Here is a 112,051-nt window from a genome sequence, read left to right on the forward strand (position 1 = left end):
GGGGCGTCATCGGCCTGGGCTTTGGCGGCGGCCGCCGCGGCGGCAGCGGCGGCCAGCACGGCTGCGTTGCTCACGACGGTGGTGGTGGATTGATTGCCCGTGCCACCGCCGGTCGAGCCGCCCGTGCCACCTGTGCCGCCGGTACCGCCCGTCCCCGTCCCGCCTCCGGTACCACCGGTGCCGCCTGTCCCCGTGCCGCCACCGGTGCCGCCTCCGGTGCCGGAACCGCCAGCCGCGGCGCCACCGCCTCCGCCACCGCCGGCTGCGGCGGCGACCAGGCCAAGGCCGCCGAGCGCGCCCAGCACGCCAAGTCCGCCCAGGCCGCCCGCAGCGCCAGCGCCCGCGCCGCTACCGGCGCCAGCCGATGCCCCGGCCACATCCACGACACTGCCGCTGGGGATGCCGGCAGCGCCTGCGCCTGTTCCCGCGGCGCCACCATTGTTATCGCTTTGCGGCGTGCCGAGGTCGGCACTGCCATTGCCGGCCTGGCCTGCGGCCGCGCCACTGCCACCGGCTGCCAGGGCGGCTGCCGCCACAGCGGCCGCCGCGCCCACGGCGCCGGCATTGCCGTTGGCGGCGCTTCCCGTGACTTCCACGACATTTTCAGGCGGCATGGTCGCGCTGGCATCGTCCCCTTTGATCAGTTCATCTTCGTCATACTGCTTGCGGTCGCCGTTTTTTGGGTCGACGGCTTTTTTTGCGGGCGTCGCGATCTTGGCGCCAGCGCCTTCGGCATTGACGGGAACTTGTGCTGGGTTTTGGGTGGTGGCCATTTGAAAGTCTCCGGAAAAGGTTAAGTATTCGTACAATTTTCTAAAATAATAAAAAATCAATAATCTGCTTCGATTCCTTGCTTGCTCCGGCGAGGCTTGGGCCGTGGTTGAACTCTGGTGTTTCCGATGTTGATAGTGGCAAGTAAAACATAATTGGGAAAAAAACGTTGGGGCAAAAGAACGCGATTGCGGCGATATTTAAAATGTTATTTTCATATTCGTTTTATGCGTTGCCGCTTTCCTGTATTTTGTGGCGACCGCAACTGGCTGGTCCGGCGAGACGTAACGGCAGGATGCAGCGTGTGCACGACGTATGTGCTGGCTGCCACTATGAGGATAGTTTCAATTTTGAAACTTCCAATTTCATTTTGATCACTCCCCACGGTCTTATTTTCTCTGGCGTCATGCGGGTAAATACTCACGAATTGTCACGAAACAGGTGTTTTCGGCTGAGTCTGCTGTCGTGCCCGCGTATTTCTGCGCTTTTTATCCAAAAAACCGCCTTGCTATCGAATTGCTAGTTGTTGTTTTTTAACTGTCGATTATCAAATGTGATTGGTAATAAAATACGATAGAAATAATTATTTGTAATTTTTATATCGGATTAATGCTATCGAATGAATAGTCTTGATGTGGCGATGGGGAGTTTTCATAATAACTATCGCTAAGGTAGTTATTATTTTTTGGGGCTGAATGGAGTAGAAATGAAAAACGCCCCGGCGGGCGGGGCGTTTTGTGGGGGGAGGTGATATGGCGCTGTCAGCCTTCTTCGCGCCAGCGGCGCAGGCGGATGGCGGCGTAAATCAGCGCCGCGCCTGCCGCCGCACCCAGCCAGACGGCTGGCAAGGCCAGGCTGGACCAGGAGTTGCTGAACACATCGATGCGCGTCATGTGCGATCCCCCTTCTGCCAGGGCATGCATTTGCGACAGGAGTTGCGGCTCGAACAGATACCAGCTACCGGGGAGGGTGCCCAGCAGGGCGCGTCCGATGACATTCATCTGTATCCAGCTGACATTGCTTTCCGTCTGCGTCAGCTTGCCGGCCCACACTGTCAGGATGAGCAGCAGCAGCGGCACGCCGACGGCCCACAGGAAGACTTTCGATTTGGCCCAGCTCGAGACCATCAGCAGCCAGCCGACCGTCGGCAAGGCCCACAGGCAATACACGGGCAGCAAGCCGAACACGCGCAGCGGTCCCAGGTACAGGCCGGGGGTGGCGAGCAGTTCGGCAAACACGTGGATGCCGTTGGCTGCCAGCACGCCGCTGAGTATCAGGATCAGGGCCAGCGAAGTCAGGCTGGCGGCGGCGGCCACGATGAGCGGCGCGACCAGCAGGGCGATGGCCGCTTTCGACAGCACCGTCTGCGCATCCGAGATGGGCAGCGATTTCCAGAACAGCACGCTGCGGTCGCTGCGGTCGTCATGCAGGGCGCTCAGGCAATAGAAGAACACGAGGAAACCCAGCGCCAGGAACAGCGGCGCGGCCGCGTACGTGTAGTTGTTGGCGACGGCGTCGATGATTTCCGTGCGGCGCGGGCCGAAAGTGCGGGTATTGAAGACGGTGCTCCAGGACACTTCCTCGCCATTGACGATGAGCGCCGTGCGCATCTTGGTCTTGGCGATGGTGCCTATCGTCATCAAGGCGCCCAGCACAGTCATGACGATGCCGATCAGGGCGGGTGTCCATACCAGCATGCCCTTGTGTTCCCACAGTTCACGCCGGATCAGCCATTGCAGCTTGTTGGCAGGGGAAATACTCATTGGTACGATCCTTTCATGGTCGCGACAAACAGGTCAGCCAGGCTGGGCGTGCGTACTTCGCCCAGGGCGGCCAGCTGGGTGCGGGCGACGCCGTCGAACAGCATCACCGACTTGCCGAATACGCTGCGTTCGCTGATCGGCTGCAGGGCGCGCGCCGGATTGACGTGTTGCGGGCCCACCATCACCTCGATATAGCGCTCGCCCACTTCTTCCATGCTCGAGGCCAGCACGATCTTGCCGTCGCGAATGAACATCAGGTCGCTGAGGATGTGTTCCACTTCCTCGATCTGGTGTGTGGTGATGACGATGGTCTTGTTTTCATCGAAATAGTCTTCCAGCAAGTTCTGGTAGAACTGCTTGCGGTACAGAATGTCCAGGCCCAGGGTCGGCTCGTCGAGCACCAGCAGTTTGGCGTCGATGGCCATCACCAGCGCCAGGTGCAGCTGCACCACCATGCCTTTCGACATGGCCTTGACCTTCATCTTCGGCGACAGCTTGGTGTGGGCCAGGTAGCGCTCGGCCTTGCTGCGGTCGAAACGTGGATGCACGCCAGCAACGAAATCGATGGCGTCGGCCACGCGCAGCCAGCCCGGCAGGATGGCCACGTCGGCGATGAAGCACACGTCGTCCATCAGCGCATCGCGCTGCACACGGGGATCGCGCCCCAGCACCGACAAGTCGCCTTCGAAGCCCGTCAGGCCCAGGATGGCTTTCAGGGTGGTGGTCTTGCCGGAACCGTTCGGCCCGATCAAGCCGACGATGCGTCCCGGCGCGATATCGAAGCTGATGCCATCGATGGCCACCTGCTTGCCATATTGCTTGCGCAAGCCGCGCGCGCTGATGACGCTATCCTTGTTCAATGCATTCATGCGCTCTCTCCGTGTGCGCCGCTGTCGCGGCTCGCTTGCAGCAGTTGCTCGAGGTTCAGGCCCAGTTGCGTGATGCGTTCAAGCATCGCCGGCCATTCTTCGCGCATGAAGCGCTCGCGTTCACTGGCCAGCAATTTGTCGCGGGCGCCTTCCAAGACATACATACCGAGTCCTCTGCGTTTTTCCACCAGGGCATCGTCGACCAGTTCCTGGTAGGCGCGCGACACCGTGATGGGATTCAATTGATAGTCGGCCGCCACTTGGCGCACCGAAGGCAGGGCGTCGCCGGACTGCAGCACGCCATCGAGCATCATGCCCACCACCCTGGCCTTGAGCTGGCGGTAGATGGGGCTATTGTCGTTCCATTCCGCGCTCATGGAATGCGCTCCCATAAGGGTGGTGCGGCGCGGCGCGTGAAAAATGCGGTAGGCATCGAAGCTCCGTGATGTATTGAGTTGGTGTTGTAGTTAACTATAACACTAAACCCCAAAAAATTAACACGTATTTTCAGGTCAGCCGCGCCTGCAAGTCCAGCGCATTGAACAGGGCGGCCCCGGCCGCCGTATTGTCGAAGATGCACCAATTGTCCGTCTGCGCCGATGCGTGCAATTCAGCGGCCAGCGCGGCCAGGTAATCGGCCGGGTAGTCGGAATAATATATTTTCGGGCTGCCGTGCAGGCGCACGTAGGCCACGTTGGTCGTCGGTACGTGCGGGCCTGGCTGGCCGGCGGGCGGATCGGCGCGCACGCGCGTGATGCGCTGCATCGTCAAGAGCTCGGTCGCGCCTTGCTCGAACCAGCTGGGGTGGCGCGCCTCGCACGCGAGCATGCCGTCGAAGCGTTGCCGTAGCGCAGTCAGGAAGTCAAAGGCCACGTCCGCTTCGAATCGCAGGCTGGGCGGCAGCTGCACCAGTACGCAGCCCAGCTTGTTTCCCAATTCCCCCACTTCCGATGCAAAGCGATCGAGTTCGGCCTCACCATCGCGCAAGCGCCGTTCGTGCGTGATGCTGCGCGGCAATTTCACGCTGAAGCGGAAGTGGTCGGGCACGCTGTCTGCCCAGCGCGCGTAGGTGGCGGGCTGGTGCGGGCGGTAGAACGAGCTGTTGATTTCCACGCAGTTGAGCACTTGGGCATAGCGCTGCAGGTGGCTGCCATCGAGGGGAAAGTGGCTGGCGGCGGCGCTGGAAATGCTCCAGCCGGCCGTGCCGATGTAAACAGTATGCATGGCGCCATTACAGCAAGGCCAGGCGGGCGCGGCTATCGGACAAACGCCCGTGCCGCCGTCGGCGCAGAGCTAGTCGATGATGTTGCCGTTCAGGTCGTGGCGCGTGATGTTGCCGCGCGCATCGATGGCGATCCAGCCGCCGCGCGGCGGCGTGACATCGCATTCCCAGTCGGGCAAGACATAGCGCAGGGTATGGCCGACCTGGTGCAGTGCAGGGCGGTGCGTATGGCCGTGGATCATGACGGTGCTCGCATGTTCGGCAAACACTTGCGCGACAGCATCGGGCGTGACATCCATGATGTCCATGGATTTTTCGCCATTGTGCTCGCGGCTGCTCTTGCGCAAACCGTCGATGATGGCCTTGCGCTGCGCCAGCGGCATGGACAGGAACTGTTTTTGCCAGGCGGGCTGGCGCACCATGGCGCGAAACTCCATGTATTGCACGTCTTTCGTGCATTCGGCGTCGCCGTGCAGCAGGACGATGCGCTGGCCGGCTATCGTGGCCACGTGCGGTTCGCTGAGCAGGGTGGCGCCGGCGGCAGCGGCAAAGCCGGAGCCGACGAGAAAGTCGCGGTTGCCGGCGATCCAGTAGACGTGCACGCCAGCATCGCTGACGGCGCGGATGGCGGCCGTCATGCGCGCATTGAACGGGTCTTCCAGGTCATCGTCGCCGGCCCAGTATTCAAACAGGTCGCCTAATAGATACAGCGCTTGCGCATATTGCGCATGGTGTTCCAGGAAAGAAAGAAACGCCGCGCTGGTGCGCGGGTGCGAGCTCTGCAGATGCAGGTCGGAAATAAAGAGTGCGGCAGGCATTGTCATCGTTCAACGCTCCCAAAAAGTGATGTGCATGGAGAGGCGAAAACGTTGCAATGCCTGTTATTCATGATGCTGAAGCCTGATTAAGCGGCTTCTACCTTCTCGATGATCACGTCCGTCACTGGCACGTCGGCGAACATGCCGGCGCGCGAGGTTTTCACGGCGCGGATGGCGTCGACGACTTCCTTGCCTTCGGTGACTTTACCGAACACGGCGTAGCCCCAGCCGTCTTGGCCTGGATAGTCGAGGAAGCTGTTGTTCTTGATGTTGATGAAGAACTGGGCCGATGCCGAATGCGGATCCGACGTGCGGGCCATGGCCAGCGTGTAGGTATCGTTTTTCAGGCCGTTCTTGGCTTCGTTTTCCACGGTGGTGTCGGCTGGCTTTTGTTTCATGCCTGGCTCGAAACCGCCGCCCTGGATCATGAAACCGTCGATGACGCGGTGGAAAATCGTGTTGTCGTAGTGACCGGCTTTCATGTAGGCCAGGAAGTTGGCAACCGTTTTCGGCGCTTTTTCGGCGTCCAGTTCAGCGGTGATCTTGCCCAGATTGGTGGTGATGATGACGGAGGTCATGATGATCCTTAATAAATTGGATGAATAATTGATTCAGCGGCACCAGGCAGGCCGGCGCCGCAAAAACGCTATTTTACAGTTTTGCTGGCGCGGATTTGAGTAAAGTCGCCGATTCGATCACCACGGGGGTGACCGGCACGTTCTGGTGCGGGCCCTTGTCGGCAACGGGCACGGCCTTGATCTTGTCGACCACGTCCATGCCGCTGACGACTTTGCCGAATACCGTGTAGCCGAAACCGTCGCGGCCAGGGTAGTCGAGCGCGCCATTGTCGTTGACGTTGATAAAGAATTGCGCGGTGGCCGAATGCGGGTCGCCCGTGCGTGCCATGGCGATGCTGTAAGTGACGTTTTGCAAGCCGTTCTGCGCTTCATTCTTGATCGGCGCCTTGGTGGCTTTCTGCTTCATGTTCTTGTCGAAGCCGCCGCCCTGTATCATGAAGCCGTCGATGACGCGGTGAAACACCGTGCCCTTGTAGTAACCGCTTTTGACATACTGCAAGAAATTGGCCACGCTTTGCGGCGCTTTTTCCTGGTTCAGTTCCAGCACGATCTCGCCCATGCTGGTTTTCAGGGCCACATGGGGCGTGGGGTCGAGGGCGGTCGCCGGAGCGGCTGCCACGACGGCGCTGCCCAGGGTCAGGCCGGCAAACAGGGTGCAAAAACGGGCCAGGAAAGACAGGCGTTTCGATTTGATTTCTTGCATGAAGGCGTCCTTGATCGTTATTTTTCTCTAAACTTGCTTTAATTGTAAAGAAATGAAAATTCGGTTGAACATCGTAAAAACCTGATTCATATCGGGCCAGTATGGTTTTTATCAATGTTATACTTGACCGCTAACGCCCTAATTCTAACAAACAAGAACAACAATACAGCGGGTCGTCCCGTCTCGGCGCACACGGCAGTTCTGTGGCGCGGCACCCCCGGTGTCCGCGCCTGTCTGTCGTTATGCCAGGCTGGCGGCCGCTCCACTTGCAAAGTACGATGAGCAATCTAAAGATTTACAACACCCTGGCGCGCGAGAAGCAGGTATTCGTTCCGATGGAAGCGGGCAAGGTACGCATGTACGTGTGCGGCATGACCATCTACGATTATTGCCATATCGGCCATGCGCGCATGATGATGGCGTTCGACGTCATCTACCGCTGGCTGAAAGCCTCCGGTTTCGACGTCACCTATGTGCGCAACATTACGGACATCGACGACAAGATCATCCGCCGCGCCGTGGAAAACGGCGAGACGATTTCCCAGCTGACGACGCGTTTCACCCGCTACATGGATGAAGACACGGCCGCGCTGGGCATCCTGACGCCCGACCACACGCCGCGCGCCACTGAATACGTGCCGCAGATGCTGCGCCTGATCGAGCAGCTGGAAGCGAAGGACCTCGCTTACCAGGGCGCGGACGGCGATGTGAATTATGCCGTGCGCAATTTCCCCCATTACGGCAAGCTGTCGGGCAAGTCGCTCGACGACCTGCGCGCGGGCGAACGTGTCGACGTGAACACGGGCAAGCGCGATCCGCTCGACTTCGTGCTGTGGAAGTCGTCGAAAGAGTCCGAACCGGAAGAAGTCAAATGGGATTCGAAGTGGGGCAAGGGCCGCCCGGGCTGGCATATCGAATGCTCGGCCATGTCATGCGCCTTGCTTGGTGAACAGTTCGACATCCATGGCGGTGGCGCGGACTTGCAATTCCCGCACCACGAAAACGAGATCGCCCAATCCGAAGGCGCGTTCGGCCATACCAGTGTCAATTACTGGATACATAACGGCTTCGTGCGCCTGGACAATGAAAAGATGTCCAAGTCGCTCGGCAATTTCTTCACCATCCGCGAAGTGCTGCAAAAGTTCGATGCCGAAGTCATCCGCTTCTTCATCCTGCGCGCGCACTACCGCAGCCCCCTCAATTACTCGGACGTGCACCTCGATGATGCGCGCCTGTCCCTGACCCGCTTGTACACGGCGCTGGCCGACGTGGTGGTGGAAGAGGGCGCCATCGACTGGAACGAAGCGCATGCCGTGCGCGTGCGCGAAGCGATGGATGACGATTTCAACACGCCGCTGGCCGTGGCCGCCCTGTTCGACCTGGCAACAGAAGTCAACAAGAGCAAGTCGCCGGTTCTGGCGCGTCAATTGAAGGGCCTGGCGGGCGTGTTCGGCTTGCTGGAACGCACGCCGCAGCAATTCCTGCAAGCAACTGTCGGCGCCGCCGCTGGCGGCCAGGACGAAGCGGCCGGCATCGAAGCGGCCATCGCGGCGCGCAGCGCGGCGAAAAAGGCGCGCGACTTTGCGCAGTCCGACAAGATCCGCGCCGACTTGCTGGCGGCGGGCATCATTCTTGAAGACAAGCCTGACGGCTCGACCAACTGGCGCCGCGCATGATGCCAACGTCCAGGGAAAACGGGGAAGCGCCAGTAGTTGCGCAGGTGATCCAGGTGCCACATTACTGGGAAGAGGCGAAGATCGAGCTGATGAAGCGCGACCGCATCATGAAAAAGCTCATCCCGCAATTTGGCGACCTGCACCTGGTTGGCCACAGCGACCCGTTTACGACCCTGGCCCGTTCGCTGGTGGGGCAGCAGATCACGCCCAAGGCGGCCGATGCTGCCTGGAAAAAGCTGCTGCTCGCTTGCCCGAAATGCACGCCGTCGCAAGTATTGAAGGCAGGCGCCGAGCAGCTGTCCGCTTGCGGCTTGTCCAAACGCAAGACCGAATACATCCTCGACCTGGCCGACCATTTCAAGGCCAAACGCGTGCACGCGAGCCAGTGGGATCAGATGGATGACGAAGCCGTCATCGCCGAACTGGTGCAAATCCGCGGCATCGGCCGCTGGACAGCCGAGATGTTTCTGATATTTAATCTGCTCCGGCCGAATGTCTTGCCGCTCGACGACCCCGGTTTGATCCAGGGCATCAGCGTCAATTATTTCTCCGGTGAACCAGTTTCCCGCAGCGATGCGCGCGAAGTTTCCGCCAATTGGGAACCGTGGCGCACCGTGGCGACGTGGTATTTGTGGCGCAGTCTCGACCCTGCAGCCGCCCCTGCCGCACCCGATGCAGCCCCCGGCGCACCAGCCGGTACGGTAAAATAAACATAGATGACGCCGCGCGCCCTGGCGCCGTGGCCGGTAAAACCTGGAGGTACAATGACTAAAACGACTTTCCTCAATTTTGAACAGCCGATCGCGGAACTCGATTCCAAGATCGAAGAGTTGCGCTTCGTGCAAGACGATTCGGCCGTCGATATCTCGGAAGAGATCGACCGCCTGGCCAAGAAGAGCCAGCAGCTGACCAAAGATATCTACGCCAAGCTGACCCCTTGGCAAGTGGCGCAGATCGCGCGCCACCCGCAGCGCCCCTACACCATGGATTACGTGAATGAGATCTTTACCGATTTCCACGAATTGCATGGCGACCGCAGCTACGCGGACGATCTGTCCGTCGTGGGCGGCCTGGCCCGTTTCAACGGCCAGCCTTGCATGGTCATCGGCCACCAGAAGGGCCGCGACACGAAAGAGCGCGCCATGCGCAATTTCGGCATGCCGAAACCGGAAGGCTACCGCAAGGCCATGCGCCTGATGAAAGTGGCTGAAAAGTTCAACTTGCCGATCTTCACCTTCGTCGACACGCCAGGCGCCTTCCCCGGCATCGATGCGGAAGAGCGCGGCCAGTCGGAAGCCATCGGCCACAATCTGTACGTGATGGCCGAACTGAAAGTGCCGCTGATCGCCACCATCATCGGTGAAGGCGGTTCCGGCGGCGCGCTGGCCATTGCCGTGGGCGACGCCGTGCTGATGCTGCAATACTCGACCTATGCCGTGATCTCGCCGGAAGGCTGCGCCTCGATCCTGTGGAAGAGCGCCGAGCGCGCCTCCGACGCGGCCGAAGCGCTGGGCCTGACCGCCCACCGCCTGAAAGCCATGGGCCTGATCGACAAGATCATCAACGAACCGCTGGGCGGCGCCCACCGCGATCCGAAGCAGATGGCCACCTTGCTCAAGCGCGCACTGGCCGACACCCTGCGCCAGTTCCACGGCATGAAAACCAAGGACCTGCTGGCCGCGCGCCATGAAAAACTGCTGAGCTACGGCAAGTTCAAGGAAACGACGCCGAGCGAGTAAGGCTGGGGTCAGACCCGTCGGGTCTGACCCCAAATGTAAGCCAACATAGCATTCAAACACCAGGGACAGCCAGCTAAACGAACCCATCCGTTTAGCAGCCTGTCCCTCTTTGCATTCCCGGAGTCCTGATTGAAAAAGCAACAAACCGCCACCGTCGCCGATATCTTTGCCCATGCGCTGGACGCCTGCGGACCCCAAGCCGGCGAGACGGTCGGCATTGCCCTCAGCGGCGGCCTCGATTCCTCGGCTCTGCTGCACCTGGCGCATGCCTGGGCGCAAGAGCACGGCGTGTTTCTTTACGCGTTTCACGTGCACCACGGCCTGAGCCCGAACGCGGACGCGTGGCTGGCCCACTGCGAACAATTGTGCGCCGGCATGGGCATCGCTTTCGAGGCGCGCAAGGTCACCCTGGAGAAAAATGCGAAGACGGGCACGGAAGAGGCGGCCCGCAAGCGCCGTTACGCGGCCCTGGGCGAGCTGTGCGCCGCGCACGGCGTGCGCCTGCTGCTCACTGCCCATCACCAGGATGATCAGGCGGAAACCGTGCTGCTGCAATTGCTGCGCGGCTCAGGCACGGCGGGCTTGTCCGGCATGGATGGCGCCAACAGCGCGCCCGAGCTGCTGGGCAATCCGGACCTCGTGATGGCGCGCCCCTTGCTGCCCGTGTCGCGCAAACAGCTGGAAAGCTACGTGGAAAAACATGCGATCGCGCACATCCATGACGAATCGAACGACGATCCCCGCTTTGCCCGCAATGCCCTGCGGCACCAGGTGATGCCCGTGCTGGCGCAGGCCTTTCCCGGTTTCCAGGAACGTTTCGCCCGCAGCGCCCAGCATGCGCAATCGGCGCAGCGCCTGCTGACGGAACTGGCGACGCAGGATTTGGCGGCGTGCCTCGATGGCGATTGCATCGAACTGGCGAAATTGCGCGAGCTGAGCGCGGACCGCTGCTACAACCTGCTGCGCCACTGGTTCGGCACGCGCGGCTTGCGCATGCCGTCGACGGCGTGGCTGGCGGAAATGCTGGCGCAAATGCTGGAAGCGCGGCCCGATGCGCAATTGCTGGTCACGCATCCCGAATGCCACGTGCGGCGCCACCGCGACCGGTTGTACCTGACGCCGAAGCTCGATGACCTGGCCGGCATGCGCGACAAGAGCGATGCGGGCATTCCCGGCCTGGAAAAAGCCAGCCAGGAATTTGTGTGGAAAGGCGAGGCCAGCCTGGCCTTTCCCGCGTATGGCGGCGTGCTGCATTTCGATGCGGTGGAAGAGGGCGGCCAGGGTATCGATATTGCCTGGCTGCAGTCTCAAACCTTGACCATCGATTTCCGCCAGGGTGGCGAGCGCTTGAAACTGGCCTTGAACCGTCCCACGAAGAGCTTGAAATACCATTACCAGGCGTTTGACGTGCCCGCCTGGGAGCGCGAACGCCTGCCGCTTGTCTGTGCGGCGCAACAATTGCTGTTCGCGGCCGGTATTGGCCTCGATTGCCATTGCCTGAGTCTGCTGGATCGTCCCCGCGTCACCTTGCGCTGGGTCTCCTGCTGAGCGCAGGGGCAGCCGCCACGGCCACTCCCGGGGTGGCCGCCAAGCGGCCGCCCAAGCCAGCTGGACTGCATGGATTGGTTATTTCCATATGCGCAATCGGTATGAGCTAATGCGCTTTTTAGCTTGTTATTTTGCATTGCGGCATGTAGAGTAAAGCCCTCCTTTTTTATTCTTCTTGAGCGGAAACTTCACTCTTATGGCTTTAATCGTCCACAAATATGGCGGTACGTCGATGGGCTCGACTGACCGTATCAAGAATGTCGCCAAGCGCGTTGCCAAGTGGCACGACGCTGGGCATCAAATCGTGGTGGTGCCATCCGCCATGTCGGGCGAAACCAACCGCCTGATTGGACTGGCCAAGGAAATCATGGATCAACCCGATCCCCGTGAACTTGACATGATCGCCTCGACAGGCGAACAAGTGTCCGTCGGCCTATTGTCGATGGCACTGCTGGCGATCGGCAAACAAGCCGTATCCTATGCTGGCTGGCAAGTCGCGATCAAGACCGATTCCGCCTTTACCAAGGCACGCATCCAGTCGATCGATGACGAAAAAGTCAAACGCGACCTCGATGCGGGCAAGATTGTCATCATTACCGGTTTCCAGGGCGTCGACGAACACGACAACATCGCGACTCTGGGCCGCGGCGGTTCGGACACCTCGGCCGTGGCGATCGCCGCCGCCATGAAGGCGGCCGAATGTCTGATCTTCACGGACGTCGACGGCGTCTACACGACCGACCCGCGCGTGGTCTCCGAGGCGCGCCGCCTGAAGACCATCACCTTTGAAGAAATGCTGGAACTGGCTTCGCTGGGCTCCAAAGTGCTGCAAACGCGTTCGGTGGAATTCGCCGGCAACTACCGCGTGCCCACGCGCGTGCTGTCGTCGCTGACCGACCCGATGTTGCCGCTGGAAATAGAAGCCAATTCAGGCACCCTGATTTCGTTTGAGGAAGATACAAACATGGAACAAGCAGTCATCTCCGGCATCGCCTTTAACCGCGATGAAGCCAAAATCACCGTGCTCGGCGTGCCCGACCGTCCAGGCGTGGCCTACCACATCCTGGGACCGGTGGCGGACGCGAACATCGAAGTCGACATGATCATACAGAATCAGTCGGTCGACGGTAAAACGGACTTCACCTTCACCGTCTCGCGCGGCGAATATACGCGCGCGCTGGCCGTGCTGGAAGCGAACCGCGAATCGCTGGGCGCGGCCAGCATTACGGGCGACGCGAAAGTGTCGAAACTGTCCGTCGTCGGCGTGGGCATGCGCAGCCACGTTGGCGTCGCATCGCAAATGTTCCGTACCCTGTCGGAAGAGGGCATCAACATCATGATGATCTCCACTTCCGAGATCAAGATCTCCGTGCTGATCGACGAAAAGTACATGGAACTGGCCGTGCGCGCGCTGCATAAAGCGTTCGAGCTGGAAAAAGCTTAAATATCCAAAAATATTGCCCCACGCCCTTGACCAAAGGGGGGGCAATCGATATTATGACGTTCGTCGCTGCAGCGCAGTTAGCTACAGAGACATAGTTGAGTAATCAGCTAGGAGACGTGGCCGAGTGGCCGAAGGCACATCCCTGCTAAGGATGCATACGGCTTATACCTGTATCGTGGGTTCGAATCCCACCGTCTCCGCCAGTTTTCTGAAAAAGCCCCTGTGAAGGGGCTTTTTCTTTTTCCCCTACCCACATCTCTACCCCCATTACGATTTTGCCGCTGGCCCCTGCGCTTCAGCGATAATTTTGTCTTGCCAGTCGGCGATCGCGGTCGAATCCCACACCACCGCGCGTGGGCCCAGGCTGATTGGTGCAGGGAAGGTGCCCTTCTTGATACGGTCGTAGATGGCCGTTCGCTGGATGCCGACGATGTCGATCACCGAGGGCAGGCGCAGGAATTTTCGTACTTCGGTCGTGGTGTTCATGATGTGCTTTCCAGTTGTTTCAGGGGTTTGATCAGGTCGAGCTGGCGCGGGTCGCTTTTGTCCAGCACGTAGATGTAGGTCATGCCGGCCGGCGAGCGGTCGTCGCAATCCGGCTGGTCGTTGGCGACGGCCAGCGCGGCGGCCGTCGAGCAAACGCCCACGGACCGCTCGAACAGGCAGCCTTCGCAGCTGGGCGCGGTCGCTTCCTGCGCCTTGTAGCGCACGGTAGACGGGTTGACCGGCTCGTCACGCTCGCCGCGCCATTTATCGCTGGTGATGCATTTCGTCATGGTGCGCTCCGGACGCAGGTGATGCAGCGGCCGTACTGGCGCAGCTGGCGCGCCGTAGTGGCCTTGCCGCAGGCGCAGCGCTTGCGGATCAAGGAATACACTGGTCCCTTGTTATTTGCTTGATGCTGGCGTTCGACGCGGGCGAGGTCGTACATCATGCGACCCTCGCAATCTCGCGCTCATGCACGAAGTTGGCGAGGATCAAGGCCTTGGCCATGGGCGGGCAAACCGAATTGCCGCACATGCGCACCTGAGCGCTCTTCGTCAGTTTCAGTCCCTGCGCCGGGTCGTCGCCGATGATGTAATCGTCGGGGAAGCCCTGGGCCCGGAACAGTTCGCGCGGCTGCAGCATGCGCAGGCCGATATCCACGATCTGGTAATCCTGGCCATGGATCGTCACCAGGCCGAAACGATCTCGGCTGGTGACGGTCGCCAGCGGGTCTTCCAGCCCTTGCGACTGATCGGTGCCGTAATAGGCCAGCAGGAACGAGCGCACCTCGGCGTGGTGCTGGCCGCCGGCGCTGACCGTGCCCAGCGGCTCGTCGGTGCTGGCCGCCGTGCTGGTGCCGCGCAGCTTGACCAAATTGCTCGTGACGATACCCATGGCATTACCGGTGCCGGGCCGGGCCTGCTGGCCGCCAGCCGTCACCGTGTGTAATGGTTCATCGAGGGGGCTGCCGGTAGCGCCCGTGCGGAACTTCGTGATGTGTGCCGACACCATGCTGAAATGGCCGCCCTTGACCTGGGCGCAGATGGTACGCAGCGGCTCGTCGGCCGGCATCACGCGCTGATTGCTCGCGTTGGCATGCTCGGTCAAGAATGCCGTCACCAGGCTGTGGTGGTCGCATGCGGTGACCGTACCGATAGGATCGGTCAGGTCCGAGCCCACGACGCCCGTGTAATGCTTGGCCAGGAAGGCTGTAGCTACCGCCTGATTGCCCGCGGCAGTGATAGTCGGAACGGGCATATCAGCGCCCGCGCCAGGGTGGCCGGTGGTATTGGTCATGACGAATGGCGCAAGCTCGGCCTCGATCAGCGCATGCTTCGCGGCCGCGCCCACCACCGTGCCCAGCGGCTTCTCAATATCCAGCGCGCGCGGCGCCTGGCCCTGACGCTCGCCGTAGCCCACCTGTACTAGCGTGGCCACGCCCAGCGCCTTCTCGCCGCGATGCGCGCCAGTGATGGTACGGAACGGTTCGCCGATGGATTCGGTACGGTCGCCGCCCTGGTGTGTTACCGGGACGATGGTCGGCAGCACCACGGCACGGTGGTTTTCAGTCGTCAGCGTGCCGAATGGCTGATTGGCCGACACCGGCTTGCCGCCATAGATCGGGCCACCCTGGCCGACGATGAACGGATCAGCCGCATCGACCACGTAGCGCATGATGCCCTTGGCGATGCGGCGCAGTGTGGCAGGCGCCAGCGGTTTGTCGCGCTCGAAGATCGACGGGCACGGCAGGCTGAAATCGATGCACTCGGCCGCCGTGCGGTACGGCAGCAGCTTGCCGGCGCGCACGCCGATGCTGTCGGGCGCGCCATGGGTCGGCTCAGGCCACTTGATGGCGATGCCGTCGCGGCGCGCTACCAGAAAGAAGCGCTTGCGGATGGTGGGCGTGTCGTGGTCGCAACCGCGCATTTCGCGGTAGTCGACGGTGTAGCCGTGCGCGCGCAGCTGGCGGATGAAGCTGTCGAAGGTCTTGCCCTTCTTGGCCGGATCCGGCTTGGCGCTGCCGTCGGCCTCGACCAGCAGCGGGCCCCACGTTTTGAATTCCTCGACGTTTTCCAGCATGATGACGCGCGGCTTGCACTTGGCCGCCCAGCGCAGCGTCACCCAGGCCAAGCCACGGATGCGCTTTTCGACGGGCTTACCGCCCTTGGCCTTGCTGAAATGCTTGCAGTCCGGCGACAGCCAGACCAGGCCGACGGGGCGATTGTTCGTGACCTTTATCGGGTCGACGTCCCATACGCTCTCGCACAGGTGCGTGGTGTGCGGGTGGTTCGCCGCGTGCATGGCCAGCGCTTCGGGGTCATGGTTGATGGCGATATCGACCGGGCGGCCGAATGCCTGCTCCAGCCCAGTGCTGGTCCCGCCGCCGCCGGCGAAGTTATCGATGATCAGCTCGTTGCCCAGGTCGAGCGCCATGGTGAAGAGGTCGCGCTTCATGGGCGCACCTCTGCTGGATTGCGACGAACCACCAACACCGGCATGGCGCCCGCCACGCCGCGGAAGTGCGGCGCAGCTACTTGGCCCTGCTGCACTGGCTTAATGCCCAGCATGGCCTCGCGTGACGCGTCCTTGAGCTCGTAGAGGATGCCGGACACGCGCACGTGGCCTTGGATGCCGCGCGCGAAGATAATACGCAGGCGGTGCTCGATGCCAGCTTCCTCGATATCGAAGCCGGCGCGCTCGGCGATGTGGTAGAAGGTGCCGGGGCCAGCGATCAGCGCCTGCAGCAGGGCGTAGGAGCGGCTGTCTAATTTTCGCAGCGGCAAGCGCTTCATGCTGCTACTCCTTCAGGAGCGGTCTGCAATTTCGATGCGTCGTACTGCTCGATGCCCCAAGCCAGCGCGTAGCAACACCAGAGGAAGCGGTGCGAATAATCCTCGCTATCCACCTCGTAAAAATCGGGGAACACCTGCTTGCCGTTCCAAACAAAATCCCGCGCCGCGCGGTAGGCCGCGTCGGGGCCATCGTCGGATTGATCCAGTACTTCGGATTGGAGCTCATCGCGCAGACCATGCCCAAGCTTTCCAGTCAGCCCCCGTTGCTCAACCCAGTCCATGACATTCGCCCTGAATTTCTCGGCCGAGTATTTCCGGTAGCCATCGCGATCTGTCGCCTGAAGCTTTTCGCCCCAGTACGAAAGGTTGACCGCCAACTTGGCGCCGTTGCGTTTTTTGTACTCCCGATCTGCGCGGAAGAACTCAAACATGTCGGTCAGTCGCTGAAACACGTAGGTGCCCATGTCGCCGGTGTAGCAGAGGTAGCCCGGCCAGGTGATCAGGTCGAAGTGCATGCAGCTCGTGCCCGGCTTGGCGAACCGGATATGTCGACTCACGCCGTCTTCACGGATCACGGTCATCGCATGCTCGGCGACGTCGCGCAGGAATTGCTCTTCAGGTAGGCGCTTCATGCTGCGCCTCGCTCGGCTTGCAGCCAGGATGGCAGCGGCTGCGTGATATCCCGCACTGGCCGCAGCGGCATGACGATTGCAAGGAAGTCAGGCGCGACGTCAATGTGGGCGACCGTGCATTTGTTGACATCGCCGTTGACGTTGAAGAAGTGCAGCCCGTCGAGGCCGACGCGGCTGGAATTTGAGGTCAGTGCCTTGCGAGCGCTGTTGGCGGCGCGTGCCAGTTTCTTCAATAGCCTGCCGCTGATGCACGACACGAGGCCTGGGCGCAGGTCTTCAGCGGCCGGTACGACCTTTTCAAAGCGGGGAAAGGCAGTTTGCGAATCGATTACAGGGTTGCCCGCCTGGATGCACACCTCATTGCCGCACTGGTCGAGTACGGTGAGGCGCCCGTGGCGCAGCACCACCACCCGCTCAGCATCGATCTGTTCGGTGCACGCCGCCATAACTTTGCTACCGAAGGACAGCGTGACCTCTTGCGAGCACACGCCGGCCAGGTCGCGGTACACGCCCAATATGTGGCCGTTGGTGGCGCAGATGGTCACGCCGCCGCCTGCCAACGGACGAACATTGATACCGTTAAGGTAATAACGAATGTCGCCTTGCGCCACAAAATGGGCCACGATCGGAAGGAACTTAGCGGTCAGCACCAGGCTGTCGTGCTCGGCGCCCGGCGAGCTGGTCGCCGGCGTGCCCACCGGCAGCTGGTCAGGAGTCTTGGTCGACGCGCTCACAGGGCACCGCCTTTCACATCCAGTAACTGCTGGAGATCGCGCTCAAGGTGAGTGCGCGTGATGATGGCGCAGTTGGCCTGGATGCGGCGGGCCGTCTCGATGCTGGTGAGGCGGTCGATCTCGGCCTGCGAAGACACGCTGCCGGCGCCCCAGCCCAGAATCAGCACGGACACCAGGATGATGGCCGCGCTGGCCGCTGGCTCGATTTCGCCCAAGGTCATGGCCAGGCTGCCGGTGATGGCGCCGATGATGGCCACAGCGATCAGCAGGTAGATGTTGATCTTGAATTTCATGCTGCACCGCCTTCCAGCGCTGCGAGGGCGGTCTTGAAGTTGAAGCGGGACATGCGAGCGTCGGCCTGGGCCTGATCCATGCCCCAGTTGTGCATGAACATGGCGCGGATCTCGGCGACGAGCTCGCTGTCCTCGGGCCACAGTTCGGCGTCGAGCAGGTTGTCGGCGATGACATCGATTGCCGAAGCTGGCGCGGCGCTGGTCACGAAGGGGATGGCAACGTGCATTTTGTGCAAGTCGGCAGTGCTGGTGGTGTGTGACATTTTCTCTCCATCGGTTGAGGTGGTGCGTCGATGGATTGAACTATACGCGAATGAATAGACATGTCAATACGCGAATGGATAGTTTGTGTGAAAAAAAAGCCATTCGTGAATGGCTTTTTTGTTTTTGATTCGGGTGATGCTAGATGATATCTTTGCCGTTGACCGTGAGTTGAGTGATCGTTCCCGTCGATAAAACACCTATACAACTAGCAGACATCTGCTCTTTGCCACCGAAGCCATTTTGAAATTCGAATGCCCCGCGCGGCCAGGCAAAATAGAATTCATCTGCTGCCGTCCCATAATTTTTCGCATACGGCGGCAGTTCTGCCCCGCCATGTGCGGCTGTACTCTTTATTGCATATTGGCATTTAACAAGCGCCTCTGCGAGAGCTCGTTTGCGAAGCTTGTCTGGTGAAGGATTGGCAATGCTCCAGATAATGACGGCAACTGAACCGACAATTCCGCATATGCAAATTAGCCCGATCCACTGTCCGATCGACAGAGTTGTTGTCGGCGCGGCGGGCGAGGTAGTCTTGCTTTTAGATGCTTTTCCTGCGTGCAAATGGCCGAGGCGGCTGTCGGCAACAGGCTCTACTGGCCCTTGGCAAATTGGGCATTTGCTAAGACCTCGGACCGTGATGTGCGCTTTACAGTTGGCGCATTTTACTCCTGCCATTTTTTCTCCGATGATTATATGCGGTCACTTTCCTTACGAATAACGCGGCCGACAATGATGCACTCACCACTGCGGCAGGATTTTCGATGGAACCGTCTTTGATCGGTGTTGTCTGATGTAAGCCACCATTCGCCCGAATCGCGCACTAATCTTTTAATAACTGCTTCGCCTTCGTAGTTGATCGCATACACCATGCCATCTACGAGTTTCGTGTCTGCCGTATTTATGACAACTAGATCGCCTTCGCCGAGCCCTGGTTCCATGCTTTCCCCTTTGACGGTCAAGGCAAGTAGTTTGCTCGGGATGTATCCGTTGCGGTCCGCCCAGTTGCGCGGCACGCTCAGCTTGCTTCCGTCATAGATTTCTGGGACGGTCTGGAAGCCAGTAAGGCCAGCTGATAGGCTAAGTTTCACCTTGGGTATTTCGTAAAAATCTGGGTCATTTGGGCCGGCCGTAACTACCTCATGGTAGACCGTTGGAGCTTCTTGCACACTGGCGGTGCGACTCATGTTTCCAGTGCCGTCGAGAAGCCACTCGAACGCGACGTTGCAGGCTTGCGCGAGCTTGGAAAGCGTCTGAGTTTCAGGACCGCGCTTACCCACCCCTTTGAGAATTCGATTTATTGTCGGTTGAGGAACACCTGACGCGCGCGCGAGCGCACTTTGCGAGTCGTAACCCGCTGCCTTCATCGCTTCGTCTAATCGGCTTGCTATATCCATAATCCAATATACGTCTATGTATAGTTTAGGCACAAGTGCCTATTCATTCGGGTATTGCGCATCTATCCATTCGCGTATATATTGCGCGTATGGATAAAAATATCTCGACCCTTCTTAGCGAAATCAAAACACGAACACGCTTGAGTGAACCTGTTATCGCTCAAAAACTGGGCATTTCTCAGCCCACTGTGAATCGAATTTTGAACGGCCAGGCTGATTGCAAAGGCAAGACGCTCCGCTCGATCCAGGCCCTTCATCACGAGGTTTGCGGTGACGTGCTTTTGACTATACCCACGAAGGAAAAATAAAGCATGCGTAACGAGTCGCACAAAACCCTGATCGGCATCCTGCGCGAGCACGTCGCCGACTGGCGCCGCGCCGCTGGGCTGTCGAGCGCAAGCGCCGTCGACATGATCGTCGCGGCGCATGCTCACGTCAGCGGCCCGGCCATCACCGGTATTCGCTTCGATGCGCACACGGACGAGTTCCAGCGCATGAAAAACAACAGCGACCGCGTGCTGCGTTGGCTCGACGACGAAACCAAGGACACCAATTTCCTGCCGGCGAACTTCGTTTTTTCCATCCTCGCCGGCATGCCAGATGACGCGCGCGTGCACTGCCTGAACGACATGCTGCGCCGCTTCGGCCTGTGCGTGCGTGCCATCGAGTCGCAAGACGAGGGCGGCTTGGGCCTGGGCGATATCTGCGACTTGGCCAGCGCCGACGCTGACGCTATGGCGTCGCTTGCGGCCGTTGTGGCCGCACCCACACAAGCCAATTACGAAATCGCGCTGCGCAAGGCCGCACGGGCAGCCGAGAAGAAGGCGCGCATCGTGCGCATCCTCACCGGCGCGCGACGGGCCATGTCCCGCACCAAGGACGTACTGCAGCGCGTGTTGCATCCGGGGCGCGGGGCGAGGGAGAAGGTGTGATGAAGACGTTTTTCGATGGCGATATTAAGCCTTCCGGACTGGTCTCGATTGCCGGACGGGCATTCCCCGACTCTACGGAAATGTTTATCAGATCCGAAAGCGATCTGCCTGAATTTTGGCTGGCATTCGGCCCGTATGGCTGCTCCCAGCCCCTTGGCTATATCAAATGGGTGCGCTGTGGCGAAGAAACATCCATCACAGGATCCCGCCAAGGACTCTTTGAATTAACGGAAGTGCTGCCGGCAAGTTCGCCAGTCCCGCATCCAATAGTTTCTCTGTCAGGAGTTTTATGGTCTCGCCGGGAGCTTCTCGAAGTGATTTCAGCAGGTGCGATTTGGCCGTCTCTGGCAACTCAGCCGACTGAATGCGGGCCTCGATCAACTGGCGAATGGTGTCGTCGTGAAGTTTGATTGTCACGACGCCCAGAATTGCCGACAGTCCACCATCGTCCGCCAAAAAGTCCATGCCGGCTGCCGTAGCTTTTGCGAGAAAGAACTCATTTGGTCGGCCAATCGCGCCGGCTGATTTGCCTGAAATAAGACCGTGCTCCATTAGGTATTGAAGGGTGGAGTTTACAGCAGGATTTTGACGTTGCAATTCTTGCACATTAACCATGTCTGGGTACGCATCGGCAAGTTTTGATAGCAGTTCAAGTTGGAGTGCACGGTCAAGTCTCACGGGGATTGCCTTTTAAAAATTGTTGAGTGGAATTGGCAATTTAGCACTTGTAGGCAATCCCACCCAAATATCCGGCAATAAGTCCGGAACAAGTTTCAAACGGGGCAGCGGCTGCGCAGCTGCGACCAGGCGATTCCAGCCCGCCGGTCACGCCCCGACCCATTCACGGCTGGATGGAAGGCTGGACATGACATTGAATAACGATCAGGCGCATGTAATACGCGCCGTCGATGCCGGACGGGGTGGGTGGCAATAATGTCCAACCCCTGGTTCCGCATGTATGCCGAGTTCGCGCACGACCCAAAGGTGCAGATGCTGCCCGAGGTAATGCAGCGTCGTTACGTCATGTTGATGTGCATGCGTTGCAGTAACGCGCTTGTAACGTTACAGGCAGATGAGATTGCGTTTCACCTGCGTATCGACGCTGCGCAACTTGAAGAAACGAAGGCGCTTTTCCTCGCGAAAGGTTTCATCAACGAGGCGTGGGAACTGCTGAACTGGGAAAAGCGCCAGTTCAGCTCAGACACCAGCGCACAGAGGGTGGCGAAGCACCGAGCGGCCAAGAAAGCAGCCGAAGAAGCCGCACGAAACGGCCATGTAACGTTACCGCAACAGAAAAGTAACGCCCTAGATACAGATACAGATACAGATACAGAAGAGAAGAGAAGAGCAAAGGCAACGTCAAAAGCAGAAGCCACCGCGTCGCGGTTGCCTGCGGACTGGTCTGCATCGGCTGACGATATCGAATTTTGCAAAGCCGAGCGGCCCGACCTGGTGCCGGCGCAGACCGAGCAGCGCTTCCGTGATTACTGGATCGCCCAGCCCGGCGTCAAGGGCCGCAAGGCGGATTGGCCGGCCACTTGGCGCAACTGGGTACGCAACGAGCGCGCGCCGCATGGAGCAGCCGGACGCACGGCGAAGTTTGACCCGACCGCATTCGTCAATCGTGGCCGGCCGCAACCTGGGAGCCCGACATGAGCGCGCTTGCAACTGCTGGCAGCCAAAGCTGCTTCCTGGGCCAGTCCAGCACGGCGCCAAACTCGCGCTGGTTCGAGGTGCATCCGACCCTCAAGGTGTCGATGATCGAGCATCTGTACAACCGCCTGGACGGCGCATACCCGCACTGGTGGTCGTCCAATTTCGCCAGCGAGGTAGCGCTGCGGAACTGGGCCGAATCGTGGGTGGAGGCCTTCGAGGAAGAGGGGATCAGCCCCAAGGACGTCGCCGTCGGCCTGAAGGCCTGTCGTCTGCGCTACCAGAAGCCGCCGAGCTGCGCCGAATTCATCCAGGCGTGCAAGCCGTTCGCAGACCCGGTACCGGCGTACCACGAGGCCATCGTCGGTATCGAGGCGCGCCGCAAAGGCGAGTGGGGCGTCTGGTCGCATCCGGCGGTCTACTGGTCGGCGACGCTGCTGGCGCGCGACCTGATGATGCAGTCGTACGGCCAGGTCAAGGATCGCTGGGCGGCCACGCTGAGCGCGCAGCTGGCCCGCGGCGAATGGGCCGAGATTCCGGCGCCTGCGCCAGCGCTGCCGGCGCCGGGCAAGGGCAGCCTTTCCCGCGAGGATGCGGCCCGCATGCTTGCCGAACTGGAGGCCAGCGGCGTGACCAAGTCGCCACGAGCAACGCACTTCGACCACAAGACGTGGGCGCGAAAAATCATGGCGCGCTTGGCCAAGGGCGACAAGTCGTTGCAGGCCATGCAGATCACCAACGCCAAGACCGCCCTTGGCATTATTTGAAAGATACGAATGACTTTTCACCTGTTCCGCGCCGGCAAGGCCAAGAATTACCACTACCGCTTCCAGATCGCAGGCGCGCGCGTGCAGCGCAGCACCCGCGAGAGCAGCAAGGCGAAGGCCAGCCTGGTGGCGCAGCGGGCGTTCGACGAGGCGCTGATCCTGACCAACGGCGGAAAAGTCGTGCCCACGCTGGCGGCCATGGCGCAGGAATGGCTGGAGGTGAACGGCCCGATCAGCAGCGCCGCGCACCAGCGCAGCGTCGAGACCACTGCCCGGCTGCACTTCTACGGCCTGGGCGACCTGCCGCTGAACCAGATCACCACCAGCCACGTCGAGCTGGCGCGCAACCGGCACCTAGTCGACCACAAGCCGGCCAGCGCAAACCACTGGCTGCGCGTGCTCAAGCTGATTGCGAACTGGGCCGTGAAGCGCGAGTTGATCAGGTCGATCCCTTGGCAGGTGCGCATGCTGAAGGTGCAAAAGCGCCCACGCTCGATCCTTCCTATCGCCGCCGTGGCCGAATGGTTTGCCGCGGTCGACCAAGTCACGCGCGCAGACCCATCGGTGGCCACGGCCATCCGCCTGATGTTCGGCCTGGGCCTGCGCGAGTCCGAGGCGGCAGGCGCGCGCTGGGAATGGCTGGACTGGCAGCGCGCCACCTACACGCCCGGTATTACCAAGGGCCGCGAGGCGGAGCCCGTGCCTGTTCCGGCCTGGCTGGTCGAGCAGCTGGCGCCTCACCGCCAGGTGGAGGGCCTGATCGCCGGCAAGCGCGGCGGCGCCCAGCAGCACCCGCCCGGCTTCGCGCGCAAGGCCATGAAGTCTGCCAACCTGAGCTGCAAGATCAAGGGGATCACCCCGCACAGGCTGCGCGGCACGTTCGCCACCATGCTATCGGAGCAGGGCGTGCCGATCCAGACGATCCAGGCCGTGATGCGTCACAAGTCGCCGATGACCACCATGGCCTACCTGGAGAAAAACCGGGAGACAGCAGCGCAGGCACAGAACGATATCGCCGAGAAAATCGGTTTTGGGCGTGGCGAGAAAGTGGCGGGAGCCACCCCGCAAAGCCGCATGGATACACATCTTCATGATTATCATCAGTCATCAGCTGATGGCAAATTGGGCGACGCCGAATGAGCCGCCGCTTCCCAGCACCGGCGCCGGAAACTCCAGCTGAAGCGGCCTACAAGCGCGACCGCGCCTTGCTGCGCGCGCTCTACACCTGCCAGCCCGTGCTGTTCGACGGCAAGCAGCACTTCCTGCACAGCATGTCTCCCCAGGTGCTGGGTGGCGGCGTGTCGACAATTATTTACCTGATGGGCGACGCGACACCGCGCCAGCCGAACGAAATCACCTTTTTGGAAATTGCAGAATGAAAATCTACATCGCAGGCCCGATGACCGGCATGCCCGGCCTCAACTTTCACGCATTCCATGCAGCCACCGCTGAGCTGCGCGCCCAGGGCCATACCGTGATCAACCCGGCCGAGGTGAACCCAGATCAGACGACGTCGTGGGAAGCGTGCATGCGCCGCGATATCGCCGAGCTGGTGACGTGTGACCGCATCCACCTGCTGCCTGGCTGGGAGGTATCGCGCGGCGCGACTCTGGAGCATCACATCGCCACGCAGTTGAGCCTGGCGGTGACGCTGCACCTAGCATAGGAAATGGCAAAAACGTTGGCGGGAAAGTGGCGAAGACCACCCCGCAACGCCGCATATTTCCTCATGTTCATGATTATTGTGAATCATCGGTCATTACCAAATTCAGTACCTGCAGGCAAGCAAAAGCAAAGGGATAGAAATGCAAGAATTATTCAAAAACACACATGATGCGCTGATATTCGCATTCAATTATTCGTCTCAGCAATATGCGTTGTCGCCTATGTCTAAGCTGATGAAGGGTAACGGATCTGGGACAGGGAAGGGGCTGGTGTCTATCGACGGCGCCGCTCAAGCAGGTATCATCCGCTCGCGTATCGCTCGGCTTCCGGCGCTACAAGCGGCGTGTATTGTCGCCCGCTACGCTCCGCGCTTCGAGGAGTGCCCGTGTTGCCAAGGGCGCGACAAGCTGACTGACGATTACCGTGAAGCAGTAGCTACACTCACCGAATGGGCCATTGGTCACTGCGCTGGCATCACGCTGCGCAATATGCGCGGCGCCATCATCCGATCTTTCTTCGAGCGCGGCGTATCGATCTCCGAAGCGGCTAGGCAACTCAACGTTCCAAAGGCCACTGCTTACGACCAAAAGGCGCGGATTCATAGGGCACTTAAAGAATTCGATGTGATAGCGCAGCGGGCAGTCGCCACCAGTATCGAAGATATGTGCATGCTATAGTCTAAGCGGGATTATTAATCGCTCGGAGTCAAAAATGTCGGATGGAAAAAGAATTGAATTAAAAGGGAAATCAGTACACAAAATTACCAGCTATTTTCAGTCTCCAATCACGTACTCATTTGACGTGTTTTGTCAGTTTGATGAAATTTACGATGAAGCTATCAAACCAATTGCATTGGTGCTTAAAGACTACATGAGCGAGGTCGCGGTTCACCAACATGTATACGCTTCTGTTGTGGTTGCAGAGGATGAAATCCATAAAACAATTGATGCTGGAGGTGAAATAGATGAGGCGACGGCGAGAGATTCTATTGTAAGAACAATTGTTGAGGATCTCTCAGGATTCCCCCGTAGTTACGAATGGCGCATTGAATTTCCGCGTTTTTATCGTCTTCCAGATTCCAAGATCGAAGTTAACAAAGATATGTATTTTGATTTTAAAACCGGAAAATTTCCTGATCTGGTATTAAAAGTTTATGGGTACTGCGGCACTGATTTCAATCAGCCTGCTGTAGTGAAAATGCTATCAGCTATAAAAAGTCTTATCTTTGTATTGGAGTGGAGCAAAGTTGTCCACGAAACTCATAGTTTTGATGACCTTAAAGTAATTGTTTTTGATAATTATTTGGGGCTTGAAAAGAAGCAATTTCTTAAATCAGATTTGTCGCGACTTATCGGAGGATCTCGTTTATCAGTATCTTTGGAAGCGAGAAAGATGGGTGTCAAAAACACTAATGTGGCTTCAATATTGTCCACTTCATTTAGCCAAGCAGGGAAAGTGGTAGAACTACTTCAGCTTGAGGAAAATGCTGCAATTGCGACTGCTATTGATTGGTACATGGATTCACGATTAGTTGAAAATCAGACGGTAGCATTGCTGGAAGTGTGTATTGGACTAGAGGCTATTCTCGGGGATGACGGGGAGATAAAGGATATGACCAATCGCCTTTGTGACCGCTTGGGTTTCTTATTGGGCAAATCGCGCGATCAGCGTCGCATCTTTTCTGAGCAATATAGGGCAGTCTTGAGTCTGCGGGGCAAACTTGTGCATGGTAAGCAGGCGAAGTTAGATCAAGATGGAGCAAAGACCCTCTCTGTGGCGAGAGATCTACTCAGGGATGTGATTGAGCACGAACTTATCCAGATCACCAAATAGGCTTGCACTGGACAATTCTGTCCGGTATAGTCTCAATTCATATACACGTGATGATTCCGTCAAAGTAAATGGGTGTGGTGAAACTGGTAGACACAGCGGCCTTGAAAGCCGTGGACGAAAGTCACTGAGGGTTCGAGTCCCTCCGCCCCCACCAAAAAAATGAAAGCCCGCCTCTTCACCGACGCGGGCTTTTTGCATTCCAGATCTCCGTCTTCCCCTGCTTAGCCGCTGACCGCAACCATGCGCCGGCGGCCTTTTTATTTGAGGTGTTCGATGAACCCGCGCCACTACCGAGACATGATCATCCGCGCAGTGGGTGAGCCCGACGGCCAAACTCTCGACCTGATCGTCAGCCACGTCATCGATGCCGAGCGCGCGAAGCAGATCCTGCGCGCCAACGGCTACGGTATGACAGGGTTGTCGGCTAGTGCGACGGCCGCTTTGGTACCGACAATATCGATGCGAACGCGTGCGGTTTGCCAGCACGTTGGGTGTTCGGCTGATGCGGCAAGGATGCCCCAATTTGCCGCAACCGACAGCGCGTTTGTCCAAGCTGTGCGCGAGTGGGACGCTTTGTGTGCGGCACAGGCGGTGCCATTCTATCTGCTGCAGAATCCTTGATGTCGCGCCTGAAGGCACTCAAGCCACGCTTGCAGCAGCAGGCCATGAACCGTGCGCCAGTGATGCAGCCAGGGTCATGGCGCACCGATCAAACGAGCAGCACCAAGCGCGGCTACGGCTACGCCTGGCAGAAGGCCCGCGCCGGCCATTTGCGCAGCCATCCGCTTTGCGTGTATTGCCTGCGTGATCCGGCCTATGCGGGCGTCCGTGACATGGCGCCTAGCGCGGCCATTTTGCGCTGTGCCGAGTTGGGCCTGGCGGCGCCCATGGCCTCCGTGGTCGACCACATTGAACCGCATCGTGGCGACCAAGTGCTGTTCTGGAACAAGACCAATTGGCAGTCGCTGTGCGGCACCCACCACAGCGCAGATAAGCAGCGTGAAGAGGCGGCTCATCTGCGTGGCGAATAGATGGCACCAAAGCAACATCAGGGAACATTTCAAAAAGGCAATATCAGGGGAGGGGGGGGCGAAAAGTTCCCGGCCCCTCGCCGACCTAGACCGCGTCCTCTCCCACGCGCAGAATTTTTCCTTCACTGAGGGTTTTGTTAATGGCTTTAACAGGCAAAAAGCGTGCGTTCGCCGATGCCGTTTTGGCCGGCCGTAGCAATAAGGACGCAGCGATCATAGCCGGGTACAGTCCGGCGACGGCCTCGGCCGCTGGCTCTCGTCTTGTTAAAGACCCGGCCGTGGCCGAATACCTGAAGGTGGCGCGCGCCAATGTCGTACCTAGTGCGCCAGCAGCGGTACCAGCCGCCCCACCGCCGCGTGCTACGTTCGATTTGAACCGTGCGCTGCAGCACACCGACCCGAAAACGTTCCTGATGGCGGCGATGAACGATATCGAGCTGGGCGAGAAGCTGCGCATCGATGCCGCCAAGGCGTTGATGCCCTTCGTGCACAAGAAGCCGGGCGAGGTGGGAAAGAAACAGGAAAAGCTGGACGCCGCGCAGCAAGCCGCCGGTGGTCGCTTCAGCGCGCCGCCACCGCCGCCACGTCTGGTGTCTGGCGGCGGTAAATGACGCCGTATCCGGAGTGGAGCACCGCGTGCCACGATTGGGAGGCGCGCATTATTGCTGGCCAGCCGCTCACGCCATGCCCACCGCTATATCCTGACCAGGCTGCCGCGGCGTGGGCTATTTTTTCCGAACTGCGCATGGTGGACGCGCCCGGCAGCCCGAAGATGGGCGAGGTGGTCAAGCCGTGGGTGCGCGAGTTTGTTGAGGCCATCTTCGGTGCGTACAATCCGGAGACCGGTCGCCGGCTGATCAAAGAGTTCATGCTCCTGATCAGCAAGAAAAACGGCAAGTCGACCATCGCCGCAGGGATCATGCTGACGGCGCTGCTGCTGAACTGGCGTCTGGAGGGGGAATACATCGTCTTAGCGCCTACAAAGGAGATCGCCGACAACAGCTACAAGCCGATGGCAGCAATGATCAAGGCTGATGACGAGTTGGCCGTGATGCTGAAGGTGCAGGACCACATCCGCACCATCACCCACCTGACCACCAATGCGACATTGAAGGTGGTGGCAGCCGATGGCGAGACGGTGTCCGGCAAGAAGGCTATCGGTGTATTTATCGACGAGCTGTGGCTGTTCGGTAAAAACCCGCGCGCCGACGCCATGCTGTTGGAAGCGACGGGGGGCTTGGCCTCGCGTCCCGAGGGTTTCGTGATTTTCGCGACGACGCAATCAGACGATCCTCCAGCTGGCGCGTTTCTATCCCGGCTGCTGTATGCGCGCGGCGTGCGAGACGGGACGATCCATGACCCGGCGTGCTACCCCATTTTGTATGAGTTCCCGGAGCACATGCTCAAGGCCGGCGCGCACCGTGATGTGAGTAACGCCTATGTGACGAACCCGAACATGGGCACGTCGGTCGACGAGGAATTCATCGAGCGCGGCTTCCGGCAGGCGCAGGAAAAAGGCGAAGTCGAGTTCCGCGGCTTCCTGGCCAAGCACTTGAATGTGCAGATTGGCCTGGCGCTGATGTCGAATCGCTGGCCGGGCGCCGATTTTTGGGAGCAGCAGGGCCTGCGCCCAGCGCTGACCCTGGAAGACCTGCTGGCGCGCAGCGAAGTGGCCACCGTCGGCATCGATGGCGGCGGCCTGGACGATTTGCTGGGCCTGGCGGTGATCGGCCGCGAGCGCGAAACGCGCCGCTGGCTGCTGTGGACCAAGGCTTGGGCTCACCCTTCCGTGATGGAACGGCGAAAACTCGAAGCCGCCCGCTTCGAAGACTTCGCCAAGCAGGGCGACCTGGTGCTGGTCAAGCGCATCGGCGAGGACGTGGAGCAGGTGGCAGCGGCTGTGCTGCAAGTGGAGCAATCCGGGCTGCTCGACAAGGTGGGCGCCGACTCGGCCGGCATTGGCGCCATTCTCGATGCCATGGTCGAGGCCGGCGTTCCACAGGAAAAAATTGTTGCTATTTCGCAGGGCTGGCGGTTGGGCGGTTCGATCAAGACCACCGAGCGCAAGTTGGCCGAGGGCGTGATCGAGCACGGCGGCCAGCCGATGATGGCCTGGTGCGTAGGCAATGCCAAGGTCGAACCGCGGGGCAATGCCATTTTAATTACCAAGCAGGCTTCTGGTTCCGCCAAGATCGATCCGCTGATGGCGACCTTCGACGCTGTATCCCTGATGGAACTAAATCCGCCGGCGCAATGTGGCTCGGTGTACGAATCGCGCGGCATAAGGACTGTTTAACCCATGAGTTTATTCGATTTCTTCCGGCCATCTGCAGCGCCGGAGGCGCAGTCACGCCCCGACGAGACATGCGATACCCCGATGCCGGCCGCCGCCGCGCCGTCGGCACCGACCGTCCAGGCATCGACAGGAACCCTGTTCGCTGGCCTGGACGACCCCGACCTGTTGGCCTTCATGCGTACCGGTGGCGAAACCGCCTCGGGCGCCTACGTCAATGCATCGAAGGCGCTGCAGAACATGGCCCTGCTGCGCTGCGTCACGCTGATCTCGGAATCGATCGGCATGCTGCCGCTCAACCTGGTCGAGCGTGGTGACGAGAAACGCTATGCCACCGAGCACCCGCTGTACGATATTTTGAAGGCCAAGCCGAACAACTGGCAGACGGCGTACGAGTTCAAGGCGTTGATGCAACTGCGCGTCATGATGCACGGCAACGCCTACGCCCGCGTGATCTGGTCGCGCAACCAGGTGCTGCGCCTGATCCCGATGTGCCCGAAACGCGTAAAGGCAGAGCTGGACGATAGCTGGAACATGGTCTACACGTACACCCGCAAGGATGGTCGTCAGATCCCGCTGCCGGCCGAGGAGGTATTCCACCTGCGCGACCTGTCCGAAGATGGTGTGACGGGACTGTCCCGCGTGCGCCTAGCGCATGAAGCAATCGGCATTGCCCAGCAGGCCGAAAAGGCCGCCGCGCGTCTGTTCAAGAACGGCGTCATGGCCGGCGGTGCACTGTCTGCGCCCAACGCGCTCACTGACAAGGCCTTCGGCCGTTTGCAGGATTCGATCACCGACAAGACCGGCGCCGAAAACGCTGGCAAGTGGATGATCCTCGAAGAGGGCCTCAAGGCTGAACAATGGGCCAACACCGCCGCCGACGCCCAGCACATCGAAAACCGCAACCACCAGATCGAGGAAATCGCCCGCGCCATGGGCGTGCCGCGCCCGCTGCTGATGATGGACGACACGTCTTGGGGCAGCGGCATTGAGCAGCTGGCCATCCTTTTCATCCAGTTCTCGCTGCAACACTGGTTCACGATCTGGGAGCAGGGCATCGAGCGCACCCTGCTGTCGAAAGATGACGGCAAGAAGCTGCGCGCCAAATTCAACGAACGCGCGCTGCTGCGCGGCACCTTGAAGGACCAGGCCGAATTCTTTACCAAGGCGCTGGGCAGCGGCGGCCACGCGCCGTGGATGACACAAAACGAAGTGCGCGAGCTGCAAGACCTGGCCCGTTCCAATGACAAGGGCGCAGACGAGCTGCGCGCGCCCGCCAACCAAGCGAAGACAACCAATGACCCTGTTAAAACTGCCTGAAATCAACGCCGCCCAGGGCCTGGGCAACATCCAGTTCGACATGCGCCCTGACGCGCTCGAGCGCTGGGAGCCGGGCATCCGCGCGGCGGCCGACGACGACGGCCCCACCATTTCCATCTACGACCGCATCGGCGAGTCGTACGACGGCGAGGGTGTGACCACCAAGCGCATTTCCGCCGCCCTGCGCAACATCGGCGCGCGTGCCGTGACGGTGAACGTCAACTCGCCCGGCGGCGATTTCTTCCAGGGCGTGGCCATCTACAACCTGCTGCGCGAGCACAAGGCCAAGGTCACCGTCAAGGTGATGGGCATCGCCGCGTCGGCCGCGTCCGTCATCGCTATGGCCGGTGACGAGATCCTGATGGGTGACGGCGCCTTCTTGATGATCCACAACGCCTGGGCCATGGCGATCGGCAACCGCCACGACATGATCAAGGCATCCGAGCAACTGGCTCCCTTCGATGCGGCCATGGCCTCCGTCTACGCCGCCCGGTCCGGGCTGAGTGTGGCGGAAGCGGCCGCCATGATGGACAAGGAAAGCTGGCTGGGCGCGACTCAGGCCGTCGAGCAAGGCTTCGCCAGCGGCATCCTGGCGCGCGAGCAGATGGGTCACGATCCCGAGGCCAGCGCCGACACGAAATATCTTGCGATGGTGGAAGCGGCCATGGCCCGGGCGGGGCATTCTCGCTCCGTGCGCCGCGAAGCCATCAAGTCCCTGTTTTCTGGCACGCCGGGCGCTGCTGGAAAAACCGCCACGCCGAGCGCTGGCACCAAAGAAGTAGCAGCGTCACTGCAAACCCTGATCAACAATCTGAAAGGCAAATAATGAAAAAAGTAATGATGACCAGCATCGCTACGGCGATGATCGCCAGCGCCCTAGCGGCGCACGCTGCCCAGACCAGCCAACCCGTTCCGCGCGGCATCGTGGCCGTGCGCGCCGACGGCGACGTGAATGCGCTGATCGAAGGCGTCAACAAGGCATTCCATGATTTCAAGGCCGAGCACACCAAGCAGCTGGACGAAATCAAGAAGGGTAACGCCGACGCGCTGCAGGCACTGAAGGTGGACAACATCAATGCCGACATCGCCAAGTTGCAGGCCGCCGTCGATGCCGCAAATGAAAAAATCGTTGCCGCGCAAATGAACAGTGCCACCGGCGCCCTGAAGGACAAGGAATATACCGAAGCGTTCAGCGCGCACTTCAAGCGTGGCGATGTGCAGGCAGCCCTGAACAAGGGAACGGCCAGCGAAGGCGGCTTTCTGGCTCCTGTTGAATGGGACCGCACCATCACAGATCGCCTGGTGGTGTTGTCGCCGATGCGCGGCCTGTGCGCCGGTCAGACGATCAGCACCGCCGGTTTCAGTAAGCTGTTCGGTAGCCGCGGTACAACTTCCGGCTGGGTCGGCGAAACCGACCCGCGCCCCGAAACCAATACGTCGACGTTCGGCATGCTTACCTACAACACGGGCGAGTTGTACGCCAACCCGGCGGCCACCCAGCAGATGCTGGATGATTCGGCTGTCAATCTGGAAGCATGGCTGGCGGGCGAAGTCGAAACCGAGTTTGCGCTGCAGGAGGGTGTCGCCTTTTTGACTGGCAATGGCACCAACAAGCCAAACGGTCTGCTGACCTATATTACTGGCGGCTCGAATGCAGCGGCGCACCCGTGGGGTGACATCAAGACCGTCAAGAGCGGCGCGGCAGCGTCCTTGACTGCCGATGGCCTGATCGACCTGGTGTATGAGCTGCCGGGCGAATATACGGGCAACGCCCGTGCGACGATGAACCGTAATACGCAAAAGGCAGTTCGCAAGCTGAAAGATGGCGAAGGCAACTATTTGTGGCAGCCGTCGTTCCAGGCTGGCGAGCCCGCAACGATGCTGGGCTATGGCATTACTGAAATCGCTGGAATGCCCGACATCGCGGCCAACTCGAAGCCTATTGTGTTCGGCGACTTCAAGCGCGGCTACCTGATCGTTGACCGCGTTGGTGTGCGCGTGCTGCGCGATCCGTACACCAAGAAGCCGTATATCTACTTCTACACCACCAAGCGCGTCGGCGGCGGCCTGCTGAACCCGGACGTCTTCAAAGCGCTGACGGTCGCAGCCTAAAAACCCTATGCGCTGGGCCGGGCTGGCCCGGCGCAACTTTTGAGAGGAATCACCATGATTTTCAACAAAGAGTTCCGTGGCGTGCGCGACGGCGAAATCTATCCCGAAACGTTCCAGCCGGGCGATGAATGCCCACCAGAGCTGGTCGACGCGGCGCTGAGCCTGGAAGTGCTCGAAGTGCCTGAAGCGGTCGAGTCGAAGAAAAAGGACAAGTAATCCATGTTCCTGACACCTGAACTGGCCAAGGGCTACCAGCGCATCGTCGGCAACGATGAGGACGACGTGATCGCCCTGATTCTTTCGGCTGCCGAGCGCAACGCGCTGGTCTACCTGAACCGCCAGGTGTTCGCCGACATTGCCGCCATGGAAGCGGCCATCACGGCCGGTACCGCCGGCGAGTTTCCTATGGTAATCGAGGACGATATCAAGCTCGGCATCCTGAAGCTGTTCGGCGACATGTACGAAAACCGCGAGGACAGCGTGCTGGCCGTTTCGGTGGCGCGGTTGCCGCTGGGCTCGCGCGAGCTGCTGCGCCCGCATCGCGTCGGGAACGGCGTCTGATGCGCGCCGGCCAGCTGGACCGTCGAATCACCATCGAGCGCCCGGGCATGGTGGAGGGCGAGTACGGGCCTCAGCCTGGCGGCTGGGTGTCGGTTGCCGCACGCGTGCCTGCCCAGGTCAAGGATGCCCTGCCCAGCAAGTCGGAAACGGTGAAGGAGGGTATGGCTATGGCCACCCGGCCGGCACGGCTGCGCATGCGCTATTTGCGCGGCATCACTTCCGACATGCGCATCACGCTGCATGGCGACATCGACGAGCTTTTCCAGATCGTTGGCGGCCCGGCCGAGATTGGCCGCCGGGAATGGCTGGAAATAACTATTGAGCAATATTCAACCCAGGGGCAATGATGGCTGACGACCGCAATATCACCGGAGGCAAGGCGCTGGACGATTTCCTCAAGTCCTTGCCGGCCAAGATCGAGCGCAACATCATGCGCTCGGCACTGCGCCAGGGCGCCAACGTATTCAAGGCCGAGGTGCGCGAAAACATTCCCGTCGACAGCGGCGAGCTGCGCCGCAGCGTGCGCGTGGTCACCAAGGCAAAGGGCGGTCGGGTTACGGCATCCGTGCGCGTGGGCAACAAGCGCGCTTGGTATGGCCACATGGTGGAGTTCGGCACCAAGCCGCACAAGATCGTGCCGAAAAAGAAGGGCGCCCTAGTCATTGGCCAGACTCGCGCCATGGTGGTCGATCACCCGGGCGCAAAGCCCCATCCGTTCATCCGGCCGGCGTTTGACACCAAGCCTGCCGCCGCCATCGCTGCCGTGGGCGCGCAGATCCGCAAGCGCCTGACCGCCGAGGGCATCAATGTGCCAGCGGCTGAAACCGATTAGGACGACCATGAAAATCAAAATGTTCAAAACTATCCCGGGCTCGACCGACGGCGTGACCGTGATCGAGCTGAAGGCCGGTACCGAATACCGCATGACCGACGCCGCGCGCGGCGAACGCCGTGCTGCTGCCTACATCCGCCGCGGCGAGGCCGTCGAAGTCATCGCCGCCGCTGGCGGCGACCAGGCGGCAGCGGTACCAGTGCCGCAAGCGCGCGGCAAAAAATGAGCGCAGTCAAAGTCATCCGCGCCTTGCTGACCGCGCATGCGCCAGTGCTGGCCCTCGTGCCAGAAGCGCGCGTCGTGGCCGGTACCGTGCCGCTGGGTACGGCGTTGCCCGCCATCGGGCTGACGGAGATCAGTCGCGATGAGATGCCTACAGCGTCGCTTTCGCAGCGCGCCGTTCAGGTGACGGCGCGTGTGCAGGTGACCGTGCACGCCAGAACGTACCCGGAACAGAAGGCCGTGCTGCAGGCAGCCAGGCTGGGGCCAGGCGCGCATACCGGCACCGTAGCCGGAGTCGTGGTGCGCAGCGTGATGCGCGACATCGTCGGGCCCGACCTGAAGGATGAAGCGGCCAGCATTTTCGAGCAGTGCCGTGATTTCAAGGTGGTTTTTGTCGAAGCAAATTAGTATTCCCTGGTTTTATCAGCCCGCCCGCACCGCAATCCTGCGTGCGGGCTTTTTTATTGAAAGGTATCAAAATGGCATTCGAAAATGACTTCGAGACAGTCGCCGGCACCAAGCTGTATGTGTGCGCGACCCGCCCGGCCGACAACACGGTAGCGGCCTTCGCGGCGCTCACCTGGGTCGAGGTAGGCGACATTACCACCGTCGGCGGCGTGAAGGGACGCGAATACAGCACTTCCACGCTGGCGACCGTCAGCAACGCCCACGACCGCGAAAAGAAGGGCTCCTACAAGCTGCCCAACGCTGAAATGGAATGCGCCTGGGTCGAAGACGACGCCGGCCAGATCCTGATCGAAGCGGCGGCCAACGACTACACCATCCCTGCGTTCAAGGTCGTCAAGCAGGGCGGCGGTATTCGCTACTTCACGGCCCAGGTCATGAAGTTTGTCGAAAACCTGGGCGGCAGCAACGACACCGTCAAGGGCGCTTTCACCCTGCTGCGCCAGAGCGACACCCTCACCGCGTAACTGCGGCAACCCTCCTGGCCTCGGCCACCCCAGCACCGGCTTGGTCCGCTTCGCCCTTCGAGGGGCGGGCGGGCCTGGCACGGGCATTTATTCCCTCGAAGAAAGGCTTCACCATGTCCAATATCAAAAAATTCGCAGTCGACGAAACCAGCACCTTGCACCTGAAGGATGCCAATGACGACCTGATGTACGCAGATGGTGCAGACGGCAACCCGGACAAGAACAAACCCATGCGCATCAAGCTGTACGGCCCCGGCTCCAAGCAGTACGCCAAGGTGCAGGCCGCCAGCAACAACAAGCTGTTCACCCGCCTGAAGAAAAAGGGCAAGGAAGACCAGTCGGCGGAAGACCAGGCGCAGGAAGGTGCCGACAAACTGGCAGCCCTCACGCATTCGTTCGAGAACATCAGCTACGACGACCTGGCAGGCGAAGCACTGCACAAGGCCGTGTACCTGGACGAAACCATCGGCTTCATTCCTGTCCAGGTCAACGCCCATCTGAATGACTGGGCAAATTTTACGAAGACCTCGGCGAAGAACTAAGCCTGTTCGTGCGGCACAGCGCCTGGCTCGGCGCTGTGCCAGAGGCAAAGGAGGGCGCGCGGGCGGACAGCGCCGAGCTGTCGCGCCGCGAGCGGATCGAGCGCGACGGTGGCGAAATTGAAACGCCGCCGTTCGACCAGGGCGATTACCTGATTGGCTACTTCTACGAGGTGGGGCCTACCGTGGCGGCCGGCATGGGCGCTGGCCCGGTGACATTTGCCGAGATTGCCGCATGGCAGGCGGCGCGCGGCTTCGAATTGGAGCCATGGGAGGCGCGCCTGCTGCGGCGCTTGTCGATCGACTACCTGGCAGAGTCGCACCGCGCTACCAAGCGGGATTGCCCTCCGCCGTGGGGTGGATCTGTCGCCATTCGCGTCAGCGCCGACCGCGCATCAGCACGGGCCCTTGAGTTGTTTCTTGCATAGACCGTCCACGTGGCGGTCTTTTTTTTCGTCTGCCGCCCATGAGGTGGCTTTTTTATTGGACAAGCGATGATCGTTGGCGACATGGAAATCCGGCTTCGCGCCGACATTGCTCGGCTCCAGGCCGACATGAACCAGGCGCGTCGCGTCGTCACGGAAACCCAGGACAAGATCAACTCGGCCGCCAATGCCATGAAGACGGCGCTGGCCGGCATCGGCATCGGCGCCGGCCTGGCCGAAATCATCAAGATGGCCGATGAATACGCCAAGTTCACGGCGCAGCTGCGCCTGGCGTCGACGTCGCTTGCAGACTATGCCGCGTCTTACGATGCCGTCAAACGCATTGCGAAAACTTCGCAGCAGGACCTCGCCAGCACGGGGGTGCTGTATGCCCGAATTGCCAACGGCACGCGCGAGCTCGGGACGACGCAAAAGCAAGTGGCCGATATCACTGAGACCGTCAACCTGGCGCTGCGCGTGAGCGGCGCCACGGCGACCGAGTCGGCGTCGGCCCAGCTGCAGCTGTCGCAGGCATTTGCGTCGGGCACGCTGCGCGGCGAGGAATTCAACGCCGTCAACGAGGCGGCGCCGCGCCTGATGAAAGCACTGGCCGACGGCATGGGCTTGCCGGTGGGCGCGCTCAAGGCGATGGCAGGCGAGGGGCAGATTACTTCCAACATCATGGCCACGGTGTTGCCGAAGGCCTTGGAGTCGTTGCGCGAGGAAAGCAAGAATATCCAGACGATTTCCGGCGCCTTTACCGTGCTGAAAAATGAAATGCTGGAGTTTTTCGGCATGCAGGCCCAGGCGAACGGCACGGTAGGGGCTATAACTACAGCGATCCGCTTGTTGTCCGAAAATTTAGGCGCGCTTGTTATTGTTCTTAAAACTTTGACCGCATACCAGATCGGTACTTGGCTGGCGGGATGGACGGCCAAGACGTATGGGCAAGTAACAGCGCATTTTGCACTGAAGGCGGCCACCATGGCGACGCTACAGTCGGAAGTGTTGCGTGCCGATGCACAAGTGGCGCAGCTGGCGACCACGCAATTGGCCATCGTGGCCGCGCGTAACGAAATGATCGCTCGGTTGGCGCAGGCGAACGCGAACATCACTGCGGCACAGGCCGCGATGGCGGCGTCAGCAGCGGCAGGGGCGCAAAGCTACGCTATGTTGATCCTGCGCAGGTCGACGGCCGAACTTGCTGTAGCTGAGGCCGCGCGCACAGCGACCTTGGCCGAGCTGGCGATCCTAGGGCAGCAGCAGACCAGAATCAGTGCGCAAATCGCTGCTGCCGATGTGGCGCAGACTGCAGCGAAAACCGGGCTTGCCGCTGCAACTGGTTTCCTGTCACGTGCAATGGGCGCACTGCGCGCTGCCACCGCATTCCTTGGCGGCCCTATAGGCGCGATTATTCTTTTGCTTGGCGCCGCTGCTTTGGCATGGGAAATTTTTGGGAAAAAAGCCAAACAATCGAATGAGCAAGCTGCAGAGTCTCTCGAAGAGGCGAGTGTTCGCATCAACAAGGCGCTCGACAAGCAAATTGAAAAACATCAGGCAATTATTGACCTTAAAGCAAAGGGGGTGAAGAAAGAGGACGCGCAGAAGCAGGTAGACGCATACACGCACTTGGCTGATTTGGAGCGCCGTCGTGCGGCGTATGAACAAGGGACAAGGGGAACGTCCGCGAGCGTGGCATTGGACCTGATGCGAGAAATTGACAAGGAAATCGCTGAAACTAGGGGGAAGATCGCGAAGGAGCGCGAGACTGGCTCGGCCGCTGAGAAACTGATGGGGCAAGAAGCCTATAACGAGTGGAAAAAAACCTACGCCACCCGTGAAGAGCAGCGCGCCGCCGAGATCGCCGACCTGAAATCGCGCAATTTGAATGCGGAGCAGTACGCCGACATCTTGGGCCGAATCAATTTGAAGTACGCCGACAAGGGCGCGGCAGCGGGCCTGAAGAAAGAAGAGCAAGCCTATGCCACGCTGATCGCCAGCATCCGCGAGAAGACCGAGGCGGGGCGCCTGGAAAACGCCACCGACGTCGATGCGACCGAGAGCCAGAAGCTGCGCATCAAGCTGGAAGAGGCAAGCAAGGCCAATAAATTGAAACTGGCCGATGCTCATCTGACGGCGGCCCACGCGGCGCTGGACGAGCTGGCGGCCGTTGAAAAGGTAGCCAAGGCTCGGGCCACGGAAAAGGACGTGTCCGCGCGCATTCAGGAAAGCACGCTGGCGCGCCAGGACTCCGCGGCGGCGCTGGCGGTGGAATACCAAATGATGGGCAAGTCCAGCGACGCACGTGAATTGGCCATGGTGGCGGTGCGCGAGCAGACGGCGCTGGAGAAATTCCTGCTTCAGGAAAAACTGGCCGGCAAGGCGGTCACCGAGGACCAGATCAAGCGCCTGACGGAAGAGGCGGCCGCGCGCGTGCGCGTTGAGCAGGCCACGCTGGCGCAGACCAAGGCGCTGGGCTATGCCGCCCAGCTGGCCGACGAAAACCGTCGCTTCGCTGCTGAATCGCTGTTCGATGAGAAAGCGCGCGCTGCTGCGCTGCTGAAAATCGAATCCGCCATGTGGCAAGAGCGCATTTCACTGGCCGGCGCCGGCACGGACGCGCAGAAGCGCCTGCAGGAAGAATACTCGACCTGGTACAGCAACCAGCTGGCCAAGCCCGAGATCGAAGCCAGCCGCAAAATGTGGGAATCGATCGACTCTACCGCCCACGATACCTTCGTGTCGATCTTCGATTCGGGCAAGTCGGCGTTCGATCGCCTGCGGGACAGCCTGAAAAATGGCTTGCTCGACCTGCTGTATCAGATGACGATCAAGAAATGGATTCTGAATATTGGCACGTCGGTGTCCGGGGGGGGGGCTGCTGGCCTGGTCTCATCCAATGGCCTGGGCATGAGCGGCGGCGCAGCCGGCGGAGGCTTGGGCGGTATTGCCAGCCTGGCGCAGAGCGCCAAGACTGCCTATTCCATCGCCACAGATGGCTTTACCAGTATGACGTCGTCGCTGGGTGACGCCCTGAGTTCGGCAGGGAACTTCTTCAATTCAGGTTCGATTTCCAGTTTTGGGAAGGGGATGACCCTGTCGGGCGACCAAGCCAGTACGGCAGCGCAGACCTACCTGAAGGCCGGCGATTCCAGCACGGCCAGTTCGTTGACGAGTGGATCGACAGCCGGCTCTGCTCTTACCGTAGCGACAGCCTGGCTCGCGGCTGCGGGAATTGGCCGCGCGCTGGGGAATAAAATCTCGAATGGCTATTCCGTCAACGGTGGGAATGGCGGTGGCTTTATTAATTTCTCCACGCTAACAAATTCTGTGCCGATTCTTGGCGGCATCGTTGGCGGCTTGATTAATCGCGCTTTTGGTATGTCGCAAAAAAAGGTCACGTCATCCGGTATACGCGGCACGTTGGGGGCTGACAGCTCGTTTAAGGGCGAGACCTTTGCGGATTGGACTCAAAAAGGTGGCTTGTTCCGTAGCAACAAATCCGACACGGATATTGGCGCGGTCGACGCGGCTACGGCGAGTGCGTTCTCAAGCACGTACGCGGCGATCCGAGATGTGTCTGCTGCCATGGCGACCACCCTTGGCGTAGATGCCGCTGGCATCAAGACCCGTTCCCAGTCTCTCAATATCGCTTTGACAAGCGATGCCGCCAAAAATGAGGAGGCTGTCAAAAAGTTCTTTGGCACTGTTGCTAATTCCATTGCCTTGGAAGTCGTGCCCACTCTGGCGCAGTTCAAGGTCGGAACGGAGGAACTCAGCGAGACACTGCAGCGCGTTGGCACAAACTACGCTGCAGTCGATGCTGCACTGCTGCTAATTGGCCGCACTTCGCAGGATGCGTTTGGCGCTGTGGGTGTCGCCACTATCGGCGCGCGCGAGAATCTGATCAAGCTGGCCGGCAGCCTGGACTCGCTCACCAGCGGGACCAGCTTCTTTGCTGAAAACTTCCTCACGGAAGCCGAGCAAATGGCGCCCGTGCTGTCGACCGTGGCCGATACGCTGGGCAAGCTCGGCATGGCCGGCACCACGACCATGGACGACTACAAGAAGAAGGTGCTGAGTCTGAACTTGGCCAGCGCGGCAGACCAGGAGCTGTACATCAAGCTGCTGGCCCTGGCGCCTGCCTTCAAGGCGGCCGCCGACTACAGCAGCCAGCTGGCTGCTGCGACAGGCAATTATGCTGCCGTGGTCAAAACCGCCAGCGAGATCGCCAGCGAGCGGATGGACCTGCAAAAGCAGCTGAACGAACTGACGAAAAGCGAAACGGAACTACTGGCTATCCAGCGCTCCAGCATCGCCGCCGTCAACCGTGCACTGTTCGACCAGGTGCAGGCTGCCAAGGCAGTCGTTACTACCAAGGATGCGCTGGCGAAAGCTTACGACACCGAATCAGCAGCGGCCAAGGCGGCGCTGGAGAAATCGAAGTCGTGGGTGGTGACCTTGAACAGCTTGAACGACAGCATGGCCCTGGGCAACCAGTCCACCCTGACGCCGGAGCAGAAATACGCCGAGGCGCGCGCCCAGTTCGAGAAAACCCTGGCGGCGGCCAATGCCGGCGACTCGACGGCGCAGTCCGGCTTGTCGGCTGCCGAGCAGGCGTTCCTGACAGCGTCCCAAGTGGTCAACGCCTCGGATGCCCGCTACGCGGCAGATTACGCCCGCGTGGTGGCGGCCAACAACGAGGCGCTGAAATGGGCTTCGGCGCAGGTCGACGTGCAGCAGGCCAGCCTGGATGCCCTCAAGGCTCAGGTGTCGGGCCTGATCACCATCAACGACAGCGTGCTGACGGTGGCGCAAGCCATCGCCAACCTGCAGGCGGCGATGGGTACGGCCAAAGGCTTGGGTGTGCAGTTCGACGGTTCCCATGCCGGCGGCCTGGCCAATGTGCCGTTTGACGGCTACGCGGCCGAGCTGCACCGCGGTGAAGTGGTGATGGACGCGCAAGCTGCCTCTGTTATGCGCCGTTACTTCGGTGGCGCACCGAGCCAGGGCGGTGGCAACACCGATGCCCTGGTAGCCGAGATCAAGGGCCTGCGGGAAGAAGTCAAAGGGTTGCGCGCCGATCAGGCCAAGCAAACCGGCGCCGTCATGCAGGCTACCGTCGAATCGAACGACCATGCGGCCAAAACGGTCGTCGCCGGCATCGACAAATCCGCCAAGGCATCCGCCTGGGCGAAACAAGTGGAGTATTCCGAATGACAGATGCGCAATTTTTGGCGTGGCTGAGAAGTCCGCGAGCCATCCACATGGTGCTGATCGAGGCCCAGGTCAACGTGGCCAGTAGCGAGGTCACGCGCTATATTGCCTCGCGGCCGTATGTCACCGGTCCAGCGGAGGTGCCGGCCAACACCGTGTATCTGCCGCTGGCCACCGGCGGCCTGGCCTTCACCGAGCAGGTCAGCCTGACCGGTGAGGCCGGGCTGTCGGGCGGCGATATCGAGCTGGGCAACGCTGACGGCAAGCTCGACAGCTGGCTCGGCGACGTGTGGCGCAATCGTCCGGTCAAGGCTTGGGCCGGCGATCCGCGCTGGCCGCGCGCCGATTTCCGCCTGGTGTTTGACGGCATCATTGCTGACATCGGCAGCTCGAGCCGGGAAACGCTCAACTTGTCCCTGCGGGACAAGCTGCAGCGCCTGGACACGCCGATTGCCGAGGCCAAGCTGGGCGGCACCTCACCAAATAAGGACGCAACCTTGCCGATTCCGTTCGGTGAATGCCACAACGTCACGCCGCTGTTGACCGATCCGGTCACCATGGAATATGGCTTCCTGGGCGCCGTCGAGTCGAGCTTCGAGGTGCGCACCAACGGCAAGCCGATTGCCGTCGCGCTCAACGACCAGGCCGGGCGCTTTAACCTGACCACGCCGCCGTATTCGGCGGCGATCACGGTCAGCGTGCAGGGCGACAAGGGCGGCGGCTACGCGCCGCGCATCGCGCCGCTGGTGCAGCGCATTGCCACCGCTTATGGCAAGGCATCGGATCGCTTCACCCTGGCGGACCTCGACCTGCTCAACCTGGCCGCGTTCGATGCTGCCCACCCGCAGTTGGTGGGCCTGTACGTTGCGGACCGGACGAACCAGGCGCAGGCCATCCAGCAGCTGGCGGCCAGCGTGGGCGCCCAGGCGCTCATGTCGCGCACCGGCCAGCTACGCCTGGTGCAGATCGCTCTGCCGGCCGCCGGCGTGCCGGTGCCAATCGGCCCCGAGAAAATGCGGGTGGGCTCGTTGCACGTCGTGCAGCGCCTGCCGGTCGTGGCGGCCGTCAAAATTGCCTTCGACCGCAACTACACGGTGCAGGCCAGCCTGACCACCAGCATCCCGGCCGCGCACGCCGAGCTGTACGCGACGGAGTGGCTGACGGAAACGGCTGTCGATGTCGCTGTAAAGGCGCGGTACCGACTGACGGACGACCCGCCGCAGATTGAAACTTGCCTCAAGACGAATGCGGACGCGCAAGCGGAAGCAGCGCGGCGCCTGGCCCTGAACAAGGTGCAGCGCACGATTTACGAATTTGATGGGGAGCCTGAGATGATGATGCTGGAATTGGGGCAGCCCGTGGTGCTGCGCGATGATCGTTTCGGCCTGCAGGACGGCGCGCCGGGTGTGGTGGTGCTGCTGTCGCACCAATGGCTGGCCGGGCGCGTGACGGTGGGGGTGCTGGTATGACGGCCATCGGGGGCGCGCGCGATACGCTGCTGCAGGCTTCGGCGGAGCGCTTCAGCACGACGGCCGATGGCAAGGCGATCCTGCTGGCTGGCAGCACGCCGGTATTTCGCGTGAACAGTGCCGGCGCCGGTGCGCCAGGTTCGATTGCCATTACCGCCAAGCCGGTGAACGTGGTGGGCGATATCGTGTTTTCGGTATCCGCCGGCACGCAGATCACCGTCAACGGGAATGTGGCCACGGTCAATTTTGCCTCCATGACCACGGATACCGCTCTGGTGCAAGCCACGATCCGTGAATTCGGTGTCGATTACGTCGCCAACTACATGATCAGCAAGGTCTTCGACGGCGTCGCCGGTGAGACGGGCCTGTCCGGGCTGAATACGGGCCAGGCCTTCGCCTACAAGCGCGCTGATGCCGCGCCAGGTGATTCGCCGGGTGACGTGATCTTCACCTTTGCCACGGCCAGTATCACGACGCCGGCCGGCAATAACCTGGCCAATGGCTGGTCGAAGAATATCCCTGCCGGCACGGCGCCGCTGTACGTGCGCGTGGCCGCCGCCAGTTCGCGCAATGCCACGGACAGCATCGCCGCCAATGAGTGGGCGGGGGCGGTGCAGCTGGCCAAGGACGGTGCCGACGGATTGAACGTGGCGCCCGTGCGCATCTACCAGCGCGGTGCCACCAACATCGCGCCGGCGCTGCCGAGCGCGGCATGCACGTTCACCTTTGCCACTGGCACGCTGACGGGCCTGAATAATGGCTGGTCGACCCAGGTGCCAACGGCAGGCGGCGCCTACCTGTTCACATCGGGCGCCACGGCCGCTTCGCGCACCGCGACCGACGACATCGCGCCCGGCGAATGGGCCGCCGCTGCACGCCTGGCTGCCGACGGCGCGGCTGGCCAGCGTGGCACAGTCACCGTGACGGCGCCGGGCTATTCCACCTGGTCGGATGCCTCGGCCGTCTATGAGCTGGGGCACGCCGGCTACGGCGCGCCGATCAACCGCGACGTGGTCACGCTGTACGACGCCACGCATGCAGTGACGAAATATTTTGATAACGGCGCCTGGTTGGTGCTGGGCACGGTTCTGAATGGCAACTTGCTGGTGGATGGATCGGTGGCGGCCAAGGCCCTGTCGGTGGATAACCTGGCGGCAATCACCGCGATTCTGGGCAATGTGACAGCTGGCGACCTGTACGGCACGACGCTGCACGGTGGAGCTGGCTATCCTACGAACGCGCACGGGTGGCCGGCCGCAGGAAACATGGGTTCTGGCTTTCACCTTAGCGCGAATGGCCTCTATATCGGCAACCCACAAAATAACCGATATTTTGGCGTTGATGGGGACGGCAATGTGTATGCCCCGGCGTTTAGCGTGATTAATAGTGTCGCAACGTTTTACGGCACATTATCTGCGGTTACTGGTTCTTTTCAGCTGATTCGCAGTCCAGCGCGCGCAGCCACTGGCGCCGGCGCCGGGTACGACCTTACTGGTTCAGGTTTCTCATTTTTCAATTCCGCCAATACATTGAAGCTGAAAATGGGTGACGCATGACCACGGCGCTGCAGCTTTTCAACGATAACGGCACCAAGAACTGGGATTCCCGGACCGTTGCCGGCGGCATCATTGCCGACGTCCGCCAATATGCCAGCACCGAAACTGCAGTGTTGACCTATCCCATTTTTACCGGCCGCTCGGTCGAGATCGTGCCTTTATTGCTGTGGGTTGAGGCGGGCACGATGGGCGTCGTGGCCGATACCGCACTGGGCTATCCGCGCGTCACCGTATCCGTTGCCAGCACGACCAGGCGGTTTGCCGTGGAGGTGTATTAATGTCTACCTTTGTTCAAATCGTCAATGACACCGATGAGCTGGTGATCTCCGACCGCGGCATCACCTACGGCTACATCGGGCGCGCGCAACTGTTCGGGGTGGCGCAGGCCGGGGGCGGCACCATCACGAAAACGCCAGGGCAGAGCGTCTATACCATCGATTGGGCGGGCGACATTGTCGTCGCCCTGCCGGTCAAGGCGAACGGCACCACGGCGCTGCGCAATATCAGCAAATCCGGCAACACCTGGACCATCAACGTGCACAAGGGAAACGGCGCTTTCGATGCCAATGGCTTCGATATCCAGGAAGCGACCGAGGTCTATGTGTTCGGCGCCCCGGTGCTGGTACCCGGTTTCACCGCAGCCTTGTATGGCGACGACACCAGTGTTTGCGCCGATCTCACACGGCAGCCGCTGACATACCGTGCGCGCATCAATATCGCAGCGGGGTCGTTGGCCTGGGGCATGCCTGCTGGCGTAGCGATCCCTGCCATCGTTGGCACGCCGATGGATTACAACGTGACCTCTGTTCGGGACGGCGCCTTTTACATCATCAGGAACCAAGCGCGCGGCTGGCAGCTTGTGGCCGGCACGATTCAACGCAATATTTTCCAAAACCGCTGGCGGCGTGAAGACGGCGGCGCTTCCGCAGTCGACTCCATCCGCCAAATTTCCGCCATTCTCATCGATGCAAGTGGCCTTGCCTGAAAGTTACCATGCCCATTCTTAAAACTATTACCTTGCCCAACCATGCTGTTGGCGAATTTCACGTGGCCCGGCGGCTGGAAGTCGATTTTGTCAAATCGATTGCCATGCTGTCGGTGCTGAGCTATCCGAACGAGGCAGCATATCTGGCCGGCGCCGGGCCGATTTATACCACTCCTGTCCTGGTGCCGGCGACGGCATGTGCCGCGCCGTTGTTGGCCTCGGCTGAGGTGTGGCTTACAGCTGCTGAGGAAAGCATCTTTGCGGGCGGCGTGATTACGACGGACCAGGCGCAAGGCCTGGAGGCGATGAAAATGCGCCAGTGGGACCAGATCAAGGTGGCGCGCGATGCGGCGCTCGCTGGCGGTATGGCGTTTGAGGGCAGTATGTTCGACAGCGACCCGGTGTCGATCTCGCGCATCACCGGCGCCGCCATGCTGGCCATGATGGCGGTCTCTGCCGCCACGCCGTACAAGGTGACATGGGTATTGGCCGATAACACGACACGCGAGCTGGATGCCGCTGACACCATGGCCCTGGGCGCGGCGGCCGGCGCGCACGTGCAAGCCGTCATCGATCAGGGCCAGGCGTTGCGCGGTGAGCTGGAGGCGGCCACAACGATAGGACAGGTGGCAGCTGTGGCTTGGCCTATTCGTGCCTTGCAGGGGTTTTGATGACCAATCTTCGTATCGTCTACGACAACGCCGCCGACCGGGCCGTGCTGACCGCTTCGAGCCAGACCGGAGAGCTGGGCCCGGCCAACCTGCAACTCGAAGACAAGTTTTACCTACTGCGCTCGGTAGGCCTGGCGCTGACCATCACGGCCACCTGGCCCTCTCCCCAGATTGTCGGCTGCGCGGCCCTGCCATTTTGTAACCTGACACCGACGGCGACGATCCGCGTGCGCGGCTACGTCGAGCCAGGGGATGCGATGCCCGATTTCGATACCGGCGTCGTGCCGGCGTGCGAATACGCCAGGCTGGGCATGTGGGACTGGGGTGCGCTGCCGCTGGGCGTGAACGCCTTCAGCTATGGCGGCGGCACGTATGCGCGCTGCTGGCTCCCGATGGTCAGCATCAAGAAACTGGTCATTGACCTGGCGGACCCAGACAATCCGGCGGGCTATATCGAGGCCGCGCGCCTGGTGGTCGGTCCCTACTGGAGTCCGGAGCAAAACGCCTCCTACGGTGCTGGCGTCACGTCATTCGATACCAGCACCCAGAACCGCACCGGCGCCGGCAGCCAGACTGTCGAACGAGGCGCGATGTATCGCAAGCTGTCGCTCGCGCTCGAGCATATGACGCCGCTGGACCGGGCCGAACTGTGGCGCATTGTGCGGGGTAATGGCCTGACGCTCCCTGTGCTGGTCAGCCTGTATCCGGACAGCGTCGACGGCGAGCTCGAGCAGGCGCACCAGGTGTATGGCCGCCTCGCCAGCAATTCCGCCATCACGGCGCCGTATTACCAGACATACGCCACCAACATCGAAATCGAGGAAATGTAATGGGCAACTTTTTTTACTATGGCCAGCAGGACACGATCCGGCGCCTGAATGAACTGGCCGGGCGTGGCGCTGTGGTGGCGTCGTATGCGCCAGCCGTGGGTATGTCGCCGCTTGGTGGCCCGAATGGCTATATGACGCCCGCATGGTTGGACCCCAGCATTCCAATTACAACAACATTTCCGGTGACGGTGGGCATAACCAGCAAATATGGTTATGCCTATCTCGGACAAAATCCGCCGACTGGCCTCTGGTATCGGATTGCCACATTTGCTGCGGATGGCAGCAGCAATGCGCAGCATCTGCGTATTGATGGGGTGTTGAATGATGGCTGGGCGGCAAATGCCAGCTCCCCTTTCGTGCTCATGCTGGGCGTTCGAGGCGGGTTTTACTATGACTCGACCTTTAATGGAGCAGTTCCGATCAACGCCAGAATACAGGTGTTCCAGCTGGTAAATGGGGCGTTTGAGGTGTACTTGAACTTCCGGGCTAGCACTTTTGGGGCGGCTTCGTTTAGCCTTCTAGGCTATAACGCAACCACTTACGCGCAGCCTGCCTCAGTGACCGCGATGCCCGCTGGAACACTGGTCTATGACTCAGGCAATGCTGCTGTATATCCGCCACGCATTCGAGGGATTTCCTCAGCCGGCCTGTATTCAGGCACGCAAAACGCAGTGCAGATTAACAACGGGTTGTTCATTGGAGACTGGACCGCTGGGGGCTCTTACATTCTGAATTGCCCTGTCGGCGCCCCGGCGGGGACTGTGAATAGCGTTTTCGCGTCGGGCATTGGCGGACTAGTCGGGATGTACTCGGCTGGCAGCTTTAGCTGGTATGTATCTGGCGGCAACGGGGCCCTTGCTGGCAAGGAGGGCTATCGGTACATTCTGAGAGCCTATGATAAAAATTCTGGTACCACATCAGCGGACATCGCAAGGTTTAGCGGAAGTGGTTTGGTATATCTTCAGCTATTGAAAGCAGGGAGCGCGGACGTTAGTGCGCGTCATAACATCAGCCGAGGGGCAGCGCAGGGGGACGAAATTTTATATGTAGGTAGGGATGGAGCGACAAACCCCAGTATCGCTGTTCTCGCCGCAGACGGTGCAGGCGGATGGAACGGCGCATCAAGTGTTTTTTATGTGGGTAAAAATTCTGTGTCCGGTCGTAGCGTTGCCGCCGCAGGCACAGTGAGCACTAGCGGCAACGACTACGCTGAATATATCCTCAAATCCAGCGCATGTGGCGTTGTTGCACCTGGCCAAATAGTCGGCATCACCTCGGGAAATGAAATCACCGACAAGTGGGCTGACGCTGTGATGTTCTCGATCAAATCGACGGCGCCGTCGTTTGTGGGCGGTGATTCGTGGGCCGTCGATGTCGGGCCACGCCCATCGCCCAAGGCCGGGACGGCACCGACCCAGCCCCTGCGCCGTGAGGACGTGGTCGCGCAGCAGCCCGTGCCCGGCACGAATCCACCGGAATATGAGGACGTGGTAACCGAACCCGGCGACAGCGATGATGCATGGGCCGAGAAGCAGGCTGCCTTCGCAGCTGCGCTGGCCGCACATGAGCTTGCCGTGCTGCGGGACGCCGAAGCCATGGCCGCCTTCGACGCGGCTCTGGAAGTCGAGCGCCAGAAAGTCGACCGCATCGCCATCGCCGGCCGCGTGCCGGTGAACGTGCTGGGCGCCCAGCCGGGCGACTACATCGTGCCGGTCCAGGACGGTGCCGGCATTAAGGGTATTCCCATCCGCAAGGCTGACCTCACGCATTCGCAGTATCTCGACGCCGTCGGACGCGTGATCTCGATTGAACCCGACGGCAGGGCCTATGTGATGGTCAAGGTCGTATAGCAAAACAGTATTCCCCATAAACCCGCTTCGGCGGGTTTTTTCATTTCCACCACCTGAAAGGCACTACATGGCCATCGAAACAACCGCCGCCGGCGGCGCACTGATTAAAATTTTTGGCATCCCGGTTCTGGCCGGCGCTGCCGCAACTTCACTGGGGTTCATGTTTATGTGGCCAAAAACTGCCAAGGAGGCGGGCGTGCGCTTCTTCGTCACCATTCTCTTTTCCGCCTTGATGGGCCCGGCCCTGGTCGTGGTCGTGCGCAACTGGATGCCGGGCCTGTTCGACAGCGCGCGCGCCGTCGCCGTGCTGTACGGCAGCGACCCGGCGCTGGGCTTCCTGTTCATTGCCGCGCCGCTGATGGTGGCCGCCGGCCTGCCCGCCTGGTGGGTGCTGGGCGCCACGGTGCGCTGGTTCGACAAGCGCCGCGACAAGGATATCGGCGAGCTGGCGCGCGACGCGGTCGCCGTCGTCAAAGATGTGCGGGGTGGCCTGTGAACCTGAGCCCACATTTCAGCCTGGCAGAACTGGTCGCCTCGCAGGTGGCCACCCGCAAAGGCATCGACAATACGCCGGCGGCGGCCGTCGTCGCCAACCTCACGCGTCTGGCCGCGATGCTCGAGCAGGTGCGCGCGCTGGTGGGCATGCCCATCGCGATCTCCAGCGGCTACCGCTCGCCAGCGCTGAACAAGGTCGTGGGCGGGGCAGGCAACAGCGCTCACGTGCTGGGCCTGGCCGCCGATATCAGCACGACCAAGCTGGCGCCCAAAGCGCTGGCCCTGCTGATCCGGCAAAGCGATATCGCCTTCGATCAGCTGATCTACGAAGGCACGTGGGTGCATATCGGCCTTTCGGCGGGCGCGCCGCGGCGCCAGGTGCTGACGGCCAAGTTCGCCGGCGGCGGCGTCAACTACGTGGCGGGCATCGTATGAGCGCCCTGGGCACGCTGGCGGCCGGCGCCGTCAGCGGGATCTGGAAGGCGGCGGCCGTTGTCCTGGCCGGTGCGCTGTTGGTGGCGGCCAGCACCATCGGCACCGGCTGGTGGCTGGCGGCCGACGACCGCGATGCCGCACGGGCTGCGCTGGTGCAGGAGCAGGGCGTCAGCGCTGCGCTGCGCGCCTCGATCGCCGAACAAAACCGCGCCGTCGAGGGCATGGCCGCCGCAACGCTGGCCGCCCAAGAGCGCGGCGCAGCAGCTCAGTCGGCGGCCGCCGCCAAGGGCAAGAAGTACGATGCCGCGCTGGTGCAAGTCACTGGCGCGCGCGCCACGACTTGCGGCGAGGCCATGCCGGCCGTCAGGCAGATGCTGGAGAGTGTGCGATGAAATCCCGAAAAAATTTCGATATTTCGCAATTTCGATATTTCGCCATTTTTTTTGTCCTGCCGCTGGCCAGTTGCGCCAGCGTGCCACCTGCGCCAATCCGCGTCGAAGTGCCGGTGATGGTGCCATGCATCAGCCAACTGCCGCAGCGCCCCGCCTACGAATTCGACAAGCTGCCGTCGGCGGCGACGGATGGCGCCATCATCCTAGCGTTGGCACGAGACTGGCCGCGCGGCCGGAAGTATGAAGTAGAACTGGAGGCAGTAATTGCGGGCTGCATTCTGCCAGATGAAAAGGCAGAGCGCTGATTGTCGCTGCATCAAAAGAGACATTCAGACTTGCTCCACGGATCAAGGCACCGATCCAAGCATCTAGTGCTAGTCGGTACGATTTTTATTAAATTAATTTTTCGATTTGTTCCACCGAATATAAAACAATAAATAGGGATCTCTAATGTCAAGAATGTCCTCGGCCGCATCCCAAGCCATAATGGCACGAGTCTGTCCATCGTTTGCCAATTGTGCGATATGCAAACATGCACCAGTAACACTCGATCCAACAGGGGTATCATTTTCACAAACAGTTTTAATGCGATCAAGAAGTTCTGCATATCTAAAGTGAAGATTTGGCGGATCCAAAGCAATTGCCTGTAACAGGATGGTATATACATCTCCAACCTCGCCATCAGTTAACCGGTATTGAATTCGTTCGGTTCCCCTCGTTTTCGGCCCATCTTGGAGCTTTTCAAGTGTGCTCGAGTAGTCCGTTGTAACGGCAGTGCGAACACATGCATTTGAGTAAAAGTCAACACTGACTGGTATATCTGTTGGTTGCGCAACTTGCTCTCGGATATTAAGTTCGAGACACACGTTTAAGCACAGTGTTTGCATGAGCTGCGGCGAGCCCGCCACTTCAGATACTAAAGCATCTAAGGTTCGACTGTCGGCTTTGAGATTCAACTCCTTAAAGCCGCGCTCAGGAATTTTTCTTAGCGAGCTAACTGGCCAATAATCGAAGTCGATATTGACAATTCTCCCCCTTAAATCTGCATTTGCACGAAGTACATCTTCTGAATGATGCGGAACTGACGCACATACAAACTTCACGCCTTTGTCTATTGCTTCTTTAATTTGACGCGCAACGTCGTCTTGTGTTTCACGTGCAATATAGTGAAAATCATCAACAAAAATAACAAATTTTGTATCTTTCAACTCCTTAATTAAAAGTTGAAGATAATCAATGGCCTCTTTTGTCGTGCTGGAGCTCTTGCTTCCAGTGGTGCCAGAAACATTTATTGCACCTTCGCCTTTAACTACAGCGATGCTTCCGGTAATTTTCGCAGATCCCCCTAAGGTCTCGGTGCGATTTTGTTCATTTACTTCGGACGAATCAATTGAAATTCCTGCCACATGAAAAACTCTCAACCATAATTCATCCGTCGAAAGTATTCCGGCTCCTGAAACTGATATCAAATTCCCAGCACCAATAATGTTTTTTACAAAAACTGTTTTCCCGGATTTTGATGGGCCTGAAATGTTAAGGAGCATTCCCCCTTGCTCAAGTGCGTCTTCGAATGCCTGCTTCTTTTCCAGTAGGTGGTCATTGACAAACGTGTAAGTAGGTGTTTTACCTGGCGTGAAAACGTCAAATATGCGCATCGTGGGGCCTCATCTATATCGGGGATTTCTGTATTTATACCTCGATCCTACCTTGTAAGTAGCGTTGGGGCAAATAAATTGATTATTTGGCATACATTGTTTGATTAGTTTAGCTGTGCCCCTTGCAGGGTAATGAATCTCATGACCCCGGGCCCAAGCCCGGACCAGGGCTGGCCAGCGGTTCTCTGCCGACCTGCTCGTCGCCCATCCCGATCCGATGCAGCCGCGAACCCGTGCGAAAGCGCCTACGCCGGCCGCAGCGGCGGAACAGAGCGGGCTCTTCTAGTTACAAATTTCAACTTCCCAACTCTCACTTTCGTTAATATACTGTATGCATGTACAGTAATGTTAAACAGGTGCGGCGCCGTGGCGTCCGCAAATCAGAGCGAGATCTCGCCAACGAGCCGGGTGTTTTTGGCGAGATAACCCTGTTTCGCGTTGGCGGCTACCCCGTCTTGCAAGTGCATGCGCCTGGTGGTTTTGCGGATGGGAAGGACCTTTACCCTTGTCTGCATGAGGCAGTTTGCACTGGAATGCGCGATTGCTTTCTGGTATGGCGGGGCTGGCAGCGCGAAGGTAATCAGGAGGATAAAAACGGTCCGACTTACCTGCAGGAATGGCGTGTAGAGATTATTTCCATGCGGGCGCCGCAGGAGGCTATGCCATTTTCTGCGGCAACGGCAGGTGGGGGTTGATCATGGGCAGGTATCGTTCGCCCCTCAGCATCGAGCAGCTGAAAGAAATCCAAGATCGCAACGACTCGGCCGACGTGATCGCGCTCTTGTGGGAGGTGCGCCGCCTGCGCGAGATTGCCGCTACGGCCGACGAATTAGATCGAAGCCTGGGCCCGCGCGTAGGCATGTCTGGACTGATCCGTGCTTCGCTTCGGGTACAACTGGACGGCCAGCCATGCTTTGTTGTAATGCAGCCACCCGCATGAGCCGCCGGCCGCTCAGCGGGGCGGGCACGATTTCCCCGCCGCTGCCCAGCCAGCTACGCGCTGCGCCTGGTCGACCAGAACGACGAGCTGGCAGCCGGCAGCCTCACTGCCATAGTTCAGCTGTAGATATTCGCCGAGGTGTTGATAACTGGCGGGCGTGCCGTAGTGGGCGGCGAGGGCGAAGCTATCTTGGCCAATCAAAATGTATCGCCCACGATCTCCGCTTCCGGCGCATCCGACAATGCTTGCTAACGCGATCCACCAATAACGTCTCATTTTCACTTCCTCAAGATGATTGAGGAGATAATATCCTTCGCAAGCAAGGTATTTTTGCGCCTACGCATAGCTATGAGGATGAGCTAGATTTACATTGCGGCCACATGTATGGCTGTAACGCTCGCCGCAACTTGAACGGTGCCGCAGTAGTTTGCCCAAACCTGCATGAGCAAAATTCGCTTTTCCAGCAGGTCGCCCCTGCGGTACGCTGCCTCGACCTTGTCCGGCAGGCTGTGGGCCAGCGCGTGCTCGCAAACCTCGCGCGGGAACGAGTTCGCGACCGATTCCGAGCACCAGTCCCGAAACGTCGATCGGAAGCCGTGCACAGTGATATCGTGCCGATCCATCCTGCGCAGCACGGCCGTGAGACTCATATCGGATAGCGGTGTCGCTTTTTTACTCCCTGGGAAGACATGCTTCTCGACGCGCGGTAGCTGCTTGAGTAGCGCAATCGCCTCAGCCGACAGGGGGATACGGTGCTCCCGTCCGGCCTTCATCCGGACGGCCGGAATTGTCCATAGCGCGCAGTCCAGGTCGATTTCCTCCCACACCGCTCCACGGACCTCACCTGATCGTGCGGCGGTCAAGATCGCAAATTCCACTGCGCGCGCTGATATGCCCTCGCGCCTGCGCAATTCTTTCACAAATCCACCAACATCTTGCCACGGCAGGGCAGGGTGGTGCTTCACTTTCCCAAGCTTGCCGGGATCCGCCAGCAGATTATCAAGGTGGCCGCGCCACCGGGCCGGATTTTCGCCCACGCGGTACTTGCTGACGGTCGCCCAGTCCAGAATGCTCTCGATGCGCCCCCGCAACCTGGTGGCTGTCTCCGTCTTTTCCTGCCAGATAGGGCTGAGCACCTTGACCACTAGGCTGGTGTCGACGGCGGCCACAGGCAAGTCTCCGATAAAGGGCGCGGCGTAGGTCGCCAGCGTGTTTTCCCACTGCTCCGCGTGCTTGACGTTTTTCCAGCTGCCGCGGTGCGCGGCGATGTAGGCGCCGGCGCATTGGTTGAACGTGATTGCCCGCGCGCGATCCAGCGCATCGCTGAGCTTGTCCGCTGCACGAGTTTCCAGTGGATCTTTGCCTTCCAGTAGCAGCGCACGGCAATCCCGCGCCTTGCCACGCGCCTCGGCCAGGGTTACAGTGTGCAAGGCGCCCAAGCCCATCTCGCGTTGCTTGCGCTCGCGCGTGTAGCGGAATATCCAGCTCTTGGTTCCAGTCTTCGATACCTGCAAATATAGGCCTGCACCGTCGCCAAAATACCCAGGTGTTTTTGCCCGACTCACGGCCAATGCCGTCAATTTTTCAACCGTCCGCGCCACCTCCTACCCCCATTCCTACCCACATACAGAGAGCGGATTTTACCGTACTCAAGCGATACCAAGCGGACTAATTGGTAAAAATAACGCATGAATTCAAGGGCGTAGAGGCATTAAGCGATGGTTTGCGGACGACAATTAGGCGGACACCGTCTCCGCCAGAATCAAATAAAAAAGCCTCCCCTGCGGGAGGCTTTTTTATTTGTCTGGACGGAACGGTGGGATGCGAAGACGGATCGCCCTAAGGGGTGCGAGGCTATTCGAATCGCCATTCTGCCGCGCCCCGCGCGGCCCCGCTGGCCGCGCAGCGGCCAGCGCCGTCCCCTCATCTCAGGCACTAGCAGCCAGCTCTCCCACCGGCGCCACGCCCCACGCCCCACGCCAGGCCAGCCAGGCACTAGCAGCCAGCTCTCCCACCGGCGCCACGCCCCACGCCCCACGCCAGGCCAGCATCCATGCCGACATGGAGTGGTGAACGTACAGTGGCTCAATGAATCGTTTGCCATAAAGAATGCGCACAATCGCTGGCCGGCGGCCCCACATACCCCTACGGCGCACGCGCGCATACATAAATAATAATGATTCTCATTTATAATTCGGGTCAATGGGGTAGCATGGGCTGGCGCCATGGCGCCACGGGCGGTGAAGGAGGCATGATGGGCAGTGTGTATGGCAACGAGGATGTGATCGCGCACGAGCATCGCGTGCTGATGGGAGAGTATGGCCGCGCGCAGGCGCGCTGCAGTGCGCAACTGGCCGCGCAGGCGGCCCGCATCGCGCAGCTGGAATCGGAATTGATGCGCGCGCGGGCGCAGGTCGTGATCCGCGATACCAAACTGGCGCTGGCGCGCGACGAACTGGCCGAACTGGCGGCCAGCGTGCCGGGCTTGCCGACGCGTGCCAGGCTGGCGCGCAAGGTCGAGTGGCTCAGCGAGCGCGTGCAGGACCTGATGCGCGAGTTGCTGCGCCTGCAGTGGCTGCCCGCGCCAGCCTTGCAAGCCGACGTGCGCGAAAAAGCCGTGCTGTATGTGGGCAGCTATCTGGACCCGAATGCGGGCCAGCAGGCCGCCGGCGCCAACGTGGCACAGCAGGCCATCGAGCAGGCCGGCGGGCGCTTCCTGCACCATGCGGGCGGCGACGACGGCGCCGATGACGCGGCCGCCCTGGAAGCGGGCCTGGTCGCGGCCGATCTGGTGATTTGCCAGACGGGCTGCGTCAGCCACGACGCCTACTGGCGCGTGCACGACCACTGCAAGCGCACGGGCAAGCAGTGCGTGCTGGTGGACGAGCCGCAAGCCATGCATTTCGTGCGCAAGGAAGCGCTGCTTACCTGACGCCTGTTTCTTCCTGGCCGAGTCCGATGCCGGCGTCGTATCCGACCCGCGCCGTTTCGCGCAGCAGGGTGGGCTGCGACAGGTGCTGGATCATGTGGCCGGCGCCGGGCAGCAAGGTCAGTGCGCTGTTGTCCAGCGCATCGTGCAGGCGCGCGGAATGGTAGCTGGCGCTGACGATCGCATCCTCGCGTCCGGCCACGATGGACACGGGCATGCGCAGTTCCGGGTAGTGTTTGCGCAGCACCGCCGCGCTCGGGATCATCATGGCCGTTTCTTCCGCCTCGGCGCGCAACTGGCCGGGCCGCAGCATCATCCACGGCGACAGGCGCTTGAAGCTGTCCGGCACCGCCGAGGGCGCGAACGCGCGTTTGACCAGCAGGGGCCACATCAGGCGCCCCAGCAAGGGCGACACGGTATGGCTGAGCACGTCGCCGATGACGGGGATGGCCGGCGTTGCCGTCAGCACATCGAAGCGCACGCTGGGATAGTAGTAGCCGGAAGCGAGCACCAGGGCTTGCACCAGCTGCGGCTGCTGCACGGCCATCGAGATCGCCACCAGGGTGCCCCAGGAGTGCGCCAGCACCACGGCGCGGTGTACGCCCAGCTGATCGAGCGCGGCCGCCAGCAGCGCAGCCTGAGCGGCCGGCGTCCACAGCGTGCCGCGCGGCCGGCTGCTGTAGCCGAAGCCGGGCCGGTCGAAGGCGATCACGCGGTGCGTGCGCGCCAGCTGATCGAACAGGCCCGCATGGCGAAAATCCTCGGCGATCACGCCGTTTCCATGCAATAGCACGATGACGGGGCCTTCACCCCGGCTCAGGTAATGCAGGCGCGTGCCGTGCACATCGAGAAATTGGCCTGCCGGCGGATGCGCGCGCTCCGCCTGCCGGCTGCGGCTGCGGACAAACAGCCACACCGCGCCCAGGGCCAGCGCGCCCAGGACCCAGCCAGTATTTGCCTGTGCCGGCGCCGGCGCGCCCTTCGCCACAGCGTTGTTGATGTCTTTATTCATCTCTTGCTCCCGTGCGAGTGTGCAGGCATCCATGATGCCCATGCCAGCCCGCTGGCGCGGTAGGCGCGCTGCGGTGCCTGGCGTAGGAAAAAGGCCCGCTCGTCTTTGCCGTGTGGCGCTGCCCGGCGGAGCTTGAGGCACAATGGGCGCCTTGACTGTTGATGAAAGCGCCCATGCTGTCCCTGCAAATCGGTCCCCTGGCCCTGCCCACGGGCCTCGTCCTGCTGTTCGTTTCCTTGTGCGTCGCCTACGGCGTGGCGTGGTGGCTGCGCAGATCCCGCCAGTTGCCGGATGCCGGTCCCCTGGTTTCCGACATGCTGATCGCCGGCCTGCTGGCGGCGCGGCTGGCATTCGTCTTGCGCTGGCACGAACAGTACCTGGCGGCGCCCTGGTCCATCATCAATATCCGCGATGGCGGCTTCCTTGCGCCGGCCGGTATCGCGGCCGCGCTGGCCATTGCCGCGTGGCGCTGCAGGCGTCCCGCCATGGCGGCCATGCGCCGACCGCTGGCCATCAGCGTGGCGGCCGGCGCGCTGGCCTGGGGCATATTGAGCGCGGGGATCTCGCTGGCCTACGACAAGCCGGCAGCCTTGCCAGCCGTGGCCCTGCATGCGCTCGACGGCGCGCCAACGACCTTGGCCGCGCTGGCTGGCGGCAAGCCGCTGGTGGTGAACCTGTGGGCCAGTTGGTGTCCGCCATGCCGGCGCGAGATGCCTGTGCTGGCCGCCGCGCAGCAGGCGCGCGCCGATATCGTTTTCGTGTATGCGAACCAGCGCGAGGATGCGGCGGCGGCCAGCAATTTCCTGGACAGGAGCGGCGTGAGCCTGCGCAATGTGGTGCTTGACAGTGAGGCGGCGCTGGGCAAGGCGGCCGGTTCCTCGGCCTTGCCCACCACCCTGTTCTACGATGCGCGGGGACGCCTGGTCGACACGCACCTGGGCGAACTGTCCGATGCCTCGCTGGCCAGCAAGCTGCAAAAGATCGCGCCGGCGCCTTGATGCGGCCGTAGCCGTTTCTGATAGTATACCCCCCTATAGTATTAATCGAGGTGAAATCATGGGACACACGGCGCACAACAAGACGAAACTGCTCAATCGCGTAAAGCGTATCCGGGGGCAGGTGGAAGGCCTGGAGCGGGGCCTGGAAGAGGGGCGCGACTGCGGCGAAGTGCTGCAGCTGATCGCCGCCGTGCGCGGCGCCGTCAATGGTTTGATGGCCGAAGTCATCGAAGAACACTTGCGCGAGCACGTGGCCAGTCCCGATATCTCCGGCGACGAGCGGGCCAGGGGCGCCGACGACATCGCGGGCATCCTGCGCACCTACCTCAAATAAGGCGAACATCATGAAAACGCAATCCCTCGGCGAAGACCTCTCCGCCTGGCAGCACGAACATGTTTTTGACAGCAGCAATGGCAAGGCCGAACGCCGCGCGCGCATCGTCATGTGGATCACCCTGGCCACGATGGTGCTGGAAATCGTCGCCGGCTGGTGGTACAACTCCATGGCGCTGCTGGCCGATGGCTGGCATATGAGTTCGCACGCGCTGGCCATCGGCCTGGCCGCGTTTGCGTATGCGGCCGCGCGCCGCTATGCGCGCGATCCCCGCTTTGCCTTCGGCACGTGGAAGATCGAAGTGCTGGCCGGCTACACGAGCGCCATCCTGCTGCTGGGCGTGGCCGTGCTGATGGTCGTCGCCTCGCTCGAGCGCCTGTTCTCGCCGCAGCCCATCCACTATCCGCAGGCGATGGCGGTGGCGGCTTTCGGCCTGTTGGTCAACCTCGTGTGCGCGCTGATCCTCGGCGGGCACCATGACCACCACCATGGCCACGGACACGATCATCACGATCATCTTGGCCACCACGATCACCATGGCCATGGCGAAGACCTGAACATGAAGGCCGCATACATCCACGTACTGGCGGATGCCGCCACGTCCGTGCTGGCCATCGTCGCGCTGGGCGGCGCTTGGGCTTACGGCTGGCAGTGGCTCGATCCCGTGATGGGTATCGCGGGCGCCGTGCTGGTGGCCCTGTGGGCGAAAAAACTGATGCAGGAGACGGGCAAGGTCTTGCTGGACCGCGAGATGGACCACCCCGTCGTGGCTGAAATCCGCGAGGCCGTGGAAGTGGAAAGCGCCGGCGATACGCCGCGCATCGTCGACCTGCACGTGTGGCGAGTCGGCAAGCAGCTGTATTCGTGCGCCTTGTCCGTCATCAGCCGCGATGCCGCATTGACGGCCGCCGAGCTGCGCGCGCGCATCGGCATCCACGAGGAAATCGTCCACAGCACCATCGAGATTATTCGCCGGCCTTGACAATGATGGTGAAACAAGCCCGCTGATGCGGGGCGTAGGCAGTATAATGTCGGCTTTTACAGCACACGCTGTTCACCAGACAGAGAAGAAAATGAGCACATTACCACCATGCCCGCAATGCAAATCCGAATTCACGTACGAAGACGGCAGCCAGTTGATCTGCCCTGAATGCGCGCATGAATGGTCGGCCACGGCCGGCGAAGCGGTGGAAGAGGGCGCCAAGGTGTACCGCGATTCGGCCGGCAATATCCTGCAGGACGGCGACACCGTCAGTGTCATCAAGGACTTGAAATTGAAGGGCGGCGGCGGTGTCGTCAAGATGGGTACCAAGGTCAAGAACATCCGCCTGGTCGACAGCGACCACGATATCGACTGCAAGATCGACGGTTTCGGTTCCATGAGCCTGAAAACGGAATTCGTCAAGAAGGTCTAAAGCTTTTACCCGTAACACGGCGCGCCGGTTTCATTCCTGCGCGCCGTTTTTTTATTCGGACGCCATGCAAATCGATACCATCCGCCAGCGCCTGCGCGCCTTGGGCGCCAAGCCTCTGCACGAACAGCGCGTGCTGCGCGACTGGATACAGGGCCAGCCGCACGACCAGGGCCGGCGCCGCGCCGAGGATTTTTTGCCGCTACCCGTGCGCGTGGCCTTGCCCGCGCTCGACCTGGAATTGCAGGGCATGCTGAAACTGCTCAGCACCCATCCGGGCGCCGACGGTTCCGCGCGCCTGCTGGTGGGACTGCACGACGGCCAGACGGTGGAAAGCGTGCTGCTGCCGCGCGACGGCTTGTGCGTCTCGAGCCAGGTCGGCTGCGCCGTGGGATGCCAGTTCTGCATGACGGGCCGCGACGGCTTGATCCGGCAAGTCACCAGCGGAGAAATTGTCGCCCAGGTGGTACTGGCGCGCACCATGCGCCCCGTAAAAAAAGTCGTCTTCATGGGCATGGGCGAGCCGGCGCATAACCTGAACAATGTGATGGAAGCGATCGAGCTGCTGGGCACCGAAGGCAATATCGGCCACAAGAACCTCGTGTTTTCCACGGTGGGCGACCCGCGCGCCTTCGAGCGCCTGCCGCAAGGCAGGGTCAAGCCGGCGCTGGCCCTGTCGCTGCACACGACCAAGCCGGAACTGCGCGAACAGCTGCTGCCGCGCGCGCCCAAGCTCACTCCGCGCGAACTGGTGGACTTTGGCGAGTCGTATGCGCGCCTGACCGGCTACCCGGTGCAGTACCAGTGGACCCTGATGGAAGGTATCAACGATGGCGAGGACGAGATGGACGGCCTCGTGGAACTCCTGCAGGGAAAATATGCGGTGCTGAACATGATCCCGTATAACACCATAGCCGACTTGCCGTTCAAGCGCCCCAGCTGGGAAAAGGCGCGCGCCATTGCCGCCGCCCTGCACGCGCGCGGTGTGCTGACGAAGCTACGCGATTCGGCCGGGCAGGACGTGGAGGGCGGCTGCGGGCAGTTGCGGGCGCGCGAAGCGAAGGGCAAGGTCATTCCCATCCGCGCCAGCGTGGCGGCGTAGGTCGGATTAGCGGAGCGTAATCCGACATTCGAGCATACGCTACCAATGGTGTCGGATTACGCGGTGCCCGCTAATCCGACCTACGTGACTGAGCAAATTGCGCGATTCGGCCGTGGAAGGTGGCTGCGGGCAGTTGCGGGCGCGCGAAGCGAAGGGCAAGGTCATTCCCATCCGCGCCAGCGTGACGGCGTAGGTCGGATTAGCGGAGCGTAATCCGACATTCGAGCATACGCCAACAATGGTGTCGGCTCACACCCCGCCCAGCAAATCGTTTTCATTCAATATCGCAAACGCGATCTCGGGGTGTGCGGCCAGGCAGCGGCGCACGGCGGCCGGAATGGCGGCGCGCGTCTTGCGGCACAGGCCGGGCCGCTCCAGCAGGCGGATCTGGAAGCCGCGCACGGTGCGCACTTCGCCGCTGCCCGCTGCAATCTGCAATTCCACACCCAGGTTTTTCTGCAACAGCAGTTGCAGTTTCCGCAGCTGGGCAAGCGTGGCGATGCCCTCGATGTGCGCGAGCAGGCGCTTTTCTTCCGTCAGGTTCAGGCGCAGGATAGACAGGTCCGCCTGCGCATCGCCTAGCAGGCGCTCGCGCTCGCAGTCGCATAACTGCGGCGGACACTCCTTGCGGACTTCAAAGTCGACGATACGCATGTACGGCTTCCAATAGCAACCCCGGATGTCAAGTATCGTCCGCCACCTGGCGCGTGTCAATCAGCGCGGCTGACGATCAGGCGGCATGAATGGCCTTCCGTCTGGACGAAGTGGGCGCTCCCTATTCTGGTACACAATCGTGCGCGGCCTTGACCGCGTGTCTTGGCGCGCGCGCCGCCCTGTGTTGTAATGTTGATCATCCCGACTGAGCACGCAAGGCCATGAGAACCCGCATCAAGATCTGCTGTATCGCTTCCATCGACGAAGCGCAACTGGCCATTGCCGCCGGCGCCGACGCGCTGGGCCTGGTGGCGGCCATGCCATCGGGCCCCGGCCCGATTCCCGACGCGCGCATCGCGCAGATCGCCGCATGGACACCACCTCCAGTCGCCACCTTCCTGCTGACGTCCGAGACGACGGCGCAAGCCATCGCCGAACACGTGCGCGCCACGCAGCCGTCCACCGTGCAGATCGTCGGCCATATCGATCCCGGCGAAGTGGCACAGCTGGCGCGTTTGCTGCCGCACGTGCGGCGCGTGCAGGTGATCCACGTGGAGGGGCCGGAGGCGCTGGACCTGATTCCCGCCTACGCGCCCCACGTCCATGCTTTCCTGCTCGACTCGGGGCGTCCCGGCGCGGCGGTGCCGGAGCTGGGCGGCACGGGCCGCACGCACGACTGGTCCGTCAGCGCGCGTTTCGTGCGCGCCAGCCCCCGTCCCGTTTTCCTGGCCGGTGGGCTGGACGACACCAATGTGATGGAAGCGCTGCGCCAGGTGCGCCCCTACGGCATCGACCTGTGTTCGCGCGTGCGCACGGATGGCCAGCTCGACGTCATGAAGCTGGCCTTGCTGATGGCGGCCGTGCGTGACGTCGATGCGGCGCTGTATGCGGAAGGCTAGAGTGTATTCATCTCGCGCACGAACGCTTCCGTAAACGCGGCCACCATGCCGCTGGCCGCGCGCGGCGAGATCAGGCCGACGACGGAGTGCGATTCCTCGTCCGGCAGGGCGATGAAACGCACGCCCGGCGGCGCCACCAGGCGCATGCTGTCGGGGACGATGGCGATGCCCATGTTGGCCTCGATCAGGTTCAGCTGCGACGTCTTGCGCGACAGGGCGCGCGCCGCCTTCGGGAAGAAACCCTGCGCCAGGCACAGGCCCGCCACCAGGTAGCTGAGGCCTCCCCGGTCCTTGTGCGGGATCGAGACGAACGCTTCGTCGCGCAGGGCCGCAATCGTCGTGCGTTCCAGTGCGGCCAGCGGCGACGCCGCCGACACGGCCACCACCAGCTTTTCCGCAAACAGTTCGCGCACGACGATGTTGGCGTGCTTGCGCAAGGTGGGCAGGCGCACGAGGCCCAGGTCGGCGCGGCCTTCCTCGATGTCGGCAGCCTGGTTTTCCGACGATCCCTTCGACACATCGAGCGAAACGCCGGGGAACTGCGCCAGCAGGCGGTTCAGCACGGCGCCGATGGCGGGCGTGAGGGTGACGGAGCTTGAATGCAGCAGGCGGATGATGCCTTGCGCGCCTTGTCCCACGTGGCGTGTCTGGCGCACGGTTTCCTCGATGTCGTCGAGGATGCGTTTTGCCCGCTCATAAAAGACTTGTCCCGCGGGCGTGAGCTCGATATGGCGCGCGTCGCGCGTGAGCAGCAGTGCCTGTATCTCGCCCTCGAGTTCCTTGATTTGCCGGCTCAGGGCCGACTGCGCGATGTACAGCTTTTCCGCCGCGCGCGAGTAGCTGCCCGCATCGACGACTTCGACAAAGTAGCGGAACTGTCTGATGGAAATCAATCGTATGCCTTTTCGAGATCGGAGACTGCCTGATTTGATATTGGCCTGGCACTGCCGTTCGCGCTACAGTGGCCTGGTCTGCTGTCACTGCAAAGGAAAGGCCATGCTGGAATTGATCGGGGTGCTGGGACTGCTCGTCAGTATTATCGCAAAACTGATTTTCGTCCAGATCGGAGGCGCTGGAAAAGGAAAGGAAGACTAAGAGGCGAGGGTCGCGACGTAAGGCGCAGGCAGGGATAGGGGCTGTAAATGGCAGTCTATGGGCCGTGCATCCCATTCCGCCAACTGCCTGCCCGCGCACTTGAGCGCCGCCTCGCGCGCCGTCCACGCCTGCGCCAGCGCCAATGGGCGCTGCGCATCGGTGCAGGCGGCCAGTACTTCGGCCACCTGCGGCCCCAGATAATCGCGCGCCAGATGGAACCAGTCGCCAATGTACTGCACGCGCATCACGTCGATGCCAACAGCGCCATGCAGGCCGATGGCGGCCAGCGACAGTCCCTCGTCATGGCTGAACGACAGGCTGGCCGCGCGGCCGGCCAGCAGCAAGCGGGGAGGGGCGCCCGGCGTCGACTCCACCGAGATCGTTTCGATATCCAGCTTCAGCCAGTGCGCTGCCGCCTCGCGCGCGGCATCGCGGATGCGCAACCGGGCCTCCAAGCGCGGCAGCACGGCGGCGATGCCGATCACCAGCACGCCGTCTCCTGACAAGAGCACCGTAGCATCCATTAGCTACGATCAGTTGCGCAAAGGCGCGGCCGGGCAGCCCGCCCAGTTGCTGCCGGCGGGGATGTGCTCGCCCTTCATCACCAGGGTCAATGGTCCCAGGCGCGCGTTGTCGCCCACCTTGGCGCTGTACAGCACGGAGCTGCGCGGACCCATGTAGACGCGCTGGCCGATCTCCACGTGGTCGATCTTCATCACGCGGTCTTCGAACAGATGCGTTTGCGGGCAGGTCAGCGCATTCAATTCGCTGTAGTCGCCGATGTTCACGCAGTCGAATTCCGTGATGTCCGTCGTGTCCATGTAGACGCCGCGGCCGATCTTGCAGCCCATCAAGCGGAAAGCCAGCGGCAGCCACGGCGTGCCGCGCAGGTAGCGCATGAAGTTGGGCACGGCGATGCCTTCGTACAGATTGGTCACGCCTTCGGAAATCCACACGAACGGCGTCCACATGGGCGCTGCATGCTTGCGGTAGCGACCCAGCAGCAGCCACTTGAACAGCACGACGACCAGGAAATTGCCGATGCCGTAGGCCAGGCCGGCAATCGCCAGGTCGCTCACCACTTCACCCCAGCGCCCGGCACCCGCGATCGGCATCACGTCCAGCACGAGGGTATAGCCGACGGCGATCACCACGGCGTGCGGCGCGACGATGCGGAACGCTTCGATCAGGCTGCGGCCCAGGCGGCGCAATAGCGACGGCTTGAACGTCAGGTGCTCGGCAAAGCCGCTGACCTGTTCGCGCGCGGGTAAATGCATGGGCGGGGAGCCGAGCCACGTATCGCCGCTGTGCATCTGCTCATTGCGCGGCGCATGCGTGTGCACGCCGATCAGCACGTGCTCGGGCAGCACCGTGCCATCCGGGATGTAACTGCCATTGCCGACGAAGCTGCGGTGCGAGATGACGGTGGGGCGCATGGTCATCCAGCCGCCGTCGATCTGCTCGTCGCCCAGCATGACGGCGTCGGCGATGAAGGTGTCGTCGCCCAGGGTCAGCATGTCGGGCACGACGCCCAGGGCCGTGGAAATCTCGGCGCCCTTGCCCACCTTGGCGCCCAGCAGGCGGTACCAGTACGGCGCGTAGACGGTGGCGTAGATGCCGTGCAGGACGTTCAGGCTAGATTCCTGGATATGGCTGACCAGCCACTTGGCGCAATAGATATTGCTGTGCACGGGCGAGCTGCCCGGCTTCAAGCGGGGCAGCGCGCCCCAGCGGATGGCGGCGGACAGCAGGGCTGTGAGTACGATCAACACGGCGCTGGCGGGGAAGGCCAGCAGGAAGTAGCGGGCCAACTGGGTCGTCACGTCGCGGCCCTGCAGCCACGGCATCATTTCGCGCTCGTCGAACCAGTCGATCAGCACGAAGCTGGGGAAAACGGGCATGAAGAACAGCACGGCGATGAGGACCATGCCGAAGCAGAAGAACACGGTTTCTCCCGTCAGGCGCAGGCGCGAGACGGCGGGGCGCGGTGGGTGGCTGGCAGGGTCGAACGCGCCAATGTCGCGCGCGGGCGACCCCGTGTACACGCGTCCGGCCGGTACCGCGGCGCCATCGGCCAGCGCGGACTGGCCTTCCAGGTGGCCAAACGCGCCCACCGTGGTATTGCCCTCCAAAATCGCGTAAGAGCTGATGCAGGCATCGTCGCCGATGTCGATCTGGCCCAGCAGCAAACGGCCCCGTTCGACCCGGGCGTTTTCAAAGTTGACGGCATTGCCCACGCTGACGTTGTCGCCGATGGCCAGCAGGTCGGGCGCGCGCAGGGTCATCGAGCCGATGACGACTTCCTTGCCCACTTTCGCGCCGAGAGCGCGCAGCCACCAGCTGTTCAGGGATGAGCCGCTGAGCAGGTAGGCGGGCGCCGATTCGACCAGTCGGTCGGCCAGCCACCAGCGGTAGTAGGTAACGCCCCACAGCGGATAGCTGCCTGGTTTCAGACGCCCGGCGATCAGCCACTTGCCGGCAATCGCAATGGCAAATTCGGCCAGGGTCGCCAGCAGGAACACGCCGATCGAGGCGGCGATGGCGCGCGGCACGGTGTCGCCCGTGTCGCCCGTGAAGAAGTGATAGGTGAAGAAGGGCGCCATCCACTGCGCCATGCGTAGGGTGACGAGGCCCGGCACAGCCGCCGCCTGGGCCGCGCCGCAGGTCCAGCGCTTCAGGGTCGACGGTGGCGTCCATTGCGCTTCCGGCGTGGCCAGCGCAGGCGCCTCATTGAGCACGGCGGCGATCTTGCCGATCTGCCGGTTCTGGTAAATGTCGCGCACCGTCATGTGGGCGTAGGCCGGATCGGCGCGCAGGGCGGACGCCAGGCGCGCGGCCAGGAAGGAGTGGCCACCGAGGTCGCTGAAAAAGTCCAGCTGGCGCAAGATCGCCTGGCCCGGGAAGAGTTTGGCCAGCGCCGTGAACAGGGCCGCTTCGGCCGGCGTTTCCGGTACGTCCGATACACCCGCCTCGCCCGGCGGCGGCGCGGACAGCGGCATGGCCTTCAACGCCTTCCGGTCGATCTTGCCCGAGGTCAGGCGCGGCATCAGCGGCAGCAATTCAAAACGGCCCGGTACCATATACGGCGGCAAGTGCAGGTTCAAGGCCGTGCGCAGGGTTTTCGCGGCCAGGGCGTCGGCCGGCGCCTCGTCGCTGCCGACGATGTAGGCCACCAGCTGGTCGATGCCGTCATCCTTGCGCAGCAGGACGGCCACCGTGCCCACGCCCGGTTGCTGCGCCAGCACGGCTTCGATCTCGCCCAGCTCCACGCGGAAGCCGCGAATTTTCACCTGGTCGTCGGCGCGGCCCAGGCACAGCACCTGGCCGTCCGCATCGATGCGCGCCAGGTCGCCCGTGCGGTACAGGCGCGCGTCGCCGGGGCCCGTGCTCCAGGGATTGGGCAGGAATTTTTCCACCGTCAGGTCGGGCCGGCCCAGGTAGCCCTCGGCCAGGCCGGGGCCGATGATGCACAGCTCACCCGTCTCGCCGCGCGCCAGCAAAGTCAATGGACGGTTTTCTCCCGGCTCGGCCACCTGCAGCACCAGCAAGCCGTAGTTGGGCAGCGGCGTACCGATGGTCACAGGCTCGCCGGGGCGCAGGCGCGCCAGGCTGCACGAGACGGTCGCTTCCGTGGGGCCATAGGTGTTGAACATGGCGTGGCCCGGACGTGACCAGCGCTCGACCAGCGACTCCGGGCACATCTCGCCGCCCAGGTTGATCAGGCGCAGGCTCGGTACTTCCTCGGCGAACAGGGCCAGCAAGGTCGGCACGGCGTGCAGCACCGTGACTTGATTGGTGGCCAGCGCGCGCGGCAAGGCTTCCGGGTCGCCCGACATCTCCTTGGGCCCCAGCCACAGGGTGGCGCCCACCAGGTAGGCGATCCAGATTTCCTCGAACGACATGTCGAAGGCGACGGAAAAGCCCTGGTAGACGGTGTCGGACTGCGTCACTTCCAGCACGGCGTTTTCGCTGCGCAGGAAGTGGCAGATGCTGCGCTGATTGATCAATATGCCCTTGGGCTTGCCCGTGGAGCCGGACGTGTAGATCACATAGGCCGGGTGCTCGGGCAGCACGGTTGCGCGCGCGGGCAGCAGTTCGCCTGGCGCGGCGGGGGCCAGCAGGCTTTCCGCCGTCCATACGGGGCGGCCGATGCCTGCCTCGGCCAGGCGCGGCGCGAATTGGGCGCAGCTGACGACACCAAAGCCGTTTGCGTCATCGAGGCACACCTGCAGGCGCTCGACGGGCGTGTCTTCATCGACGGGCAGCCAGGCGGCGCCCGACTTGGCGATGGCCGCCTGCATCAGCAGCAGAGGGGCACCGCGCGGCAGCCACAGGCCCACGATGTCGCCGGGCTTGACGCCGGCCGCCACCAGGCGCGCTGCGGCCAAGCTGGCTTGCGCATCGAGCTGCGCATACGTGATGCGGCGTTCGCCATCGATCAGGGCGATTTGCTCGGGGCAGCGGCGGGCCGTCGCTTCCAGCAGGTCGGCCAGTACTTCCTCGCGCAGCAGATCCGGTCGCGTCGGGCCGTACAGGATGTCGGCGTGGGTGGAAGGGATGCCTGGACTGACTGCGGTGAAATCGTTCATGGATGACGCTTATCTGTAATGCGGAGTGAGGAATCTGATGGGCTGCGCATGGCGCGCGGCACAGTTGATACATTACAGTACGCAAGACATTTCAGCGTTGCAGAACGGGGAATTTTGTAGGATTTTCAGCAAGTATGTGGCTGCAGGCTCAACTGCCATGATTACGGAATGTAAATCGCGGAAACATGGCGGCGATTTGCGCCAAAGTCGTCGCCGCCGGATAGCCGTGCAGGGGGCGGCCGGACAGCGCCGCGTCCGTGCAGCCTTCGGCGCGGAACTGCTGCAGCACATAATTGTCGACGCCTTTCGCGGCCAGGGTGGCGGCCAGGGCCAGCAACTGCTCGTCCGGCAGCAGGTCCGGGTGGGTGGTGGTGCGGCACTCGTAGGCGACGCCGCTGGCAAGGATGGCGTCCAGGCAGGCGCGTGCCGGGTCGCCGCTGCCGGCCACGCGGGTCACATGACGATAGTCGGCGAACGGCGCCTTGATGTCGAAACCGACCCAGTCGACCAGGGGCAGCACTTCCTGCAGGCGCTGCGGATAGATGCAGGCCGTGTGCAGGCCGATGCCGAAGCCCAGCGCCCTGACGTCCTGCATGGCGCGCGCCAGCGCCGGGTCCATGCACGCTTCGCCGCCGCTGAAGACGACGGCGTCGACCAGGCCCGTTCTGCGGCGCAGCCAGGTCAGGACGTCCTGCCAGGGCATTGCGCCTTCCGGCGTGCGCGCCTGCAAGTGCGGATTGTGGCAATAGCCGCAGCGCCAGGGGCAGCCCTGCACGAACACCACGGCCGCCAGCTTGCCCGGGTAGTCGGTGGCGGAAAAGGGCGTCAGGCCGCCCACTTTCAGCTCAAACGCCATGGCAGGCGGGCTGGCCCACGCGGGCGCTCGCTTCCGTAAAATACTGGCGCTCGTGGAATTCGCCCTGCTTGCCGATATTGAACGAGGCGACAGGGCGGTGATAGCCCATCACGCGGGTCCAGATTTCGCAGCGCTGGCGTTCCGTATCGAGCAGGGTGATGGCGGGAGTGAAGTCGGGACGTGCGTTCATGGCGTTTCCTTGAGTGGGTGAGCGAAATCGGATTGCTTGCGGGCGATCAGTTCCGCGTCGCAGGTGGGGCAGAATTCATGTTTGCCGGCCAGGTAGCCGTGGCGCGGGCAGATGGAAAACGTGGGCGTGACGGTGATGTAGGGCAGCGAGAAGCGGCTCAGCGCGCGTTTTACCAGCTCGCGGCAGGCATTCGCATCCGACAGCGCTTCCGTCATGTACAGGTGCAGCACCGTGCCGCCCGTGTACTTGCGCTGCAGCGCGTCCTGCAATTCCAGCGCTTCGAACGGGTCGTCCGTATGGCCGACGGGCAGCTGCGACGAATTCGTGTAATACGGGTTGTCGCTTGTTCCCGCCTGCAGGATGGCCGGATAGCGCTTGCGGTCTTCGCGGGCGAAGCGGTAGGTCGTGCCTTCGGCCGGCGTCGCCTCCAGGTTGTACATATGGCCCGTCTCTTTCTGGAACTGCACCATGCGGGCGCGCACGTGATCGAGCAGACGTATCGCCAGCGCATGGCCCTCGGCGGACGTGATGTCGTAAGCGTCGCCGCTGAAATTGCGGATCATCTCGTTGATGCCGTTCACGCCCAGGGTGGAAAAGTGATTGCGCAGGGTGCCCAGATAGCGTTTCGTGTACGGGAACAGGCCTTGCTGCATCAGTTCTTCGATGGTGCGGCGCTTGATTTCCAGGCTGGTCTTGCCCAGCTCCAGCAGGCGGTCCAGGTCGGCCATCAAGGCTGGCTCGTCGCCGCGCCACAAGTGGCCCAGGCGCGCGCAGTTGATGGTCACCACGCCCAGGGAACCCGTCTGCTCGGCGGAACCGAACAGGCCATTGCCCCGTTTGAGCAGCTCGCGCAAGTCCAGCTGCAAGCGGCAGCACATGGAACGTATCATGTTCGGCTTGAGTTCCGAATTGATGAAATTCTGGAAGTAGGGCAGGCCGTAGCGGGCCGTCATCTCGAACAGGCGTTCCGCGTTGTCGCTGTGCCAGTCGAAATCCTCGGTGATGTTATAGGTGGGGATGGGGAAGGTGAAGACCCGGCCCTTGGCGTCGCCCGCCATCATGATCTCGATATAGGCGCGGTTGATCATGTCCATTTCCGTCTGCAGCTCGCCATAGCTGAAGTCCATTTCCTGGCCGGCGATGACGGGAATCTGCTCGCGCAAATCGTCCGGGCAGACCCAGTCGAAGGTGAGGTTGGTGAACGGCGTCTGCGTGCCCCAGCGCGATGGCACGTTGAGGTTGAAGATCAGCTCCTGCATGTACTGGCGCACGTCTTCGTAGCGCAGGCTGTCCTTGCGGATGTAGGGCGCCATATAGGTGTCGAAGGAGCTGAACGCCTGTGCGCCGGCCCACTCGTTTTGCAGGGTGCCGAGGAAATTGACAATCTGGCCAATGGCGCTCGACATGTGTTTCGGCGGACCCGATTCGATCTTGCCCGGCACGCCATTCAAGCCTTCGTGCAGCAGGGTGCGCAGCGACCAGCCGGCGCAATAGCCGGCCAACATGTCGAGGTCGTGGATGTGCAGCGCCGCTTCGCGGTGCGCCGCGCCCACTTCCGGCGGATACACCTGGTCGAGCCAGTAGTTGGCGATGACCTTGCCCGACACGTTGAGTATCAGGCCGCCCAGCGAGTAACCCTGGTTGGCGTTGGCGTTGACACGCCAGTCGCGCCGGTCCAGGTATTCATTGATGGACGCGGCGACATCGACCTGGCCGCGTGTGGGGGAAACTGCATTTGTCGTCATGAAACCTCCAATAAACACAACATGCGGTGTTTTTATGGAGATTAATCACTAAATATAGTGACGTCAAAGGGCGCGTGCAGTTGCGTGACGAATCCTTGATGCAGGTGAAGAAAGCGCGTCAGCGGCTTTTTTTCGCGCGCCCCAGGCGCGGGATGAAGCAGCTCAGGCCAAAGTACATGGCGCCGCAGACGGCGATGCTGGCGACGGAGGCGGGCAGCACGTGCGCCCAGATTTCCCGTGCCGAGAAGGTGCTCCAGCTGGCCACGCGCGCGTCGAACGTGACGTAGTTCGCCAGCAGCCAGTAGACGGCCAGCAGGCCCGTGCAGATGCCGGCCTGGCGCAGCACGGGCATGGCGCGGCGGGCGAAGACGGCTTGCAGGAACAGCAGCAGCACGCCGGCCCAGACGCCCAGCGCCTCGGGCGAGAGCACGGAGAGCGTTTCTTCGACATAGCCGTCGGCGGGCGAAGCCCACTGTATTTGCAGCACGGTGAGGAATAGGGTGAGCAGGAATAGCAGCAGCGGTTTGCGGGGCATGGCGGGCAATCGGTGAGGGAGAAAAGTGGGGCATTTTACAGCCAGGTCAAGCAAGTTGAACGCGCGCCAGCCATGCATGCATTCCTTCACCTGCGTCAAGGACTGGGCGGTATGGGCGGGGCTATAGTCTGCACCCTGAGCCGATACAGGACTGTGAACACCATGATGCTTGAATCAACCACCGCCACCCGCGTGGCCGGACCGCTGGAACTGGTCTGCCCCGCCGGCAGCCTGCCTGCCTTGAAAGCGGCCATCGACAATGGCGCCGATACCGTCTACCTGGGTTTTCGCGACGCCACCAATGCGCGCAATTTCGCCGGCCTCAATTTCGACGAGAAGGCCATCGCCGAGGGCGTGCGCTACGCCCACCAATATGGACGCAAGGTGCTGCTGGCGCTGAACACCTATCCGCAGCCGCACAACTGGGCCGTCTGGCGCAGCGCCATCGACCGCGCCGCGCAGGCCGGTATCGACGCCATGATCGTGGCCGATCCGGGCCTGATGGCGTATGCAAGCGAGCACCACCCGCAGCTGCGTTTGCACCTGTCCGTGCAAGGTTCGGCCACCAACTACGAAGCGATCAATTTTTACCATGAACACTTCGGCATCGCCCGCGCCGTGCTGCCGCGCGTGCTGTCGATGGCGCAGGTCGAGCAACTGATCGCCAAGACGGAAGTCGAGATCGAGGTCTTCGGCTTCGGCAGCCTGTGCGTGATGGTCGAAGGGCGCTGCGCGCTGTCGTCGTATGCGACGGGCGAGGCGCCGAACACCCACGGCGTGTGCTCGCCGGCGAAATCCGTGCGCTGGCTGGAAACACCGAACGGCCTCGAATCGCGCCTGAACGGCGTGCTGATCGACCGCTATGCCCCAGGCGAAAACGCCAGCTATCCGACCCTGTGCAAGGGGCGTTTCGAAGTCAACGACGAAGAGTATTACGCGATCGAGGAGCCGGCCAGCCTGAACACGCTGGCGCTGCTGCCGCAGCTGATCGCCATGGGCGTGCGCGCCGTGAAGATCGAAGGACGCCAGCGCAGCCCCGCCTACGTGGCGCAGGTGACGCGCGTGTGGCGCGAAGCGATCGACGCCTGCCGCGAAGGCAATGCGCGCTACGCCGTCAAGCCGGCCTGGATGGCGTCCATGGACAAGCTGGCCGAGGGCCAGCAGCACACCTTGGGTGCCTACCATAGATCTTGGAAATAAAGGATGAACATGCTGAAGCTTTCTTTGGGCCCTTTGCTCTACTACTGGCCGCGCGCCACCGTTTTCGAGTTTTACCAGCAGATCGCCACCACGGCCGTCGATATCGTGTACCTGGGCGAAACCGTCTGTTCGCGCCGGCACGAGGTGCGCCTGGCCGACTGGCTCGATATCGCCGACATGCTGGCCGCCGCCGGCAAGGAAGTGGTGCTGTCGACGCAGGCGCTGATCGAGGCGGGTGCTGAACTGGCGACCCTGCGCCGCATCACGGGCAATGGCCGCTACGGCGTCGAGGCCAACGACATGGGCGCCGTGCACTGCATGGAAAAGGGCGCGTCCTTCGTCGCCGGCCCCCATCTGAACCTGTTCAATGGCCCCAGCCTGCAATTGCTGGCGCGCCTCGGGGCGCGGCGCTGGGTGATGCCGCTGGAAATGGGACAGACGGCGCTGGCCGAGATGCAGCGCCAGAAACCGGAAGGGCTGGAGACGGAGGTATTCGCCTACGGCCGCATGCCGCTGGCGTTTTCCGCGCGCTGCTTCACGGCGCGCAACCGCAACCTGCCGAAGGATGATTGCGGCTACAGTTGCCTGGAAGAGCCGGATGGCCTGCTGCTGCGCACGCGCGACGAAGTGCCGTTCCTCGTGTTGAATGGCACGCAGACGCAGTCGGCGCTCGTCTACAACCTGGTGCGCGAACTCGACGCCATGCGCGACATGGGCGTGTCGGTGGCGCGCATCAGCCCGCAAGCCATGCATACGGAACAAGTCATCGCCATCTTCGACCGCGCGCGCCGCGGCCAGGTCAGCGGCATCGGCGCCCAGGCCCAGCTGGCGGCTTGCCAGCCGGCCGGCGCCTGCGACGGCTACTGGCACGGCCAGCCTGGCATGGAACAGCACCAGCACGCCGCCCATTGAACGCATCGAAAGGAAGCACCATGCAAGATCAACTGGAAAGATTGCCCGTCCCGGCCAAGCCTCCCATGAGTAAGCCCGCCGCGTCATACCGGCTGCCCGAACCGCTGGCCGAATTGCTGTCCAAGCTGCCGCCGTATCCCGCCTCGTGGCTGTTCGTGCAAGGCTTGAACCGCCTGCTGGCGCCGCAATTGCCCGACGACGTGCGAAGCAGCCTGGAAGGGCGCAGCCTGCGCTTGCGGCTGCTGGACGCGGGCATCGCCTTCGATTTCGAGTGGCAGGGAACGGTGTTTGTGGCCGAGCGCTATGTCGACGTACCGGACCTGTGCATCGCCGCCAGCGTGCATGACTTGATGCTGCTGGCGCGGCGCCAGGAAGATCCGGACACGCTGTTCTTCAGCCGCCGTTTGAGCCTGGAAGGTGATACGGAGCTGGGCTTGCTGTTCAAGAATACGCTCGATGCCATCGAGCTGCCGCCGTTCGACCTGCAGGCGCTGGGACCGCGCCGGGTGCTGGCGCATCTGCGCGACCGGGGCGCGCGGGGAGGGTAAGCGGAGAGCTGGCGGCGCGCAGTGGCGGCACTCAATGGCGGCAGTGGCCGCAGGCGCCGCTGCACGAGGCCAGCTGTACTTCATCCGTTGCTTCGCCCATGAAGCCGGCGTCGTTGACGGCGGCCAGCAGGCGTTCCTGCGTGGCCAGGCGTTCGTCGAATTGCACCGTGGCGCCGTGGCGCGCCAGCGAGACGCAGACGGTGGCCACGCCCATGACGGCTTCGAGCGCGCCCGTCAGCCTGTCGGCGCAGCCTTCGTGATCCATTCCAATAATATTCAAGCGCGCTGTCTGCATGGGTTCCTCTTGTTTTTAAAATAAAAAAACAGCGTAGGCGAGGGGCAAGCATGCCGTCCAGAGCCGCACGCAAGATTTATTTTCTATTTGCGGTTTTATTGATCTGGATTAATTCCAACCGCTGCTGGCCAGCCTGAAAGTGCTGTTGTTTTATACACGGTCGCCGTATTCCAGTCGACAAGCGTGCTCTGCTGCGTGATACTGTCATTCTGATAAGTACGCTGATGAAAGCGCTGGAAAGGAGGGCCCATGCAGCGCCGCCCCCTGCTCAAGCTTGCCGCCCTGTGGCCGTTGGGCGCTGCCGCCGCCGGCAAGTCGTCGCCGCTGCCGCTCGTGTATCCGCGCCACCAGGCGATCGATGATCCGCAGCAAGGCTATGTGACGGCCTTGCTGCAACAGGCGCTGGCCCGTTCGGGCCGGGCCTATGCTTTGCGCCGTTCCGCGCTGCGCATGGTGCAGACGCGAGCGATGCAGGAAATCGCCACGGCGTCGGGCAGCGTCGACGTCGTCTGGACGATGACGAGCCGCGCGCGCGAGACGCAATTGCTGCCGGTGCGCATCCCCATCGACCGCGGCCTGATCGGCTGGCGAGTGGCCCTGATCCACGCGCGCCAGCCGCAGTTGCTGCGCGATGTGCGCAGCATCGCCGCGCTGGCGCGGCTGTCGGCCGGCCAGATGCGCGACTGGCCCGACTCGACCATCCTGCAGGCGAACGGCTTGCGCCTCGATACCTCGAGCACCTATGAAGGCCTGTTCCAGCAACTGGCGGCCGGGCGCATCGACTACTTTCCCCGCTCCGTGATCGAGGCGCAAAGCGAGCTGGCCAGCCATGCGCAATTGCCGCTGGCGCTCGATACTCACCTGGTCATCCGCTACCCGGCCGCGCTGTACTTTTTTGTCGGCAAGCACCGGCCGGAACTGGCGCGCCATATTGAAATCGGGCTGGAGAAGATGCTGGCCGATGGCAGTTTCGCGCAGCTGTTCCAGCGCCATTTCGGCCGCTTCGCCGATGGCTTGAAATTGTCCCGGCGCCACGTGCTGGAGCTGGCCAATCCCGACCTGCCCGAAGAGACGCCTTTGGTGCGCAAGGCACTTTGGTATCGTCCAAAACATTACTAATAGTTTTATTGATCAGTGTCAAACAAGCGCTTCAATCGTGCGCACGATGTTTGATGAAACGCAAAGCGAGTTCAACAGAACACCTGTTGACATAAATAGAATCTTCGCCGAACATAATTCCACGTTGCAACACTTTTGCAATACGTTCCCAGCACAAGCGGTGATACGCAGGTGTCGTGCGGGACCCGTGCGCCCGTTCAACAGCCAGCTGCCGCCAGCCGCCGAACGCTCTGTTCCCTTGTAACCATCCGTTATCTTTTCGAAGGTTTGCCCATGCTCGAGTCGATCACGTCGGTATTGCACCAGGTGCCGGAACTGGCCCTGTTCCTGGCGCTGGCGCTCGGTTATGCGGTAGGGCAGATACGCTTCGGTCCCATCCAGCTGGGCGGCGTGTGCGGCACCCTGATCGCCGCGCTGCTGATCGGCCAGCTGGGCATCACCCTGGACGCCAGCGTCAAGAACGTCTTCTTCATGCTGTTCATCTTTGCCCTCGGCTATGCGGGCGGTCCCCAGTTCTTTGCCAACCTCAACGCCAAGGGCTTGCGCCTGGGCTTGCTGTGCCTGATCGAAGTGGTGGTGGTGCTGGCGCTGGTGCTGCTGGCCACGCGTTTCCTGGGCCTGGATCAGGGCACGGCGGCCGGCATGATGGCGGGCGCGGCGACGGAATCGGCCGTCGTCGGCACGGCCACGGACGCCATCTCGAAACTGGCGCTGCCGGCCGCCCGCATCGCCGAACTGCAGGCCAACGTGGTCACCGCGTATTCCATCACGTACATTTTCGGCCTGATCGCCATTGTCATCGCCACCAGCCAGATTTTTCCGCTGCTGCTGCGCGTCAACCTGCGCGAGGAAGCCGATAAATTGTGGGAAAAGATGGGCGGTGCGCAGACCGACGGCGACGGCGTGCAGGCGACGCCGGAAATGGTGGGGCGCGCCTATCGCATCAGCCGCGGCGCGGGACGCCGTCTCGACGCCTTGCAGCATATTTTCGCGGGCCGCGCCAGCATCACGCGCGTGCGCCGGCATGGCAAGGTATTGCCCTTGGAACCCGCACTGCGCCTGCGCAACAACGACGAAGTGCTGGTGATCGGCCACCGTCCCGCGCTGGTGGCGGCCGAAGCCATCCTGGGCGAGGAATTTGCCGACACGACGGGCTTGAACATGGCGGTTTCCGCCGTCGAAGTGGTGCTGCAGCAAGCCGCGCTCGTCGGCCAGCCCTTGCGCCAGATGGCCTTGCCTTCGGGCGTGCACGTGGCGGCCGTCGTCCGTGGCGAGCACAGCATGCCGCCGCTGCCCGACCTGGCATTGCAGCGCGACGACGTGCTGCGCCTGTACGGCACGACGGAAGGGCGCGAACTGAACACGGCGCTGGCCGCCATCGGCAAGCGCGTGCCGACGGGCGACCGCAGCAATATCGTCTACGCCAGCATCGGCATCGTCCTGGGCGTGTATATCGGCGGCTTCAGTGCCAAGCTGGGCGGCATCCCGTTTTCGCTGGGCACGGGCGGCGGCGCCTTGCTCACAGGCCTCGTGTTCGGCTGGTACCAGGCGCGCAAACCGGGCATGCCGGGCATCCACCCCAGCGCGCTCGACATGATGAAAGATATTGGCCTGGCCACCTTCATCGCCTGCGTGGGCCTGGCGTCGGGTCCGCAGGCGATCGACCTGATCCGCCAGTACGGCCTGTCGCTGCCGCTGATGGGCGTGCTGATCGCCGTCATCCCCGCTTCGCTGTCGCTGCTGGTCGGTCACTTTTTCCTCAAGCTGGAAGCACCCGTGCTGCTGGGCGCCATCGCCGGCCAGCAGTGCAGCACGCCGGCCCTGTCCGCCGTGCAGAACGCGGCCGGCAATTCCACGCCCTTGCTCGGCTACACGATTACCTATGCTATCTCGAACGTGGTGCTGCCCCTGTTGGGGCCGCTGATCGTGGCCCTGGCCGGGTCGGTGCACGCATGAGCAGCCTGCAAGAGCATAAGCAGTAAAGAATTCCTTCAACATGAAAGGCGGTCCGCATGGAATGGTTGCATGAGTTATTCAAGAAGTCGCCTGAAATTGCCTTGTTTCTCTCCCTGGCAGTGGGTTACTACATCGGCAAGATCAAGTTCGGCTCGTTCCAGCTGGGCGGGGTAGCCGGTTCACTGCTGGTGGCGGTACTCGTCAGCCAGGTAGGCGTCGCCATCGATCCTGGCGTCAAGTCGGTGCTGTTCGCCCTGTTCATTTACGCGGTCGGCTATGAAAGCGGCCCGCAGTTCTTCAATTCCCTGGGGCGCCAGTCCGTGCGCGAAATCATCCTGGCCGTCGTGCTGGCCGTGACGGCGCTGCTGACGGTGGTCATCCTGGCCAAGATGTTCGACCTGGACAAGGGCCTGGCGGCCGGCGTGGCGGCGGGCGGCTTGACGCAGTCGGCCATCATCGGCACGGCAGGCGACGCGATCACCAAGCTGGGCCTGGCGGCCGACGAAGTGGCGCGCTTGCAGGGGAACGTGGCCGTCGGCTATGCCGTCACCTATGTGTTCGGTTCGTTTGGCGCCATCATCGTTTGCGTCAACATCTTGCCGAAACTCATGGGCCGTACCATCCGCGAAGATGCGATCAAGGCGGAAACGGCGCTGCAGGCGGGCGTGCAGGTGCTGGGACCGGGCCAGACGCCGGCCGCGCCCGACTTGATTGGCCGCATCTACGACGTGGGCCCCGGTGCCGGGCGTTCCGTCGAGGAGATCGAAAGCGCCCATCCGAACACGGCCATTACCATCGAGCGCGTGAAACGCAATGGCCAGATCATCGACGTCAGCCCGGACCTGGTGCTGGCGGCCGACGATATCGTGCTGCTGGTGGGCCGGCGCGAAGCCATGCTCAGCGTCTCTTCCCAGCTGGGCAAGGAATTGCTTGCCGTCGAAGGCATGGAGTTGGTGATGCAGCGCCGCGACATGGTGCTGACCAACAAGGCTTACCACAACAAGACGGTGGGCGAAATCCGCAGCGCGACGGCGCCGGGTGTGCGTCACGGCATCTTTGTCGTGCAGCTGAGCCGCATGGGCAAGATCTTGCCCATGCAGGCGGAAACCGTCGTGCAGACGGGCGACGTGGTGACCATCTATGGCGCCGAGCAGGACGTCAAGCGCGTGGCGGCCGAAGTGGGCTACATGATCGTGCCGAGCGCCAAGACGGACTTTGTCTACATGGGTGCCGGCCTCGTCGTCGGCCTGCTCGTGGGCTTGCTGGTGGCGCGCATCGGCTCGATTCCGCTGACCCTGGGCAGCGGTGGCGGCGTGCTGCTGTCGGGCCTGGTATTCGGCTGGTTCCGCGCCAAGCGCCAGACGTTCGGCTACATGCCCAGCGGCGCCGTGCAAATCCTCAAGGACCTGGGCCTGGCCGGCTTCGTTGCCGTCGTCGGCCTCACGTCCGGCCTGCAAGCCGTGCAAACCGTGCGCGAACACGGCCTGACACTATTCGGCGTCGGCGTGGTGGTGACCATCCTGCCGATGATTTTGACCATGCTGATCGGCCGCTACATCTTGCGTTATGACAACGTGGCCGTGTTTGCGGGCGCCTTGTCCGGCTCGCGCAGCGCCAATCCCGCGTTCGGCGAAGTGCTGAACGCGGCGCAAAACTCGATTCCCACCGTACCGTTTGCCATCACGTATGCCTTGGCCAACGTTTTCCTGACTTTGCTGGGGCCGCTCATCGTGGCCTTCGTCTGAGTCTGCAAGAACCCTGCACATTGTCTGTCTAAAGGAGTAGCACACATGGATTTCAGTAACCCAAGCAAACTCGCCCTGTTGAGCCCATTCGAATTGAAGGATGCGCTGATCCAGACGGCCAAGCAAAGCAACCGTTTGATGCTCAATGCGGGCCGCGGCAACCCGAATTTCCTGGCCACCACGCCGCGCCACGGCTTCTTCCAGTTCGGCCAGTTCGCCATGACGGAAGCGGAGCGTTCCTATGTCTATATGGACGACGTGGGCGGTTTTCCCACGCGCGACGGCATCGAGGCGCGCTTTGAAATCTTCGTGCGCAAGCATGAAGGCAACCCGGGCGTGCATTTCATCGAGGCGGCCGTGTCGTATGTGCGCGACCAGCTGGGCTTGAGCGCGGGCGACTTCCTCTACGAGATGTGCGAAGCCATCCTCGGTTGCAACTATCCCGTGCCGGACCGCATGCTGCGCCTGTCCGAGAAAATCGTCGGCCAGTATATCCACCGCGAAATGGTGGGCGACCATCCCTTCGTCGGCAACTTCGACATGTACGCCGTCGAAGGCGGCACGGCCGCCATGACGTATCTGTTTGCCAGCCTGAAATCGAACCACATCATCCAGGAAGGCGACACGATCGCCCTGGGCATGCCGATCTTCACGCCGTACATCGAGATTCCCCAGCTGAACGATTACAAGCTGAACACCGTGCACATCGATGCGCCGCAATCGAACAACTGGCAATTCACGAAGAAGGAGCTGGACAAGCTGCTCGATCCGAAAGTAAAAGCTTTCTTCCTCGTCAACCCCAGCAATCCACCGTCCGTCAAGATCGATGACGACACCCTGGAATACATCGCCAAGATCATCAAGAAGCGCCCGGACCTGATCATTTTGACCGATGACGTGTATGGCACTTTTGCCGACAATTTCGTCTCGCTGTTCGCCATCTGCCCGTTCAATACCATCCTCGTGTATTCGTTCTCGAAATACTTCGGTGCGACGGGCTGGCGCATGGGCGTGGTGGCCACGCATGAAGACAATGTGCTCGACGCCAAGATTGCCAAGTTGCCGGAAACCATCAAGAAGCAGCTCGATGCGCGCTACCACTCGATCACGACGGAGCCGCGCGCGCTGAAATTCATCGACCGCCTGGTGGCCGACAGCCGCACGGTGGCGCTGAACCACACGGCCGGCCTGTCCACGCCCGTGCAGGCGCAGATGACCTTGTTCTCCCTGTTCTCGCTGATGGATGAAGAGCAAAAGTACAAGCAGTCGATGAAGCGCATCGTGTTGCGCCGCAAGGAAGCGCTGTACCGCGAGCTGGGCTTGCCGATGGTGCACGACGCCAATTCCGTGCGCTATTACCACTTGCTGGACATGGAATCGCTGGCCGCGCAAATGCATGGCGTGGAGTTTTCGCAGTGGCTGCTGAAAAAGCTGAAACCGAATGAAGCGCTGTTCCGCCTGGCCGAGGAAACGGGCGTCATCCTGCTGCCGGGCCGCGGCTTCGGCACGACGCACCCGTCCGGCCGCGTGTCGCTGGCCAACCTGAACGAATACGACTACGCCAACATCGGCCGCGCCATCCGCAACATGGCGTCCGAGTTCTTTGCCGTGTTTGAAAAGGAAAAAGAAAAGGGCGGCAAGAAGGCGAAGAAATAATTAGTTTGGTAAAGGCTTGACCGCAACGGGCGCCCCGCAAGAGGCGCCCGTTTTCATGTGCCAGTCCCGGTAACCAATAGTGCAGGCTGGAATGGACATCCGTAGATATAATTGCTATTGTGAAAGTATAAACATGGCAACCCCGTGCTTTCCCCTCATTCATTGACTGGACGCTACATGGGCAGATTGCAAGGACACTTATCATTATTGCTGGCCAGCGCGCTGGGCGCGGCCATGCCCGCCCAGGCGGAACCGCTGACCTTTAACGAAGCGCTGCAGCAAGCGGCCAAGGCTTCGGGCGCCGTGCAGGGCGCCGCGCTCGACGTGCGCGCAAAAACACTCAAAGCCGAGGCGCTATCGAATATCGATGGTCCATCCGTGGACTTGACGGCGTTTCGCGGCCGTTTGTCGACGGACTTGAATATCGATACGAGCGGCCTGGCCGGCGTGGTGGGCGGCATCGAATCCGTGCTGCCGCCGATTCCCGGCTTGCCCACGCCGCACATTCCCAATTCCCTGAACCGCGAAGTGGTGACGGATTTGACGTCGTTCGGCTTGCTGGGCATGTGGCCCATCTACACGGGCGGGCGCCTGGACGCCGTCAAGGGCCTCGCATCGAGCCTGACCCTGGCCGCGCAGGCCGAGCGCACGGAAGCGGAAGAGCAGCTGGCCACCTTGGTGGCGCAGCGCTATTTCCAGTTGCTGCTGGCCAAAAGAGTGGTGGCCGTGCGGGCCGAAGTGACGGCCGGCGTGACGCAGCACCAGCGCGACGCGGCCAGGCTGGAAAAGGGCGGCCTGATTTCGCGCGCGGAACGCCTGCGCGCCGACGTGGCCCTGGACAGTGCCCGCAGCGACGAGGCGCAGGCACGCAGCGACGAGGAAATCGCCCAGGTGGCGCTCGACCGCTTGCTTGCCGTCAATACACAAGTGCTTCCCAGCACGCCGCTGTTCGTCAACAGCTTGCCGGTCGGCACCTTGCAATCGTTCATCAGCACGGGCATGCGGGAAAACGCGAACTGGAAAAAGATCGACAGCAAGCGCGTGCAGGCCGAGCAAGCGTTGAAGCTGCATGGCAAGGAATACGCACCCACCGTGTTTGCCATCGGTAATTACAATTTGAATCGCGGCAACGAAAAACTCGTGCGCTCGAACTGGGCCATCGGCCTCGTCGTGTCCGTGCCGCTCGTGCACCGCATCAATACGGGCAAGATGATCGCCGCCGCCAAGCTGGACCAGGAGCGGGTGGAAGTGGTGGCCCGCCAGGCCGAGCGCGACATTCCCACCCTGATCGAGAAGAACTGGCGCGCGCTGGAAAACGCCCGTATCCAGTACCTGTCCACTGCCTCGTCGGTGGAGCTGGCGCGCGAAAATATCCGCTTGCAAACGGTGGCTTTCCAGCAAGGGCAAGTGACGTCGCTGGAAGTGGTCGATGCGCGCCTGAACCTGGCCAAGGTCGAGACCCAGCGCGCGCAGACGGCCTATAACTATGTGATGGGGCTGGCGCAATTGCTGGAAGCGACGGGCGAGACGCAACGCCTGGGCAGCCTGGCCGCCGCGGCCGATATCCAATTACCTGTGGACAAATAATAATGAGTACCTCCAAAAAACCCTTGGCCATCGGCGCCGCCGTCATCGTGCTGGCCTTCGTCGGCTGGGGCTTGTACCAGGCCTTCCAGCCGCAGCGCCTGCCTTTGCAGGGACAGATGGATGCGCAGGAAGTCAATGTCTCGTCGAAAGTGCCGGGCCGGGTGGGCGAGCTGTACGTCAAACTGGGCCAGACGGTGCCGAAAGGCCAGCTGCTGTTCCAGCTGACGAGCCCGGAAGTGGATGCGAAGATCGCCCAGGCCACGGCCGCCACCCAGGCGGCCGATGCCGTGGCGCAAAAGGCGCAAGCCGGTGCGCGTCCGGAAGAAGTCGCGGCCGCGAAAGCCAACTGGGAGCGGGCGCAGACGGGGGCCACTATCGCCAAAACGACGTACACCCGCGTCAACAATATGTACGAGCAAGGCGTGATCGCCCAGCAGAAACGCGACGAGGCGCAAGCGCAATGGCGCGCCGCCGACCAGCTGGCGCAGGCTGCCCGCGCGCAATATGACATGGCGCAAAAGGGCGCCCGTCCTGAAGACAAGACGGCGGCCGCCGCCCAGGCGCGCCAGGTGGGCGCCGTGCTGACGGAAGCGCAGGTCGCCCTGGCCGAAACGAAGATCGCCGCGCCTGTGGCGGGCCAGGTCAGCAAGATCCAGATACAGCCGGGCGAACTGGCGCCGCAAGGTTTCCCCGTGATTACCCTGGTGAACCTCGACGACGCCTGGGCCGTGCTGCAAGTGCGCGAAGATGAAATGGCCGCGTTTGCCATGGGCAGCACGCATACGGCCAATGTGCCGGCCTTGAAACAGCAGGTCAGCTTCAAGGTCAGCTCCGTGGCCGTGCTGCCGGACTTCGCCACGTGGCGCGCGGCCCGTCCGGGCGGCACGGATTTGCGCACGTTTGAAATCCGCTTGCGTCCCGCCATCAAGGTCGAGGGCTTGCGTCCTGGCATGTCGGTCGTGTTTCCACCGCTCTGATACTAGATGAACGAAGCGGATAAAGAACCGGTTTCGGCGCTGGCACGCGAGTGGCGGCGCTTGCGCGGCGACTTCTGGGACTTTGGCATGCTCAGCTGGATTCCGGTCGTGCTATGCGGCATGCTGTGGCTGGTGTTTTCCGCCGGCATCGCGCGCGACTTGCCCATCGTCGTCATCGACAACGATAACTCCACCTTGTCGCGCCAGCTCACGCGCTGGCTCGACGCCTCGCCCGGCATCAAGGTGGCGGCGAAAGTGGTGTCCAGCGACGAAGCCTTGCATCGCCTGCGCGAGCGCACGGCGTTTGGCTATTTGCTGATCCCCGACGATTTCGAGCGGAAGCTGCTGGGCGGCCGGCAAGCCACCGTGCAATGGCTGTACAACGCGCAGTTTTCCTCGCACGCAGGCGCCTTGCTGCGCGACGTGCGCACGGTCAGCACGACCTTGTCGGCCGGCATCGAGATGACGGCGCGCGTGAAAAAAGGCATGTCGGGCGTGCAGGCTGCCGCCCAGTTCGAACCGATACGCACGACCTTGAACAGTTTATACAATGAAAACATCAGCTATGAAGCGTTTCTGACCCTGGCCCTGATGCCGGCCATGCTGCAGATTTTCATCGTCGTCGCCATCGTCACGAGCATAGGACGCGAGTTGCGCGACGGCACGGTGCCGCAATGGCTGGCCTCGGCCCGTGGCAACTGGCTGCGCGCCATCGGCGCCAAGCTGCTGTTTCCCCTCATCGCCTACTGCGCGCTGGCGCTGCTGTACCTGCTGTTCTTCAGCCTGGCGCGAGGCTGGGCCGTGGCGGGCAGCTTGCCGGCGTTACTACTGAGCATGCTGCTGCTGGTGCTGGCCTATTGCGGCCTGGCCACCTTGCTGATCGCCGCGACCTTGTCGCTGCGTCTGGCGCTGTCGGGCGCGGCCTTCATCACGGCGCCGGCCTTCGCGTTTGCGGGCCAGGCTTTTCCCTTGATGGCCATGCCGGCGCCGGCGCGCGCCTGGGCGGAAGCCTTGCCGCTCACGCATTATCTGCAGCTGCAAACGAAATACTGGCTGGCCGGCGCGCCGTGGCGTTATGGCGTACAGGAAATGCTGATACTGGCCGGTATCGCCATCGGCTGCGGCGCCGTGGGCGTGTTCCTGCTGGCGCGCCGCGCGAATACGCCTGCCGCCTGGGGACGCACATGATGTGGAAATCCTTCCTCGCCACCTGGCGCGCCATGCTGACGGACAAGGGCGCGCTGACCTTGCTGTTCATCGGCGGCATCATCTATTCCTTCTTTTATCCGCTGCCATACTCGACGGAAATCGTCCAGCGCGTGCCCGTGGCCGTCGTCGACCAGGACCGCAGCGCCATGTCGCGCCAGCTGACGCGCTTTGCCATGGCCCATCCGTCGCTGGAGGTGATCGCCGTCACGCCGGACCTGCCCGTCGCGCAGGATTTATTGTGGCGCGATGAGGTCATGGGTGTGCTGATCATTCCCGACGGCTTGCAGACGGACGTGCTGGCCGGACGCGCCGCCCACGCGCAAGTGGCGGGCAACGGCTTGTATCTGATGCTCAACAAGGTGGCCTTGAACGGCCTGGCCGAAGTGGTGGGCACGGTGTCGGCCGGTATTGAATTGAAACGTCTGGGCGCGGGCACGCCATCGGGCATTCAGGCCAATGAGCAGCGCTCGCCCATCGCCTTCGACGCCTTGCCCCTGTTTAACGTCAAGGAAGGCTATGGCGCGTATGTCGTGCCGGGCGTGGCTACTCTCATCGTGCAGCAGACCTTGCTGATCGGCATGACCATGCTGTTCGGCACCTGGTACCAGCGCAAGAGTTTCCCTGTGGCGGGCAAGCGCACGGTGGGCGGATATATGGGCATGCTGCTGGCGTTTGCCTGCGTGGCGTTTTTGAACTGCTGCTATTTCTTCGGCTTCGTCTTCTGGTTCCAGGATTACCCGCGTGGCGGCAACTTCGGCGGCATGCTCCTGCTGCTGGTGCTGTTTTCGCTGGCGGAAGCGGCCTTCGGCATGCTGCTGGGCATGCTGTTCCGCACGCGCGAACGGGGCACGCAGCTGATGATCGCCACCTCGATGCCTGTGCTGTTCCTCGCGGGCCTGACGTGGCCCGTGTCGTCCATGCCCGTCGTGCTGCAATGGCTGCGCTGGCTGCTGCCATCGACGGCCGGCATCCAGGGTTTTGTCGCGCTGAACCAGATGGGGGCCTCGCTGTATGAAATCCGCCATGAAGTGGCGGGCTTGCTGGCCCTATTGGTAGCCTGCGTGGCGCTGGGCTGGTGGCGCTGGCGCGCCGAGGCGCCAGTGCCCGTCATCCAACAAGGCTGAGCATGCAGCCAGGGAGTGAGCTGGAGCCATAACTGCCCGTATCGTTAGCGACGGGATCCATCAAGCTTTCTGCAGTGCCGCCAGCAGCAGCTGGCAAAAACCGTCACGCACGGGGTCGGGCAGGTTGTCATTGGCCCGCAGCAGGCTGTCGACGCGAGGCAGCGGTGCCAGCCGTTCCAGTGCCGCGTGCCGGTGCACGCCCGGGCCCAAGTTGCGTTCATTGACCACCGCCATGCCCAGGCCGGCGGCAATCGCTGTCAGCATGCCCGCCACCGATGGGCATTCCAGGCCCACGCTCCAGGCCATGCCGGCCTGGCCCAGCTTTTCCTCGGCCAGCCGGCGGTAAAAGCAGTGCGGCCCGTATGTGATCAGCTTGACGGTCTCTCCCGGCAAGGCCTGCTCTGCCGTGGCAGCGCACCAATGCAGCGTTTCTGTCCATAACAGCGCGTCACCCGGCGCCGCCTTGCCGGCAAAATCCTGGTGCAAAATCACATCGAGCACGCCGTCGGCAAAGCGTTCGCGCAATACCTGGCTTTGCTCCACCACCAGCTGCACATCGACCTTGGGGTGGTGGTGCGAGAACTGCGACAGCACCGTGCATACGTCGGCCAATGAAATCTGCTCCGTCACGCCGATGCGCAGCCGGCCTTGCATCGCCGATGGCGAAAAATGGGCGACGGCGTCATCGTGGGCGTCGAGTATGTTGAACGCATGCCGCAGCAGCACGGCTCCCTGGTCGGTCGTGCCAAACAGCCCGCCGCTGCGCGCCAGCAACTGGCAATCGAGCTGCTGCTCCAGCCGCTTGATTTTCCAGCTGACGGCCGACTGGCTCAGATGAAGCAAGCTGGCGGCCTGGCTCATGCTGCCGGTTTGTACCACTGCCCTGAATACACGCAGGGCGTCGACGGATAGACGTAAATTCATGGGTTATGACAAAAGTTGGATTGAAAGTAAAAAGAATGTCACTGGCGTCATGTCCAGTCTAGCCTTAGCCTGCAGGTTCTGCAAACAAAAGGACATCTGATGACGAGTCAAGAACCGCTGTTGAATGGCCACGCCCTGGTCCACGGCCAGCGTATCGCCACCGGCATCCATGGCGCAGGCACGCCGCTGGTGCTGGTGCATGGCACGCCGGCGCACAGCATTATCTGGCGCGCACTGGTGCCGCTGTTCGTCGATGCCGGTTTCCACGTGCACCTGTATGATTTGCTGGGCTTCGGACGATCCGAGCGGCCCGTCGAAGCCGATACCTCGGTAGCGGCGCAGGTGACCGTGCTGGCGGCCTTGCTCGACCACTGGCAACTGCCGACCACCCACTTGTTCGGCCACGATATCGGCGGCGCCATTGCGCTGCGCCTGGCGTTCGACCATGCGGCGCGCCTGCGCAGCTTGAGCATCGCCGACGCGCCCAGCTACGATTCCTGGCCATCGCCTACCTGGAAGCATCTGCGCGATGACTTCGCCCGCTATGCGTTGACGCCGGCCAGCGAGCATCGCGCCACGATGGCGCGCCAGCTGGGCATGGCCGTTTTTCACAAGGACAGGATGCAGGGCGAGCTTCTGCGGTGTTACCTGGAGCCGCTGTGCGGCGTGGTGGGACAGCCCTCGTTTTACCAGCATCAGGTGGCGCACTATAACGCCTGCCATACGATGGACTTTACCGAAAAACTGCCGCAGTTGACCTTGCCGGTACAGGTCTTATGGGGCCGGCAGGACGAGTGGCAGCCGGTGGCGTATGGCCATCGCCTGCAGCGCGATATTCCCGGCGCCACCTTGCACCTGTTTGACGAGGCCGGGCACTTCCTGATGGAAGATGCGCCAGCGGCCGTCGCGGCACAAGTGATCGCGTTCATTCATCAGATGGAGAGGAGGGGGCCATGATATTGATCGGAATGCTCGATTCGCCTTACGTCAGGCGCGTTGCCATTGGCATGAAAGTGCTGGGCCTGGAACATGAACACCGGCCCTTGTCGGTGTTTTCCGATTTCGACCAGGTACAAGCGATCAATCCTGCCGTCAAAGTGCCGACCCTGGTCACCGGCGACGGCCAGGTGCTGATGGACTCGACCCTGATCCTCGCATATCTGGAGGAATTGGCCGCACATGCTCCCCGCATCAGGCCGGAGCCGGAGCCTGCACGCCTGCGCGCGCTGTGCCAGACCAGCTATGCTTTGGCGGCCTGCGACAAAGCCGTGCAGATCGTCTATGAGCGGCGCTTGCGCCCGCAGGAAAAGCAGCACCAGCCCTGGCTGGACCGGATCCAGCTGCAATTGCATGGGGCCTGGCGGCAGCTGGAAGCGTCACTGCGCGAAGAGGCGCCGGACTGCCTGAGTATGGCCGGCATCACCATTGCGGTGGCCTGGAGTTTTGCTCAGCAGATGGTGCCCGACGTGATGGCGGCCGGCGACTATCCGGCCGTGGCCGCGCTGACGGCGCTGGCCGAGCGGCAGCCGGTGTTTCTGGCTACGCCGATGGCGGGCTAATCTGCTTTCATCCGAACCGGTAATTGCAGGCGGCTTGTGCAATAATTTCATTTCCTTAACGGAAGAGTATTGCCATGCCGTCTTTTAATCTGTTCCAGCGCCTGTCCCAGGCCCCCACCAAACCCAGGTCCGCGCCCGTTGCGCGGCAGTTCGACGTGGCGGACCTGTACCAGGGGCCCATCGCGCTGGGAGCGGAAGGCGAGGCGCAGGCGCGGCCTTTCGATGAAAAGCTGCGCCAGGCCTACTTCTGGATCGTCAACCACGCCATCATCAGTCCCCATTACGATATCGAATACAACGACGGCCCGTCGCAGACGTATTCCGTGGGCGACAGCCGGCGCACCCTGAATCTGCCGTCGGCGCAAAGCTATTCCAGTTTCATTCTGCTGCCGCTGCTGACGTTCGCCACGCGCCGCAAATGCCTGTTCGTCGGCGGGCCGGGGCGGGGCAAGACGGCCAGCGCCTTGCTGATGGGCGTGCTGGCCGGCTCCACCGTCAAGGAAGTCAAACGCGCCATGCAGCATGGCCACCCGCAGATGACGGTGGCCGACTTGCTCGGCAATCCGCTGCCCGCCGATTTGGTCAACGCGCAAAGCATGGACGATATCCGCATCGCCTGGCGCGCCTGGCTGGGCATGCGCGTGAAAATCGTCGATGAATACAACCGCATCCCCACGCGCACGCAAAGCGCGCTGCTCACCGTCATGGGCGACAATTATGCGGAAGTGCTGAACCACATTTACGAATGCCCGGAGGCTGCCTGGTATCTGACGGCCAACGACGACCAGGGCGGCGGCACCTACCAGGTGATCGAGGCGCTGCGCGACCGGGTTGACGTGACGGTGCAGGCGCTCGCCTTCAATCCCCGCTTTTTAAATGAACTGCTGCTGCGCGTGGAAGAAAACGTGCGCCCCGAAGAGCTGGTGCCGCCCGATATCATCTTCACGGAAGGGGAGGTGGACCAGATCGGCGAAGCGATCCGCCAGGTGGGCATACCAGACGCCGTGCGCCGGCGCCTGGAATTCTTTGCCAGCCAGTTCGAGCTGTTCGAGACGGCCGGCGGCCAGTTCGAATACATGACCAAGGATACGGCCCGCCTGGCCGGCGCCGACCGGGGGCAGGCGCAGGCGGCCGACAATGGGCGCGACCGTTTGAAAGACCTCGGTTGCCAGACCCTGAACGGTATCTCCGTGCGCACCCTGATGGCGCTGATGATTTACGCCAAGGCCATGGCGTATTTCCGCGGCAATGGCGAAGTGGAGCTGGAAGACTTGCGCCAGGTGCTGCCATTCGTCCTGCATAACAAGCTGCAGCCGGACCCGGACGCGCCATTTTTCGCGCTGCCGGAAAACGCCGCCTACCGCAGCGACAGGCTGGGCTGGCTGCGCCGTTTGTTCGATCTGTCGAACGATGAATTCAACCGCCTGGACCTGGACCGCGACGATCCTGTCGGCGTGCTGTCGGCCGAATTCGACCTTGGCCTCGACGGAGTCAGCGAACGCGAAACCCTGGCGCGTTTGAACCGCATCGAAAAGCTGATCGCCGAACGCACGAAGGGGAGAAAACTGTATGGTCCCCTGTACGACGACCTGTTGAAGCTCAAATACCTGCACCAGCGCTACACCAACTACCGCAGCTGGCTGCGTTCGCAATGAGCGTCCTGCGTTGTCAAGGCTTCCTGGAAGCGCTGGCCCTGCTCAATGGCGAAGCGAGCGACCTGTGCGCGAGCTACGAGTTGCAGCGCCTGCCCGATGCGCCCGATCTCGCCACGGCGCTGGGCTTGCGCGTGGAAGATCATGCCTTGCACGTCATCGCCCCCGCGCGCGATTTGCCGGCCGCGCTGTGGCACATCAAGACGGCGCCGTGCGGGCGCGCGCAGCTGGAGCAGGTATGCCAGCGCTGGTTTTTCTCGTCTCGGCACATGCAGGCGGCGCCACCGGGGCGCTTCCGCGCGCAGCTGGTGGCCTCCTTCATGGAATCGATCGACGACGCGCTCGGTGGATTTTCCCCGCACGCCGTGACGATGACGCCGCCAATGTGGTACGCGATCCACTGGGACGAGATCGCGTTCGAGCGCGATGGCGAACGCTATCTGCTGCACTTTTCGCACAGCGACTGACAGGCCGCGATGATTTCTCCTGCTTTTGCCTCGATACTTGCCAGCGGCCGCGCCCAGTTCAATGCGCGCGCAGCGGAAGCGCGCCGGCGTTTCCCCTCGCTCGACATGGCCGCCTTCGGCGCCTTCTTGCACGACGGCGTCGACCCGCTGGTGCTGGCCGTGTCTTCCGCTGCGCCCGAGCGCGTGGGCGGCGTCACCCTGGCCGCCTACGACATGGCACTGGAACTGGTGGGCCATGGCCTGGCCGGCCCGGCGGCGAAAAACCCGTTCTTGAATACCGTGTGGTGCGAACTGGCGCCGCTGTTTGCGCCGCTGCTGGCGACGGCCCCCGTCGACGTGCTGGGCATGCTCAGCAACGCCGCCATCCACCTGGGGAGCGTGCCCGGAGCGCGGCCCGCGCAATGGCAGCGCGAGCTGGCTGCGGTGGCGCCGCAAGTCGGCAGCGTCGCGCAGCTGCGCGCCGTGGGCCAGGTGCTGGCCTGGCGCGCCGGCGTCGCGCATTTCCGCCAGGGCGCGCTGGCCGCCGCCGGCACCTTGCCGCCCGCGCTGGCGCTGGCTGCGTTTGGCGAGCCGGGTGCGCAATGGCCGCAGGTGCGGGCGCAGTTGCTGGACTATCCCTGGCGCGGCAATGCCGAGGGCAGGGAGTTCGGCAGCTTCAGCGGCCTCGGTGGCGACTTCGGCACGCCGCCGCAAGTGCGCGCAACAAACGACGGTTTTATCGTGCGCAGCGCCGAGCGCCATTACCTGCTGGTGGCCGACGCCCATGGCGCCGTGCTGCACAGCGCCACGGCGCACGAGTATGAGCAGGCCACTACCGGCATGCCATCGTCCGTGCGTCTCGATGGGGCGACCGTGCACGTCGGCGCGCGCAGTATCGCGCTCGACCTGCCGGCCGGCGACATCGCGCTTGCCGCGAATGCGCATACGCTGGCCATCACGTCGCCGTGGACGCACGCGATCCGCCTGCTGCCGCTCGCATGAAGACGACCGCCGATACTGCGCTGATCGACGCCTGGCGCGCCGCCTGGCCCGAGGCCCTGGCCGTGTGGAGCAAATTTACGCGCTTGCGCGACCCCAGCCTGTGCGCCAGCCGCGTCGAGGCCAGCAAGCAGGGCTTGTCCGGCAGTTTCGCCATGATCCGGCTGCTCGATCAGAGCGTCGTGGTGGATTTGCCGCTGGTGACGGAGCTGGGACTGGACGACTATGCGCTGGAAGTGCTTGCCCATGAAATCGGCCACCATATCCTCGCGCCGGGCAGCGCCAGTGACCAGTTCCGCCTGCTGGCGCGCATGCGCCGCGCCTTGCCCACCCTGGAGCAGCACGCGCCCATGGTGGCCAACCTGTACACGGACCTGTTCATCAACGACCGTTTGCAGCGCCAGGCGAACCTGCGCATGGCCGATATCTACCGCAAGCTGGAGCAGGGACGCACTGTGGACGCCAAGGCCAGCGGCGGCGTATGGACCCTGTACATGCGCATCTACGAAAACCTGTGGCAGCTGGAAAAGGGCGAGCTCGGTGGCGGCCAGGCCGACGAACGCCTGGACACGGATGCCTGGCTGGGCGCGCGCCTGATACGCGTCTACGCGAACGACTGGATGCTGGCGGCGGGCCGCTTCGCCACCTTGCTGCTGCCTTACCTGGTGGAAGACACTGACGCTCTGAGCCCGAGCCGCTATCTGCTCGACACGCGCGACGCGGCCCGTGGCTGCCAGACGTATGGCGCGCAGCAGATCGAGGATGACGAGGAGGACGGTGCCATCCATCCCGTGCACGACAAGCGCATCTCGGGCCTCGATGGGGATGAGCCGCCTGCCGAGCCGGCGGCCAGGCAGGGCGGCGGCCAGCTGCGGGAACCGTTCGAGCTGGGCGACATTCTAAAGGCGTCGGGCGTGGACCTGAGCGACCATGAAATCGCCATCCGCTATTACCGCGAGCGGGCCTTGCCGCACCTGGTGGCGTTCCCCAGCCGCCCCGCGCCCGAATCGCAGGAACCGCAGATGGAAGGGCTGGAACCGTGGGAAATCGGCGACCCGCTGGAAGACATCGACTGGCTGCAATCGGTGATGCAGTCGCCGCGCCCCGTGCCGGGCGTGACGACCGTGCGCCGCGTGTATGGCCGTGAACCGGCGCGCGCCATCGACGCCGTGCCCGTGGACCTCGACATGTACGTGGACAGTTCCGGTTCCATGCCGAACCCGCAGTCGCATACTTCGTTTTTGACACTGGCTGGTGCAGTCATCGCGCTATCGGCCTTGCGCGCCGGCGCGAAAGTGCAGGTGACCCTGTGGAGCGGCAAGAACGAGGTGATGCAAACGCCGGGTTTCGTGCGCGATGAATACATGATCCTGGGCGTGCTGACGGAATTTTTCGGCGGCGGCACCTGCTTCCCCATCCACCGCCTGCGCCAGACTTATGCGGCCAAACGGGAACGGCCCGCGCACATTTTGATGATTTCCGACGATGGCATCACCACGATGTTCGACAACGATGAACTGGGCAACAGCGGCTGGGATATTTCCGCCAAGGCGCTGGCGCAGGGGGGCGCGGGCGGCACCATGGCCCTGAACCTGGAGCGCGAATGGGAGGGCGCGGCGGCTAACAAGTGGCTGCAGAAAACCTATGACGACTTGAAGCGCGCGCGCCGTGAACAGGGCTGGGATATCCACGCCGTCGAGCGCTACGAGGACTTGCTGGACTTTGCGCGGGCGTTCAGCCGGCGCCACTATGTTTAAATCCGGGGTCAGACCCGCCGGGTCTGACCCCAGCCTTTGCTTTTTGGGCTAAATTTGCGCATCACTGTATTAAGAAAAGGCCCATGAATATCTCTGGTCCCCACCTCGAAACCCTGACCCACCGCCTGGCCGACACGCCCGTCGAATTCCTCGCCGAGCCCCGCATCGCCGGCGTCGCCAATGCGCAGGCCGTGGCCGTGGCCGCGCTGGTCAACGACATTTTGCTGCTGCATGGCGCCCGCGCGCCGGCCGCGTCCTTGCACGGGTTTATCGGCGCGCAAGTGAAGGCGGACCGCAACCGGCTGGCGCTGGCCATGATCGTGTGCTGGCTGCTGGCCGACGACTGGTTCACCAGCCAGCAGTTGCCGCAGCCAGCCTTGCTGCAGGTGCTGGGCGAGGCGGCGCGCGAATTGGCCGCTGCCACACCTGCCCACCAGTTCACGCAAGACCCCGAGCGGCGCGAGGAACTGGCGCGCATCGTGCTGGCGCGCCTGGGTTTTCGGCCCCGCGACGAAAGCGTGGCGCAGGCGACGGACAGATTGTCCGCCATCAGCGGCACGGAACGCCGCCGCCTGCTCGAAGCGAGCCGGCTGGCCGAGCAGCGCGCGCGTGAAATCCGCGAAGCGCTGGCGAAAAAGGCGGCCGAGGAATCGGCCGACAAGTGGTCGCGCGAATGACGCTCGCTGGCAAACCTGACGTCAACCTGCCTGGCGGCGCCTGGGTATCGGACCGCGACTACTGTCCCACCCTGACGCCGGCGGGCGCGCGCATGCTGGCGCACTTGCGCAATCATCCTAGCGCCCCTGTCTACCGCAACCGCAGCGGCAACAAGCTGCTGGCAGCGGAGGTCGAATCACTGCGCGCCTACGAGCGGGAGGTCATGGATGCGGTAGTCGCTTGGGGCGCCGATGCGCCGCCGCCCTGGCTGGCGGATTTTCTCGGGACGGTCTACGCCACGGTGCCCCATTACCGCGCCTGCGGCTCGCCACCCGCGCGTCTCGCGGACGTGGCGCCCATCAGCCGCGCCGAACTGGCGCACGACATCGCCGCCTTCGTGCCCGACGATGCTGACTTGGCGCGCATGATCAATTTCCAGACGACGGGCACCACGGGCCATCCGCTGCTGATCGCTTCGCACCCGCTGGTGGCAGGGCGTTACCTGGCCTTCCACAAGCGCGCGCTGCGCCGCTTCGGCGTGACCCTGCGCCATGGCGCGGGACAGGTGGGCGTCATGCTGCTGGGGCACCAGCGCCGCTGCTTCACCTATGTCTCCGTCACGCCGACGATGCATGAATCGGGCCTGGCGAAGATCAATCTGCACGTGGACGACTGGCGCGACCCTGACGACCGCGCGCGCTACCTCGACGCCATGGCGCCCGAGCTGATCGCGGGCGACCCCATCTCGTTTGCCGAACTGCTGACCCTGTCCATGACGCACAAGCCGGCCGCGCTGATGTCCGTGTCGATGATGCTGTTGCCCGGTATGCGCGCGCGCCTGGAAGCGCGTTTTGGTTGTCCCGTGCTCGATATCTATTCGCTCAATGAAGTGGGGCCCGTCGCCGTCTACGACGAACAGGCGGGCGGCCATGTGCTGCTGCAGCACCGGCTGTACGTGGAAATCCTCGATGCTGCGGGCCAGCCCGTGCCGGAGGGCGCGCGCGGCGAAATCACGGTGACGGGCGGCTTCAATTTCTGCCTGCCCCTCGTGCGCTACCGCACGGGCGACTACGCTTCGCTGGCGCATGGCCCGCACGGCCCCGTGCTGGTGGGGCTGGCGGGCCGCAGCCCTTTGCGCTATCGCACGGTCAACGGCGAGTGGATCAATAATATCGACATCACGCACGCCTTGAAACCGCTGGCCATCGCCCTGTTCGGCGTGCACCAGCATGGCGATGGCGCCATCGCACTGCGCCTGGCGCCGGGCGCCATGCCGCAGGCTGACCGGGCGCGCGCCTTGCTCGCGCCTTTTTTCGGCGCCATCACGGTCGAGACTTTGCTGGCGGAAGACAAGATCATTCAATACACCTCGGATTTGCAGGAAGCGGCAGCATGAACCTTTACAAGCGCGGCCTCGTGGTCGGCAAATTCTGCCCGCTGCACCAGGGCCACGAACTGTTGCTCCATCGTGCGCAAGACGCCAGCGAAGAACTGCTGGTGGTCAGTTACACCAAGCCCGAATTTCCCGGTTGCGAGCCGCCGCGCCGGGAACGCTGGCTGCGCGCGCAGTTCCCGCAGGCGCACATCGTCGTGCTGGACGATGCGCGCCTGGCTGCCCTGTGTGCGGCGCGCGGCGTGCGTGCGCTGACCTTGCCGCACAACGACGACGATGGCGACGCGCATCGCCACTTCATGGGCTGGCTGTGCTGGACGGTGCTGGAGCGGCCCGTCGATGCCGTGTTTACCAGCGAAGACTATGGCCCCGGTTTTGCACAGGTACTGGAACGGCATTATGCGAGCGGACCTGTGGCGCACGTGAGCGTGGATCAGGCGAGAACGTTGGTGCCCGCGTCCGGTACCGTGGCGCGGCAAGATCCGCATGCGCACAGCGCCTTCCTGTCGCCGATTGTGCGCGCCGATTTTGTCACGCGCGTGTGCGTGCTCGGTGGCGAATCGAGCGGCAAGACGACCTTGGCGCAAGCGCTGGCGGCGCATTTCGAGACGGCCTGGGTGGCCGAGTATGGCCGCGAATTGTGGGAAAGCCAGGATGGCGTGTTGGCGTATGATGATTTGCTCAAGATCGGCCGCGAGCAGCTGCGCCGCGAAGCGCAGGCGCTGTTGGCCGCGCGGCGCTGGCTGTTTTGCGATACCTCGCCCATGACCACGTATTTCTACTGCGTCGAGATGTTCGGCAAGGCCGAGCAGGAACTGGCGCAGCTGGCCGAACACCGCTATGACTTTGTGCTGCTGTGCGCCCCCGACTTCCCGTTTATCCAGGATGGCACGCGCCGCGACGAGGATTTCCGTGCGCGCCAGCATGCGTGGTACCAGGCCGAACTGGCGCGGCGAGGGATTGCCTATGTCAATGTGTCAGGCACGGTCGCGGACAGGGTCGGACAAGTCGCCCAGTTGCTCGCGCGTAGGTCGGATTAGCGGAGCGTAATCCGACATCACCACATGCGTCAACAATGTTGTCGGATTACGCGCTCGCGCGCTAATCCGACCTACGCGGTAAAAGCTGTGTTCACGGCTTTCAGAATCTCATCCGAAAACGCTTCATCGTCGACGGCGCGCGCCAGCGCCACGGCGCCCACCATGGCCGACAGCATGACGATGGCCTCCTGGCGCGCGTTGCGCTTTTTCTGCCACGGAAAATGCGCTGCCAGCTTGCCGATGATGGCTTTCAGGTGGAAGGTGAAGGCAGGGCGCACGGCCGGCTGCTTGCGCGCGTCGCCGGCCAGCGCCGCCAGCAGACAGCCATCGCCCGGTGCGTCGCGGTGGGCTGCGCTGACGTAATCGCGCACGTACTGGCGCATCGTTTCCGGGCTGGCCGTTGCCGCATCGAGCGCCACGCGCGAGTGTTCCGAACCGTGCAGGGTGCTTTCCGCCATCAGCGCTTCCTTCGAGGCGAAATGGTTGTAGAAGGGGCCGTGCGTGAGTCCCGTCGCCTGCATGATCTGCCCCACGCTGACGCCGTCGTAACCCTTTTCACGGAATAGCCGCGCCGCCTGCGTCAGGATGCGCTGGTGCTTTTCGGCGGTTTCTTCGGCGGGATAACGCATGGCAAGCTCCTGATCACGATTCAAAAAATAATGGTTGACATCATACATGATGTTCGTCATGCTTCAACACATTAAACATGATGACCGTCATATTTAATGTGTTGAAGCATGATGGCTGTCATGTTTGATGGCCTCAACCCACCCCATACTGAAGAAGGAATGATCATGAATGCAGTTACTACCCAAGGCACGGCCCTCATCACCGGCGCCTCGTCCGGCCTGGGCGCCGTGTATGCGGACCGTCTGGCCGCGCGCGGCTTCGATTTGATCCTCGTGGCGCGCCGGGTCGAGCGCCTGGGCACCCTGGCTGCCTCGCTGGCGGAAAAATATGGCGTGGCCGTGCGCGCCATGGCGGCCGATCTGGCCGCACCGGCCGACCTGCAGCGCGTGGCCGAAGAACTGGCCGGCAACCCAGCCATCACCATGCTGGTGAATAATGCTGGTGTCTCGACCCTGGGCGCCGTCGTGGACTCGCCACGCGAGGGTATCGCCGCGATGGACCAGGTCAACGTGGCGGCGCTGGCGCAACTGACGTACGCCGTGCTGCCGCAGTTCAAGCAGCGCAACCGGGGCACCATCATCAACATCGGCTCCGTGCTGTCCTTCCACATCCTGCCCGTCAGCACGATCTACAGCGCCACCAAGGGCTATGTGATGAATTTCACGCGGGGCTTGCAGCAGGAACTGGCCGGCACGGGCATCACGGTGCAGCTGGTGCTGCCCGCGTCGACGGCGACGGAAATCTGGGAATTGAGCGGCGTGCCGCTGGCACAGCTGGACCAGGCGACCATCATGCGCGCGGAAGATTGCGTCGATGCGGCGCTGGCGGGCCTGGACCAGGGCGAGCTGGTGACCTTGCCTTCGGTGGAAGACCAGGTCTTGTGGGAGCGTTTTGACGCGGCCCGCCTGGCCCTGTTCGCGGGCGCGATGCGCGGCAAGCCGGCATCGCGCTATGGCGTCAAAGCCAGCGATTAAGCGGCGTTGAGCGCCTGCTCCAGGTCTTCGCGCAAGTCGTCGATATGCTCGATGCCCACGGACAGGCGCAGCATGTCTTCGGACACGCCCGCCTTGGCCAGTTCCTCGGGATTGAGCTGGCGGTGCGTGGTGGACGCCGGATGCGTGGCCAGCGACTTGGCGTCGCCGATATTGACCAGGCGCGTGAACAGCTGCAGGGCGTCGAGCACGCGGGCGCCTGCCGCGCGCGGATCCTCGCCAGCCGCCAGTTTCAGGCCGAAGGACAAGATGCCCGAGGCGCGGCCGTGCATGTATTTTTTCACCAGCGCGTGGTCCGGGTGGTCTTCCAGGCCCGCGTAATTGACCCACGCGACCTTCGGATGCTGTTTCAGGTGTTTGGCCAGGGCCAGCGTGTTGTCGCAGATGCGGTCCATGCGCAGGGCCAGGGTCTCGATGCCCTGGATCAGCTGGAACGCGCTCAAGGGCGAAATCGCGGCACCCATGTTGCGCAGCGGGACGACGCGCGCGCGGCCGATGAAGGCGGCGGGACCGAACGCTTCCGTGTAGACGACGCCGTGATACGACACGTCCGGCTCGTTCAGGCGCTTGAAGCGCTCCTTGTGCTCGGCCCACGGGAATTTGCCGCTGTCGACGATGGCGCCGCCCACGGTGGTGCCGTGGCCGCCCAGGTATTTTGTCAGCGAATGGACGACGATGTCGGCGCCATGCTCGATGGGGCGGAACAGATAGGGGCTCGGCACCGTGTTATCGACGATCAGCGGGATGCCGTGCGCGTGCGCGATTTCGGCCAGTTTCGCTACATCGGTGACATTGCCCAGCGGGTTGCCGATCGATTCGCAGAAGATGGCCTTGGTGCGCGCATCGATCAGGGCGGCGAAGGTCTCCGGCTGGCGCGCGTCGGCGAAGCGCACTTCGATGCCGATCTGCGGCAGGGTGTGGGCAAACAGGTTGTAGGTGCCGCCATACAGCTGGCTGGCGGAGATGAAATTGTCGCCCGCTTCGGCAATCGTCTGGATCGCATAGGTGATGGCCGCCATGCCCGACGCCACGGCCAGCGCGGCCACGCCGCCTTCCAGCGCGGCGACCCGTTTTTCCAGCACGTCCTGCGTGGGGTTCATGATGCGCGTATAGATATTGCCTGCCACCTTGAGGTCGAACAGGTCGGCGCCATGCTGGGCATTGTCGAAGGCGTAGGCCACCGTCTGGTAAATGGGGACGGCGGCCGCCTTGGTGGTCGGGTCGGGGGTGTAGCCAGCGTGCACGGCCAGGGTTTCGATTCTCATGTGGTCTCCGGTTTCAATAATCTGTGTGGTGAAATCCGCAGCCATTGTGCCATGCGACCATTAGCGCGTTGCTACGCTTGATAGAATATTAAGTCATAAGCTAGTGCGGTCTTGATATAAGTCATGCAGCTCCGCCGGTCCGATGAAACGTTCATGCGTGCCATGCTGGGCGCAGGCAAACGCGCCGCCGATGGCGCCGCGGCGCATGGCGGCGTCGATGCCTGCACCATCGAGCCAGGCATGCAAAAAGGCGGCGACAAACGAGTCGCCGGCGCCATTCGTGTCCACCACGGGCAGCGTCAAGCCCGCCGTCGGATAGTGGCGCACGGACGCGCCGTTCCGTTCCAGCAGGTAGGCCCCATCCGCGCCCGCCATCGCGATGACGGCCTGCGCGCGGCCTTCCGAAATAATCGCGTGCATGACGTCGTCCCGGCGCTCGCCGAGCGCCGCCGTGCTGAGGAAGACCAGGTCGGCGCGCAGTGCGAATTTTTTATGGTGCGGGTTGACGCCATCCCAGTCGTGCAGGTCGGTCGATACCGTCGTGCCGCACGTCAGTGCATCGTCAAACAGCTGGGCCACCCAGCCCATGATGGAAAAGTGCGCGTGGCGCGCCGGTCCCAGGTAGGGCAGATAGAAGGCGGCAGGCATGCGCACGTCTTCCGGGTGGCGCCCGTCATACAGCGACAGCCGGCGTCCTTGCGGGTCGACGAGGTTGACGCTGCGCCGCGTGCCCGAAGGTTCGACGATGTGCGAGAAATCGAGTTTGGCTTCCTTGTAGCGCTGCAGGATGGCCGCGCCTTGCGCATCGTCGCCGATGAAGTCGATGAACTTGCAGCGCAAGCCCAGCGCGTGGCAACCGAGCGCCACGCCATTGCCCGTGTGCGCCACGTAATCGCGGATGGGCGGCACGTGGACGGAGTCGGCGACGGGCAGTTGCAGGTCGGGGACGCGCACGATCGTGTCGATGCCGGCGCCGCCGACCACTAAGATGTCATAGTTGCTCATGGTGCTGCCTTCTCTAACAGGACGGTGCCGGCCGCGTTCACGGCGACGGTGCCATTTTTTACCAAATAGGTTTGATTCGTGTAGGCGTCGCGCAGACTGGTGCCGTCCGCGAACACGCCGTGTACTTTGAGTTCGAGTGCGCCTTGCGCTTCGGGCACGGCGATGATGGCGTCATCCTGCATCACGCGGGCGAACGCATACGGCTTGTCGTTGATGAACCGGTGTTCGCCGCGTGCCAGGGCAGGGTGGCGCAGCCGGAACTGGCCCAGCTTGCGTGCATGCGTCAGGGTGGCCCCATCGAGCGAAGACCAGTTCATGTCGGAGCGGGTCGCCTGCTGTTCGTCGCCGATGGGCGCCGCGCCAGGCTGGCGCGCGCTTTCATCACCGTAGAACAGCTGCACGCCGCCTGGCGCCAGCAGCAGGGCGGACAAGCCATGCTTCAGCCGATCGCGCGGGAACAGGCTGGTGTCGTGCGACGAGATATACGACAGGATGTCGTAGCGGGGGGGCCGGGCCCTTGCCCAGAAGGCCCGCGTACTGGCGGTACACGCCATCGATGCTTTTCCAGTCGCCGCCCGCGCGATTCTGGAAATCGAAATTGATCATCGAGTCGAATCCCGCATCATGCCAGCTGCTGCGCTCGGGGCCATGGCCCCATGCCTCGCCCGTCATCCAGAATGGCGCGTCGTCGATTTTCTGCTGCGGGTGGCGCGCCTTCCAATCCTTGAGGGCATCGGTGGCCGCCGCGCGCAGGGCCAGCCAGCTCGCTGGCTCCACATGCTTGACGGTGTCGGCCCTGAAACCGTCGACGCCGAATTCGCGCACCCAGTCGGCCAGCCAGTGGACAAGGTAGCCGCGCACGGTGGTGTCGGGCAGGGCCACGGCGCGTGTGTCGCTTTTACGTTGCAGGATGGGAGGCAAGCCCACGGCCTTGCCGCTTTCCGTGCGGAAGTCGGGCAGGTAGGCCAGCTGCATCGTGAAATCATCTTTGCCGCCGTCCGGGTAGCCGGGCAAGCCCGCGCGCACCCAGTCGGGGCCCCACCATTGCTTGAATTCGAAGTTGTTGTAGTCGATGAAGCTGTGATAGTCGCGCAGCACGGCCTTTTCGTGGCCGGGCCACAGCACGGGCACCTTGTACTCTGCCAGGGTGCGCAGGTCCGCATAGCCGGGATGGTTCAGCACCACGTCGAACAGCACGCGGATGCCTTGCGCATGGGCCGTATTGATCATTTCGCGCAGTTCCTCGCGCGTGCCCATGTTGGCGTCCATCGTTGTGTAGTCGAGCGCCCAGTAGCCGTGGTAGGCGTAATGCTGGAATTGCTGTTTGCCGCCTACCACCCAGCCATGTATCTGCTCGTACGGCGCCGTGATCCACAGGGCGTTGACGCCCAGTTCCTTGAAGTAGCCGGCCTTCAGCTGCTGCGTGATGCCGGCGATGTCGCCGCCGTGGAAGCTGCCGACGTCGCCGCCTTGCGGGTCAGCGGCGCGGCCATAACTGTGGTCGTTGCCGGGATTGCCGTTGGCGAAACGGTCTGTCACGGCGAAGTAGACAATCGGATTCTCGGCAAAGCTCCCTGCCTGCGCCGAAGCGCACAAGAGCAGGGCGGCCAGCGTAGTCAGGGTGCGCCGCATGGTCAGCCTTTCACGCCGCCAGCCGTGAGGCCGGAGATCATCCATTTTTGCGCCAGCAGGAACACGGCCGTGATGGGCAGACCGGACAAGATGGCGGCCGCGGCGAAGTCGCCCCACAGGTATTTTTGCTCGTACAGGAACAGCTTCGAGCCGACGGCCAGGGTCAGGTTGTTCTGTTCATGCAGCAGCACGGAAGCGATCGGGTACTCGATGATGGCACCGATGAACGACAGCAGGAACACCACCATCAGGATGGGCACCGTCATCGGCAGCAGCACGTAGACGAACGCTTGCCATTGGGTGGCGCCGTCGACCTTGGCCGCTTCCTCGATCTCGATGGGGATGGTTTGATAGTAGCCCTTGATGGTCCAGATATGCAGGGCGATGCCGCCCGTGTAGGCCAGCACCAGGCTGCCGTGGTGGTCGATGCCCAGCCATGGCACGTAGCTGCCCAGCACGTCGAAGATGGCGTAGATGGCCACCAGGGCCAGCACGGCGGGGAACATCTGCAGCAGCATCAGCGCGGACAGCGTCTGCGACTTGAAACGGAACTGCATGCGCGCGAACGCATACGCGCAGGTGGTCGACAGCAGCACGGTGACGGTGGCGCTCATGCTGGCTACCTTGATGGAATTCCACAGCCACAGCAGCACAGGGAAATCCGGTTCGACGAGGGCACCGTTGGGCGCCTGGTAGGACATGCCCAGCGCCAAACGCCAGTGCTCGAAGCTGATCTCGGGCGGTATCAGGCTGCCCGAGGCGAAATTGCCGGGCCGCAGGGAGATCGACAAGATCATCAGGAAGGGGAACATCACCAGCGCGATCAGCGCGATCACGGCGACGTGGGCCGCCAGGATGCGCCAGCGGTTGGAACGGTCGACAACGATAGCCATGGCTGTCCTTTATGCTTTGTTCATGCGCGTCAGGCGCATGTTGACCAGCGAAATCGCGGCCACGAGGAAGAAGATCAGGGTCGAGATGGCGGCAGCCAGGCCAAAGTTCTGGCCGGAATCCTCGAACGCGATGCGGTAGGTGTAGGACACAAGCAAGTCCGTCGTGCCGGCCGGCAAGGTGGTGTCGAGGAAATCGGGACGCCCGCCCGTCAGCAAGCTGATCAGCACAAAATTGTTGAAGTTGAAACCGAGGCTGGCCACCATCAGCGGCGTGAGCGGCTTGATGATCAGCGGTAACGTGATCTTGAAGAAATTCGTCAGCGGTCCCGCGCCGGCCAGGGCCGACGCTTCGTACAGGTCCGATGGAATCGCCTTGATCAAGCCCATGCACACCACCATCATGTACGGGTAGCCGAGCCAGGTGTTGACGATCAAAATCATGGCCTTGGCCAGGGTGGTATCCGAGAACCAGGCGGGCTTGATGCCGAACAGGGCATCGAGCACGAGGTTGATTTCGCCAAAGTTATTGTTGAACAAACCCTTGAAGACGAGGATGGAAATGAAGCCGGGCACGGCGTACGGCAGGAACAGCAGGGTGCGGTACAGGCCGCGGAAGCGCAGCGCATCCCAGTTCAGGAGCACGGCCAGCACCATGCCCAGGCCTGTCGTGGTGGCCACGCTGATCAGGGCGAAAACGATGGTCCACACAAAAATGCGCAGGAAGGGGCCGCGGAACGCTTCGTCGGAGAAAATCTTGACGAAGTTGGCGAAGCCGACATTGACCTTGAAGCCCGGTTCCAGTTTCGTGCCGTCCGGCATTTCATAAAAGCCCGTCTTGAAGTTCGGCGTCACCAGTTCGCCCGTGGCGATCTTCTTCAGGGTCTTGTCCGGCAGTTGCTTGTAGACGTGCGCGACGGGACCGAATTCGCGCAAGCCCACCATGCGCAGTTCGATCTTGTTCGGGAGGATCAGGGTGAGCAGTTTCAAATCCTTTTGCAGGGCGATGATGTCCTTGATGCCCAGTGGCGCGGCCAGCACGGGCGCCTGCACGGGGTCGACCGGCGCGACCTCCACGTTCAGGGGCACGGCGCGCTTGAGGGCCAGCGGCTGCGTCAAGAGCACTTCGCCCGTGTCCGGGCTTTCCAGGCGCAAGCGGTATTCTTTATTGTCGGCATGCACGGTCATCGCATAGCCGGCACTTTCCACCCGCTGCGTTTCGTCCAGCAGATATTGCGTGGCCCGCTCGTAGGTGAGCAGGTTGCGCGAACTGAAATTGGTAAAACCGATCGACACCGTGTACACCATCGGCAGCAGCACGAAGACGATGACCGCCGTGATGCCGGGAAACAGATAGCGGTAGGCATAGGCGCGCGGCGACGTGAAGACGAACGTCGTCAGGGTCAGCAAGCCGAGGAAAACGGCGGCCAGCATGGTCTGGCCGGAAATGTACAACATGAAGAGCAGATACAGACCCAGCGCCATGCTGATGGTCAATACCGTAGGGCCGATAAACTTGCGCACGATGGATACCTGTGAAGATGGATGCTGTTTGCGTTGAACTTGTACGCAACGGAGAGCTGGGGTCAGACCCGGCGGGTCTGACCCCGGATTTCGTGAAGTTACGTGATGCAGCGCGATACTGATTAATTCGCCGTCGTAATCCGCTTCGCCGCCGCATCGAGGCCATCCTTGGTCGTCTGGCGGCCTTGCGTGATGTTTTCCAGCGCCGATTGCATCGACGACCAGAAACGGCCCATTTCCGGGTTGTTCGGCATCGGGCGGCCAGCTTGCGCGCTTTCCATCGTTGCCTGGATGTTCGGATTGGCTTTCAGTTCCGCGAACAGCACCTTGTTGGCTGGCGTGCCCAGCGGGACGTCGGCGTTGATGGTTTTCAGGCCATTGATCTGCAGCATCTGGTTTTCCAGGAATTCTGTCGCCAAATCTTTGTTCGGGCTGGCCTTGGAAATCATCGCGCCCAATACGCCCACGAATGGCGTGGCCGTCTTGCCTGCCACGGTAGGGATCGTTGCCACGCCGAAGTTGATCTTCGACTTGCGCGCATTGTCCCACGACCATGGGCCGTTGATCATCATGGCGATCTTGCCCTGGTTGAAGCCCGCTTCCATCTCGGCATAGCCGGCGCCCTTCGGCATGGCGCCGCTGTTGATCAGGGTCATCAGCGCATTCACGCCCGCCTGCGAACCGGCGTTGTTCACGCCTGTCTTGGCTGCATCGTAGCGGCCGTCGGACTTGACTTCAAACGGGAAACCGCCGCCCGCGCCCAGCAAAGGCCACGTGAAATACGTATTCGTGTAATCCCACAGGATGGCTTTCTTGCCTTGTGCGGACAATTTCTTGTCCAGCGCGGCGATTTCCTCGAAGGTTTTTGGCGGCGTCGGCACCAGGTCCTTGTTGTAGACGAGGGCGACGGCTTCGATGGAGATCGGGTAGCCCCAGGTCTTGCCGCTCACCGTAAAGGCGTTCCAGGCCAGCGGCAGGATGGCGGCGCGCGCTTCCTTGCTTGGCGTCAATGGTTGCAGCAAGCCGGCGTCGATCCAGGTGCCGATGCGGTCATGCGGCCAGATCCAGATGTCCGGGCCCTTGCCTGCGGCGGCCGCTTGCTGGAATTTGTTTGGCGCATCTTCCGGATGCTCGACGACGACCTTGATGCCCGTCTTCTTGGTGAATTCTTCGCCGACCTTGGCCAGGCCCTTGTAGCCCTTGTCGCCATTGATCCAGATCAGCAGGGTGCCTGCTTCGGCCGCGTTCGCCATGCTGACGGCGGCCAGGTTGCCGATGCCGGCCAAGGCGGCGGCGATCAGGGTAGTTTTGATGAAGCTGCGTTTCGGATTCGTGAAGGACATGTCAATCTCCAGTGTCTTTTTTTATGCTAAGTTTATGTTGAGTATCAAGGCTGAAACGATACAACCAGGCCAGGCGGCGCCTGTAGCGCCTGGCCCCTTAAAGCCGGGGTGTCAGGTACGGGTCTGGCCGTGCTCGTCGAACACGTGGACGCGGGCCGGCGCCACCTGCAGCGCCACGGATTGGCCAATGGCCCAGTCCGTTTCCGCATCGGCGCGCACCACCAGCGGCTCGTCGCCGCCCGGTACTTGCACATACAGATAGCTGATGTCGCCCAGTTTTTCCACGGCCTGCACAGTGGCCGTGATGGCTGCCGTGGCGCCGGGTGCGCATGCCTGCACGTGTTCGGGACGCGCGCCGACGGTGACGGGGGTGCCGCTGGCCAATGGCTGCGTCAACACGGCTTGCAGCATGCCGCCCGCGTTGGTGGCGATGGTGGCCACGCCGTCGGCATAGCTGTGGATCTTGCCCTTGAGGAAGTTCATGCGGGGCGAACCGAGGAAGCCGGCCACGAACAGGTTGGCGGGGTGGTGGTACAGCTCGAGCGGTGCACCCACCTGTTCGATGCGGCCCGCGTTGAGCACGACGATGCGGTCGGCCAGGGTCATCGCTTCGACCTGGTCATGCGTGACGTAAATCATGGTCGAGCGCAATTCGCGGTGCAAATTCGCCAGTTCGATGCGCATTTGCACGCGCAGCGATGCGTCGAGATTGGACAGCGGTTCGTCAAACAGGAAGACGTCGGGTTTGCGCACGATGGCGCGGCCGATGGCCACGCGCTGGCGCTGGCCGCCGGACAAGTCCTTCGGTTTGCGTTCCAGCAAAGGTTCGATGCGCAGGATTTGCGCGGCGCGCTGCACGGCGTCGGCGATCTGCACCTTGCTCATGCCGGCCAGTTTGAGGCCGAAGGCCATGTTCTGCGCCACGCTCATGTGCGGATACAGGGCATAGCTCTGGAACACCATGGCGATGCCGCGCTTGGCGGGCGGCACGTCGTTCATGCGCGTCTTGCCGATGAATAAGTCACCGCCGCTGATTTCTTCCAGGCCGCAGATGCTGCGCAGCAAGGTGGATTTGCCGCAACCCGACGGGCCCACGAAGACCATGAATTCGCCATCGGCGATCTCCAGGTCGATGCCGTGCAGGGTTTGCACGTCGCCATATGCCTTCTTCAGGCCTGTTAACTTCAGTCCAGCCATGTCTTCCTCACTATGTCAATCCGTCCTCGCTGATGCGCGGGGCTCGTTATTGTAATTGGCGGCATGGCCGCCAAAGCCTGCGATTTACGCCAGGGTGCCGAACCAGCCGCCATGCGGGGGCAGGCTGAGCTGTTGGTTATCTTTACTACCTGGCAAGCCGTGACCGGCAAGATCGGCCGCTGCCGCCGCGTCCGGCCAGGCGAAGGTGACGGCCTCCGTGCCCAGGTTGAAGGCAGCCAGCACGGACGGTTGGCCGGGCAAATCGCGGCGCAGGGCCAGCACAGGTTCCGGTGCATCGAAGAAGACGATATCGCCGCGCAGCAATTGCGGCAGGGTACGGCGCCAGGCGAGGATGTTCTGCGCAAAGCGCAGCGCCGAGCCGCTATCGTGTTCTTCGACGTCGACGGCGCGCGCCAGATGCTCGGGCGGCACGGGCAACCACGGCGTGGTGGTGCTGAAGCCGCCATGCGGCGCTTCGGCCACCCACGGCATCGGCGTGCGGCAGCCGTCGCGGCCCTTGAACTGAGGCCAGAACGGGATGCCGTACGGGTCTTGCAGCGCTTCGAAAGGAATGTCCGCTTCCGTCAGGGCCAGCTCGTCGCCCTGGTACAGGCACGGCGTGCCTTTCAGCGCCGCCTGCACGGCCAGTACGACCTTGGCCAGCGAGGGCGATGGGTTCTCGCCGCCCCAGCGCGTCATCACGCGCACGCTGTCGTGGTTGCCCACGGACCAGGAAGCCCAGCCGTCGGCCACTTGCGCTTCGAATTCTTCCACTTGCTTGCGGATGTGCGCGGCCGAAAACTCCGCCGTCAGCAAGTTGAAACTGTAGGCCATGTGCAGCTTGTCGGCGCCCGTATAGGCAGCCATGGTGGCCAGCGCATTGTCGTCGCCCACTTCGCCGATGGAAACGGCCTTGTATTCATCGAGCACGGCGCGCACGCGCTGCAGGTAGGCGATGTTTTCCGGCTGCGTCTTGTCGTACACGTGCGCTTGCATGCCGTAGGGGTTGATGGCCGACACGCTGCTCGCGTCGCGCTGCGCGGCTGGCGGATTATCGCGCAGCAATTGATCGTGATACGGGAAGTTGCAGGAATCGAAGCGGAAGCCATCGACGCCGCGCTCGAGCCAGAAGCGCAGGTTGTCCAGCTGGGCCTGCTGTACGGCCGGATTGTGGAAGTTCAGGTCGGGCTGGCTGACGAGGAAATCATGCAGGTAATACTGGCCGCGGCGCGGCTCCCATTGCCACGCGGAACCGCCGAACACGGACAGCCAGTTGTTTGGCGCCGTGCCGTCCGGTTTCTGGTCGGCCCACACATACCAGTCGGCCTTGGGATTGTCGCGGCTGGAGCGGCTTTCCACGAACCACGGATGGTTGTCGGACGAGTGCGACAGCACCTGGTCGATCATCACTTTCAAGCCCAGTTCATGGGCGCGCGCCACGAGGCGGTCGAAATCGGCCAGGGTGCCAAACATCGGGTCGACGTCGCAGAAATCGGCCACGTCATAGCCGAAGTCCTTCATCGGCGACGTGAAGAAGGGCGAGATCCAGACGATGTCGGCGCCCAGGGCGGCGATGTAGTCGAGCTTGGAGGTAATTCCGGGCAAGTCGCCGATGCCGTCGCCATTGCTGTCGAGGAAGCTGCGTGGATACACCTGGTAGATGACGGCGCTGCGCCACCAGTCGGCGGGCAGATGGGCGAGATTGTTCTGGATGGTCGGCATGAATGATTTCTTAAAAGTTGCCTGTAGCGTTGGCTATCAGGGCGGCGCTGCTGGTTGGTAGGCGAACGTCTTATTTTAAAATTCAAAGCGCTTTGGGTATGAAATGAGTATAGTTCAAAGCGCTTTGAAAAGTAAAGCGATACACGTGCCAGACATACGATTTTTTTATGAGCGTGATTCAGGAAGGGAAAAACTGCGCGAAGAGGGCGTTTACGAACCCCCCCCAGCGGAGGCCGGGGTCGGACCCTGAGGGGGAATGGTCCCAGTGGGACCCATTCCGATCACGCAGTGACTGACCCCAGCTTTCTGCTGCGGGCCAATGCAATATTTAACTACCTAATTACCGGTCCCGCCGACTCGCCCGGCAACAGTTCGCACGGCCACAGTTCCTGCAGGTCGGTGACGGGCGTGCCGTCCATCAGGGCCAGCAGCATGTGGATCATCTTCGCGCCGGCGCCGCGCGGGTCGGGCTGGACGACGGTGGTGACGTTGTGGCCGGCCAGGGAATCTTCCATCACGCCCCAGACGATCAGCGACATCTCGCTGCCGATGGCGATGCCCGCGTCGAGCAGGGCGCGCACGGCGCCCACGCCCGACATGTGATTGTCGACGATGACGGCGGTGGGGCGGGGCGAGCGGGCCAGCAGGCGCTGCATGGCCTGGTAGCCAGCGCGGCGGTCGTGGGCGTTGTCGACCAGGTTGTCCGGGTCGACGGCCAGGCCGCCCGCCTGCATGGCGTGCTGGAAACTCTCGACGCGCTGGCGCACGAAGTTCAGGTCCGGCGTTGCGCTGATCAGGCCGATGCGCTGGTGGCCCAGCTGCGCCAGGCGCTCGACGGCCAGGCGCATGCCCGCCTCGTTATCGTAGTCGAACCACGCGTGCGGCTGGTTCAGCTGCGTGCGGCCATGCGCGACAAACGGCATGCCCTGCTGCGCCAGGTAGGCGATGCGCTCGTCGAACGGCTTTGTACGGCCAACGATCAGGCCGTCGATGCGGCGGCCCTTGACCATGCGTTCATACGTGTGGAATTCATTGGTGGCCGAAGCGGGCGCGATCATCATGTCCATCTGCTGCGCTTCCAGCGCTTCCGACATGCCGCCCACGATGTCGATGAACATGGGGTCGGCCAGGTCGTTCGGCATCAGCGGGTAGATGATGCCGACGATATTCGTGCGCCCCACGGCCAGGCTGCGCGCCATGGGATTGGGACGGTAGCCGGCCGCCTGCGCGGCGGCCAGTACCCGCTCGCGCGTGCGTTCGCTCACTTCCGGATAGCCATTCAAGGCGCGGCTGACGGTGGTTTCGGATATTCCTAGCGTTTTGGCGAGATTTTTGAGGTTCATGGATGCTGCAGTCGGGGTGGGTCGGGAGCGGTGCGGTGCCGTGCAATGCAGGGTAGTTTATCTGATAAATGCCGGAATGATCAGAGGTATGGCAAGCGGCGGCGGCGCCCAAAAAAATACGCGGGCAAACCCAGGGGCGCCCGCGCTAAAAGAGGATACTGCTGAATCACTACATTGAAGCTGCCGGCCATCGCGTGCAGCGGCGAAATGGTGGGTCCGGTTACTACCTGCCCCGAAATGCGGGCGGTGCTGCTGCCACTGGCTGGCGCCTTGCGGCGTCAGCCAGTGTTGGATGCCTCTGGTCAATAAAGAGCGTCTGATAAAACGTTCAGGGCAAGGCGCACGGTCGCAGACAGTACGCTAGTACGGCAAGACCGTGCAACGCCGCCATGGACGTTTTTCAGATGCTCTTACCACCACGACTCGACCTGGAAACCGACCGAGCTGCCGTTGGTCTTGCCACCAAACACGCCCGTCGACGACAGCGCCGATTCGGCAGCGGCGGCCGACTGGGCTGCCTTGTTCCATTTGGCATAGGTGTAGAAGGCGCGCAGCACGGGACGCGACCAGAAGCTGTTGCCGGCCGACAGTTGCGGCGCGAAGGTCAGCTTGGTGAGATTGCGGCTCTCGCCGCCTTCCGGCTTGACGATGTCGTGGCCCAGTTCCACGGCCAGGCTGTAGTTGTCCGTGAAGTGGTAGACGGGACGCGCGCCGATCGATGTCCATTTGCTGCTCACGCCTGCCGTTTCCTTGTCTTCGTAGACGAAGGTGCCCATGCCCGACCAGGCGCCTTTGGGCTGGATCATGATCTGTTCCGTCAGGCGCACGACCTTGTCATCCTTGCTGGCGCCCAGGCTGAAGCCGCCCGTGTTGGCAGCGCTGCCTTTGCCGTACTGCAGTGCCACCTTGTTGAAGCCGCCCAGCAGATTGCCTTGCGTATGCATGACGGTCAGCAAGTGGCCGCTGGCGATGGGAGCCGCGCCTTGCGCGTTGCGTTTCTGGTTGAATTGCAGGCCCAGGGTCAGTTCGCCATCGGGGTTGACCTTGATGCCGGAGAAGCGCAAGTCGTGGGACAGGCCCATGCGATTGCTGTCGCCATCGTCGGCCGTGCGCACGATGGCGTAGGCCAGCTTGGCGGCGCCCAGGTCGATGTTTTCCAGGCCGGCGCCCGGGCCGCTGTTATTCCAGAAGTAGTAATCGGTGATGTGTACGTCCTGGCGGTCATAGTAGCGCTTGCCGACCCAGGCGCGCGCTTCGGCGAAGGCGCCCGTGCCGATCTTGTCGGCGACCACGTTCATTTCACGCCACGCCGGGTCCGATTGCTCCCAGTCCTGGTTCTGATTGACGGAAAACGCCACCAGGGTATTGATGCGGAAAGTGGTGCCGTTGGCTGCCTTGAAGGCTTCGCCGCCGAATTTCAGCTCGCCGTAGGTTTCGCACTCATTGCCCAGACGATACTTGGACGATGCGCCAGCCAGGCCGAAACACGCTTCCTTGCCGCCTTCGCTGCTGGTGCCGAAGCCCGAACGGATGTAGCCGCCGAAGTCGATCGGCAGGGCGGCCTGGGCCGACGCGCTCAAGGCCATGAGCACTGCCGCTGGCAACGCTTTCAAGAAAAATTTGTTCATTGTGTCTCCAGTGTTTTTATAGGTGTGGGATTAGCGCGCGTAATTTCGCACAACCAAAGCGCTTTAGTTATGTTTCAAAGCGCTTTGAGTATAGTTCAAAGCGCTTTGATCAGTAAACTAGTTTTATTCCTTGAAACTTTTGAGGTGTTGCGGAGAAACATCAAGGCGGGCGGCGGCGCGTGGACGCCGCCGTGTACGGCAGGAGGAACGGTGATGGTCGTGACTTATTGCTGCGCCTTGCAGGCGGGCAGGGCGGCCGTGCCCGTTGCTGCACCAGCTGGATGACGCAAAAAGGCCAGGATCAGCAGGGCCGAGGCCGTCGTAATGCTGGCCAGCACATACAGCAAGTGGCGGAAAGCGGCGCCATACGCTTGCGCCAGTTCGGCGGCGCCGGCCTGCGGCAACAGAACGCCTGCATGGCGTAATTCTCCCAGTGC

At 62.3% G+C, this 112,051-nt stretch carries 116 protein-coding genes, 1 tRNA gene and 1 pseudogene (1 of these 118 cut by a window edge); 71 read left to right on the forward strand and 47 right to left on the reverse strand.

Translation table 11 applies throughout. From position 1 onward, the window contains the following. The 8 genes and pseudogenes from KO538_RS09765 to KO538_RS09800 all read right to left on the reverse strand — a co-directional run. A pseudogene (locus KO538_RS09765) lies at positions 1-773 on the reverse strand (hypothetical protein); the annotation flags it as partial. A 759-nt stretch (positions 774-1,532) separates the two neighbouring features. Next, a complete protein-coding gene (locus KO538_RS09770) occupies positions 1,533-2,534 on the reverse strand; it encodes a hypothetical protein (protein WP_219328174.1) in 1,002 nt (333 codons plus the stop codon). Next, positions 2,531-3,403, reverse strand: coding sequence for an ABC transporter ATP-binding protein (locus KO538_RS09775; RefSeq protein WP_034756930.1), 873 nt, complete (start codon positions 3,401-3,403; stop codon positions 2,531-2,533). The genes KO538_RS09770 and KO538_RS09775 overlap by 4 nt, the downstream gene beginning before the upstream one ends. Further along, positions 3,400-3,780: a GntR family transcriptional regulator gene (locus KO538_RS09780; protein ID WP_139091276.1), complete on the reverse strand. Its 381-nt coding sequence runs from the start codon at positions 3,778-3,780 to the stop codon at positions 3,400-3,402. Before KO538_RS09780 ends, KO538_RS09775 begins: the two co-directional genes overlap by 4 nt. Before the next feature lie 130 nt (positions 3,781-3,910). Continuing rightward, entirely contained in the window at positions 3,911-4,627 is a 717-nt protein-coding gene (locus KO538_RS09785; RefSeq protein ID WP_219328175.1) for a DUF72 domain-containing protein, read from the reverse strand. Between the two features lie 69 nt (positions 4,628-4,696). Next, positions 4,697-5,443 carry a UDP-2,3-diacylglucosamine diphosphatase gene (locus tag KO538_RS09790; protein WP_083292839.1) on the reverse strand — a complete coding sequence of 249 codons (747 nt, stop codon included), beginning with the start codon at positions 5,441-5,443 and terminating at the stop codon, positions 4,697-4,699. A gap of 86 nt (positions 5,444-5,529) precedes the next feature. Continuing rightward, positions 5,530-6,021, reverse strand: a complete 492-nt coding sequence (locus KO538_RS09795) for a peptidylprolyl isomerase (protein WP_034756945.1) — start codon at positions 6,019-6,021, stop codon at positions 5,530-5,532. Between the two features lie 73 nt (positions 6,022-6,094). After that, complete coding sequence (locus KO538_RS09800) at positions 6,095-6,724, reverse strand: peptidylprolyl isomerase (protein WP_219328176.1); 630 nt, start codon at positions 6,722-6,724, stop codon at positions 6,095-6,097. A gap of 278 nt (positions 6,725-7,002) precedes the next feature. Between KO538_RS09800 and cysS the strand changes: the two genes are divergently transcribed. The 6 genes from cysS (at position 7,003) to KO538_RS09830 (ending at position 13,334) form a co-directional block, all read left to right on the forward strand. Next, a complete protein-coding gene (gene cysS / locus KO538_RS09805) occupies positions 7,003-8,400 on the forward strand; it encodes a cysteine--tRNA ligase (protein ID WP_219328177.1) in 1,398 nt (465 codons plus the stop codon). Next, positions 8,400-9,110, forward strand: coding sequence for a DNA-3-methyladenine glycosylase (locus KO538_RS09810; RefSeq protein WP_219328453.1), 711 nt, complete (start codon positions 8,400-8,402; stop codon positions 9,108-9,110). The genes cysS and KO538_RS09810 overlap by 1 nt, the downstream gene beginning before the upstream one ends. A 54-nt stretch (positions 9,111-9,164) precedes the next feature. Continuing rightward, positions 9,165-10,139, forward strand: coding sequence for an acetyl-CoA carboxylase carboxyltransferase subunit alpha (locus KO538_RS09815; RefSeq protein ID WP_034756951.1), 975 nt, complete (start codon positions 9,165-9,167; stop codon positions 10,137-10,139). Positions 10,140-10,268: 129 nt separating this feature from the next. Next, positions 10,269-11,687, forward strand: coding sequence for a tRNA lysidine(34) synthetase TilS (tilS, locus tag KO538_RS09820; RefSeq protein WP_219328178.1), 1,419 nt, complete (start codon positions 10,269-10,271; stop codon positions 11,685-11,687). Positions 11,688-11,883: 196 nt separating this feature from the next. Continuing rightward, positions 11,884-13,131 carry an aspartate kinase gene (locus KO538_RS09825; protein ID WP_035817435.1) on the forward strand — a complete coding sequence of 416 codons (1,248 nt, stop codon included), beginning with the start codon at positions 11,884-11,886 and terminating at the stop codon, positions 13,129-13,131. A 110-nt stretch (positions 13,132-13,241) separates the two neighbouring features. After that, positions 13,242-13,334, forward strand: a tRNA-Ser gene (locus KO538_RS09830). Between the two features lie 64 nt (positions 13,335-13,398). Here the strand turns inward: KO538_RS09830 and KO538_RS09835 are convergent. The 11 genes from KO538_RS09835 to KO538_RS09885 form a co-directional block, all read right to left on the reverse strand. Next, positions 13,399-13,617, reverse strand: coding sequence for an AlpA family transcriptional regulator (locus tag KO538_RS09835; protein ID WP_219328179.1), 219 nt, complete (start codon positions 13,615-13,617; stop codon positions 13,399-13,401). Further along, positions 13,614-13,907 (reverse strand): hypothetical protein, encoded by a 294-nt coding sequence (locus KO538_RS09840; RefSeq protein ID WP_070345411.1) that lies wholly within the window; start codon positions 13,905-13,907, stop codon positions 13,614-13,616. The genes KO538_RS09835 and KO538_RS09840 overlap by 4 nt, the downstream gene beginning before the upstream one ends. Then, positions 13,904-14,065, reverse strand: a complete 162-nt coding sequence (locus tag KO538_RS09845) for a hypothetical protein (RefSeq protein ID WP_219328180.1) — start codon at positions 14,063-14,065, stop codon at positions 13,904-13,906. Before KO538_RS09845 ends, KO538_RS09840 begins: the two co-directional genes overlap by 4 nt. Beyond that, positions 14,062-16,071: a DNA cytosine methyltransferase gene (locus KO538_RS09850; RefSeq protein ID WP_219328181.1), complete on the reverse strand. Its 2,010-nt coding sequence runs from the start codon at positions 16,069-16,071 to the stop codon at positions 14,062-14,064. Before KO538_RS09850 ends, KO538_RS09845 begins: the two co-directional genes overlap by 4 nt. After that, positions 16,068-16,409 (reverse strand): hypothetical protein, encoded by a 342-nt coding sequence (locus KO538_RS09855; RefSeq protein ID WP_219328182.1) that lies wholly within the window; start codon positions 16,407-16,409, stop codon positions 16,068-16,070. Before KO538_RS09855 ends, KO538_RS09850 begins: the two co-directional genes overlap by 4 nt. After that, positions 16,406-17,041, reverse strand: a complete 636-nt coding sequence (locus KO538_RS09860; protein WP_219328183.1) for a hypothetical protein — start codon at positions 17,039-17,041, stop codon at positions 16,406-16,408. The genes KO538_RS09855 and KO538_RS09860 overlap by 4 nt, the downstream gene beginning before the upstream one ends. Then, positions 17,038-17,775: a hypothetical protein gene (locus tag KO538_RS09865; protein ID WP_219328184.1), complete on the reverse strand. Its 738-nt coding sequence runs from the start codon at positions 17,773-17,775 to the stop codon at positions 17,038-17,040. Before KO538_RS09865 ends, KO538_RS09860 begins: the two co-directional genes overlap by 4 nt. Continuing rightward, positions 17,772-18,068, reverse strand: a complete 297-nt coding sequence (locus KO538_RS09870; protein WP_219328185.1) for a hypothetical protein — start codon at positions 18,066-18,068, stop codon at positions 17,772-17,774. The genes KO538_RS09865 and KO538_RS09870 overlap by 4 nt, the downstream gene beginning before the upstream one ends. Next, positions 18,065-18,331: a hypothetical protein gene (locus KO538_RS09875; RefSeq protein WP_219328186.1), complete on the reverse strand. Its 267-nt coding sequence runs from the start codon at positions 18,329-18,331 to the stop codon at positions 18,065-18,067. Before KO538_RS09875 ends, KO538_RS09870 begins: the two co-directional genes overlap by 4 nt. 139 nt (positions 18,332-18,470) lie before the next feature. Then, positions 18,471-19,007: a hypothetical protein gene (locus KO538_RS09880; protein ID WP_219328187.1), complete on the reverse strand. Its 537-nt coding sequence runs from the start codon at positions 19,005-19,007 to the stop codon at positions 18,471-18,473. A 14-nt stretch (positions 19,008-19,021) separates the two neighbouring features. Beyond that, on the reverse strand, positions 19,022-19,726 hold the full coding sequence (locus tag KO538_RS09885; protein ID WP_219328188.1) for an XRE family transcriptional regulator: 705 nt from the start codon (positions 19,724-19,726) through the stop codon (positions 19,022-19,024). 311 nt (positions 19,727-20,037) lie between these two features. Here KO538_RS09885 and KO538_RS09890 point away from each other — a divergent pair, with 311 nt between their 5' ends. After that, on the forward strand, positions 20,038-20,658 hold the full coding sequence (locus KO538_RS09890) for a hypothetical protein (protein WP_219328189.1): 621 nt from the start codon (positions 20,038-20,040) through the stop codon (positions 20,656-20,658). A gap of 195 nt (positions 20,659-20,853) precedes the next feature. On the opposite strand, the gene KO538_RS09895 is transcribed toward KO538_RS09890, so the two are convergent. Further along, positions 20,854-21,336 carry a hypothetical protein gene (locus tag KO538_RS09895; RefSeq protein WP_219328190.1) on the reverse strand — a complete coding sequence of 161 codons (483 nt, stop codon included), beginning with the start codon at positions 21,334-21,336 and terminating at the stop codon, positions 20,854-20,856. A gap of 255 nt (positions 21,337-21,591) precedes the next feature. Between KO538_RS09895 and KO538_RS09900 the strand changes: the two genes are divergently transcribed. The 35 genes from KO538_RS09900 (at position 21,592) to KO538_RS10070 (ending at position 51,048) form a co-directional block, all read left to right on the forward strand. After that, positions 21,592-22,314, forward strand: coding sequence for a hypothetical protein (locus tag KO538_RS09900; protein ID WP_219328191.1), 723 nt, complete (start codon positions 21,592-21,594; stop codon positions 22,312-22,314). Then, positions 22,311-23,078, forward strand: a complete 768-nt coding sequence (locus tag KO538_RS09905; RefSeq protein WP_219328192.1) for a replication protein P — start codon at positions 22,311-22,313, stop codon at positions 23,076-23,078. Before KO538_RS09900 ends, KO538_RS09905 begins: the two co-directional genes overlap by 4 nt. A 9-nt stretch (positions 23,079-23,087) precedes the next feature. Continuing rightward, positions 23,088-24,218 (forward strand): site-specific integrase, encoded by a 1,131-nt coding sequence (locus KO538_RS09910; protein WP_219328193.1) that lies wholly within the window; start codon positions 23,088-23,090, stop codon positions 24,216-24,218. Beyond that, positions 24,215-24,457 carry a hypothetical protein gene (locus KO538_RS09915; RefSeq protein WP_219328194.1) on the forward strand — a complete coding sequence of 81 codons (243 nt, stop codon included), beginning with the start codon at positions 24,215-24,217 and terminating at the stop codon, positions 24,455-24,457. Before KO538_RS09910 ends, KO538_RS09915 begins: the two co-directional genes overlap by 4 nt. Continuing rightward, positions 24,454-24,744 carry a DUF4406 domain-containing protein gene (locus KO538_RS09920; RefSeq protein ID WP_219328195.1) on the forward strand — a complete coding sequence of 97 codons (291 nt, stop codon included), beginning with the start codon at positions 24,454-24,456 and terminating at the stop codon, positions 24,742-24,744. The genes KO538_RS09915 and KO538_RS09920 overlap by 4 nt, the downstream gene beginning before the upstream one ends. A gap of 139 nt (positions 24,745-24,883) precedes the next feature. Next, a complete protein-coding gene (locus KO538_RS09925) occupies positions 24,884-25,420 on the forward strand; it encodes a hypothetical protein (RefSeq protein WP_219328196.1) in 537 nt (178 codons plus the stop codon). Between the two features lie 34 nt (positions 25,421-25,454). Beyond that, complete coding sequence (locus KO538_RS09930) at positions 25,455-26,576, forward strand: HEPN domain-containing protein (protein WP_219328197.1); 1,122 nt, start codon at positions 25,455-25,457, stop codon at positions 26,574-26,576. Between the two features lie 273 nt (positions 26,577-26,849). After that, positions 26,850-27,197: a hypothetical protein gene (locus KO538_RS09935; protein ID WP_219328198.1), complete on the forward strand. Its 348-nt coding sequence runs from the start codon at positions 26,850-26,852 to the stop codon at positions 27,195-27,197. After that, complete coding sequence (locus KO538_RS09940) at positions 27,197-27,607, forward strand: HNH endonuclease (protein WP_374106841.1); 411 nt, start codon at positions 27,197-27,199, stop codon at positions 27,605-27,607. The genes KO538_RS09935 and KO538_RS09940 overlap by 1 nt, the downstream gene beginning before the upstream one ends. 140 nt (positions 27,608-27,747) lie before the next feature. Next, on the forward strand, positions 27,748-28,218 hold the full coding sequence (locus KO538_RS09945) for a terminase small subunit (protein ID WP_219328200.1): 471 nt from the start codon (positions 27,748-27,750) through the stop codon (positions 28,216-28,218). After that, the gene (locus tag KO538_RS09950) at positions 28,215-29,903 is read left to right on the forward strand and encodes a terminase large subunit (protein WP_219328201.1); all 1,689 of its coding nucleotides are present in this window, start codon (positions 28,215-28,217) and stop codon (positions 29,901-29,903) included. The genes KO538_RS09945 and KO538_RS09950 overlap by 4 nt, the downstream gene beginning before the upstream one ends. A gap of 3 nt (positions 29,904-29,906) precedes the next feature. Beyond that, on the forward strand, positions 29,907-31,220 hold the full coding sequence (locus KO538_RS09955; protein WP_219328202.1) for a phage portal protein: 1,314 nt from the start codon (positions 29,907-29,909) through the stop codon (positions 31,218-31,220). Further along, the gene (locus tag KO538_RS09960; protein WP_219328203.1) at positions 31,198-32,046 is read left to right on the forward strand and encodes a head maturation protease, ClpP-related; all 849 of its coding nucleotides are present in this window, start codon (positions 31,198-31,200) and stop codon (positions 32,044-32,046) included. Before KO538_RS09955 ends, KO538_RS09960 begins: the two co-directional genes overlap by 23 nt. Next, a complete protein-coding gene (locus tag KO538_RS09965) occupies positions 32,046-33,332 on the forward strand; it encodes a phage major capsid protein (RefSeq protein WP_374106842.1) in 1,287 nt (428 codons plus the stop codon). The genes KO538_RS09960 and KO538_RS09965 overlap by 1 nt, the downstream gene beginning before the upstream one ends. Before the next feature lie 54 nt (positions 33,333-33,386). Further along, positions 33,387-33,548: a hypothetical protein gene (locus KO538_RS09970; protein WP_219328204.1), complete on the forward strand. Its 162-nt coding sequence runs from the start codon at positions 33,387-33,389 to the stop codon at positions 33,546-33,548. A gap of 3 nt (positions 33,549-33,551) precedes the next feature. Then, positions 33,552-33,893, forward strand: a complete 342-nt coding sequence (locus tag KO538_RS09975; protein WP_219328205.1) for a head-tail connector protein — start codon at positions 33,552-33,554, stop codon at positions 33,891-33,893. Then, positions 33,893-34,240 (forward strand): head-tail adaptor protein, encoded by a 348-nt coding sequence (locus tag KO538_RS09980; protein WP_219328206.1) that lies wholly within the window; start codon positions 33,893-33,895, stop codon positions 34,238-34,240. The genes KO538_RS09975 and KO538_RS09980 overlap by 1 nt, the downstream gene beginning before the upstream one ends. After that, complete coding sequence (locus tag KO538_RS09985; RefSeq protein WP_219328207.1) at positions 34,240-34,725, forward strand: HK97-gp10 family putative phage morphogenesis protein; 486 nt, start codon at positions 34,240-34,242, stop codon at positions 34,723-34,725. The genes KO538_RS09980 and KO538_RS09985 overlap by 1 nt, the downstream gene beginning before the upstream one ends. A 19-nt stretch (positions 34,726-34,744) precedes the next feature. Beyond that, positions 34,745-34,951, forward strand: a complete 207-nt coding sequence (locus tag KO538_RS09990; protein ID WP_219328208.1) for a hypothetical protein — start codon at positions 34,745-34,747, stop codon at positions 34,949-34,951. Then, positions 34,948-35,355 carry a hypothetical protein gene (locus tag KO538_RS09995; RefSeq protein ID WP_219328209.1) on the forward strand — a complete coding sequence of 136 codons (408 nt, stop codon included), beginning with the start codon at positions 34,948-34,950 and terminating at the stop codon, positions 35,353-35,355. Before KO538_RS09990 ends, KO538_RS09995 begins: the two co-directional genes overlap by 4 nt. A gap of 71 nt (positions 35,356-35,426) precedes the next feature. Beyond that, entirely contained in the window at positions 35,427-35,879 is a 453-nt protein-coding gene (locus KO538_RS10000; RefSeq protein WP_219328210.1) for a hypothetical protein, read from the forward strand. A gap of 113 nt (positions 35,880-35,992) precedes the next feature. Further along, entirely contained in the window at positions 35,993-36,421 is a 429-nt protein-coding gene (locus tag KO538_RS10005) for a hypothetical protein (RefSeq protein WP_219328211.1), read from the forward strand. 8 nt (positions 36,422-36,429) lie between these two features. After that, on the forward strand, positions 36,430-36,846 hold the full coding sequence (locus KO538_RS10010; RefSeq protein WP_219328212.1) for a hypothetical protein: 417 nt from the start codon (positions 36,430-36,432) through the stop codon (positions 36,844-36,846). Positions 36,847-36,912: 66 nt separating this feature from the next. Further along, positions 36,913-42,063, forward strand: a complete 5,151-nt coding sequence (locus KO538_RS10015; protein WP_219328213.1) for a tape measure protein — start codon at positions 36,913-36,915, stop codon at positions 42,061-42,063. After that, positions 42,060-43,529, forward strand: coding sequence for a hypothetical protein (locus KO538_RS10020; RefSeq protein WP_219328214.1), 1,470 nt, complete (start codon positions 42,060-42,062; stop codon positions 43,527-43,529). Before KO538_RS10015 ends, KO538_RS10020 begins: the two co-directional genes overlap by 4 nt. Continuing rightward, positions 43,526-45,085 (forward strand): hypothetical protein, encoded by a 1,560-nt coding sequence (locus tag KO538_RS10025; RefSeq protein WP_219328215.1) that lies wholly within the window; start codon positions 43,526-43,528, stop codon positions 45,083-45,085. The genes KO538_RS10020 and KO538_RS10025 overlap by 4 nt, the downstream gene beginning before the upstream one ends. Beyond that, positions 45,082-45,363, forward strand: coding sequence for a hypothetical protein (locus KO538_RS10030; protein ID WP_219328216.1), 282 nt, complete (start codon positions 45,082-45,084; stop codon positions 45,361-45,363). Before KO538_RS10025 ends, KO538_RS10030 begins: the two co-directional genes overlap by 4 nt. Then, on the forward strand, positions 45,363-46,070 hold the full coding sequence (locus KO538_RS10035; RefSeq protein ID WP_219328217.1) for a hypothetical protein: 708 nt from the start codon (positions 45,363-45,365) through the stop codon (positions 46,068-46,070). The genes KO538_RS10030 and KO538_RS10035 overlap by 1 nt, the downstream gene beginning before the upstream one ends. A gap of 8 nt (positions 46,071-46,078) precedes the next feature. Further along, positions 46,079-46,741: a DUF4376 domain-containing protein gene (locus KO538_RS10040; protein ID WP_219328218.1), complete on the forward strand. Its 663-nt coding sequence runs from the start codon at positions 46,079-46,081 to the stop codon at positions 46,739-46,741. Beyond that, on the forward strand, positions 46,741-47,571 hold the full coding sequence (locus KO538_RS10045) for a hypothetical protein (protein ID WP_219328219.1): 831 nt from the start codon (positions 46,741-46,743) through the stop codon (positions 47,569-47,571). The genes KO538_RS10040 and KO538_RS10045 overlap by 1 nt, the downstream gene beginning before the upstream one ends. After that, on the forward strand, positions 47,571-49,421 hold the full coding sequence (locus KO538_RS10050; RefSeq protein WP_219328220.1) for a hypothetical protein: 1,851 nt from the start codon (positions 47,571-47,573) through the stop codon (positions 49,419-49,421). The genes KO538_RS10045 and KO538_RS10050 overlap by 1 nt, the downstream gene beginning before the upstream one ends. A gap of 166 nt (positions 49,422-49,587) precedes the next feature. After that, positions 49,588-49,917, forward strand: coding sequence for a hypothetical protein (locus tag KO538_RS10055; protein ID WP_240317545.1), 330 nt, complete (start codon positions 49,588-49,590; stop codon positions 49,915-49,917). Then, positions 49,914-50,351: a D-Ala-D-Ala carboxypeptidase family metallohydrolase gene (locus tag KO538_RS10060; protein ID WP_219328221.1), complete on the forward strand. Its 438-nt coding sequence runs from the start codon at positions 49,914-49,916 to the stop codon at positions 50,349-50,351. Before KO538_RS10055 ends, KO538_RS10060 begins: the two co-directional genes overlap by 4 nt. Further along, a complete protein-coding gene (locus KO538_RS10065) occupies positions 50,348-50,743 on the forward strand; it encodes a hypothetical protein (protein ID WP_219328222.1) in 396 nt (131 codons plus the stop codon). Before KO538_RS10060 ends, KO538_RS10065 begins: the two co-directional genes overlap by 4 nt. Then, the gene (locus KO538_RS10070; RefSeq protein WP_219328223.1) at positions 50,740-51,048 is read left to right on the forward strand and encodes a hypothetical protein; all 309 of its coding nucleotides are present in this window, start codon (positions 50,740-50,742) and stop codon (positions 51,046-51,048) included. Before KO538_RS10065 ends, KO538_RS10070 begins: the two co-directional genes overlap by 4 nt. A gap of 93 nt (positions 51,049-51,141) precedes the next feature. On the opposite strand, the gene KO538_RS10075 is transcribed toward KO538_RS10070, so the two are convergent. Then, complete coding sequence (locus KO538_RS10075) at positions 51,142-52,398, reverse strand: hypothetical protein (RefSeq protein WP_219328224.1); 1,257 nt, start codon at positions 52,396-52,398, stop codon at positions 51,142-51,144. A 335-nt stretch (positions 52,399-52,733) separates the two neighbouring features. On the opposite strand from KO538_RS10075, the gene KO538_RS10080 reads away from it, so the two are divergent. Further along, positions 52,734-53,093, forward strand: coding sequence for a hypothetical protein (locus KO538_RS10080; RefSeq protein WP_219328225.1), 360 nt, complete (start codon positions 52,734-52,736; stop codon positions 53,091-53,093). 257 nt (positions 53,094-53,350) lie between these two features. On the opposite strand, the gene KO538_RS10085 is transcribed toward KO538_RS10080, so the two are convergent. Together KO538_RS10085 and KO538_RS10090 are read right to left on the reverse strand one after the other, a co-directional pair. Further along, positions 53,351-53,614, reverse strand: coding sequence for a hypothetical protein (locus KO538_RS10085; RefSeq protein ID WP_219328226.1), 264 nt, complete (start codon positions 53,612-53,614; stop codon positions 53,351-53,353). A gap of 89 nt (positions 53,615-53,703) precedes the next feature. Next, a complete protein-coding gene (locus KO538_RS10090) occupies positions 53,704-54,939 on the reverse strand; it encodes a site-specific integrase (protein WP_219328227.1) in 1,236 nt (411 codons plus the stop codon). 794 nt (positions 54,940-55,733) lie between these two features. Between KO538_RS10090 and KO538_RS10095 the strand changes: the two genes are divergently transcribed. Continuing rightward, a complete protein-coding gene (locus KO538_RS10095) occupies positions 55,734-56,270 on the forward strand; it encodes a DUF2325 domain-containing protein (protein WP_257620311.1) in 537 nt (178 codons plus the stop codon). Here the strand turns inward: KO538_RS10095 and KO538_RS10100 are convergent. Next, positions 56,263-57,279 (reverse strand): alpha/beta fold hydrolase, encoded by a 1,017-nt coding sequence (locus KO538_RS10100; protein ID WP_219328228.1) that lies wholly within the window; start codon positions 57,277-57,279, stop codon positions 56,263-56,265. The genes KO538_RS10095 and KO538_RS10100 overlap by 8 nt on opposite strands. A gap of 173 nt (positions 57,280-57,452) precedes the next feature. Between KO538_RS10100 and KO538_RS10105 the strand changes: the two genes are divergently transcribed. The 5 genes from KO538_RS10105 to KO538_RS10125 all read left to right on the forward strand — a co-directional run bounded on the left by KO538_RS10105 (position 57,453) and on the right by KO538_RS10125 (position 61,125). Beyond that, positions 57,453-58,277 (forward strand): TlpA disulfide reductase family protein, encoded by an 825-nt coding sequence (locus KO538_RS10105; protein WP_219328229.1) that lies wholly within the window; start codon positions 57,453-57,455, stop codon positions 58,275-58,277. 58 nt (positions 58,278-58,335) lie between these two features. Next, positions 58,336-58,611 carry a metal/formaldehyde-sensitive transcriptional repressor gene (locus KO538_RS10110; protein ID WP_034784058.1) on the forward strand — a complete coding sequence of 92 codons (276 nt, stop codon included), beginning with the start codon at positions 58,336-58,338 and terminating at the stop codon, positions 58,609-58,611. Positions 58,612-58,621: 10 nt separating this feature from the next. Further along, the gene (dmeF, locus tag KO538_RS10115) at positions 58,622-59,593 is read left to right on the forward strand and encodes a CDF family Co(II)/Ni(II) efflux transporter DmeF (RefSeq protein WP_219328230.1); all 972 of its coding nucleotides are present in this window, start codon (positions 58,622-58,624) and stop codon (positions 59,591-59,593) included. 91 nt (positions 59,594-59,684) lie between these two features. Beyond that, a complete protein-coding gene (locus tag KO538_RS10120; protein ID WP_034756972.1) occupies positions 59,685-60,026 on the forward strand; it encodes a zinc ribbon domain-containing protein YjdM in 342 nt (113 codons plus the stop codon). Positions 60,027-60,090: 64 nt separating this feature from the next. Beyond that, positions 60,091-61,125, forward strand: a complete 1,035-nt coding sequence (locus KO538_RS10125; protein ID WP_219328231.1) for an RNA methyltransferase — start codon at positions 60,091-60,093, stop codon at positions 61,123-61,125. 249 nt (positions 61,126-61,374) lie between these two features. Here KO538_RS10125 and KO538_RS10130 read toward each other — a convergent pair whose 3' ends face one another. Further along, positions 61,375-61,779, reverse strand: coding sequence for a hypothetical protein (locus KO538_RS10130; RefSeq protein WP_034756981.1), 405 nt, complete (start codon positions 61,777-61,779; stop codon positions 61,375-61,377). A 221-nt stretch (positions 61,780-62,000) separates the two neighbouring features. Here KO538_RS10130 and KO538_RS10135 point away from each other — a divergent pair, with 221 nt between their 5' ends. After that, the gene (locus KO538_RS10135; RefSeq protein ID WP_219328232.1) at positions 62,001-62,678 is read left to right on the forward strand and encodes a phosphoribosylanthranilate isomerase; all 678 of its coding nucleotides are present in this window, start codon (positions 62,001-62,003) and stop codon (positions 62,676-62,678) included. On the opposite strand, the gene KO538_RS10140 is transcribed toward KO538_RS10135, so the two are convergent. From KO538_RS10140 to KO538_RS10170, 7 genes are all read right to left on the reverse strand, one after another. Then, complete coding sequence (locus KO538_RS10140) at positions 62,675-63,571, reverse strand: LysR family transcriptional regulator (RefSeq protein WP_219328233.1); 897 nt, start codon at positions 63,569-63,571, stop codon at positions 62,675-62,677. The two genes, KO538_RS10135 and KO538_RS10140, sit on opposite strands and share 4 nt — an antisense overlap. A 198-nt stretch (positions 63,572-63,769) precedes the next feature. After that, positions 63,770-64,285: a 4'-phosphopantetheinyl transferase superfamily protein gene (locus KO538_RS10145; protein WP_219328234.1), complete on the reverse strand. Its 516-nt coding sequence runs from the start codon at positions 64,283-64,285 to the stop codon at positions 63,770-63,772. Between the two features lie 21 nt (positions 64,286-64,306). Further along, complete coding sequence (locus tag KO538_RS10150) at positions 64,307-68,362, reverse strand: Pls/PosA family non-ribosomal peptide synthetase (protein ID WP_219328235.1); 4,056 nt, start codon at positions 68,360-68,362, stop codon at positions 64,307-64,309. A gap of 148 nt (positions 68,363-68,510) precedes the next feature. Beyond that, positions 68,511-69,218, reverse strand: a complete 708-nt coding sequence (locus tag KO538_RS10155; RefSeq protein WP_219328236.1) for an anaerobic ribonucleoside-triphosphate reductase activating protein — start codon at positions 69,216-69,218, stop codon at positions 68,511-68,513. Further along, positions 69,208-69,408 carry an anaerobic ribonucleoside-triphosphate reductase gene (gene nrdD / locus KO538_RS10160; RefSeq protein WP_034757000.1) on the reverse strand — a complete coding sequence of 67 codons (201 nt, stop codon included), beginning with the start codon at positions 69,406-69,408 and terminating at the stop codon, positions 69,208-69,210. Before nrdD ends, KO538_RS10155 begins: the two co-directional genes overlap by 11 nt. After that, positions 69,405-71,153: a ribonucleoside triphosphate reductase gene (locus tag KO538_RS10165; RefSeq protein ID WP_219328237.1), complete on the reverse strand. Its 1,749-nt coding sequence runs from the start codon at positions 71,151-71,153 to the stop codon at positions 69,405-69,407. Before KO538_RS10165 ends, nrdD begins: the two co-directional genes overlap by 4 nt. A 118-nt stretch (positions 71,154-71,271) precedes the next feature. Beyond that, entirely contained in the window at positions 71,272-71,688 is a 417-nt protein-coding gene (locus KO538_RS10170; protein ID WP_219328238.1) for a hypothetical protein, read from the reverse strand. 165 nt (positions 71,689-71,853) lie between these two features. On the opposite strand from KO538_RS10170, the gene KO538_RS10175 reads away from it, so the two are divergent. From KO538_RS10175 to KO538_RS10185, 3 genes are all read left to right on the forward strand, one after another. Next, positions 71,854-72,888: a peptidase U32 family protein gene (locus KO538_RS10175; RefSeq protein ID WP_034757933.1), complete on the forward strand. Its 1,035-nt coding sequence runs from the start codon at positions 71,854-71,856 to the stop codon at positions 72,886-72,888. Between the two features lie 9 nt (positions 72,889-72,897). Beyond that, on the forward strand, positions 72,898-73,800 hold the full coding sequence (locus tag KO538_RS10180; RefSeq protein WP_070304404.1) for a U32 family peptidase: 903 nt from the start codon (positions 72,898-72,900) through the stop codon (positions 73,798-73,800). A 65-nt stretch (positions 73,801-73,865) separates the two neighbouring features. Further along, on the forward strand, positions 73,866-74,348 hold the full coding sequence (locus tag KO538_RS10185; protein WP_034757010.1) for an SCP2 domain-containing protein: 483 nt from the start codon (positions 73,866-73,868) through the stop codon (positions 74,346-74,348). Positions 74,349-74,379: 31 nt separating this feature from the next. On the opposite strand, the gene KO538_RS10190 is transcribed toward KO538_RS10185, so the two are convergent. After that, positions 74,380-74,643, reverse strand: a complete 264-nt coding sequence (locus KO538_RS10190) for a heavy-metal-associated domain-containing protein (protein ID WP_081368211.1) — start codon at positions 74,641-74,643, stop codon at positions 74,380-74,382. A gap of 249 nt (positions 74,644-74,892) precedes the next feature. Here KO538_RS10190 and KO538_RS10195 point away from each other — a divergent pair, with 249 nt between their 5' ends. From KO538_RS10195 to KO538_RS10230, 8 genes are all read left to right on the forward strand, one after another. Further along, a complete protein-coding gene (locus tag KO538_RS10195; RefSeq protein ID WP_219328239.1) occupies positions 74,893-75,762 on the forward strand; it encodes an ABC transporter substrate-binding protein in 870 nt (289 codons plus the stop codon). 273 nt (positions 75,763-76,035) lie between these two features. Then, the gene (gene aspT / locus KO538_RS10200; protein WP_219328240.1) at positions 76,036-77,718 is read left to right on the forward strand and encodes an aspartate-alanine antiporter; all 1,683 of its coding nucleotides are present in this window, start codon (positions 76,036-76,038) and stop codon (positions 77,716-77,718) included. Between the two features lie 56 nt (positions 77,719-77,774). Further along, complete coding sequence (gene aspT, locus KO538_RS10205) at positions 77,775-79,463, forward strand: aspartate-alanine antiporter (protein WP_034757016.1); 1,689 nt, start codon at positions 77,775-77,777, stop codon at positions 79,461-79,463. Positions 79,464-79,508: 45 nt separating this feature from the next. After that, on the forward strand, positions 79,509-81,119 hold the full coding sequence (locus KO538_RS10210; RefSeq protein WP_070304267.1) for a bifunctional aspartate transaminase/aspartate 4-decarboxylase: 1,611 nt from the start codon (positions 79,509-79,511) through the stop codon (positions 81,117-81,119). A gap of 177 nt (positions 81,120-81,296) precedes the next feature. Beyond that, the gene (locus KO538_RS10215; RefSeq protein ID WP_257620282.1) at positions 81,297-82,706 is read left to right on the forward strand and encodes a TolC family protein; all 1,410 of its coding nucleotides are present in this window, start codon (positions 81,297-81,299) and stop codon (positions 82,704-82,706) included. Positions 82,707-82,708: 2 nt separating this feature from the next. Continuing rightward, positions 82,709-83,683, forward strand: a complete 975-nt coding sequence (locus tag KO538_RS10220) for an HlyD family secretion protein (RefSeq protein ID WP_034757027.1) — start codon at positions 82,709-82,711, stop codon at positions 83,681-83,683. A 6-nt stretch (positions 83,684-83,689) separates the two neighbouring features. After that, on the forward strand, positions 83,690-84,871 hold the full coding sequence (locus KO538_RS10225) for an ABC transporter permease (protein WP_219328241.1): 1,182 nt from the start codon (positions 83,690-83,692) through the stop codon (positions 84,869-84,871). Further along, positions 84,868-86,016 (forward strand): ABC transporter permease, encoded by a 1,149-nt coding sequence (locus tag KO538_RS10230; RefSeq protein WP_219328242.1) that lies wholly within the window; start codon positions 84,868-84,870, stop codon positions 86,014-86,016. Before KO538_RS10225 ends, KO538_RS10230 begins: the two co-directional genes overlap by 4 nt. A gap of 60 nt (positions 86,017-86,076) precedes the next feature. Here KO538_RS10230 and KO538_RS10235 read toward each other — a convergent pair whose 3' ends face one another. Continuing rightward, a complete protein-coding gene (locus tag KO538_RS10235) occupies positions 86,077-86,940 on the reverse strand; it encodes a LysR family transcriptional regulator (protein WP_219328243.1) in 864 nt (287 codons plus the stop codon). A gap of 99 nt (positions 86,941-87,039) precedes the next feature. Here KO538_RS10235 and KO538_RS10240 point away from each other — a divergent pair, with 99 nt between their 5' ends. The 9 genes from KO538_RS10240 (at position 87,040) to KO538_RS10280 (ending at position 96,443) form a co-directional block, all read left to right on the forward strand. Then, positions 87,040-87,897: an alpha/beta fold hydrolase gene (locus tag KO538_RS10240; protein WP_219328244.1), complete on the forward strand. Its 858-nt coding sequence runs from the start codon at positions 87,040-87,042 to the stop codon at positions 87,895-87,897. Next, positions 87,894-88,499 carry a glutathione S-transferase gene (locus KO538_RS10245; RefSeq protein WP_219328245.1) on the forward strand — a complete coding sequence of 202 codons (606 nt, stop codon included), beginning with the start codon at positions 87,894-87,896 and terminating at the stop codon, positions 88,497-88,499. The genes KO538_RS10240 and KO538_RS10245 overlap by 4 nt, the downstream gene beginning before the upstream one ends. A gap of 74 nt (positions 88,500-88,573) precedes the next feature. Next, a complete protein-coding gene (locus KO538_RS10250; protein ID WP_219328246.1) occupies positions 88,574-90,154 on the forward strand; it encodes an AAA family ATPase in 1,581 nt (526 codons plus the stop codon). Further along, positions 90,151-90,618 (forward strand): hypothetical protein, encoded by a 468-nt coding sequence (locus KO538_RS10255; protein WP_219328247.1) that lies wholly within the window; start codon positions 90,151-90,153, stop codon positions 90,616-90,618. Before KO538_RS10250 ends, KO538_RS10255 begins: the two co-directional genes overlap by 4 nt. A 9-nt stretch (positions 90,619-90,627) precedes the next feature. Further along, the gene (locus KO538_RS10260; protein ID WP_219328248.1) at positions 90,628-91,599 is read left to right on the forward strand and encodes a hypothetical protein; all 972 of its coding nucleotides are present in this window, start codon (positions 90,628-90,630) and stop codon (positions 91,597-91,599) included. Further along, positions 91,596-93,353 (forward strand): VWA domain-containing protein, encoded by a 1,758-nt coding sequence (locus KO538_RS10265; RefSeq protein ID WP_219328249.1) that lies wholly within the window; start codon positions 91,596-91,598, stop codon positions 93,351-93,353. The genes KO538_RS10260 and KO538_RS10265 overlap by 4 nt, the downstream gene beginning before the upstream one ends. An 83-nt stretch (positions 93,354-93,436) precedes the next feature. Further along, positions 93,437-94,030 carry a hypothetical protein gene (locus KO538_RS10270; RefSeq protein ID WP_219328250.1) on the forward strand — a complete coding sequence of 198 codons (594 nt, stop codon included), beginning with the start codon at positions 93,437-93,439 and terminating at the stop codon, positions 94,028-94,030. After that, complete coding sequence (locus KO538_RS10275; RefSeq protein ID WP_219328251.1) at positions 94,027-95,406, forward strand: capsule biosynthesis protein CapK; 1,380 nt, start codon at positions 94,027-94,029, stop codon at positions 95,404-95,406. The genes KO538_RS10270 and KO538_RS10275 overlap by 4 nt, the downstream gene beginning before the upstream one ends. After that, positions 95,403-96,443, forward strand: coding sequence for an AAA family ATPase (locus KO538_RS10280; RefSeq protein WP_219328252.1), 1,041 nt, complete (start codon positions 95,403-95,405; stop codon positions 96,441-96,443). Before KO538_RS10275 ends, KO538_RS10280 begins: the two co-directional genes overlap by 4 nt. Positions 96,444-96,514: 71 nt before the next feature. Here KO538_RS10280 and KO538_RS10285 read toward each other — a convergent pair whose 3' ends face one another. After that, the gene (locus tag KO538_RS10285) at positions 96,515-97,072 is read right to left on the reverse strand and encodes a TetR/AcrR family transcriptional regulator (protein ID WP_219328253.1); all 558 of its coding nucleotides are present in this window, start codon (positions 97,070-97,072) and stop codon (positions 96,515-96,517) included. Between the two features lie 165 nt (positions 97,073-97,237). Between KO538_RS10285 and KO538_RS10290 the strand changes: the two genes are divergently transcribed. After that, entirely contained in the window at positions 97,238-98,047 is an 810-nt protein-coding gene (locus tag KO538_RS10290) for an SDR family oxidoreductase (RefSeq protein ID WP_219328254.1), read from the forward strand. On the opposite strand, the gene KO538_RS10295 is transcribed toward KO538_RS10290, so the two are convergent. The 12 genes from KO538_RS10295 to KO538_RS10345 all read right to left on the reverse strand — a co-directional run. Then, positions 98,044-99,330 (reverse strand): O-acetylhomoserine aminocarboxypropyltransferase/cysteine synthase family protein, encoded by a 1,287-nt coding sequence (locus tag KO538_RS10295; protein ID WP_070218279.1) that lies wholly within the window; start codon positions 99,328-99,330, stop codon positions 98,044-98,046. The genes KO538_RS10290 and KO538_RS10295 overlap by 4 nt on opposite strands. 93 nt (positions 99,331-99,423) lie before the next feature. Further along, positions 99,424-100,335 carry a carbohydrate kinase family protein gene (locus KO538_RS10300; protein WP_219328255.1) on the reverse strand — a complete coding sequence of 304 codons (912 nt, stop codon included), beginning with the start codon at positions 100,333-100,335 and terminating at the stop codon, positions 99,424-99,426. Continuing rightward, entirely contained in the window at positions 100,332-100,766 is a 435-nt protein-coding gene (locus KO538_RS29355; RefSeq protein WP_257620283.1) for a hypothetical protein, read from the reverse strand. The genes KO538_RS10300 and KO538_RS29355 overlap by 4 nt, the downstream gene beginning before the upstream one ends. Continuing rightward, complete coding sequence (locus tag KO538_RS10305) at positions 100,717-101,967, reverse strand: alpha-amylase family glycosyl hydrolase (protein WP_257620284.1); 1,251 nt, start codon at positions 101,965-101,967, stop codon at positions 100,717-100,719. Before KO538_RS10305 ends, KO538_RS29355 begins: the two co-directional genes overlap by 50 nt. A gap of 2 nt (positions 101,968-101,969) precedes the next feature. Then, the gene (malG, locus tag KO538_RS10310) at positions 101,970-102,860 is read right to left on the reverse strand and encodes a maltose ABC transporter permease MalG (RefSeq protein WP_034757081.1); all 891 of its coding nucleotides are present in this window, start codon (positions 102,858-102,860) and stop codon (positions 101,970-101,972) included. Between the two features lie 9 nt (positions 102,861-102,869). Next, positions 102,870-104,381: a maltose ABC transporter permease MalF gene (gene malF, locus KO538_RS10315; RefSeq protein WP_034757085.1), complete on the reverse strand. Its 1,512-nt coding sequence runs from the start codon at positions 104,379-104,381 to the stop codon at positions 102,870-102,872. A 122-nt stretch (positions 104,382-104,503) separates the two neighbouring features. Beyond that, a complete protein-coding gene (gene malE, locus KO538_RS10320) occupies positions 104,504-105,724 on the reverse strand; it encodes a maltose/maltodextrin ABC transporter substrate-binding protein MalE (protein ID WP_219328256.1) in 1,221 nt (406 codons plus the stop codon). Positions 105,725-105,835: 111 nt separating this feature from the next. Then, positions 105,836-106,921 (reverse strand): ABC transporter ATP-binding protein, encoded by a 1,086-nt coding sequence (locus KO538_RS10325; RefSeq protein ID WP_070259173.1) that lies wholly within the window; start codon positions 106,919-106,921, stop codon positions 105,836-105,838. Between the two features lie 84 nt (positions 106,922-107,005). After that, positions 107,006-108,643: an alpha-amylase family glycosyl hydrolase gene (locus KO538_RS10330; RefSeq protein ID WP_219328257.1), complete on the reverse strand. Its 1,638-nt coding sequence runs from the start codon at positions 108,641-108,643 to the stop codon at positions 107,006-107,008. Positions 108,644-108,975: 332 nt separating this feature from the next. Then, positions 108,976-109,986, reverse strand: a complete 1,011-nt coding sequence (locus KO538_RS10335; protein ID WP_034757092.1) for a substrate-binding domain-containing protein — start codon at positions 109,984-109,986, stop codon at positions 108,976-108,978. 410 nt (positions 109,987-110,396) lie between these two features. After that, positions 110,397-111,614, reverse strand: coding sequence for a carbohydrate porin (locus KO538_RS10340; RefSeq protein ID WP_219328258.1), 1,218 nt, complete (start codon positions 111,612-111,614; stop codon positions 110,397-110,399). Positions 111,615-111,838: 224 nt separating this feature from the next. Continuing rightward, positions 111,839-112,051 carry the final stretch of an MFS transporter gene (locus tag KO538_RS10345; RefSeq protein ID WP_219328259.1) on the reverse strand. Its footprint extends 1,347 nt past the window's final position, so only the last 213 of its 1,560 coding nucleotides appear in the window; its start codon lies off the right edge, out of view — the gene reads right to left on this strand; the stop codon is at positions 111,839-111,841.

The sequence above is a fragment of the Janthinobacterium sp. NKUCC08_JDC genome, assembly GCF_019345575.1.
In the GTDB taxonomy this organism is placed as follows: domain Bacteria; phylum Pseudomonadota; class Gammaproteobacteria; order Burkholderiales; family Burkholderiaceae_D; genus Janthinobacterium; species Janthinobacterium aestuarii.

Bases quoted from the DNA above. Each gene is read 5' to 3' on its own strand.
- KO538_RS09770 (WP_219328174.1), bottom strand. From the start codon at position 2,534: ATGAGTATTTCCCCTGCCAACAAGCTGCAATGGCTGATCCGGCGTGAA.
- KO538_RS09775 (WP_034756930.1), bottom strand. From the start codon at position 3,403: ATGAATGCATTGAACAAGGATAGCGTCATCAGCGCGCGCGGCTTGCGC.
- KO538_RS09780 (WP_139091276.1), bottom strand. From the start codon at position 3,780: ATGAGCGCGGAATGGAACGACAATAGCCCCATCTACCGCCAGCTCAAG.
- KO538_RS09785 (WP_219328175.1), bottom strand. From the start codon at position 4,627: ATGCATACTGTTTACATCGGCACGGCCGGCTGGAGCATTTCCAGCGCC.
- KO538_RS09790 (WP_083292839.1), bottom strand. From the start codon at position 5,443: ATGCCTGCCGCACTCTTTATTTCCGACCTGCATCTGCAGAGCTCGCAC.
- KO538_RS09795 (WP_034756945.1), bottom strand. From the start codon at position 6,021: ATGACCTCCGTCATCATCACCACCAATCTGGGCAAGATCACCGCTGAA.
- KO538_RS09800 (WP_219328176.1), bottom strand. From the start codon at position 6,724: ATGCAAGAAATCAAATCGAAACGCCTGTCTTTCCTGGCCCGTTTTTGC.
- cysS (WP_219328177.1), top strand. From the start codon at position 7,003: ATGAGCAATCTAAAGATTTACAACACCCTGGCGCGCGAGAAGCAGGTA.
- KO538_RS09810 (WP_219328453.1), top strand. From the start codon at position 8,400: ATGCCAACGTCCAGGGAAAACGGGGAAGCGCCAGTAGTTGCGCAGGTG.
- KO538_RS09815 (WP_034756951.1), top strand. From the start codon at position 9,165: ATGACTAAAACGACTTTCCTCAATTTTGAACAGCCGATCGCGGAACTC.
- KO538_RS09825 (WP_035817435.1), top strand. From the start codon at position 11,884: ATGGCTTTAATCGTCCACAAATATGGCGGTACGTCGATGGGCTCGACT.
- KO538_RS09835 (WP_219328179.1), bottom strand. From the start codon at position 13,617: ATGAACACCACGACCGAAGTACGAAAATTCCTGCGCCTGCCCTCGGTG.
- KO538_RS09840 (WP_070345411.1), bottom strand. From the start codon at position 13,907: ATGACGAAATGCATCACCAGCGATAAATGGCGCGGCGAGCGTGACGAG.
- KO538_RS09845 (WP_219328180.1), bottom strand. From the start codon at position 14,065: ATGATGTACGACCTCGCCCGCGTCGAACGCCAGCATCAAGCAAATAAC.
- KO538_RS09850 (WP_219328181.1), bottom strand. From the start codon at position 16,071: ATGAAGCGCGACCTCTTCACCATGGCGCTCGACCTGGGCAACGAGCTG.
- KO538_RS09855 (WP_219328182.1), bottom strand. From the start codon at position 16,409: ATGAAGCGCTTGCCGCTGCGAAAATTAGACAGCCGCTCCTACGCCCTG.
- KO538_RS09860 (WP_219328183.1), bottom strand. From the start codon at position 17,041: ATGAAGCGCCTACCTGAAGAGCAATTCCTGCGCGACGTCGCCGAGCAT.
- KO538_RS09870 (WP_219328185.1), bottom strand. From the start codon at position 18,068: ATGAAATTCAAGATCAACATCTACCTGCTGATCGCTGTGGCCATCATC.
- KO538_RS09875 (WP_219328186.1), bottom strand. From the start codon at position 18,331: ATGTCACACACCACCAGCACTGCCGACTTGCACAAAATGCACGTTGCC.
- KO538_RS09880 (WP_219328187.1), bottom strand. From the start codon at position 19,007: ATGGCAGGAGTAAAATGCGCCAACTGTAAAGCGCACATCACGGTCCGA.
- KO538_RS09885 (WP_219328188.1), bottom strand. From the start codon at position 19,726: ATGGATATAGCAAGCCGATTAGACGAAGCGATGAAGGCAGCGGGTTAC.
- KO538_RS09890 (WP_219328189.1), top strand. From the start codon at position 20,038: ATGCGTAACGAGTCGCACAAAACCCTGATCGGCATCCTGCGCGAGCAC.
- KO538_RS09900 (WP_219328191.1), top strand. From the start codon at position 21,592: ATGTCCAACCCCTGGTTCCGCATGTATGCCGAGTTCGCGCACGACCCA.
- KO538_RS09905 (WP_219328192.1), top strand. From the start codon at position 22,311: ATGAGCGCGCTTGCAACTGCTGGCAGCCAAAGCTGCTTCCTGGGCCAG.
- KO538_RS09910 (WP_219328193.1), top strand. From the start codon at position 23,088: ATGACTTTTCACCTGTTCCGCGCCGGCAAGGCCAAGAATTACCACTAC.
- KO538_RS09915 (WP_219328194.1), top strand. From the start codon at position 24,215: ATGAGCCGCCGCTTCCCAGCACCGGCGCCGGAAACTCCAGCTGAAGCG.
- KO538_RS09920 (WP_219328195.1), top strand. From the start codon at position 24,454: ATGAAAATCTACATCGCAGGCCCGATGACCGGCATGCCCGGCCTCAAC.
- KO538_RS09925 (WP_219328196.1), top strand. From the start codon at position 24,884: ATGCAAGAATTATTCAAAAACACACATGATGCGCTGATATTCGCATTC.
- KO538_RS09930 (WP_219328197.1), top strand. From the start codon at position 25,455: ATGTCGGATGGAAAAAGAATTGAATTAAAAGGGAAATCAGTACACAAA.
- KO538_RS09935 (WP_219328198.1), top strand. From the start codon at position 26,850: ATGAACCCGCGCCACTACCGAGACATGATCATCCGCGCAGTGGGTGAG.
- KO538_RS09940 (WP_374106841.1), top strand. From the start codon at position 27,197: ATGTCGCGCCTGAAGGCACTCAAGCCACGCTTGCAGCAGCAGGCCATG.
- KO538_RS09945 (WP_219328200.1), top strand. From the start codon at position 27,748: ATGGCTTTAACAGGCAAAAAGCGTGCGTTCGCCGATGCCGTTTTGGCC.
- KO538_RS09950 (WP_219328201.1), top strand. From the start codon at position 28,215: ATGACGCCGTATCCGGAGTGGAGCACCGCGTGCCACGATTGGGAGGCG.
- KO538_RS09955 (WP_219328202.1), top strand. From the start codon at position 29,907: ATGAGTTTATTCGATTTCTTCCGGCCATCTGCAGCGCCGGAGGCGCAG.
- KO538_RS09960 (WP_219328203.1), top strand. From the start codon at position 31,198: ATGACCCTGTTAAAACTGCCTGAAATCAACGCCGCCCAGGGCCTGGGC.
- KO538_RS09965 (WP_374106842.1), top strand. From the start codon at position 32,046: ATGAAAAAAGTAATGATGACCAGCATCGCTACGGCGATGATCGCCAGC.
- KO538_RS09970 (WP_219328204.1), top strand. From the start codon at position 33,387: ATGATTTTCAACAAAGAGTTCCGTGGCGTGCGCGACGGCGAAATCTAT.
- KO538_RS09975 (WP_219328205.1), top strand. From the start codon at position 33,552: ATGTTCCTGACACCTGAACTGGCCAAGGGCTACCAGCGCATCGTCGGC.
- KO538_RS09980 (WP_219328206.1), top strand. From the start codon at position 33,893: ATGCGCGCCGGCCAGCTGGACCGTCGAATCACCATCGAGCGCCCGGGC.
- KO538_RS09985 (WP_219328207.1), top strand. From the start codon at position 34,240: ATGGCTGACGACCGCAATATCACCGGAGGCAAGGCGCTGGACGATTTC.
- KO538_RS09990 (WP_219328208.1), top strand. From the start codon at position 34,745: ATGTTCAAAACTATCCCGGGCTCGACCGACGGCGTGACCGTGATCGAG.
- KO538_RS09995 (WP_219328209.1), top strand. From the start codon at position 34,948: ATGAGCGCAGTCAAAGTCATCCGCGCCTTGCTGACCGCGCATGCGCCA.
- KO538_RS10000 (WP_219328210.1), top strand. From the start codon at position 35,427: ATGGCATTCGAAAATGACTTCGAGACAGTCGCCGGCACCAAGCTGTAT.
- KO538_RS10005 (WP_219328211.1), top strand. From the start codon at position 35,993: ATGTCCAATATCAAAAAATTCGCAGTCGACGAAACCAGCACCTTGCAC.
- KO538_RS10015 (WP_219328213.1), top strand. From the start codon at position 36,913: ATGATCGTTGGCGACATGGAAATCCGGCTTCGCGCCGACATTGCTCGG.
- KO538_RS10020 (WP_219328214.1), top strand. From the start codon at position 42,060: ATGACAGATGCGCAATTTTTGGCGTGGCTGAGAAGTCCGCGAGCCATC.
- KO538_RS10025 (WP_219328215.1), top strand. From the start codon at position 43,526: ATGACGGCCATCGGGGGCGCGCGCGATACGCTGCTGCAGGCTTCGGCG.
- KO538_RS10030 (WP_219328216.1), top strand. From the start codon at position 45,082: ATGACCACGGCGCTGCAGCTTTTCAACGATAACGGCACCAAGAACTGG.
- KO538_RS10035 (WP_219328217.1), top strand. From the start codon at position 45,363: ATGTCTACCTTTGTTCAAATCGTCAATGACACCGATGAGCTGGTGATC.
- KO538_RS10040 (WP_219328218.1), top strand. From the start codon at position 46,079: ATGCCCATTCTTAAAACTATTACCTTGCCCAACCATGCTGTTGGCGAA.
- KO538_RS10045 (WP_219328219.1), top strand. From the start codon at position 46,741: ATGACCAATCTTCGTATCGTCTACGACAACGCCGCCGACCGGGCCGTG.
- KO538_RS10050 (WP_219328220.1), top strand. From the start codon at position 47,571: ATGGGCAACTTTTTTTACTATGGCCAGCAGGACACGATCCGGCGCCTG.
- KO538_RS10055 (WP_240317545.1), top strand. From the start codon at position 49,588: ATGTGGCCAAAAACTGCCAAGGAGGCGGGCGTGCGCTTCTTCGTCACC.
- KO538_RS10065 (WP_219328222.1), top strand. From the start codon at position 50,348: ATGAGCGCCCTGGGCACGCTGGCGGCCGGCGCCGTCAGCGGGATCTGG.
- KO538_RS10070 (WP_219328223.1), top strand. From the start codon at position 50,740: ATGAAATCCCGAAAAAATTTCGATATTTCGCAATTTCGATATTTCGCC.
- KO538_RS10075 (WP_219328224.1), bottom strand. From the start codon at position 52,398: ATGCGCATATTTGACGTTTTCACGCCAGGTAAAACACCTACTTACACG.
- KO538_RS10080 (WP_219328225.1), top strand. From the start codon at position 52,734: ATGTACAGTAATGTTAAACAGGTGCGGCGCCGTGGCGTCCGCAAATCA.
- KO538_RS10085 (WP_219328226.1), bottom strand. From the start codon at position 53,614: ATGAGACGTTATTGGTGGATCGCGTTAGCAAGCATTGTCGGATGCGCC.
- KO538_RS10095 (WP_257620311.1), top strand. From the start codon at position 55,734: ATGCGCGCGCGGGCGCAGGTCGTGATCCGCGATACCAAACTGGCGCTG.
- KO538_RS10100 (WP_219328228.1), bottom strand. From the start codon at position 57,279: ATGAATAAAGACATCAACAACGCTGTGGCGAAGGGCGCGCCGGCGCCG.
- KO538_RS10105 (WP_219328229.1), top strand. From the start codon at position 57,453: ATGCTGTCCCTGCAAATCGGTCCCCTGGCCCTGCCCACGGGCCTCGTC.
- KO538_RS10110 (WP_034784058.1), top strand. From the start codon at position 58,336: ATGGGACACACGGCGCACAACAAGACGAAACTGCTCAATCGCGTAAAG.
- dmeF (WP_219328230.1), top strand. From the start codon at position 58,622: ATGAAAACGCAATCCCTCGGCGAAGACCTCTCCGCCTGGCAGCACGAA.
- KO538_RS10120 (WP_034756972.1), top strand. From the start codon at position 59,685: ATGAGCACATTACCACCATGCCCGCAATGCAAATCCGAATTCACGTAC.
- KO538_RS10125 (WP_219328231.1), top strand. From the start codon at position 60,091: ATGCAAATCGATACCATCCGCCAGCGCCTGCGCGCCTTGGGCGCCAAG.
- KO538_RS10130 (WP_034756981.1), bottom strand. From the start codon at position 61,779: ATGCGTATCGTCGACTTTGAAGTCCGCAAGGAGTGTCCGCCGCAGTTA.
- KO538_RS10135 (WP_219328232.1), top strand. From the start codon at position 62,001: ATGAGAACCCGCATCAAGATCTGCTGTATCGCTTCCATCGACGAAGCG.
- KO538_RS10150 (WP_219328235.1), bottom strand. From the start codon at position 68,362: ATGAACGATTTCACCGCAGTCAGTCCAGGCATCCCTTCCACCCACGCC.
- KO538_RS10155 (WP_219328236.1), bottom strand. From the start codon at position 69,218: ATGGCGTTTGAGCTGAAAGTGGGCGGCCTGACGCCCTTTTCCGCCACC.
- nrdD (WP_034757000.1), bottom strand. From the start codon at position 69,408: ATGAACGCACGTCCCGACTTCACTCCCGCCATCACCCTGCTCGATACG.
- KO538_RS10165 (WP_219328237.1), bottom strand. From the start codon at position 71,153: ATGACGACAAATGCAGTTTCCCCCACACGCGGCCAGGTCGATGTCGCC.
- KO538_RS10170 (WP_219328238.1), bottom strand. From the start codon at position 71,688: ATGCCCCGCAAACCGCTGCTGCTATTCCTGCTCACCCTATTCCTCACC.
- KO538_RS10175 (WP_034757933.1), top strand. From the start codon at position 71,854: ATGCTTGAATCAACCACCGCCACCCGCGTGGCCGGACCGCTGGAACTG.
- KO538_RS10180 (WP_070304404.1), top strand. From the start codon at position 72,898: ATGCTGAAGCTTTCTTTGGGCCCTTTGCTCTACTACTGGCCGCGCGCC.
- KO538_RS10185 (WP_034757010.1), top strand. From the start codon at position 73,866: ATGAGTAAGCCCGCCGCGTCATACCGGCTGCCCGAACCGCTGGCCGAA.
- KO538_RS10190 (WP_081368211.1), bottom strand. From the start codon at position 74,643: ATGCAGACAGCGCGCTTGAATATTATTGGAATGGATCACGAAGGCTGC.
- KO538_RS10195 (WP_219328239.1), top strand. From the start codon at position 74,893: ATGCAGCGCCGCCCCCTGCTCAAGCTTGCCGCCCTGTGGCCGTTGGGC.
- aspT (WP_219328240.1), top strand. From the start codon at position 76,036: ATGCTCGAGTCGATCACGTCGGTATTGCACCAGGTGCCGGAACTGGCC.
- aspT (WP_034757016.1), top strand. From the start codon at position 77,775: ATGGAATGGTTGCATGAGTTATTCAAGAAGTCGCCTGAAATTGCCTTG.
- KO538_RS10210 (WP_070304267.1), top strand. From the start codon at position 79,509: ATGGATTTCAGTAACCCAAGCAAACTCGCCCTGTTGAGCCCATTCGAA.
- KO538_RS10215 (WP_257620282.1), top strand. From the start codon at position 81,297: ATGGGCAGATTGCAAGGACACTTATCATTATTGCTGGCCAGCGCGCTG.
- KO538_RS10220 (WP_034757027.1), top strand. From the start codon at position 82,709: ATGAGTACCTCCAAAAAACCCTTGGCCATCGGCGCCGCCGTCATCGTG.
- KO538_RS10225 (WP_219328241.1), top strand. From the start codon at position 83,690: ATGAACGAAGCGGATAAAGAACCGGTTTCGGCGCTGGCACGCGAGTGG.
- KO538_RS10230 (WP_219328242.1), top strand. From the start codon at position 84,868: ATGATGTGGAAATCCTTCCTCGCCACCTGGCGCGCCATGCTGACGGAC.
- KO538_RS10235 (WP_219328243.1), bottom strand. From the start codon at position 86,940: ATGAATTTACGTCTATCCGTCGACGCCCTGCGTGTATTCAGGGCAGTG.
- KO538_RS10240 (WP_219328244.1), top strand. From the start codon at position 87,040: ATGACGAGTCAAGAACCGCTGTTGAATGGCCACGCCCTGGTCCACGGC.
- KO538_RS10245 (WP_219328245.1), top strand. From the start codon at position 87,894: ATGATATTGATCGGAATGCTCGATTCGCCTTACGTCAGGCGCGTTGCC.
- KO538_RS10250 (WP_219328246.1), top strand. From the start codon at position 88,574: ATGCCGTCTTTTAATCTGTTCCAGCGCCTGTCCCAGGCCCCCACCAAA.
- KO538_RS10255 (WP_219328247.1), top strand. From the start codon at position 90,151: ATGAGCGTCCTGCGTTGTCAAGGCTTCCTGGAAGCGCTGGCCCTGCTC.
- KO538_RS10260 (WP_219328248.1), top strand. From the start codon at position 90,628: ATGATTTCTCCTGCTTTTGCCTCGATACTTGCCAGCGGCCGCGCCCAG.
- KO538_RS10265 (WP_219328249.1), top strand. From the start codon at position 91,596: ATGAAGACGACCGCCGATACTGCGCTGATCGACGCCTGGCGCGCCGCC.
- KO538_RS10270 (WP_219328250.1), top strand. From the start codon at position 93,437: ATGAATATCTCTGGTCCCCACCTCGAAACCCTGACCCACCGCCTGGCC.
- KO538_RS10275 (WP_219328251.1), top strand. From the start codon at position 94,027: ATGACGCTCGCTGGCAAACCTGACGTCAACCTGCCTGGCGGCGCCTGG.
- KO538_RS10280 (WP_219328252.1), top strand. From the start codon at position 95,403: ATGAACCTTTACAAGCGCGGCCTCGTGGTCGGCAAATTCTGCCCGCTG.
- KO538_RS10285 (WP_219328253.1), bottom strand. From the start codon at position 97,072: ATGCGTTATCCCGCCGAAGAAACCGCCGAAAAGCACCAGCGCATCCTG.
- KO538_RS10290 (WP_219328254.1), top strand. From the start codon at position 97,238: ATGAATGCAGTTACTACCCAAGGCACGGCCCTCATCACCGGCGCCTCG.
- KO538_RS10295 (WP_070218279.1), bottom strand. From the start codon at position 99,330: ATGAGAATCGAAACCCTGGCCGTGCACGCTGGCTACACCCCCGACCCG.
- KO538_RS10300 (WP_219328255.1), bottom strand. From the start codon at position 100,335: ATGAGCAACTATGACATCTTAGTGGTCGGCGGCGCCGGCATCGACACG.
- KO538_RS10305 (WP_257620284.1), bottom strand. From the start codon at position 101,967: ATGCGGCGCACCCTGACTACGCTGGCCGCCCTGCTCTTGTGCGCTTCG.
- malG (WP_034757081.1), bottom strand. From the start codon at position 102,860: ATGGCTATCGTTGTCGACCGTTCCAACCGCTGGCGCATCCTGGCGGCC.
- malE (WP_219328256.1), bottom strand. From the start codon at position 105,724: ATGTCCTTCACGAATCCGAAACGCAGCTTCATCAAAACTACCCTGATC.
- KO538_RS10325 (WP_070259173.1), bottom strand. From the start codon at position 106,921: ATGGCTGGACTGAAGTTAACAGGCCTGAAGAAGGCATATGGCGACGTG.
- KO538_RS10330 (WP_219328257.1), bottom strand. From the start codon at position 108,643: ATGCCGACCATCCAGAACAATCTCGCCCATCTGCCCGCCGACTGGTGG.
- KO538_RS10335 (WP_034757092.1), bottom strand. From the start codon at position 109,986: ATGAACCTCAAAAATCTCGCCAAAACGCTAGGAATATCCGAAACCACC.
- KO538_RS10340 (WP_219328258.1), bottom strand. From the start codon at position 111,614: ATGAACAAATTTTTCTTGAAAGCGTTGCCAGCGGCAGTGCTCATGGCC.